Source organism: Photobacterium sp. 1_MG-2023 (assembly GCF_030547945.1).
Classification (GTDB): Bacteria; Pseudomonadota; Gammaproteobacteria; order Enterobacterales; family Vibrionaceae; genus Photobacterium.
Window position 1 is genome coordinate 1 of record NZ_JAUORR010000003.1, and the last position, 115,343, is coordinate 115,343.

General features: G+C 49.5%; 83 protein-coding genes (1 of these 83 running past the window's edge). 54 read left to right on the forward strand and 29 right to left on the reverse strand.

Going from position 1 to position 115,343, the window contains the following annotated elements:
• Positions 1-400 precede the first annotated feature (400 nt).
• The 7 genes from Q4579_RS03680 to Q4579_RS03710 all read left to right on the forward strand — a co-directional run bounded on the left by Q4579_RS03680 (position 401) and on the right by Q4579_RS03710 (position 7,834).
• Positions 401-922: a hypothetical protein gene (locus Q4579_RS03680; RefSeq protein ID WP_303562171.1), complete on the forward strand. Its 522-nt coding sequence runs from the start codon at positions 401-403 to the stop codon at positions 920-922.
• A 394-nt stretch (positions 923-1,316) separates the two neighbouring features.
• Positions 1,317-2,618 carry a hypothetical protein gene (locus tag Q4579_RS03685; RefSeq protein ID WP_303561719.1) on the forward strand — a complete coding sequence of 434 codons (1,302 nt, stop codon included), beginning with the start codon at positions 1,317-1,319 and terminating at the stop codon, positions 2,616-2,618.
• Between the two features lie 107 nt (positions 2,619-2,725).
• Positions 2,726-3,643 (forward strand): hypothetical protein, encoded by a 918-nt coding sequence (locus Q4579_RS03690; protein WP_303561720.1) that lies wholly within the window; start codon positions 2,726-2,728, stop codon positions 3,641-3,643.
• Positions 3,643-4,854, forward strand: a complete 1,212-nt coding sequence (locus tag Q4579_RS03695; RefSeq protein ID WP_303561721.1) for a c-type cytochrome — start codon at positions 3,643-3,645, stop codon at positions 4,852-4,854. The genes Q4579_RS03690 and Q4579_RS03695 overlap by 1 nt, the downstream gene beginning before the upstream one ends.
• Positions 4,802-6,205: a hypothetical protein gene (locus Q4579_RS03700; protein ID WP_303561722.1), complete on the forward strand. Its 1,404-nt coding sequence runs from the start codon at positions 4,802-4,804 to the stop codon at positions 6,203-6,205. The genes Q4579_RS03695 and Q4579_RS03700 overlap by 53 nt, the downstream gene beginning before the upstream one ends.
• Positions 6,206-6,373: 168 nt before the next feature.
• The gene (locus Q4579_RS03705; RefSeq protein ID WP_303561724.1) at positions 6,374-6,982 is read left to right on the forward strand and encodes a pyridoxamine 5'-phosphate oxidase family protein; all 609 of its coding nucleotides are present in this window, start codon (positions 6,374-6,376) and stop codon (positions 6,980-6,982) included.
• A 234-nt stretch (positions 6,983-7,216) separates the two neighbouring features.
• Positions 7,217-7,834, forward strand: coding sequence for a LysE family translocator (locus Q4579_RS03710; protein ID WP_303561725.1), 618 nt, complete (start codon positions 7,217-7,219; stop codon positions 7,832-7,834).
• Positions 7,835-7,876: 42 nt separating this feature from the next.
• Here Q4579_RS03710 and Q4579_RS03715 read toward each other — a convergent pair whose 3' ends face one another.
• Complete coding sequence (locus Q4579_RS03715) at positions 7,877-8,047, reverse strand: cold shock domain-containing protein (protein ID WP_303562173.1); 171 nt, start codon at positions 8,045-8,047, stop codon at positions 7,877-7,879.
• Positions 8,048-8,064: 17 nt separating this feature from the next.
• Here Q4579_RS03715 and Q4579_RS03720 point away from each other — a divergent pair, with 17 nt between their 5' ends.
• A complete protein-coding gene (locus Q4579_RS03720) occupies positions 8,065-8,547 on the forward strand; it encodes a tol-pal system YbgF family protein (protein ID WP_303561726.1) in 483 nt (160 codons plus the stop codon).
• Between the two features lie 90 nt (positions 8,548-8,637).
• Here the strand turns inward: Q4579_RS03720 and Q4579_RS03725 are convergent, their stop codons facing one another.
• Both Q4579_RS03725 and Q4579_RS03730 read right to left on the reverse strand, forming a co-directional pair.
• On the reverse strand, positions 8,638-8,847 hold the full coding sequence (locus tag Q4579_RS03725) for a cold-shock protein (protein ID WP_303561727.1): 210 nt from the start codon (positions 8,845-8,847) through the stop codon (positions 8,638-8,640).
• 385 nt (positions 8,848-9,232) lie between these two features.
• A complete protein-coding gene (locus Q4579_RS03730) occupies positions 9,233-9,442 on the reverse strand; it encodes a cold-shock protein (RefSeq protein WP_211648828.1) in 210 nt (69 codons plus the stop codon).
• A 471-nt stretch (positions 9,443-9,913) separates the two neighbouring features.
• On the opposite strand from Q4579_RS03730, the gene Q4579_RS03735 reads away from it, so the two are divergent.
• Positions 9,914-10,228: a DUF496 family protein gene (locus Q4579_RS03735; RefSeq protein ID WP_303561729.1), complete on the forward strand. Its 315-nt coding sequence runs from the start codon at positions 9,914-9,916 to the stop codon at positions 10,226-10,228.
• Between the two features lie 114 nt (positions 10,229-10,342).
• Here Q4579_RS03735 and Q4579_RS03740 read toward each other — a convergent pair whose 3' ends face one another.
• The 5 genes from Q4579_RS03740 to Q4579_RS03760 all read right to left on the reverse strand — a co-directional run bounded on the left by Q4579_RS03740 (position 10,343) and on the right by Q4579_RS03760 (position 18,605).
• A complete protein-coding gene (locus Q4579_RS03740) occupies positions 10,343-10,936 on the reverse strand; it encodes an FMN-dependent NADH-azoreductase (RefSeq protein ID WP_303561731.1) in 594 nt (197 codons plus the stop codon).
• 369 nt (positions 10,937-11,305) lie between these two features.
• The gene (rsmF, locus tag Q4579_RS03745) at positions 11,306-12,742 is read right to left on the reverse strand and encodes a 16S rRNA (cytosine(1407)-C(5))-methyltransferase RsmF (RefSeq protein WP_303561733.1); all 1,437 of its coding nucleotides are present in this window, start codon (positions 12,740-12,742) and stop codon (positions 11,306-11,308) included.
• Between the two features lie 137 nt (positions 12,743-12,879).
• Positions 12,880-15,543, reverse strand: coding sequence for an MlaD family protein (locus Q4579_RS03750; RefSeq protein ID WP_303561735.1), 2,664 nt, complete (start codon positions 15,541-15,543; stop codon positions 12,880-12,882).
• Positions 15,530-16,720 (reverse strand): paraquat-inducible protein A, encoded by a 1,191-nt coding sequence (locus tag Q4579_RS03755; protein WP_303561737.1) that lies wholly within the window; start codon positions 16,718-16,720, stop codon positions 15,530-15,532. The genes Q4579_RS03750 and Q4579_RS03755 overlap by 14 nt, the downstream gene beginning before the upstream one ends.
• Before the next feature lie 52 nt (positions 16,721-16,772).
• On the reverse strand, positions 16,773-18,605 hold the full coding sequence (locus Q4579_RS03760) for an ABC transporter ATP-binding protein (RefSeq protein ID WP_303561738.1): 1,833 nt from the start codon (positions 18,603-18,605) through the stop codon (positions 16,773-16,775).
• A gap of 83 nt (positions 18,606-18,688) precedes the next feature.
• Between Q4579_RS03760 and Q4579_RS03765 the strand changes: the two genes are divergently transcribed.
• From Q4579_RS03765 to Q4579_RS03780, 4 genes are all read left to right on the forward strand, one after another.
• Positions 18,689-19,147, forward strand: coding sequence for a GAF domain-containing protein (locus tag Q4579_RS03765; RefSeq protein WP_303561740.1), 459 nt, complete (start codon positions 18,689-18,691; stop codon positions 19,145-19,147).
• Positions 19,148-19,258: 111 nt separating this feature from the next.
• On the forward strand, positions 19,259-19,897 hold the full coding sequence (gene proQ, locus Q4579_RS03770; RefSeq protein WP_303561742.1) for an RNA chaperone ProQ: 639 nt from the start codon (positions 19,259-19,261) through the stop codon (positions 19,895-19,897).
• A gap of 17 nt (positions 19,898-19,914) precedes the next feature.
• A complete protein-coding gene (prc, locus tag Q4579_RS03775) occupies positions 19,915-21,918 on the forward strand; it encodes a carboxy terminal-processing peptidase (RefSeq protein ID WP_303561744.1) in 2,004 nt (667 codons plus the stop codon).
• A gap of 226 nt (positions 21,919-22,144) precedes the next feature.
• Complete coding sequence (locus tag Q4579_RS03780) at positions 22,145-22,810, forward strand: lipocalin family protein (protein ID WP_303561746.1); 666 nt, start codon at positions 22,145-22,147, stop codon at positions 22,808-22,810.
• A gap of 74 nt (positions 22,811-22,884) precedes the next feature.
• On the opposite strand, the gene pncB is transcribed toward Q4579_RS03780, so the two are convergent.
• Positions 22,885-24,081, reverse strand: a complete 1,197-nt coding sequence (gene pncB, locus Q4579_RS03785; RefSeq protein ID WP_303561747.1) for a nicotinate phosphoribosyltransferase — start codon at positions 24,079-24,081, stop codon at positions 22,885-22,887.
• A gap of 400 nt (positions 24,082-24,481) precedes the next feature.
• Between pncB and pepN the strand changes: the two genes are divergently transcribed.
• From pepN to rmf, 10 genes are all read left to right on the forward strand, one after another.
• The gene (gene pepN, locus Q4579_RS03790; RefSeq protein WP_303561749.1) at positions 24,482-27,106 is read left to right on the forward strand and encodes an aminopeptidase N; all 2,625 of its coding nucleotides are present in this window, start codon (positions 24,482-24,484) and stop codon (positions 27,104-27,106) included.
• An 88-nt stretch (positions 27,107-27,194) separates the two neighbouring features.
• Positions 27,195-27,416 carry a DUF2835 domain-containing protein gene (locus Q4579_RS03795; protein ID WP_303561750.1) on the forward strand — a complete coding sequence of 74 codons (222 nt, stop codon included), beginning with the start codon at positions 27,195-27,197 and terminating at the stop codon, positions 27,414-27,416.
• 422 nt (positions 27,417-27,838) lie between these two features.
• On the forward strand, positions 27,839-32,668 hold the full coding sequence (locus tag Q4579_RS03800; protein ID WP_303561752.1) for an NAD-glutamate dehydrogenase: 4,830 nt from the start codon (positions 27,839-27,841) through the stop codon (positions 32,666-32,668).
• A 45-nt stretch (positions 32,669-32,713) separates the two neighbouring features.
• On the forward strand, positions 32,714-33,733 hold the full coding sequence (pyrD, locus tag Q4579_RS03805; RefSeq protein WP_303561753.1) for a quinone-dependent dihydroorotate dehydrogenase: 1,020 nt from the start codon (positions 32,714-32,716) through the stop codon (positions 33,731-33,733).
• 246 nt (positions 33,734-33,979) lie between these two features.
• Positions 33,980-34,519: a cell division protein ZapC gene (locus Q4579_RS03810; RefSeq protein WP_303561755.1), complete on the forward strand. Its 540-nt coding sequence runs from the start codon at positions 33,980-33,982 to the stop codon at positions 34,517-34,519.
• Between the two features lie 1,100 nt (positions 34,520-35,619).
• Positions 35,620-37,764: a bifunctional 23S rRNA (guanine(2069)-N(7))-methyltransferase RlmK/23S rRNA (guanine(2445)-N(2))-methyltransferase RlmL gene (gene rlmKL, locus Q4579_RS03815; protein WP_303561757.1), complete on the forward strand. Its 2,145-nt coding sequence runs from the start codon at positions 35,620-35,622 to the stop codon at positions 37,762-37,764.
• A gap of 33 nt (positions 37,765-37,797) precedes the next feature.
• Positions 37,798-38,046, forward strand: a complete 249-nt coding sequence (locus Q4579_RS03820; protein ID WP_303561758.1) for a glutaredoxin family protein — start codon at positions 37,798-37,800, stop codon at positions 38,044-38,046.
• Positions 38,033-39,961 (forward strand): ABC transporter ATP-binding protein, encoded by a 1,929-nt coding sequence (locus tag Q4579_RS03825; protein ID WP_303561760.1) that lies wholly within the window; start codon positions 38,033-38,035, stop codon positions 39,959-39,961. Before Q4579_RS03820 ends, Q4579_RS03825 begins: the two co-directional genes overlap by 14 nt.
• Positions 39,961-41,988 (forward strand): DUF3466 family protein, encoded by a 2,028-nt coding sequence (locus tag Q4579_RS03830; protein WP_303561761.1) that lies wholly within the window; start codon positions 39,961-39,963, stop codon positions 41,986-41,988. The genes Q4579_RS03825 and Q4579_RS03830 overlap by 1 nt, the downstream gene beginning before the upstream one ends.
• A 167-nt stretch (positions 41,989-42,155) precedes the next feature.
• The gene (gene rmf, locus Q4579_RS03835) at positions 42,156-42,329 is read left to right on the forward strand and encodes a ribosome modulation factor (RefSeq protein WP_303561762.1); all 174 of its coding nucleotides are present in this window, start codon (positions 42,156-42,158) and stop codon (positions 42,327-42,329) included.
• Between the two features lie 130 nt (positions 42,330-42,459).
• Here the strand turns inward: rmf and fabA are convergent, their stop codons facing one another.
• Entirely contained in the window at positions 42,460-42,975 is a 516-nt protein-coding gene (gene fabA / locus Q4579_RS03840; RefSeq protein ID WP_211648733.1) for a bifunctional 3-hydroxydecanoyl-ACP dehydratase/trans-2-decenoyl-ACP isomerase, read from the reverse strand.
• 68 nt (positions 42,976-43,043) lie between these two features.
• The gene (locus Q4579_RS03845) at positions 43,044-44,756 is read right to left on the reverse strand and encodes a Lon protease family protein (protein ID WP_303561765.1); all 1,713 of its coding nucleotides are present in this window, start codon (positions 44,754-44,756) and stop codon (positions 43,044-43,046) included.
• A gap of 234 nt (positions 44,757-44,990) precedes the next feature.
• On the opposite strand from Q4579_RS03845, the gene matP reads away from it, so the two are divergent.
• Positions 44,991-45,443 carry a macrodomain Ter protein MatP gene (matP, locus tag Q4579_RS03850; RefSeq protein WP_303561767.1) on the forward strand — a complete coding sequence of 151 codons (453 nt, stop codon included), beginning with the start codon at positions 44,991-44,993 and terminating at the stop codon, positions 45,441-45,443.
• A 45-nt stretch (positions 45,444-45,488) separates the two neighbouring features.
• Entirely contained in the window at positions 45,489-45,797 is a 309-nt protein-coding gene (locus tag Q4579_RS03855) for a DUF3634 family protein (RefSeq protein ID WP_303561768.1), read from the forward strand.
• Positions 45,798-45,899: 102 nt separating this feature from the next.
• Here the strand turns inward: Q4579_RS03855 and Q4579_RS03860 are convergent, their stop codons facing one another.
• Positions 45,900-46,283 carry a response regulator gene (locus Q4579_RS03860; RefSeq protein WP_303561769.1) on the reverse strand — a complete coding sequence of 128 codons (384 nt, stop codon included), beginning with the start codon at positions 46,281-46,283 and terminating at the stop codon, positions 45,900-45,902.
• Positions 46,284-46,576: 293 nt separating this feature from the next.
• Between Q4579_RS03860 and Q4579_RS03865 the strand changes: the two genes are divergently transcribed.
• Positions 46,577-49,327, forward strand: coding sequence for a DEAD/DEAH box helicase (locus Q4579_RS03865; protein ID WP_303561770.1), 2,751 nt, complete (start codon positions 46,577-46,579; stop codon positions 49,325-49,327).
• Positions 49,328-50,164: 837 nt separating this feature from the next.
• Here the strand turns inward: Q4579_RS03865 and Q4579_RS03870 are convergent.
• Together Q4579_RS03870 and Q4579_RS03875 are read right to left on the reverse strand one after the other, a co-directional pair.
• Positions 50,165-52,240, reverse strand: a complete 2,076-nt coding sequence (locus tag Q4579_RS03870) for an ATP-binding protein (protein ID WP_303561772.1) — start codon at positions 52,238-52,240, stop codon at positions 50,165-50,167.
• Between the two features lie 5 nt (positions 52,241-52,245).
• Positions 52,246-53,418: an FIST signal transduction protein gene (locus tag Q4579_RS03875; RefSeq protein ID WP_303561774.1), complete on the reverse strand. Its 1,173-nt coding sequence runs from the start codon at positions 53,416-53,418 to the stop codon at positions 52,246-52,248.
• Between the two features lie 154 nt (positions 53,419-53,572).
• On the opposite strand from Q4579_RS03875, the gene Q4579_RS03880 reads away from it, so the two are divergent.
• Positions 53,573-54,262 carry an SDR family NAD(P)-dependent oxidoreductase gene (locus Q4579_RS03880; protein WP_303561776.1) on the forward strand — a complete coding sequence of 230 codons (690 nt, stop codon included), beginning with the start codon at positions 53,573-53,575 and terminating at the stop codon, positions 54,260-54,262.
• Positions 54,263-54,338: 76 nt separating this feature from the next.
• Here Q4579_RS03880 and Q4579_RS03885 read toward each other — a convergent pair whose 3' ends face one another.
• Positions 54,339-54,770 carry a hypothetical protein gene (locus Q4579_RS03885; RefSeq protein ID WP_303562194.1) on the reverse strand — a complete coding sequence of 144 codons (432 nt, stop codon included), beginning with the start codon at positions 54,768-54,770 and terminating at the stop codon, positions 54,339-54,341.
• Positions 54,771-55,043: 273 nt separating this feature from the next.
• Here Q4579_RS03885 and ccoN point away from each other — a divergent pair, with 273 nt between their 5' ends.
• The 12 genes from ccoN to Q4579_RS03945 all read left to right on the forward strand — a co-directional run bounded on the left by ccoN (position 55,044) and on the right by Q4579_RS03945 (position 67,197).
• Complete coding sequence (gene ccoN / locus Q4579_RS03890; RefSeq protein WP_303561778.1) at positions 55,044-56,471, forward strand: cytochrome-c oxidase, cbb3-type subunit I; 1,428 nt, start codon at positions 55,044-55,046, stop codon at positions 56,469-56,471.
• Between the two features lie 12 nt (positions 56,472-56,483).
• Positions 56,484-57,092 carry a cytochrome-c oxidase, cbb3-type subunit II gene (ccoO, locus tag Q4579_RS03895; protein WP_303561779.1) on the forward strand — a complete coding sequence of 203 codons (609 nt, stop codon included), beginning with the start codon at positions 56,484-56,486 and terminating at the stop codon, positions 57,090-57,092.
• Between the two features lie 9 nt (positions 57,093-57,101).
• On the forward strand, positions 57,102-57,278 hold the full coding sequence (locus Q4579_RS03900; protein ID WP_211648683.1) for a CcoQ/FixQ family Cbb3-type cytochrome c oxidase assembly chaperone: 177 nt from the start codon (positions 57,102-57,104) through the stop codon (positions 57,276-57,278).
• A gap of 2 nt (positions 57,279-57,280) precedes the next feature.
• Positions 57,281-58,258, forward strand: coding sequence for a cytochrome-c oxidase, cbb3-type subunit III (ccoP, locus tag Q4579_RS03905; RefSeq protein ID WP_303561781.1), 978 nt, complete (start codon positions 57,281-57,283; stop codon positions 58,256-58,258).
• A gap of 121 nt (positions 58,259-58,379) precedes the next feature.
• Positions 58,380-58,871 carry a FixH family protein gene (locus Q4579_RS03910; protein ID WP_303561784.1) on the forward strand — a complete coding sequence of 164 codons (492 nt, stop codon included), beginning with the start codon at positions 58,380-58,382 and terminating at the stop codon, positions 58,869-58,871.
• Positions 58,868-61,246 (forward strand): heavy metal translocating P-type ATPase, encoded by a 2,379-nt coding sequence (locus Q4579_RS03915; protein WP_303561785.1) that lies wholly within the window; start codon positions 58,868-58,870, stop codon positions 61,244-61,246. Before Q4579_RS03910 ends, Q4579_RS03915 begins: the two co-directional genes overlap by 4 nt.
• Positions 61,239-61,448 carry a cbb3-type cytochrome oxidase assembly protein CcoS gene (gene ccoS / locus Q4579_RS03920; protein WP_303561786.1) on the forward strand — a complete coding sequence of 70 codons (210 nt, stop codon included), beginning with the start codon at positions 61,239-61,241 and terminating at the stop codon, positions 61,446-61,448. Before Q4579_RS03915 ends, ccoS begins: the two co-directional genes overlap by 8 nt.
• A complete protein-coding gene (locus Q4579_RS03925) occupies positions 61,445-62,122 on the forward strand; it encodes a sulfite exporter TauE/SafE family protein (RefSeq protein WP_303561787.1) in 678 nt (225 codons plus the stop codon). Before ccoS ends, Q4579_RS03925 begins: the two co-directional genes overlap by 4 nt.
• Positions 62,123-62,197: 75 nt before the next feature.
• Entirely contained in the window at positions 62,198-62,947 is a 750-nt protein-coding gene (locus tag Q4579_RS03930; RefSeq protein WP_303561788.1) for an FNR family transcription factor, read from the forward strand.
• 164 nt (positions 62,948-63,111) lie between these two features.
• A complete protein-coding gene (uspE, locus tag Q4579_RS03935) occupies positions 63,112-64,050 on the forward strand; it encodes a universal stress protein UspE (protein ID WP_303561789.1) in 939 nt (312 codons plus the stop codon).
• Positions 64,051-64,302: 252 nt separating this feature from the next.
• Positions 64,303-65,232, forward strand: coding sequence for a tRNA 2-thiocytidine(32) synthetase TtcA (gene ttcA / locus Q4579_RS03940; protein ID WP_303561791.1), 930 nt, complete (start codon positions 64,303-64,305; stop codon positions 65,230-65,232).
• Positions 65,233-65,712: 480 nt separating this feature from the next.
• On the forward strand, positions 65,713-67,197 hold the full coding sequence (locus Q4579_RS03945; protein ID WP_303561793.1) for a carboxypeptidase M32: 1,485 nt from the start codon (positions 65,713-65,715) through the stop codon (positions 67,195-67,197).
• A gap of 39 nt (positions 67,198-67,236) precedes the next feature.
• Here Q4579_RS03945 and Q4579_RS03950 read toward each other — a convergent pair whose 3' ends face one another.
• The 5 genes from Q4579_RS03950 to Q4579_RS03970 all read right to left on the reverse strand — a co-directional run bounded on the left by Q4579_RS03950 (position 67,237) and on the right by Q4579_RS03970 (position 70,721).
• Positions 67,237-67,923 carry an RES family NAD+ phosphorylase gene (locus tag Q4579_RS03950; RefSeq protein WP_303561794.1) on the reverse strand — a complete coding sequence of 229 codons (687 nt, stop codon included), beginning with the start codon at positions 67,921-67,923 and terminating at the stop codon, positions 67,237-67,239.
• Between the two features lies 1 nt (position 67,924).
• A complete protein-coding gene (locus Q4579_RS03955; protein ID WP_303561795.1) occupies positions 67,925-68,329 on the reverse strand; it encodes an MbcA/ParS/Xre antitoxin family protein in 405 nt (134 codons plus the stop codon).
• Between the two features lie 135 nt (positions 68,330-68,464).
• On the reverse strand, positions 68,465-69,127 hold the full coding sequence (locus tag Q4579_RS03960; protein WP_303561797.1) for a DUF2987 domain-containing protein: 663 nt from the start codon (positions 69,125-69,127) through the stop codon (positions 68,465-68,467).
• A gap of 5 nt (positions 69,128-69,132) precedes the next feature.
• Positions 69,133-69,897 carry a glucosaminidase domain-containing protein gene (locus tag Q4579_RS03965; protein WP_303561798.1) on the reverse strand — a complete coding sequence of 255 codons (765 nt, stop codon included), beginning with the start codon at positions 69,895-69,897 and terminating at the stop codon, positions 69,133-69,135.
• Positions 69,894-70,721 (reverse strand): hypothetical protein, encoded by an 828-nt coding sequence (locus tag Q4579_RS03970; RefSeq protein ID WP_303561799.1) that lies wholly within the window; start codon positions 70,719-70,721, stop codon positions 69,894-69,896. The genes Q4579_RS03965 and Q4579_RS03970 overlap by 4 nt, the downstream gene beginning before the upstream one ends.
• Before the next feature lie 453 nt (positions 70,722-71,174).
• Between Q4579_RS03970 and potA the strand changes: the two genes are divergently transcribed.
• From potA to Q4579_RS03995, 5 genes are all read left to right on the forward strand, one after another.
• Entirely contained in the window at positions 71,175-72,293 is a 1,119-nt protein-coding gene (potA, locus tag Q4579_RS03975) for a spermidine/putrescine ABC transporter ATP-binding protein PotA (protein ID WP_303561800.1), read from the forward strand.
• On the forward strand, positions 72,277-73,134 hold the full coding sequence (gene potB, locus Q4579_RS03980) for a spermidine/putrescine ABC transporter permease PotB (protein ID WP_303561801.1): 858 nt from the start codon (positions 72,277-72,279) through the stop codon (positions 73,132-73,134). The genes potA and potB overlap by 17 nt, the downstream gene beginning before the upstream one ends.
• 2 nt (positions 73,135-73,136) lie before the next feature.
• Positions 73,137-73,907, forward strand: coding sequence for a spermidine/putrescine ABC transporter permease PotC (gene potC / locus Q4579_RS03985; RefSeq protein WP_211648573.1), 771 nt, complete (start codon positions 73,137-73,139; stop codon positions 73,905-73,907).
• Positions 73,908-74,044: 137 nt separating this feature from the next.
• Positions 74,045-75,076, forward strand: a complete 1,032-nt coding sequence (locus Q4579_RS03990) for an extracellular solute-binding protein (protein WP_303561803.1) — start codon at positions 74,045-74,047, stop codon at positions 75,074-75,076.
• A 244-nt stretch (positions 75,077-75,320) separates the two neighbouring features.
• The gene (locus tag Q4579_RS03995) at positions 75,321-76,343 is read left to right on the forward strand and encodes an extracellular solute-binding protein (RefSeq protein ID WP_303562174.1); all 1,023 of its coding nucleotides are present in this window, start codon (positions 75,321-75,323) and stop codon (positions 76,341-76,343) included.
• A 240-nt stretch (positions 76,344-76,583) separates the two neighbouring features.
• On the opposite strand, the gene cobB is transcribed toward Q4579_RS03995, so the two are convergent.
• Positions 76,584-77,303 (reverse strand): Sir2 family NAD+-dependent deacetylase, encoded by a 720-nt coding sequence (cobB, locus tag Q4579_RS04000; protein ID WP_303561804.1) that lies wholly within the window; start codon positions 77,301-77,303, stop codon positions 76,584-76,586.
• 379 nt (positions 77,304-77,682) lie between these two features.
• Between cobB and Q4579_RS04005 the strand changes: the two genes are divergently transcribed.
• Complete coding sequence (locus Q4579_RS04005) at positions 77,683-78,219, forward strand: outer membrane beta-barrel protein (protein WP_211648558.1); 537 nt, start codon at positions 77,683-77,685, stop codon at positions 78,217-78,219.
• A 41-nt stretch (positions 78,220-78,260) separates the two neighbouring features.
• Here the strand turns inward: Q4579_RS04005 and Q4579_RS04010 are convergent, their stop codons facing one another.
• On the reverse strand, positions 78,261-78,635 hold the full coding sequence (locus Q4579_RS04010) for an MmcQ/YjbR family DNA-binding protein (RefSeq protein WP_303561807.1): 375 nt from the start codon (positions 78,633-78,635) through the stop codon (positions 78,261-78,263).
• A 130-nt stretch (positions 78,636-78,765) separates the two neighbouring features.
• Between Q4579_RS04010 and Q4579_RS04015 the strand changes: the two genes are divergently transcribed.
• Positions 78,766-79,974, forward strand: a complete 1,209-nt coding sequence (locus Q4579_RS04015) for a transglycosylase SLT domain-containing protein (protein WP_303561809.1) — start codon at positions 78,766-78,768, stop codon at positions 79,972-79,974.
• Between the two features lie 3 nt (positions 79,975-79,977).
• Here Q4579_RS04015 and Q4579_RS04020 read toward each other — a convergent pair whose 3' ends face one another.
• Complete coding sequence (locus tag Q4579_RS04020) at positions 79,978-80,295, reverse strand: hypothetical protein (RefSeq protein ID WP_303561811.1); 318 nt, start codon at positions 80,293-80,295, stop codon at positions 79,978-79,980.
• A gap of 671 nt (positions 80,296-80,966) precedes the next feature.
• Here Q4579_RS04020 and Q4579_RS04025 point away from each other — a divergent pair.
• Together Q4579_RS04025 and rsgA are read left to right on the forward strand one after the other, a co-directional pair.
• Positions 80,967-81,677 carry a DUF3581 domain-containing protein gene (locus Q4579_RS04025; protein ID WP_303562175.1) on the forward strand — a complete coding sequence of 237 codons (711 nt, stop codon included), beginning with the start codon at positions 80,967-80,969 and terminating at the stop codon, positions 81,675-81,677.
• A 309-nt stretch (positions 81,678-81,986) separates the two neighbouring features.
• The gene (gene rsgA / locus Q4579_RS04030) at positions 81,987-83,045 is read left to right on the forward strand and encodes a ribosome small subunit-dependent GTPase A (protein ID WP_303561812.1); all 1,059 of its coding nucleotides are present in this window, start codon (positions 81,987-81,989) and stop codon (positions 83,043-83,045) included.
• Between the two features lie 68 nt (positions 83,046-83,113).
• Here rsgA and Q4579_RS04035 read toward each other — a convergent pair whose 3' ends face one another.
• The 3 genes from Q4579_RS04035 to Q4579_RS04045 all read right to left on the reverse strand — a co-directional run bounded on the left by Q4579_RS04035 (position 83,114) and on the right by Q4579_RS04045 (position 86,257).
• On the reverse strand, positions 83,114-84,664 hold the full coding sequence (locus tag Q4579_RS04035) for a BCCT family transporter (RefSeq protein ID WP_303561814.1): 1,551 nt from the start codon (positions 84,662-84,664) through the stop codon (positions 83,114-83,116).
• 237 nt (positions 84,665-84,901) lie between these two features.
• Positions 84,902-85,816, reverse strand: coding sequence for a Gfo/Idh/MocA family protein (locus Q4579_RS04040; protein ID WP_303561815.1), 915 nt, complete (start codon positions 85,814-85,816; stop codon positions 84,902-84,904).
• Between the two features lie 84 nt (positions 85,817-85,900).
• Complete coding sequence (locus Q4579_RS04045; RefSeq protein WP_211648535.1) at positions 85,901-86,257, reverse strand: helix-turn-helix transcriptional regulator; 357 nt, start codon at positions 86,255-86,257, stop codon at positions 85,901-85,903.
• Positions 86,258-86,566: 309 nt separating this feature from the next.
• On the opposite strand from Q4579_RS04045, the gene Q4579_RS04050 reads away from it, so the two are divergent.
• Positions 86,567-86,896, forward strand: a complete 330-nt coding sequence (locus Q4579_RS04050; protein ID WP_303561817.1) for a hypothetical protein — start codon at positions 86,567-86,569, stop codon at positions 86,894-86,896.
• A gap of 144 nt (positions 86,897-87,040) precedes the next feature.
• Entirely contained in the window at positions 87,041-87,454 is a 414-nt protein-coding gene (locus Q4579_RS04055; protein ID WP_303562177.1) for a DUF411 domain-containing protein, read from the forward strand.
• A 58-nt stretch (positions 87,455-87,512) separates the two neighbouring features.
• On the opposite strand, the gene Q4579_RS04060 is transcribed toward Q4579_RS04055, so the two are convergent.
• Complete coding sequence (locus Q4579_RS04060) at positions 87,513-88,484, reverse strand: FYVE zinc finger domain-containing protein (RefSeq protein ID WP_303561819.1); 972 nt, start codon at positions 88,482-88,484, stop codon at positions 87,513-87,515.
• A 239-nt stretch (positions 88,485-88,723) separates the two neighbouring features.
• On the opposite strand from Q4579_RS04060, the gene Q4579_RS04065 reads away from it, so the two are divergent.
• Positions 88,724-89,419: a DUF2786 domain-containing protein gene (locus Q4579_RS04065; protein ID WP_303561821.1), complete on the forward strand. Its 696-nt coding sequence runs from the start codon at positions 88,724-88,726 to the stop codon at positions 89,417-89,419.
• 67 nt (positions 89,420-89,486) lie between these two features.
• Here the strand turns inward: Q4579_RS04065 and Q4579_RS04070 are convergent, their stop codons facing one another.
• The gene (locus Q4579_RS04070) at positions 89,487-107,285 is read right to left on the reverse strand and encodes a non-ribosomal peptide synthetase (protein ID WP_303561823.1); all 17,799 of its coding nucleotides are present in this window, start codon (positions 107,283-107,285) and stop codon (positions 89,487-89,489) included.
• A gap of 672 nt (positions 107,286-107,957) precedes the next feature.
• Complete coding sequence (gene hrpA / locus Q4579_RS04075) at positions 107,958-111,881, reverse strand: ATP-dependent RNA helicase HrpA (RefSeq protein ID WP_303561825.1); 3,924 nt, start codon at positions 111,879-111,881, stop codon at positions 107,958-107,960.
• Between the two features lie 204 nt (positions 111,882-112,085).
• Here hrpA and Q4579_RS04080 point away from each other — a divergent pair, with 204 nt between their 5' ends.
• The 3 genes from Q4579_RS04080 to Q4579_RS04090 all read left to right on the forward strand — a co-directional run.
• Entirely contained in the window at positions 112,086-112,544 is a 459-nt protein-coding gene (locus Q4579_RS04080) for a TerB family tellurite resistance protein (protein WP_303561826.1), read from the forward strand.
• Positions 112,545-112,875: 331 nt separating this feature from the next.
• Positions 112,876-114,564 carry an NAD-dependent malic enzyme gene (locus Q4579_RS04085; protein ID WP_303561828.1) on the forward strand — a complete coding sequence of 563 codons (1,689 nt, stop codon included), beginning with the start codon at positions 112,876-112,878 and terminating at the stop codon, positions 114,562-114,564.
• 178 nt (positions 114,565-114,742) lie between these two features.
• On the forward strand, positions 114,743-115,343 hold the 5' portion of the coding sequence (locus tag Q4579_RS04090; protein ID WP_303561829.1) for a vancomycin high temperature exclusion protein. The gene runs 86 nt beyond the window's last position; the window shows 601 of its 687 coding nt (coding positions 1-601); the start codon lies at positions 114,743-114,745; its stop codon lies off the right edge, out of view.

The window sequence follows — 115,343 nt, forward strand, 5'->3', positions numbered from 1 at the left end:
GTTGTTGATCTTGCCGGATCAATCAACAGGTTACACCGCAACCCTTTCTTCGCATACACCAGAAATCATCATAGCTCGATCTTGATCTTTATCAGATTTAAAGTGTGACGGTGTCACTTTTTATTGTGTGTATTCAACTATACGATACTTCGACAGCGTGGGGATTACAGGATCATCCCTGGTCCAGAAAAATTGCCCCTATTGCGATAGCTCAATCAATCTTTGGCGTGATGCTTTCCGTCTCTTGAATACTTCCTTCTCTACAGCATTCAAAGAAGAATCATAAAAATACGAATGACTGTTTTGCAACCAGGATCAAACTTTGAATTAGATATATGACAGATTCACTCTATATTTTATACACAGTGGCTGGTGATGAAACTCGGAGCATAGAGTGGCTATGTCGATTATTCAAGAAATTCAGGAGGATGCGCTGAATTCAGAGTGTTCTCTTTCACTTTTGCTAATGAAAGCCTTTGACTTAGCTCAGAAGTTGGCGCTGACGGATTTCTCACGATGGCTGCAAAATGAGATAGAAGGATATGCTTGTTCAGAGTCCGAGTTACCTGAATATCGTAAACTGCGTGGACAGTTGAGTGCATTCGATGGACGTAGATGGGTGCCGGTTCAGAGGGAAGGAAGCAACAGTGGAACTGCTTATCTATATGATTCAATAGCAGAAATAGAGAGTGCGCTGAATCGGATGGGCCATGAAATATACCATCCGTGTTATGGCGAACAATCGCGCTGGTTCAGTAAATCCTCTCAGAATCAACCACAGGATGCCATTGTCATTTCTCGTTCTTTATTTATCCGCGTGTTAAACAAAGTCAGAACTTATCTGTTTAATTGGGCCATTGAGTTAGAAATGAACGGCGTACAGGAAGAAGATATTTTTTCATTACCGGCAACGGAAAAGTAAGCGGAGAATAGGATGCCACCATACGATCTGTTCTGATGATGATCAGATAACAGGTTGAATCGAGTCTCAGACGTTTCATCGTCAGCAGAAATTTTCCTGACGAATCATCATCTGGTTTAGCAATGAAGAAACACCATTCAATTTGAGTTGAAGTTAAACAGCTTTCCATCAACGCGAACGCCTCGTTTTTCAATACCGCTTACTGACATACCAATCATCCATAAAAGCATGAATTCACTCTCATAAATTTGTAGCAGGCCAAGATTTTATCAGGTTGTGTTCTCGAACGAGTCTGCATATCTGAGAGGGATTCCTTCATCTTGGAGCACATCGCTGAGCATACTCATCACTCAAGCGCTTGAATTATAAATTCTTTTATTAATTTGAGGAAAAGATGAAAAAAACTCAGACCTTTCAGCTGGCCGCTGTGGCTTCAGCATTGATCAGTGGTGCGGTGATGGCTGCCCCGATGGATCCAAATGATGACAACGCATACCGCTATTTTCCTGCCAGTGTCTCGGCTGAATTAGAGAGCAAGTACTACTTATATACAGATTCCCACAAAAAGGATCTGATCTGGTATGTCCCTAAAACGGGTTATGTCGCGTACCGGGGCAGCCGGCAAAACACGCGTCCCAATTTTAATGCAACAAGCTATTTGCCTCGGTTTGGAATCTGGGCTGCACTTCGGGCTGGTGAGTCGCAGGTTCGGATGGGAGGATCTTTCAACACCATGGGTCGTCCTGAAGATGTGAACTACCTGAAGACGGAAGCTGAAAAAGTGGGATTCAGCGTCTCGCCTGCTGTTGTAAAGCGCGGGACCGCGAGTTTAATTGTCGATGGGATTGATGCCAACGCCGATGGACGAGTGGATGTTGAATGTGAATCCAGCCCATTAGCCATGACTGATCACCTCGGGAATCAATACACGGCGAATATTCAAAACTGTTATGTCACTGCTGTGGATGGCAGACAACATCCTGCGACGGTGATTGAAAGAGCCTATGCCAAAGTGCCCAGTGGCAGAACGAGTGCCTCGGTGAACATCCCGTTTCAGTTGGTGACACTTCCAGATAATGAAATGAGCAATTTAATTGAGCAGGATCTCGCCGTCGGAAGCAGTCTGGCACCATATTTTAGTCTGGTTGTTGACTGGGAGTTAGAAACTGAAAGAGAAACCCGTGTTGCACGGGTGACCGTGGATTGGAATCAGACCTTTGAACAGGCACATGCTTTTGCGGCCTATCACAATTATGCCTGTGTCGATATAGAGCTGCAGAGCTTCTTCAAAAAGCTCGTACAGGAAGGGAAGGGTGTTTATGTCGAGTACTACAACCCCGAAACCCGACAGTACGAAACCAAGGCGCCAAATCAGGCGGCCTTCATCCGGGCGGTTGAAGGGGTTCGGGCCGATCTGCAAGCTGAGCTGTTTGACCAAATTCGGGAATACAGTCAATCACAGCTTGGGCTGGTCGATACGAGAACAAATGCGATGTGGACATTACGGGCGAACTACGAGAAGCAAGTCCTGAAACGCCACGAAACCCGAATGATTAACTGGAATCCTGGGATGTCGATGGAGACTGTTCAAACAGAAATGAGTGTCGACTGTGTTCAGGGTGGATTTGGCACGCCTGTGGCATGGAGTACGGATACGGGGTGTCATGCCATTGTTGATGATTGGACAACACCTTAACTGAATGGATGCCGGGGTTATGGGGTCTGCCGTAATCCCGGATGATTATCTGTGACATAAATACAATCTTCAGCCCACAGTGATGTGGGCTATTTCAAGGACGACCGATGTTTAGATTCATCTGTATATTTGCGAGTGCTGCATTATTGACGGCGGCGTCGGCGCATGCCAGTCAATATCAATTGTCATTGTTAGATTTTGATGCCGCGATCGACAATGGTGACATTGTGTTTGCACCCTATAAAAATTCCACCCGGGGGACGGGGTATGTTTGGTTTCGTGATTATGAATATGATTATGTCTTACCCGCGCCTGGCGCGTACCGAACGAAAACGCTGACCGTCAGTTTTGTTCCTCAGAGTATTCTCAGTGGTGCATTGAAAGCATTCACAGAAGCGTACAATCTCCGTCCGAACCGAAAAGTGCTTCTTCCTGAAAATGCGACGCTCTGTCAGCCAACGGAGGTGTTGCAACAATTACTGGTCACTTTTGAATATGTTTCTGTATCCACACGCCCGCAAGGCTATCCCAAGTTGTGCAGCTTGGTGATTCGTTACCAGACGACTGCGGAAAAAGAAGAAAAACTGTTTCAATTGATCGATACGAAGCGACTGATGCATCTGAAATTCGCGTTGTCTGACCCGGAGAGTCAATCTGTGCCTGGGGTTTATATTGAGGTGCCCAGCATTGTTCAGCATTTGGCCGAACGCAAGGTACTGGAACAGCAATGGCCGCTCTCTGCTGGGGATGCATCAACAACGGGTTCTCACCATAAGGCGGGCTGGTATGGCTTTGAGCGCGGCATTCATTTTTACGCGGCTCAGCTCGATCCGGCTTTATTTGGGTTTGCTGAAGGGCCGGTTGATTCCTCGTTATTGTTTCAGCGCTGGAGTCAGTTGGTTGACTTATTTCAGCCCGTGGAAGGACATCCAGACTTAAAGATGATTTCCAAGCAATTGGCGGCTGAGAAAATCGTGCTCTCGGCACCTGTTCCCTCAACACCTTTGCTTGAGGTCTCTTATTGATGCTTCATGTGGTTGGCCGTCATCCAACGTGTTTGAGACGTATCATTTTAGGGATTGTTCTCGGTTTCATTTCGTTCGGCTTGTCTGCGGTCGAATTGGATCAGCGCGTGTATCACAATGCGATAGCGCAGGAATGTCATGGCTGTCATTTTGAGAACCGGATGAAGCCGGTCGGGACTTTGGCGAATGGTGCATCTCAATGGACAGATCAAAAATGTGTCGCATGCCATACCGAGATCGATGAAGTGGCAAGTCATTACCGGCAAGGGATCGATGATTTCAGATATGTTGCCTTGCCCGTGAAGGACGAGCGGTTGAAGTCGATGGCGGATTATCCGCTTGCTTATTTGGATGCGCCAGTCTGGCCCGTGTTTCAATCCAAATCTGCCCGAGTGAACCGGACGACGCTGGTGAATTTTTTAAATGCGCCCCACGGAACTTGTCATGAAGGGACGTGTATCGCCCCTGGCATGATGGCTTATACCGGCATTTCTGAAAGTGATGTTCTTGCTATCAGTGAACATTTCAGTGCCATTCCGGCGGAAACACAGCGGGAACAGCAGGGCTCGATCCGCAGAGGAAAAATGTTGTTCGACCAGAAATGTGCAACATGCCACGACTCAAGTCAGCCGTCTGGCTACAACGCGACGGCGATGAGTTTGTTCTCTGCACATTGGATTGAGCAGTACGCGAACGGACCAGTTGTCGCAGGCAGAAGTATGCCTCGAATGACAGTGTCGCGTCGGGATGCACATGATCTCTATGCATATTTTCAGGATGTCCGGGCCCGCAGTCAAACCAAATTGGCTCAGGCTGTTTCACAAATCGAACTGAACTTCGAGCGATTACCTCAAAAGCATCTTTCAGCGAAAGCACTGACGTATATCTGGCACGGTTTCTGGCGGGATACCGGTTGTGTGCATTGTCATGGTATTGAAGGGCGTGCCAAAGATGCGTTCAGCATGGCCAGCCGAAGGGAGATTGAGCATTGGCTGAAGACAAAAGATGCCAGAGCCTTGTATCAACGATTAGCGATCCGGGAGAAAGAAGAGGCGTTTGGCCTGGGGGCAGCACAAGCGGGCATGCCAGCTACAGGCCGCCCGCTCCCTTCGCAACTTATTCAGCTATTGGGTATCTGGATCAAATCAGGCTGCCCAAATGAAACACATCAACAGTTATGTCAGGGTAAATGGAATGACCAAGCATCATAAAATCGTAATGTTCATCTTTCAGTGTTTCATCCTTTTCGCTTCTGTGCGAGTTGTGATGGCTGCGCCTGTTGATCCGACGATCAGGAACGTGGAATCTGAGTTTGCCTATGAGGTCCTCAGCAAGTTTTATTTATTCGGGGACACCGAGGATCCCGGTCTGATTTGGTTCGTCCCCAAGTTCGGTACGATAGCTCAGGATAACACCGGGTTTAATCAGCCAGAGTTTGATATTGGCAGTATTGTCAGTGAGCACCCGGATTACTATCCCGGTGAAGAGTTGGTTTGGTTCAGTGGCGCTTTTGATACACGAGGGCTTGAAAGTGATATCGCAGTTTTGTCACGTTTGGCGGCCCAAAAGGGGTACAGGATTCTGGCGGCGAAACCGAAGGCTGCTGAAACTTACTTTATTGTCGATGGCGTGGATGTACAGTCCCTGGATTTAGATTGTACGGCGCATATGAAGACCGCTCTGGGAGATTTCCCGATGTGTTTTGTTTTTGATCAGCAGGGAAGAAGGCACCCCGCGGAATTTGTCGCAAAATTGGACACTGTGCTTCCTGAAAATACCATGAGTGATTACGTTGGATTTCGGGGAATGACGGTGCCTTCCTGGCGGGAAACCTTAAAAAGACTGATGGGAGTTCATTTACCAAGTGACGATCCGGCGGCCGGGCAAAACTGGAATGATAAATTACAGGTTGTGACGGTATGGTCACTGGAAACACATTACAATCAGCCGCGCGGCCAAATGTATCTTCATTGGAATACGCTTGTTCAGCAGTTCTCGGCTTATGAAAATTCTCACCCTGCATTGCTGTCGCTCACCGATATCAAAAGAAAAATTCGTCTGTGGGTAAACGCTGCACTGATTGGACAGAATGCCCCATTTTTCCTACAAACCTATGGGGCCGACAACGATGTGGATTTAATTACGGAGGCTATCTTTCACGTATTCAAAAATAACAATGTGTTTGTTCCGGTTTGGGTGTTTCCGCGACATCCTGTTCAGAGACACGTCTCTTCCGCAGCAACACGCGTTGAGCAGAGAATGATTCCTATCGTAAACAGCAGTATTTCATTTTTTGTTCCTGCCGAAGTGAAAGTGAAGCCGGAACTGAGGTTTGCAGTGAATCGGTCACGAGCGAGTCGTCATGAAGAATCAATTGATCTGTATTTTGGTCCGAATGTTCTGATATCCAATCCGCAAACTCATATGTATCTTGAATGTTTACATGGTGGCTGGCATATGCAGGTACGTTGGGCACAAACACCTGCATGTCTTGACACCCATTTCCAGTACCAGCAAAACCTTCGTATCAGCCGCGAAGCCTTGCAAGCGATGATGCCTTAAAACGTTCAGCTATCAGATGTTTCCATGTTCGCCATAAAATGAATCAGTCATAGATAAATGGATATTCCCGCGATAGCATATGGTCTGTCCTTTCAGGTGGGATATCCATTTTGAACCATTTGTACTGATGAAAGACCTGATCGCAGTACATCAATGTTGTAGGTAATGATGAGCCAGATAACTTCTCTAGAGCAATTAAGTCCTTTGTATGGTGAACCGAGCAAGCGCGCAAAAAATAAAGCGATGGATCACATTGATGTTTTCAGTCGAACGATGATTGAGCACAGTCCGTACATTGTTCTTTCGACTGTGGATCAGAACGGGTTTACCGATATATCTCCCCGAGGGGGACAGCCGGGATTTGTGAAAGTGCTGGATCGTAAGACTTTGCTGATTCCCGACAGTGTGGGTAATAATCGGATCGATAGCTTTCGGAATCTTCTGGAGCGTCCGCAAATTGGTCTGATGATTTTAGTGCCAGGCGTTGACGAAGTTGTCAGAATTAAGGGCAGAGTGAGTCTGCACACTGATCCACACTATACAGAACGTTGCCAAGACGGCGCAAAACCCGCCAAGCTTGTGATGAAAGTGGCTGTTGAAGAGGCGTATTTCCACTGCGGTAAAGCAATCATGCGCGCCAGACTCTGGGATAATCACTATCGGGTGGAACGTAACATCCTGCCGTCGCTGGCTCAGATCATGAAGGCCCAGCAAAATATGCAGGAAGAGGCGATGGGTCAGGAAGAAATGATGGCTTACTATCGCGAGTCGCTGTAATCAGGGGCAGTTTTGGGGATTGAATGCACATGAGTTTCCTGATCGATCAGGAGAACAGCACAGTGCTCATGCAAAAGGCTCCGTCTGGGGCCAGGAAAATAGAACAATGGCAAGTACATCAGGGAACGTCTGGCCATGAGTTTTTGTGTTATGTCACACTTATCTGTTAGGGAATATGTGTGCTTGTACATATCTGGTATGGTGGCGTTTTTTTACATTCTCTTTGGCTGACTTATGGAAAACTACCTTATTTTTATTACTGTTGCCATTGCAACAATTGCAAGCCCAGGGCCTGGAGTGATTCTGACGTTGTCACAGGCGGTTCGGTGTGGTGGAAGAAGCGCAATACCTGGTATTGTCGGAATTGCAATCGGGATGTTGCTTCTGGCCATGATATCGTCGACGAGTTTGGTTGTTCTATTGGCGCAATCTGCGACGATTCTTGCGCTCTTGAAATATATTGGTGCGGCTTACCTGATTTACCTTGGCATTAAAATGCTGCGTTCTACCTCTACGCTTTCGATTGATGAGCAAGTTATTGCTCCCAGAAGCATCATCCGGAGATTTCTGGAAGGGGTGGCGATAACGATGCTAAATCCCAAACCGCTCTTCTTTTTCATGGCACTTTTTCCGCAATTCGTGCACGGAGAGGCAGACCATGCGATGCAGTTAATGATTCTTGCTGTGACTTTCAGTGTGATCGTCATCGTTATACATTCGCTTTACGCGATATGTGCTGGCAAGTTGAAAGCAAGGTTGTCTGAAGGAAAAGGGCAATTGTGGGTCACGCGTGCTGGTGGTGGGTGTTATTTATGTTTTGGCGCAGGTTTAGCGTTGTCAGGCCAGCGCTAGCTATTCTAAAAGAGCGCCCTTGGGCGCTCTTCGTTTGCAGTTTTATATGATGTTGAACGTCACTTTCTGACCTTCAATCAGAGATTGGAAGCCTTCTACTTGGATCGTGCGGAAGTGTACGAATAGGTCTGCACCGCCGTAATCTTGAGTGATGAAAATGAAACCTTTCTCGACGTTACACCACTGAACAGTACCAGTTGGTGTCTCTTGAATGATAGGAATCTCTAGCCTTGAATACTCAGTTTGAAGCAGCTTTGGCACTTCGTAAAGCAAAGCAATATGAAGCATCCCGAACTATCCTGACCACGATGCTGGAAGATGAGGCGCTGAAGGCGAAGGCACATCTGCAAATTGCCTGGTCTTATGATAATGAAGGTAAAGAAAGAGAAGCGGTGGCGCATTATGAAGCCGCGTTGAAAGGTCCAATTTCTGAGAATGAGCGTTTTGATGCGGTGTTTGGACTGGCCAGTACTTTGAGAAGCCTGGGAAATTATCATGAAGCGCTGAAATATTTTGAGCAAACAAAACATGATTTTCCCGATTCGATCGAGGTTCAGCCCTTTCACGCGATGTGTTTACACAATTTGGGACGTCATCAGGAAGCGATGGCAATGTTACTTGAGTTGTTATTGCAAACGACTTCCAGCACTCAAATTCAAGCTTACCAGCGTGCGATCCGCTTATATGCCGAAAACTTAGATAAACGGTGGTAGGGGAGATTTTCGGATGAAATGGTTATATATCAGCGAAACAAAAAGAGCGCCCTTGGGGCGCTCTTCATCATGTTCTGTAACGAGGAGGGCTTATGCGCGCTCTACGTTTGCAGCTTGAGGACCTTTCTGGCCTTGTTCGATGTCGAACTTCACTTTCTGACCTTCAGCCAGAGATTTGAAGCCATCACCTTGGATAGCGCGGAAGTGTACGAATACGTCTGCACCGCCGTTGTCTTGAGTGATGAAACCGAAACCTTTCTCGTCGTTAAACCACTTAACTGTACCAGTTGCTTTAGACATTGTATGTCTCCTGAAAATATAGGAATAAATAACGCCCCAGGGCGTGCTTCATGCCAACATAATGGATTACTTATGGACAAGGATGTAGCTCTTCAGGACAACGGCGCTTAGGTGAAGCGGGTGTAACGAAGTATACTTTTCACTTTGTTGCATAAATAGCGTTGCATTATAGGCAGACCCATTAGGCCACAATGCTTGTGTTACGGCAAGCAAATAGTGAGTTGGACCTAAAAATTCCTGATAATTTGTGAAGAGTTCAGCAGATGTGTTGAATTTTGAAACAGATTCAAACTTTTAGGGTTGATGTGTGTTGCGAATATTGGTCCGATCACTGGATACAAAAAAAGGGCAAATGAGCCCTTTTTGTCGCTAACGTATTGTTCACTTATATCTTTTCGACATTCGCCGCTTGCAGGCCTTTCTGACCCTGCTCAACGTCGTAAGTGACCTTCTGACCTTCAGCCAGAGTTTTGAAGCCATCACCAGTAATCGCGCGGAAGTGTACGAATACGTCGGCGCCACCGTTATCCTGAGTGATAAAACCAAATCCTTTTTCTTCGTTAAACCACTTAACGGTACCTGTTGCTTTAGACATGTTGTCTCCTGAATCTCTAACTCTTACGTTGCTTACCAATAATTTTTTGAATCAACAGAACAACATATCGCTCGCTTCAGGGAAACAGTTTTCATCAGAGAACTCTGTCGAGAAGTGTCGCACTTGCGTTGCATCATTTTTCCAAATCACTACTGGTACCTGAAAAGAGTAGGCTCTGGGATATTAAAAGCAAATTATTCAGCGGAAGATTGTGAGTCAGCTAACAAGAAACCATGCGCATATTTTGTTTTTAACTCCTTGTCGCATAAATGAAAAACTTTTGTCATGGGAACTGTAAAGATTGACTCTATACTTTGTGCGTCTTATCTCGGGAAATGAATCCACTTTTGTGTGAGATCAATGAATTGAAGGGTGCTTTGATTTAATGAAGATCTGACTTGAGTCATCTGCGGAGTTTCTGATATAACCCAATCAATTAGGGCTTTCAAAGTTCACATTAAAGGACAAATTATGAACAACATCCTGGAATTGGTTCGTCTTGCCAGACGCAAAAATAAGCTGAAACGTGAGATTCTGGATAACGACCGCAAAATCAGGGATAACCGCAAGCGTGTTGAATTGCTTGAAAATCTGATTGACTATATTCAGCCTGAAATGACGCATGATGAAATTGTCAGCATTATTGAAACCATGAAAGGCGATTATGAAGATCGTGTGGATGACCATATCATCATCAGTGCAGAACTCTCCAAAGAACGCCGGGAAGCCAGCAAGCAATTGAAAGAGCAAAAGCGCACAGAGCTTGCGAGTCGTCCTTCGAAGTAAGGGGCTCTCGTCTGCAATTTACGTTGAGCTACATAGTGAGTTCAAAGTCAGACAACCTAAAAAGGCCGCATGATGAATGCGGCTTTTTTTGTGGTTCAGAATGGTCGTTTGTTTTTAAACTGCGACGGATTCGATGTGTGCTTTTGCTGTGCTCAGACCTTTGTCTGCCAGTTCATCACCCATATTCAGCGCTTCGGCATAGACAAATTCAATTTCAGTCATACCGACGAAACCTAAAATGGTTTTCAGGTAAGGCACCATGGTGTCAGTGGCGTTGTCTTTATGCATCCCACCACGAGAAGTCACAACGATGACTTTTTTGTCTTTCAGCAGACCTACGGGACCATTCTCTGTGTATGAGAAGGTCACGCCAGCACGGGCAATCAGATCGAACCAGTTTTTCAGTTGTGTCGGAATACTGAAGTTATACATCGGTGCTCCAATAATGATGGTGTCGCTTACCTGAACTTCTTCGATCAACTGGTCAGACAGTGCAATCGCGTCTTTCTGGCGTTGTGTCAGGTTGTCACCCCCCCGAAGGCCACCTGCTAATTCACCGTCTAAAACAGGGAGTGGCGTGACGGCTAAATCACGCTCGATGATCGTCGTGATTTGATCTTCTTTGGTGTTGAGCAGATGCTCGATCAAAGCATTTGATTGAGAGTAACTACCAAGAATACTGGATTTCAGAACGAGAACTTTTGACATAATGCAGCCTCTGAGATTGAATATTTGAGCCATGTTTCTAACTTGATGCTTATCTTAGAGGCTGAGAGCATTGACTAAAAGCTCAAAAACTTGTGTAAGTCGTTCGACATTTTTGACGAAAGGCGATTTGGCGCTGTAAGCAGGCAGATTGACTTCGGTGTTCAGGGGCTGACGGGATAAAAAATAGCCCGAAACGACTCCTGTTTCGGGCTTAGGGGAATGGCTCGTGAGAGCCTTGCGCTAACTGGTTTGTAAATGGAGATCAATTACATGATTAATCTTAGTTCAGGCAGCATTTTTTGCCAGTTTTAGCCCTGAGACAGCGGAGGCTACTAAGATCTTTCCGTTAATTAATGCTGTGCTCCAAAATTAGCTGCGATTTCCAGATAAACCTGTATCTCTGACCAGCTCTCTGGGCAGCCCGTTTTTGATACGATTTCCGACCCACTTACCGATCCCGAAGGGATATCCATGATACGTGACAATCACTTCGCCTTTGCCTGAAACGATTTCTGGCCGGATATCTCGTCCCATAATCCATTCATTGGCTTCTGCATCAGATAATGCAACACACTGACTTTCATGACCTGTCGCCAGTGTCATGATTGCTTCGTGCTGCCACCGATACCCTTTTTTGTGCTGTTCAGCCAGTTTGATGCCGATACGCTGGAATCTGATCTGATCCAGTAATGGACGAAGCCGGGCAGGGAAGAGCCAGACTTCCTGATCACGAAGCCAGATCTCTCGATCGTCCGGCACGGCGAGAGACAGATCTTGGTTCAGTTGCGCCAGAATGAGCGCGCTGTCTTTGTGTGAAGCCGGCGAAAAAGGGAATTTCGCTTTTCGTTTTTTTACCGGCTCTGCTTCGACGGCAGCCAGCTTTCGGATCCGGGCAACAAAGAATCCTTCACTGTCGTAGACCTGAGGGAATACATGAAGAAATCCTTCCGGTGTGCAGGTTTTTTCAGCACCGTCGAAGAGGGTTTTCAGTGATTCAAACGTGACGGCGTCACTAAAGGTTTCTTTCAGGTGTTGGCATACATCCTGATTTTCTCTCTGATTCAGTGTACAGGTTGAATATATCATCACGCCGCCTGGTTTGAGCGCCTGGAATGCACTGACGATCAGGTTGCGCTGGATGGCCGCAATTTCCTCAATGTGTGCCAGACTCCAGTTCGCCATGGCATCTTCATCTTTACGGATGGCACCTTCACCTGAGCAGGGTGCATCCAGCAAAATACTGTCGAAAGCTTCTGGCGTCCAGTCGCCAAAGATCTGGCCATCAAAATGAGTGATTGCTGCATGAGAAACACCACAGCGCTGCAAATTAGCGTGCAGGACTTTAATTCGGCTGGCGGATAGCTCGTTGGCAACTAACGCGCCTGTATTTTGCATCGCAGCAGCGAGTTGCGTTGTTTTTGAACCTGGCGCTGCGGCCATATCCAACACACAGTCCAGCTGATCATTTTCGCTCAGTAGCGCGGTCACGGGTAACATGGAACTGGCTTCCTGAATATAGAACAGCCCGGCCAGATGTTCCGGTGTATTGCCCAGCGACTCCGTCTGCTGATCATCATAGTCAATCCAAAATCCTTCCCGGCACCAGGGAACCGGCGTCAGTTGCCAGTCTTTGTCTTTGACCCGTTCCAGAAAATCGCTGACGGAGATCTTCAGGGTGTTCACCCGAATACTCCTGCGTAAAGGGGTGCGGCAGCAGGTAAGGAAACTTTCCATGTCCAGACCGTCGGGCAGGATTTGCTGAATATGTTGAATGAAATCGTCTGGAATATAAATGGACTGATGCACTTGATCTTTCTCAGTTGGAATGCAGAGGCGGCAAGTCTATCTCAAACTGGCAGCCGGGCAAAACCTCCCGGCGTTTATCAGACGTAATCCATGAAAAAAGGCAAGCCTCATGGCTTGCCTTTGAGCAGCGCAACAAGTTACTCGGCAGGGATGGCTGTCCGCCATTTTTTCCATTCCGGATTGGCTTTTTCATGCAGTAAAAAGCGATCGCCTGTTTGAGCGGGGGCAGACAGTGGCTGGCCTTCTGGTGTGGACAACCCAATCCCGCCTCGCAACAACGTATCGACAGTTCCGGCCTGAATATTCGCGCCAGTCAGGCCAAGGCTGACATCCAGCCCCGAGGTATTCCAGAACACGGAATCACTCCGGACAAGATGCCTGTAGCCGGGATCGATTTGCGCTTCAATGAGCACACGGTCGGCCAGTTCACCTAAAGTCACTTTACTGACCTGACCGACCTGAATATCACGGAACAAAAGTGGTGTTCCCGGACGCACAGAGGCTCGCGCAATGCTTTCCAGAATGACGGTCAGGCCATTGAAGGTTTTTTCACTTTGTTCTGAGAGGGTGAACGTCTGGCGATAATTTCCGTCACCTGGAATCACTTCTATATAACTGCTCAGAATGCTGTCGAGGTTTTGAACGCCGGTGAGGTCCACTTTGGGCGTCACCAGCCAGAAATGAGAGTTTTCCCGGGCCAGTGTTTCAGCGAATTGCGGGAAGAGTCTGGCATCAATTTGAATCTGTCCGCTTTTAAAGTCTGGCGTCAGCGTCAGAATTTTACCCACGGTCACCCCTTGATACTGAATATTTGTCCCCGCAGAGATGCCTTTGGCGTGAGTCGCGGTCAGGCTGATTTGAATCCCGAATTCTTTTGCGTCTTTCAGGCTTTGGAAGAGTTTGAATTGTTTTCCGACCCGGTTGGGTACATCCGGCATACTGTCAAAGGCAATCCCGCCTTTGATCAATGTGGTGAGTGGGCTGGCTTTGATATTCACGCCGCCCAAACCGGCTTTCACTTCTACGCCGGACTGGTCCCAGAAAACGGTGTCGGACTGAATCAGGTGTCGGTATTGATTTTGAATGGCTAGTTTCAACGTGACGCCGTCACGTGTCAGTGCATAGTTGAGCACTTTCCCGACAGGCAGGTTCCTGTACAGGACCGGGCTGCCTTCACTGACCGACGGAAGTGTGTCGGCAAAAAGTGCAACAGTCGCACTGCCTTGTTGCTGATTTCCGGCCAGGTCTGCCAGCGCTCTGCTTTTGTATAACGGATAATGTTGTTTCTGGACGCCCTGACCAGCGCTGGTAAAAGCAATGCTGTTGCTGATGAGTTGCTCTGCTGGTGGTACGGAAATATGCATGCCTGCCGCACTGATGTCTGCCTGAATCCCGCCATCAATAAAAAAGCGGCTCTGGCTGCGAACGAGTGAGGCATATTCGGGCTTGATGATGAGATCGAAGCGAACTTTCGTTTCATCCAGCCGAATTTGTTTGACACTGCCGACGGGCATCCCTTTATGCGTCACGGCAGTGCCGCGGCTGATGCCATAGCTTTGATCGGCATAGAGTGTGATGTTCCGGGCCCCAGGACGTTTTTCTTCCAACTGTGCCTGAGTGAACGCCTGAAAATGGCGGGCAGGGTCACCGTCGCCGGGCATCAGGGTCAGAAAGTTCCCTTTGATCAGGTTGCCCAGATTCTTCACACCACTCAATGAAAGGTTCGCTTCCTCTAAGCGCATGGAAGTGCCAGTGGTCAGCAGATCGCTCATACTGGGTTCAATAGCAGCGTGGGCAACCACGCGTTGTTGGTTCCGAACCAGCCGAAGATCCGAAATCTGACCAATCTGAAGCCCGCGATAAACAATGGGGGCACCGCCTGCACTGATTTGATTTTCCTCGGGCAGATCGATGGTGATTGCAATTCCCCGACCTGCGGTATTCAAATCAGGATAGAGACGAAACAGGTGATTGGGCTGAATAGGCAAGCCTTCATCGGGTGAATCAAAAGCAATCGCACCTGCAATCAGCGCAGACAGGCTTTCGAATTGAACATCCACACCGTTGAATCCGAGATTGGCGCTGACGCCGCTGACATTCCAGAAACGGCTCTTGTTGGTGACTAAATTGGCATACTGCGGCTGGATCAGAACATCAATCAGTACGCGCTTCTTACTGTGGCTCAGTGAATAGTTATAGACTTCACCAACCGGAATTTTTTTATAGTAGACCTGCGCACCCACAGAAACTGAGCCCAGATCCGGTGCCTGTAATTGAATGGTCAGCCCATTGCCGACAGGCATTTCTGCGGGTTGGCCATCGAGCGCTGTGAACTGAGATTCAGGTTCACCTTCACCGGGCAGCAGCGCAATATAATTGCCGGAAACCAGCGCATCTAACCCGCTGATGCCGGTAATGGAGGCTTTGGGTTTCACCAGCCAGAATCGGGTGCCTTTTCGGAGCACCTGAACGGCTTCCGGGTAAATATCAGCGGCAACATAGATACTCTGTAAATCCTCAGAGAGTTTGACTTCACGAACAATCCCGACTTCGAGTCCCTGATAGCGGATCATGGTTCTGCCAGCTTCCAGACCGGCAGCATCGTCGAAATGAATCGTAATCCGTTGACCTGCCTCACTCACGGCCTGAAAGACCAGCCAGGCTGCCAGCCCCAGTGCCAAAATCGGCAATATCCAAAGCGGGGAGATTTGCCGGTCTCTTTTCACATCCACCGGATGGGGGAGTTGAGGACCGACTGGCGGTCCGAAAGGTGGCTGTGATGGGCTGTTATTTTTTGTCATGTTTATCCCAAATCAAACGAGGATCCAGACTTTCAGCGGCGAGCATGGTTAATACAACAACAGTTGCAAAGGCAATCGCGCCCGGGCCTGGGGTAAAATCTAAAATCTGTCCGCGGTCAATGAGTGTCACCATGATTGCGATCACAAATAGGTCCATCATTGACCATTTTCCAATCCACTGAATCATACGATACAGTTTCATTCGGTGTAAGTGGTTGATCTCTCGTTTTACATGGATGCAAAGCAAGATAAAGGCAAGACCTAAAATTTTGGCAACTGGCACGACAATACTGGCAAAAAATATCAGGGCTCCAATCCCTTCCATCCCGGAACTGATCAAGCTCGCGACCCCAGACAGGATTGTGTCTTCGATTCGTTTGCCATTGTTGAGAAATATCGAGATCGGATAAAGATTTGCCGGAATGATAAAGATAGCAGCGCTAATCAGATAAGCCCATGTTTTCTGGACAGAATGAGGTAGACGATAATGCATAGGAGCCTGGCACCGCTGACAATCGGAGCTGCTGGACTGACTCATATGGCATACGTGACAATGTAACATTAGCGCTTCACTGTTGTGGTCTGTTTCGGGCTGCCAGGCTTCCCAATAGCGTTTCACATGAATCCGGGTCAGCATAATGACCATCAGTAACTGCATCATCACAAGGCAAAATAACCCGGGGCCGACATGGATGTCGGCATAGTCTTTCACTTTGAAACAGGCGATCCCCAGGCTGACCAGAAAGACATCAAACATGGCCCAGTGCTTGAGCTTTTCAATCAGCCACAGAGATGTTTTAAAGAGACGCAGTTGTCGCCGTGCCAAACCGTATTGGGCAGACAGTACCGCAGCAAAAACCAGAAAAGGGGCCAGCGTGCTGCAAAACAAAATCAATGCAGCGACGGCAGGGAAATCGGCGGACAGGGTGAGGGCGCCTGAAGGAATTGTTGCAGGAATCATCACCCCGAACAGCCGAATGGTAATTAACGGGTATAAGTGGGCTGGTAAGAACAGGATCAGCCCTGCCAGTGCCAGGGCTAAATCACCGCGGAGTGAAGGCATGCCGCCGTGGTATAAGCGAGATTCACATCGGGGACAGAAGGCGCTCTGACCCAGACGTGTCACCATCGGGGTCAAAGGTAAATCACAGCAAGGGCAAAGTCTTACTGTTGACATGGGCGGGTCCGTCCTTTTGTTTCATCAATGATTTCAACTGACAGACACTATATTATTTTGTATTGAACCTGGCTACTGCCGCACTATCATGATTCAAGCTTGGTTCAGTCTCTCCAGTCTGCACAGAGCCATAGAGGGTCTGATACAACCCCGATGTCCTGACCAGCTCGGAGTGCGTACCTGTCTGGCTCACCTGGCCATCTTCCAGCACGTAAATGAGATCGGCCTGTTTCACGGCAGACAGCCGGTGGGCCACAATCAGGGTGGTTTTGTCACACAAGAATTCATTCAGGGCTGTATGTAATGCAGCTTCTGTCGCGGTATCCAGTGCAGACGTTGCCTCATCAAGAATCACAAAATCTGGATTGCTCAGGATCATGCGCGCAATCGCCAGACGCTGGCGCTGGCCACCGGACAGACGAATCCCTTGCCGGCCAATCTGTGTTTCTAAGCCATCATTCAAACGTTGTGTTACATCCGTCAGTTGGGCAATTTCCAGCGCTTGCCAGAGCTGGGCATCTTCGTATTCAGCGCCAAGGGTCAGGTTCTGACGTAAAGTGTCATTGAAGAGCACGGGCTGCTGTAAGACGACCGCCATTTTTTCCCGCAGTGCTTCGTAGCTGACTTCTTCAACCGGATGACCGTTTATGAAAATATCGCCACTGTCTTTTTGATAAATGCCGAGCAGGAGTTGGATTAAGGTCGACTTTCCGCCGCCGGATGCCCCAACCAGTGCGATGCGCTTGCCAGCTGGGAGCGATAGATTCAGACCGTTCAGGACTTTCTTATCATCATCGTAGGCGAAATCGAGGTTGTTGATCTCAATGGCAATTGGATCCTGTGCAGTAAACGGATTGACTTTCGGAACCGGGCGAACTTCCTCTTCAATCTGAATCAAATGGTTCAGGCGCTGCATGGCTGCAGACGCGCCATACCAGGCAAACTGAATCCCCAGCAGTTCCTGAACCGGACTTAACATGAACCAGAGGTAACCGAAAACGGCAAACATCTGACCAACGGTTAAGTCGCTGAACAGGACCATCAGCATCGCAGCGGCGCGGAACAACTCGAACCCAATCAAAAACAGCAGGAAAGAGATGCGTCCGGCAGCTTCGGATTGCCAGGCATATTTATCTGCATTGTGACGAATCCCATCGGCATGCGATTTCAGGTGATTCAGGAACTCTTTTTCCCGGTTTGCTGCACGCAACTGATAAATTCCGTCTAAGGTTTCCACCAGCCGTTGCTGAAATTTTTCGAACGCCTGATTCTCATGGCGTTTGAGGTGTTTGACCCGGTTGCCCATTTTCCGGGAGGCATAGATGACGACAGGGTTGACCAGAAGGATAAAGAGACCCAGTTCCCAGTTCAGCCATAAGAGAACGATCGCAGTTCCCAGCACCGTGAGCACACCAATCAGGAAACGACTCAGGGTATCGCCTACGAATTTATCGATGGTTTCGACGTCAGTCACCAGGTGTGAGGTGATCCCACCACTGCCACGTTCTTCATACTGGCGCATGCTGATGCGGCCCAGTTTATCGATGAGGTGGCGGCGCATCTGATAGGTGATGTCTTTAGCAACCAGCGTGAACTGTCGGCTTTGCAGGATATTCAGCGCCTGGCTGGCCGTTCTCATCAGGACAACCATCAGTAGGACCAGCAAAATATAGGCAGCGGGGGCCTGCCAGGATTCAGGGAGAAAATGATTCAGTAAAGCGATGCCCTGTCCGGGTTGCTGTAAGAGGATTTCATCGACCATCAGCGGCATCAGCAATGGGATAGGGACACTGATCAGCGTTGCAACCACAGCGATGAGATTGGCAGCAACCAGTCTCTTTTTGTGATGTTTTGCTTGCTTTATCAACCATGACCAGTTAATCATTTGATTCGTCGTATCTTTCACAGTGAGAACGATTCCTATTTTCGGAAAAAGTGCCATTTTAGCGGCTATATAAGGAGTAAGCCATGGAAAACAAACCAGCATTTTATCGTCGTCTGACCCAGCAAGCGGTTGCACTGGTTGACGGCGAGCCGGATGTCATTGCGAATATTTCTAATATTAGTGCCTTACTCAACATGGAGTTAGAGGATATCAACTGGGTTGGCTTTTATCTGTTGAAAGAAGATCAGTTGGTTCTTGGTCCGTTTCAGGGCAAACCTGCCTGCGTCAGGATTCCGGTTGGCCGGGGAGTTTGCGGGACGGCGATTTCAGAAAATAAAGTTCAACGCATCAGTGATGTGCATCAATTTGAAGGGCATATTGCATGTGATGCGGCGAGTAATTCTGAGATCGTGATTCCATTCTCAGTGAATGGTCAGTTGTACGGCGTGTTGGATATTGATAGTCCAAGTCTGTCAAGATTTGACCAGGAAGACGAAGACGGGCTAGTTTCATTCATTGAGGAACTACAAATTAAGCTCTAATTGTATGCTTTCGGTGGTTTTTCAGTATTAGGTAATTATAATAGCCCGCACTTATTGGTTTTAATTAAAAAGCACTAACAGCGAGATACTCTCGCTTTGTCAGGAAAGTCCATGGAAAACTCTGAAAAGTTAACGAACAGTAAAGAAGTGATTGCCTATATTGCTGCGCAATTTCCAAAGTGTTTTACTGTTGAAGGTGAAGCTAAACCATTAAAAATTGGTATCTTCCAAGACCTCGCTGAACGACTGAGTGACGATCCTAAAGTCAGTAAAACTCAGTTGAGAGCAGCGCTTCGTCAGTACACTTCTTCCTGGCGTTATCTTCATGGTGTTAAAGCCGGCGCTAGCCGTATTGACCTTGATGGCAATGAGTGTGGTGTGTTAGAACAGGAACATGTCGAGCACGCACAGAAAGCGCTTGAAGAAAGCAAAGCTAAGGTTCGTGCTCGTCGTAAAGAGCAGGCTGCAGCGAAAGCCGCTACAGAAGGTGACGCTAAGCCAAAGAAAGTTCGAGCAAAATCGCCTAAAGCTAGAAACGTTAAACCAAAAACGTCTAAGCTAGATAAGAAGCCGGTAGAAACCACTCGCGCTTTGTCTTCTGATGAAGTGACCGTGGGTAAGGATGTCAGTGTGAATATGGGCACTGGCAACATGCCGGCCACGATTGTGGAAATTAATAAGGACGATGTGCGTGTCCGTTTGACTAATGGCCTGACCATGGTTGTGAAAGCGGAGCACCTGCGTTCATAAAGGAGAATGCTCGACGTATGAACTGTCGATTCCGTTTCTCACTGATTGCTGCCGGTATTGTGCTGGCAGCATCAGCTCAGGCTCTGGAAGCCACACACACACAAAGTGAATTGCCTGTTTTAACACCGGAAAAACAGCATGCCACCGCCAGCAAACGAGTTGCCTCCAGATTTACTCGTTCTCACTATCGCCAGTTCGCACTGGATGATCAGTTCTCGGTCAACATTTTCAACCGATATCTGGAAATGCTGGACTACAACAAGAGCTTTCTGACCCAGTCAGACATCAAACAGTTTGAACAATGGCGTTATCAGTTAGATGATCAGCTCAAACGTGGCGAAACTACGGCGGCCTACGACATCTTCAATACCGTTTTGAAACGTCGTTTCGATCGATATCAATACGCATTAACACTACTGGATAAGCCGATGTCTTTCGGTGTTCAGGAAGATATGGTGATTGATCGTTCAGAACTGCCTTGGCCGAAAGATCGCAATGAGCTGAATGAGATCTGGCGCGAGCGCGTGAAATCCGACGAGCTAAACTTGAAACTCGCGGGTAAAGACTGGAAAGATATTCAGGAAACACTGCGTAAGCGTTACAACAATGCGCTAAAGCGTTTAACTCAGAGTCACAGCGAAGATGTATTTCAGATCTACATGAATGCATTTGCCCGCGAAGTCGATCCCCATACCAGCTATCTCTCTCCTCGAAGTGCCGAACAATTCCAGTCTGAAATGAATCTGTCTCTGGAAGGGATCGGTGCCGTGCTTCAGGTGGATGATGAATATACGGTGATTCGTTCACTGGTGGCTGGTGGTCCGGCATCAAACTCTAAGAAGCTGTCTGCAGGCGACCGCATTGTCGGTGTTGCTCAGGACGGCAAAGATATGGTCGATGTCGTTGGCTGGCGTCTCGACGATGTCGTCCAGCTGATTAAAGGACCGAAAGGCAGTAAAGTCCGGTTGGAGATTCTGCCGGAAGGATCGAATGCTAAGAGTTACAGTGTCACGATTGTTCGCGATAAAATTCGTTTGGAAGATCGGGCTGCAAAGTCTTCTGTAGAGACTCATCAGGGCCGTAAGATTGGTATCATTGAGATTCCAAGCTTCTATGTGGGCTTGTCTGAAGATACCAAGAAAGAGCTTGCGAAACTGAACCAGCAGCAGGTGGATGGCATTGTCATTGATCTGCGGAACAATGGTGGTGGAGCACTCACCGAAGCCACGGCATTAACTGGATTGTTCATTAACAGTGGTCCGGTTGTTCAGGTCCGTGATAGCTATGGCCGGGTGAAAGTCAACGGGGATTCTGATGACCGCGTTTATTTTGACAGCCCTTTGACTGTGCTGATTAACCGATACAGTGCATCTGCATCCGAAATTTTTGCAGCAGCAATGCAAGATTATGGCCGTGCAGTCATTATTGGTGAGCAGTCTTTTGGTAAGGGTACAGTGCAGCAGCACCGTTCTCTGAACCATATTTATGACTTGTTTGATAAGCCGCTGGGTCATGTTCAGTACACCATTCAGAAGTTCTACCGTATTAATGGCGGCAGTACGCAGAATCTGGGTGTTGTACCAGACATCAGTTTCCCGACTGCGATTGATCCGGCAGATACCGGTGAAAGTGTTGAAGACAACGCTTTGCCTTGGGATAGCATTAAACCCGCTGGCTATCAGAAAATGTATGACTTCTCGCCATTACTGCCATCCCTTCGCGCGCAGCATATGCAGCGGATCAAGCAGGATCGTGAGTTTGGTTTTATCTTCGATGATATTTCGAAGTATAAAGCTGAAAAAGATCTGAACAGTTTGTCGCTGAATGAACAGAAGCGACGGATGGAACAGGATCTGGAAGAGAAAGAACGGTTGGAACGCTTGAATACCCGCCAGAAAGCGCTGGGCAAAAAACCTTTCCTGGCATTGAAAGATGTGCCGAAAGATTACGAAGCACCTGATGCGTACCTGGATGAAGCGGTAGCAATTACCGCTGATCTGGTCAAAGCAGAACAAAGCTGATGCTTATCTGACGAACATGTCACAGTAAAAACGGCGCTTATGCGCCGTTTTTTTCGTTGAATGATGCTGTTAAACCGCAGCATTCCCGGATAACTTTCCTCTGTCAACCTGTCTCGGATTTGAAACATGGCGTGCAATACCTGTGACATTTGTCGGATTCTTGCGCGCAACAATGCAAGCGGAACTAGTGTGATAAGAGGGGATGATATTTTTCTGGGGTATTATCATGCTGCGAGCTGTACTTTTTTCTTTTCTGATTGGGATCTTATCCTGGGTTCAGTCTGCGACTGCAGATGAACTCACAGAGTTTGATTATCCATTGTTGCTGGGTGACTGGTACTGGTTCAGCACCACAGATGAGGGGGTTGAAAGCGAAGGGATTCATTACCGGGCAATGAACATCAAGTTCAATTCGTCGTATCGGTTCACGGTACGCTTACTCAGAACCAACGGCCGGATTGACGAATGGGGCGGGAAATATGACATCGATGAATCCACAATCACGATGAACTCTGTCGACCAGCCATCGCAACAGCACGAATATGTTTTGAGTTATAATCAGTTCCTGTTAGACGGTGCCCGGTTTACCAAACTTGCCCCTGAGAATCTGCCCGGCCACTGGCGATCCTCGATGATCAAAGGACAGGATGTAGATAAGAGCGTCTCTGAACTGAAACTATCGTTAAGGCCCGATTTTCTGTTTTCAGCGCAGGTGATAGGGAAGGACGGGACACGTAAAGAGCACAAAGGAATTTACTATCTTGAAGATGATCGCATCGTGCTGATTTATGAAGACGGGCAGCATGACAGTCACTTCAAGTTAGGGAAAGACAATACGCTGACGCTGACAAACCGGCAGTTTGGGATGGAAGCTGTGATGCAACGGCAATAAGCATGATTTTTCTTAACATGACGAAGAGAGAGGCGCAAAGCCTCTCTCTTTTTTCTGTGATTCATGAGGATGTTTTAATCATTCGCAATCTTGAAAGCTTCACGCAGTTGATCGAGATATGCTGCGTCCTGACAAATACTTTTGCCCGGTTCATCTGAAAGTTTGGCGACGGGCCGTCCCTCACATTCTGTCAGTTTCAGGACAATGTTTAGGGTGTCGACGCCAGGGATGTCACAGGTCATATTGGTGCCGATCCCAAAACTGACATTGATGCGAGTATAAAAATGCTGGTAGATATTCAGCGCTCGTTCCAGTGTCAAACTGTCGGAAAATACCAGAGTTTTCGTTTTCGGGTCTATACCCAGTGACTGGTAATGTGCAATGGCTTTTTCGCCCCAGGCAATCGGATCACCACTATCATGGCGAAGGCCGCTGAATCGCTGAGACAGCCTCAGGTCAAAGTCGCGCAGGAAGGCATCCATATTGATGCAGTCGGTGAGTGCAATGCCCAGCGAATCCGGATATTCCTGCAACCACCGGTTGAGCGCAAGTTGCTGGGAATCGGCCAGCTCTCCTGCCAGTTGCTGATGCGCCTGGAACCATTCATGTGCCTGTGTTCCGACTGGCGTCAGATGGCGGGTTCGGGCCAGATGATAATTAGACGTCCCGTCAAGTTGCGGGAAATGATCCTTCAGATGATCGACTACGGCATACTGCACAGCTTTTGAAAATCTGCGTCGGGTACCAAAATCTACCAGAGAGAACTGACTGACATCGGTATCGTCGGCTAACGTAAAGAAGTGGGTGAGCTTGCTTTTCAGATGAGCAATGGCATCTTCAGGTGTTGCGTTTGGATAAAGCTCACGACATCGAATTTCACAAATGATGGCGAGTAACGGGACTTCCCACAGGATCAGATCCAGCCATTTACCTTCTATTCGAACCGTCAGTTGCGTTTCATCTTCTCCCACCACAACCTGTGACGGATCTAGTCGGAAATCTCTGAGGAAATCCAGATAATCCTGCCGGAAAAAGGGTAGGCTGGCCAGATACTCGATTTCGTCCTGTGTAAATCGCAGTTCACCCAGGTGCTGAATTTGTTGCTGAATTTCGGCTTTATAAGGTCGAAGATCTTCATCGCTACGGCAACGGAACTCCGCTGCGGCCTCAACATCCGGATAGAGATGAAAGATGGCCTGTTGCATATGGAGCTTATACGCATCAGTATCAAGCAATGAATCAATGATCCAAGGCTGAATATTTTGGTTCATATGACTGAGTTATTCCTGTTAAACGACTAAAATCAATTGGCTTGGGCAAAGTGTCAGAATTGGAATTTTTTTTGAGTTTGCCATTGTTACGCGACGAGACAGAGGTAACAAGTAAAAAAGATAAGATTTTCAGTCTAAGTGGTATCTGCTAACATTTTGTCTTCATTCAGTGTAAAGGCAAAAGTGTTTCATTGAACGCATTACGTATAAGTATAGTTGACCAACTTTTAAGCATTGTTATCTGTCGTCCTGTCAGCAGGGGGTTGGTTGCCTTTATGGCTGTTTGACCCGTTGGCCTTACGCTGAGGGTTTTTGTAACGTTTCAGTCTCGCAAGCTGAGTTTGAATGAAAACATGGAAACCGCGAGACTGCCAATATGGATGATTAAGGAAGGATTTATATGGCTGATCAACCGACTGCCGCACAACCGACTGCTAAATTTCGTGCTGATTATCAGGCACCGGATTTCACCATTACCGATATCGATTTGACGTTTGATCTGCATGATACGGCAACTCGGGTTGTTGCGGTCAGCCAGGTCAAGCGGGTCAATGAAGGCGTAACGTCACTGACACTGGATGGCGACGAACTCACCTTGTGCCGGGTGGAAGTGAACGGTGAGCGCTGGCAAGACTATGAAGAAACCAGCCAGGGTTTGATCCTTCGCCAACTTCCTGCTGCATTTGAACTGACGATTGAAACAGAGATCAATCCTGAAGCGAACACCTCACTGGAAGGTTTATACAAGTCGGGCGGTGGTTTCTGTACTCAGTGCGAGGCAGAAGGTTTCCGGCGTATCACGTATTACCTTGACCGCCCGGATGTGCTGGCCCGTTTTACGACCAAAGTCATTGCAGAGAAAGCCAGCTTCCCGTTTTTGCTGAGCAACGGCAATAAAGTCGGCAGTGGTGAACTGGAAAATGGTCGGCACTGGGTACAGTGGCAGGATCCGTTCCCGAAACCGTGTTATCTGTTTGCGCTCGTTGGCGGTGATTTTGATGTCCTGCGCGATACGTATCAAACCGGTAGTGGCCGGGAAGTTGCGCTGGAGATTTTTGTCGACAAAGGCAACTTGGACCGCGCAGAACACGCCATGCACTCGCTGATTCACTCGATGAAGTGGGACGAAGAGCGATTTGGTCTGGAATACGATCTGGATATCTACATGATTGTCGCCGTTGATTTCTTCAACATGGGGGCAATGGAGAATAAAGGTCTGAACATCTTCAACTCGAAGTACGTTCTGGCTAATCCTGCGACAGCCACAGATACCGATTATCTGGGAATTGAATCTGTCATCGGTCATGAATACTTCCATAACTGGACCGGTAACCGGGTGACCTGCCGTGATTGGTTCCAGCTGAGTCTGAAAGAAGGTCTGACTGTATTCCGCGATCAGGAATTCTCATCCGATCTGGGCTCGCGTCCGGTCAACCGCATCCATAATGTTCGCATCATGCGTGGCCCGCAATTTGCGGAAGACCGTGGCCCAATGTCACATCCGATTCGTCCGGAGAAAGTCATTGAGATGAATAACTTCTACACCTTGACTGTGTATGAAAAGGGGAGTGAAGTCATTCGGATGATGCATACGCTGCTGGGTGAGGCTGGCTTCCAGGCAGGGATGAAGCTGTATTTTGAGCGTCATGATGGCACCGCTGCAACCTGTGATGATTTTGTTCAGGCAATGGAAGATGCTTCGGGCGTGGACCTGACACAGTTCCGCTTATGGTACAGCCAGTCCGGGACGCCCGTGGTGAGTGTGACAACGGCTTATGATGCGGATGCTCAACGTTACCACGTCACGGTGAAACAGCATACAGCGCCAACCGCAGGTCAGCAAGACAAGCAACCCCTGCATATCCCATTCGATATTGAACTTTATGACAGCAAAGGTGATGTCATAAAGTTACAACGTCACGGTGAGCCCGTCGGACAAGTGCTGAATGTGACACAGGCAGAGCAGACGTTCATCTTTGATGAAGTATACGAGCAGCCGGTCATTTCGATGCTGCGTGAATTCTCTGCACCAGTTGTTCTGGAATACGATTACAGCGATGAAGCACTGGTTTTCCTGATGACTTATGCGCGAAATGAGTTCGCTCGCTGGGATGCAGGCCAGATGTTGCTAGCGAAATATATCCGTCGCAACGTGGCAGCCGTCCAGTCGGGTGAAACGATCGTCTTCCCTGAAACTGTGGTGGATGCATTCCGCGGTGCATTACTGGATGAGAAACTGGATCCGGCATTTATTGCCGAAATGCTGACCCTGCCAAGCGAAAATGAAGTGGCAGGCTGGTATGACGTGATCGATGTAGATGCTATTCACACTGTGATGGGCGCGCTTGAAACCATTCTGGCGACAGAGCTGGAAGATGAACTGGCTGCAATTTATCATTCGCTGAAACAATCCGGTTATGTCGTGTCCCATGAGGCCATTGCCAAGCGTTCGCTGCGGAATCGTTGTTTGTCTTATCTGGCGCTGACGGCACAGGGAGAAAAGCTGGTTGCTGCTCAATACGCCCAGGCAGATAACATGACAGATACCATGGCCGCGATGTCAGCAGCCAACGAGGCGCAACTGGCGTGTCGTGAAGCACAAATGCAAGACTTCAGCGAGAAGTGGCAACATGACGGCCTGGTGATGGACAAATGGTTTATTCTTCAGGGTAAAAATCCGGCAGCGAATGCGCTGGATACCGTTTATGAAACCATGAAACATCCGGCATTCAGCCTGAAAAACCCAAATCGGACCCGGAGTCTGGTTGCAAGTTTCTGTGCCAATAACCCGTCGCGTTTCCACGCAACGGATGGCCGCGGTTACCAGTTCCTGACGGAAATTCTCACGGAGCTGAACACAACGAATCCTCAGGTGGCTTCCCGCTTGATTGAGCCTTTCCTGAAGTATCGCTTGTACGATGAAGCCCGACAGGGACTGATGCGCGCCGAATTGGAAAAACTGGCGAAGATGGAGAATCTGGCGAGAGATTTGTTCGAGAAAGTGGAAAAAGCACTTGAACAATAATGCTGATTTGCTTTAATCAAAAGCTCCCTTTCAAAAGGGAGCTTTTTTCATTCTCTCATCCCACAGGACCGAGATTCAGGCTGTTTACATGAAGAGATATAGCTTTTCAGTCGACATTTCCTATCATACTTTTCTCCAGCATTATTCTGGCGCTGCCAGTGCTGTGCTGGTTTACACCGACGAAGGATTACGACTGCAACTTCCTGCTAGCCGGCTCCGGCCATTTTTGAGTCAGGTCGGCATCCGGGGACGTTTCCGGGTGAGTGTGACACCAGAGAACCGGCTCGAAATGTTGGAGAAAATCGCTTAAATCCTTTCTTTAGTCAGATATTAACAAATGTTCTACATAATTATGCGAATGGAGAGTTTTTATCTGGCGCTGACAACATCGTTTTGCTTTCAGTTTGTTCACTTTTGACTAGTTTCGCAGCTAGAAAAAACTATTTTATTTCTAGATGGTTAGACCAGATAGAACGGCTTGAAAGCCCGTTATTGCATTGAAAATAACACCTTTCCGGGCCCAGGCATTCAAAACATCTACCTTAGTCACATATTCGATTTTTTCTTCTAATTACAGAGGAATTATCGTAACCATTTGGCAACAAAACGCCCTACAATAGCTCCCGAGTCAACAAAACCTCGCCAGAGAGAAGTTTTTTAGTGCTGAACTCGGGGCGTCGTTATCAAACCCTAAACTAGATTGATAAAAGTAATAACGATGGAGCATCTGCTATGACCGCACCTGACCCAATAGTGCCGGTACTGCTTGAAAAAGTGTATGGCTTAATCCAGGACAAGATAGAAACCCCTCAGCAGTCATTAGTCGAAGTGTTTGCTCAACGATTGTTAGGACAACTGGCAGATGACGATCTGCTTCAACGGAATGAATCTGACTTGTATGGTGCCGTTCTCAGCCTCTGGCATCATCTGGTCCAAAACAAACCCGACCAAATTTCTGTTCGTGTATATAACCCAACACTGAGTCGTTATGGCTGGCAGTCAACCCACACGGTTGTGGAAATTGTGACGCCTGACCATCCATTCTTGGTCGACTCTGTACGGATGACTTTGAATCGTCAGGGCATTGCAAGCCATCTGATGTTCAATGGCCCGTATTTCTTCAAGCGCGATGAGGAAGGGGTCATCATCGAAGCGTGTGGAGAAACAGGCGATCTGCAAACCTTATTCCACATCGAGGTGGATCGTCTCTCTGATAAAGCCGAGATGGATGCCCTGAAAAACGAACTTGAGCAGGTACTGCAAGATATTGAGCTGGTGGTCAATGACTGGCAAGCCATGCAGAGCAAAATGCTTGAGATCGCAGAAGAGCTGAAATCGGCCAAAGTCCCGGTTGAACAGAGCCATCGTGAGGAAGCGATTGAGTTTCTGGACTGGGTGACTCGCCATAACTTCACCTTTATGGGTTATCACCAGTATGATCTGGTGCCTGTGAAAGGCGACTTTGAATTACGTCCGTGTGATGAAAAAGGTCTGGGTCTGCTGAGTAAGCCGGGGAAAGCCCGCTCACTCATGTTGTCTGACTTGCCTGAATCGGCGCGTGTCGAAGCGAGAAAACCGAACTTACTAATTCTGACGAAAAGCAACGGTAAGTCGAAGATTCACCGACCGGCGTATACCGACTACATCGGGATTAAGCGTCTGGATAAAGACGGCAATGTCATTGGTGAACATCGTTTCACTGGTCTGTATGCAGCAACCGCTTATCATCAGACAGCGATGAACATTCCGCTGATCCGCAACAAAGTGGTTCGTATTCTGGAAAGCAGCGGCTACTCAGAAGGTTCACATTCCTGGAAAGCCATGAACAATATTCTGGAAACTTATCCGCGTGATGAGCTGTTCCAGGCCAGCGAAAAAGAAATGCAGGATGTGGCCAGCGGTGTAGTTCGTATGCAGGACCGCGATTTGCTGCGTTTGTTTGTCCGTCGGGATCCGTTCGGTCGCTTCTTCTCATGCATGGTTTATGTCACGCGTGAGCGCTACAACACCGAACTGCGTATCAAGACGCAAAAGATTTTTAAAGATTACTTTGGCTCTGATCAAAATGTGGATTTCACCACATTCTTCTCTGAGAGCCCACTAGCGAGAACTCATTATATCGTGCGTGTCGATAACAATAATTTTGATGTAGATGTGAAAGCCATTGAAAGAAACCTGGTTGAAGCAGCAGCTTCCTGGGAAGATCGCCTCAGCGATTCTTTGATTTCCAATTTTGGTGAAAACGAAGGAACGCCTCTGGTGAAAAATTACGGGCGTGCATTCCCTCGTTCTTATAAAGAGCAGACGCTGCCTGGTTCTGCGGTTGCTGACATTGAGTTGCTGGAAAGCCTGAGTGAAGACAAAAAACTGGGGATGTTGTTCTATCGTCCTCAGGAAGTTGCGACTGACTCTCGCTTCGTGAAGCTGAAGCTGTATCACCGTGATGAACCGATCCATCTGTCCGACGTGATGCCAATGCTTGAAAACCTTGGCCTGCGTGTGATTGGTGAATCACCGTATGAAATCGTGACTGCCAATGGCACGGTGTATTGGATTCTGGATTTCGCAATGCTGGTCAACGGCTGTCACGAGATCGATTTGTCTGATGCACGCGATCGCTTCCAGGAAGCCTTTGATGCGATCTGGCACGGCGAGCTGGAAAGTGACGGTTTCAACCGCCTTCTGTTCTGTGCCGGTCTGACCGGAAGAGAAATCACCATCGCACGAAGCTATGCACGCTACATGCGTCAGGTGGGTTTCCCGTTCAGTCAGCAATATATCGAAGATACGCTGGGTAATCATGCGGATCTGGCACGTGATCTGGTGGATCTTTTTGCTCTGCGTTTTGATCCTTCCCGTAAATTTAGCGAGAAAGCACAAGATGGCTTGATTGCGAAGATCAACGAGAAACTGGAAGCGGTTGAAAGCCTGGATGATGACCGGATCATTCGCCGTTACATGGAAATGATTCTGGCGACCCAGCGGACCAACTACTACCAGGTGGATGAAAGCGGTCAGTCAAAGCCCTGGCTGTCACTGAAACTACGTCCATCTGAGATCCCTGAGATTCCGGCACCGGTGCCTTTCTTTGAAATCTTCGTGTACGCACCAGATATCGAAGGTGTTCATCTGCGGGGCGGCAAAGTCGCACGGGGTGGTCTGCGCTGGTCTGATCGTCAGGAAGACTTCCGGACAGAGATCCTGGGTCTGGTGAAAGCGCAGCAAGTGAAAAACACCGTGATTGTACCTGTGGGCGCGAAAGGTGGTTTCGTTTGTAAGCGTCAGCCGCAAATGACAACTCGTGAAGAAATCCTTGCCGAAGGTCAGCGTTGTTATAAGCGCTTCATCCGTGCGCTGCTGGATGTCACGGACAACATCATTGAAGGTGACGTCAGTCATCCGGCCAATGTGGTTCGTCACGATGAAGATGACCCGTATCTGGTCGTTGCAGCCGATAAAGGCACAGCAACATTCTCTGATCTGGCGAACTCTGTCTCTGCTGATTACAACTTCTGGCTGGGGGATGCGTTTGCTTCCGGTGGTTCGAATGGTTATGACCATAAGAAGATGGGGATCACCGCCAAAGGTGGCTGGGAATCCGTGAAACGTCATTTCCGCGAAATCGGTGTGGACTGTCAGACGACCGAATTTACTTGTGCGGGTATTGGTGACATGGCTGGTGACGTCTTTGGTAACGGCATGTTGCTGTCCAAGCATACCCGTCTGGTTGCTGCGTTTAACCACATGCACATCTTCCTGGATCCGAATCCGGATGCAGCGAGCAGCTGGGAAGAGCGGAATCGTCTGTTCAACCTGCCACGTTCAAGCTGGGAAGATTACAACAGTGCGCTGATTTCTGAAGGCGGTGGTATTTTCTCCCGTCGCAGCAAGTCCATCAAACTGACACCTCAGATCCAGAAACTTCTGGGCACCCGCAAGCAGACTCTGACGCCAAACGAAGTGATCAAACTGATCCTGACCATGGAAGTTGATCTGCTGTGGAATGGTGGTATCGGCACTTACGTGAAGTCTGAATCAGAAACACACACCGATGTGGGCGATCGTGCAAACGATAGTCTGCGTGTGAACGGTCACGAGCTGCGTGCGAAGATCGTCGGCGAAGGCGGTAATCTGGGGATGACTCAGCTGGGCCGTGTGGAATTTGCCAAAAATGGCGGCCGCGTAAACACCGACTTTATCGATAACGTTGGTGGTGTTGACTGTTCAGATAACGAAGTGAACATCAAGATCCTGCTGAATGGCTTGGTCGCCGCAGGCGATCTGACTTACAAGCAACGCAATGAGTTGCTGGAGCAGATGGAAGATGAAGTGGGTGAGATTGTTCTGGATGATGCGTATACGCAGAGTGAGTCAATTTCTGTCACGCAGCATTTGCATGTCAACCTGCTGAAAGAGCAGATCCGCTTTATCCATCATCTGGAAAAAGAAGGCAAGTTGGACCGTGCGCTGGAGTACCTGCCAGATGATGACACGCTGGTTGAGCGTGAGAAAGAAGGTATGGGCCTGACACGTCCTGAACTGGCTGTACTGGTTGCTTATGGCAAGATGGTTCTGAAAGAAGAACTGGTCACGGATGAGATCACCAAAGATCCTTATCATAACCGTCTGCTGCCGGCTTACTTCCCGAAAGCGCTGCAAGAGAAATATCGTGATCAGATGGAAAATCACCCGCTGAAAGGTGAGCTGATTGCAACTTCTCTGGCAAACCAGATGTCGAACGAGATGGGCTGTAACTTCGTCACTCGTCTGCAGGAAGAGACGGGCTCAACTGTGGCTGAAATCTCTTCAGCGTATTCGGTTGGTCGTGAAGTCTTTGGTTTTGAAGCCTTCTTCGAGCAAATCCGTGAACTGGATAATCAGGTTCCGGCGCATATCCAATACGAAATGATGTACCGTTGCCGTCGTATGCTGCGCCGAATCACACGTTGGTTCCTGCGCAACCGCGACCGTAAGATGGGCATCGAAGCACAGATTACGTTCTATCAGCCAACCCTGAACGATCTGCGCGACAACCTGGAAAGCTACCTGGTTGCCGATGAAGTGAAGGAGCATGATGATCAGGCGCAAGGCATGATAAAAGAGGGCGTTCCGGCAGCGCTGGCACATAACATTGCCCGCCTGAGCAGCCTGTACTCAGCCATGGATATCGCGCAGATTGCGAAGGAAATGGACAAAGAAGTTGGCTTTATCGCCCGCGTTTACTTTGTACTGGGTGCGCAGTTGTCGCTGCACTGGTTCCTCCAGCAGGTTCACAACCAGCCGGTAGAAAACCACTGGCAGGCACTGGCGCGTGCATCATTCCGTGAAGATCTGGACTGGCAGCAACGCCAGCTGACTTCCGCGGTGATTGGTGCAGGTCAGGGCAGTGAGGCGCCTGAAACGCTGATTGATATGTGGGTTGAGCATCATCATCCTGCGATTCAGCGTTGGGAAAGTGTGCTTGCTGAGTTCAAAGTGGGTACTGCCCATGAATTCGCAAAATTCTCAGTTGCTATGCGGGAATTGGTGCTATTAAATTTGAATTGCAAACCAAATCAGTGAATAATGTGGCCCCGTTTATACGGGGCTTTTTTTTAAGGAGGTATAATGATTTACCGCCTCGCGCGTTCGGCCATGTTTCAGTTAGACCCTGAAAAAGCGCATGATTTGGCTATTAAGAACTTTTCTCGCTTCACCGGTACACCTCTCGATATTCTTTACCGTCAACACCTCCCTGAACGTCCTGTTGAAGTGATGGGACTCCGCTTTAAAAACCCTGTCGGCCTGGCTGCTGGTCTGGATAAAAATGGCGAATGCATCGATGCGTTTGGCGCCATGGGCTTTGGCTTTGTAGAAGTGGGTACGGTGACCCCGAAAGCTCAGCCTGGCAATGACAAGCCTCGTCTGTTCCGTGTTAAACCTGCTGAAGGCATCATCAACCGCTTTGGTTTTAACAACCAGGGTGTGGATTATCTGGTCGAAAACGTGAAGAAAGCAACGTACGACGGCATCATCGGCATTAATATCGGTAAGAATAAAGATACACCGGTAGAGAAGGGTGCCGAGGATTACCTGATCTGCATGGATAAGGTCTATGAGCATGCTGGCTATATCGTTGTGAACATCTCTTCTCCGAATACGCCTGGGCTCCGGACGCTTCAATATGGTGAAGCGCTGGACGATCTGTTGACGCAGCTGAAAGCACGTCAGAAGTCACTGGCAGCGAAACATAATCGTTATGTCCCTCTTACGCTGAAGATCGCGCCGGATCTTGAAGATCACGAACTGATCCAGATTGCGGATTCCTTGGTCCGAAATGAGATCGATGGCGTGATCGGGACGAACACAACCCTGGACCGTACACTGGTGCAAGGCATGCCGCACTGTGATGAAGCAGGGGGCCTGAGCGGCCGTCCATTGCAGCATCGCAGCACGGAAGTGATTCGGATGTTGAATCATGAATTGAAAGGCCAGATCCCGATTATCGGCGTTGGTGGCATTGATTCCGCCATTTCTGCCCGAGAGAAGCTGCTGGCGGGCGCAAGCCTGGTTCAGATATATTCAGGCTTTATTTATCACGGTCCTAAGCTGGTCAGAGACATCGTGATGCATTGCGATCTGCGTTAATTCAATCTTTTTGTGACGCCGTCACAGAATAATCTTCAGATGCCCAGACAAGCGCTCACGATTTTGTGAGCGTTTTTTCATATGTAAGCATGATAAAACAGTCGAAATTGTCAAAATTACACTTTCTAACCTCATGATCTCTTAAGTTTTTTCCCCTTTTAATTTATCAGTTGCTTAGTACAATTCCCTTTACGTACTCATTTTCTTGCTTTGATTACAGTCTGAATACTGACATTGGAGCCTACCGTGTTAAAACCAAACAATTCGTGGACGTGGTATTACGACCAGAAGAATGACTCTCTGATGCTCGATTTGGGCGAAGAGATGGTTTTCCGCGTTTCCATTCCGAGCAAGCATTTAATCAGCTGTGCATTTACCCGCGGTGAATTCACCGTGGATGATGCCAGTACGTATCAAACATTTCTTGAAAACATCCAAGCGCTGTCGCTATCTGCTCCCCGTAAGGTTGAGCTGGCATTAAACGCCGTGGCGGCAAGCCGCTTTCACAAACCGATGATGCCGAAAAGCTGGTTCTTCACCCAGCAGGAGAGGGAATACAGCCCTCAGAACGGTGAAATCATCATGCTGGACACCGAATTTGGTTCGGCTGCCTATTTAGTGATTGAGAATAGTGGCTGTGCGAGCCTGTGTATGCTGGCTGATGTCAATGCGCATCGCCTGGCTGTCGGGAAAGATCTGGACTTTTGTTGTGTCATTAAGGTGATGAACGACAGAATGCAGCCGGTGCAGCTCAATCAGGAGTTGGGATACGCTTTAGTCGGTTAAAAGCCGGCCTGGGCGTGTCCCACCTGTATCCTCCTTGAAACCAATCCACCGCCCTGAACGCACGAATTCCTCCCCCCTGAATCTACGCCAAACGTCATCATTTTAATGTTGTGAACAGTACTGATCAGTCACTGTATCTGCCCCCATTTTCTGATGCTTAAGAGACTTCAATCAATCTGTTTTCATACAGAAGCTCGAAAATGTCTTGATGCAGGGATGACTGCGAATGCGTTCTATCTCATTTGCCATTCGAAAATCGGGTAGAGCATAGCAGTGTTGCTCAGGCTACCCTGAACTGAATGTCTTCCGTTCTCCGGTCTCCTCAGAGGCATAACGCGCCTTGTTCGAGGGATTTTTCACCCGATCGTGTGATTTACCTGCACGCAGTGCCAATGTAAAAGTGGCAACCAAGTCAAAATACAGTAAATTTTTGCACTTTTTCATGCCTCTTTTTGTCACAGAATGGCAAAAAATTGCCATTTATCCAGCGTCTTTTTTTGTCTACAGGTATCAATATTTCCTCGTTTTCCTCTATTTTGTAACTCAGAAACACAGTTGAAAGTGAGTTGTGTTTTATGTTTCCTGGCGGGAAATAATCAATGATTTCCTAGCGGGAAAGAATGATGCCCTTGTCTATACAAAGCCAACGCCGAGGCGAGCGCTTACCATCTTTGAAGAGCCACTGACTGTTCCTTTGTCTGATGCTCTTGGCCATGGCTGTATCCCTGTTGATTCTAACTTATTGATAATGAATGGGTATGTGTGATTGTTTCCTCTGGGAAACAAGAGGTAACCTTAAGTGTGGGCGCTTACAGACGTGATGTTCTGCTTGGTTTTTCAGTGACTTCCATTGTTTTGTTTCTCTGTGGAAACGATGATTTTGGGGTTGCTTGACATCTGTCGATGGCAAATTGAGCGGGTGCAGTGCTTTGAAGGGCAAGGAAGCAAAGCTGTTTCAGTCCCTGAAGGATGCAGGTTGGTGGTTTTCAAATCGCTTGCGAGGATACTTTTTAAAAAAAGTGCGGCTGATTGTTGTGATACAGGCGTTTGGCGGGGATATCAGTTATAATCGCCGTCAACATTTGTATGAAAAGAACCTCATGAACCAATATCTCGCTATTACTTCCCGTGGCCTGGAAAATCTCCTTGCCGATGAACTGACACAACTGGGTGCATCACAGGTCAAAGTCGTGCATGCCGGGGTCCGTTTTTCTGCTGATCAGCATACAGCATACCGGTGTTGCCTCTGGACCCGTGTATCTTCACGGATTGTTCAGGTACTGAGTGAATTCAATGTCAGAAATGACCTGGATCTTTATCTGGGTGCGACAGCGATTCACTGGGGGCAATACTTCAGCTCCCGGACACGTATTGTTGTTGATTTTAACGGGACCAACCGCGAAATCCGCAATAGCCAGTATGGTGCGATGAAAGTCAAAGATGCCATTGTGGATCGCTTTGTGAAAAGCAATGAACAGCGTCCGACTATCGACCGTGAGCGCCCGGATCTGCGGATTCATGTTCGTTTGTCGGGTGAGAAAGCGATTATCGGACTGGATATGGCGGGCAGTGGCTTGCATCAGCGTGGCTACCGGACCGAGGCGGGTAAAGCCCCGTTGCGTGAAACACACGCTGCAGCGTTAGTGATGAAAAGCGGATGGACACCGGAGCAACCGATGCTGGATCCGATGTGTGGTTCCGGCACGCTGTTGATTGAAGCCGCGTTGATTGCGGCAGACATTGCGCCTGGCCTGAAACGAAAGCGCTGGGGTTTTGAAGCCTTAAACGACTTTGATGAGTCGGCATGGAGAGAGATTCATGCTGAAGCTTCCGTGAAAGCGCGCCGTGGTGTCGGTAAAGTCACCTGCCGTTTCTTCGGCCGGGAAGAAGACCGACGCATGCTGAGTGTGGCCAGAGACAATGCGGGCCGCGCTGGTGTCAGTGAGCTCATCGATTTTGAATACGGTGATGCCACGCAACTGGTCAAGCCGAATGGCTTTGAAGCCGGTGTGATTTTGTGTAACCCGCCGTACGGTGAGCGTTTGGGCACAACGCCTGAACTGATTTCTCTGTATACGGAGTTCGGGAATCGCCTGAAACTTGCATTTGCGGGTTCTGTGGCTTCCATTTATTCATCGTCCAACGAACTGCTGAGCTGTTTGCGGATGCGTGCTGACAAACAATTCAAGCTGCGCAATGGTGCGCTGGATTGTGTCCTGAAAACTTACCTGATTACAGCCGGTGGTGTGAAGCAGGTTGAAGGTGCGGATGAAGGGCAGCTCGAAGAGAAGCAGGTTGCTCCGGATTTTGCGAATCGTCTGAAGAAGAATCTGGCCAAACTGGACAAGTGGGCTGCAAAAGAAAAACTGGACTGTTACCGCGTCTACGACGCCGACTTGCCGGATTACAATGCTGCGATTGATAAGTACAAAGATCATATTGTGATTCAGGAATACGCAGCACCGAAATCAGTTCCGGAAGAAACTGCCCGTCGCCGGTTGATGGATATCATGCGTGCAACGATTCAGGTGACTGGCGTTGAGAGCGATAAGGTGGTTCTGAAGGTTCGGGAACGCCAGAAAGGGAAGAGTCAGTATCAGAAGTTGTCTAATGCCTCACGCTATATGACTGTGATGGAGTACGGCGTAAAACTTCAGGTCAATCTGTTTGATTATCTGGATACGGGCCTGTTCCTCGACCATAAGATTACCCGTCGCCGACTGGGTGAGATGGCGGAAGGCAAAGATTTCCTGAATCTGTTCGCTTATACCGGCTCTGCGACTGTCCACGCTGCTTGTGGCGGTGCGAAGTCGACGACAACCGTCGATATGTCGAATACCTATCTGCGCTGGGCACAGGAAAACATGGCGCTGAATGGCCAGGTGGGCCGTCAGCACGAATATATTCAGGCGGATTGTCTGCAGTGGCTGCAGGAAGTGGATGAGTCCTTTGATTTGATCTTTATTGATCCGCCAACGTTCTCGAATTCAAAGCGGATGAAACAAAGCTTTGATGTGCAGCGCGACCATATCATGCTGATGGAAAATCTGAAGCGGATGTTGCGTCCGGGCGGAGAGATTGTGTTCTCGAATAATAAGCGTCATTTTAAAATGGATCTCGAGAAACTAGCAGAGCTGGGTCTGCAGGCGAAGAACATCTCTGCTTCCACATTACCGCAGGACTTTGCACGAAATCAGCAGATTCATAACTGCTGGATTATCACCCACAAGGATGGCGATGCCTGAATCGCCTGTGTTTGAGATTTAAGGGATTTTTTCTTGTCTATCATCCTTTACAGTACAGAAGGGTGCCACCTCTGTGAGCAGGCATATGCGCTGCTTACAGAAGTCGGTGTTGCCGGGCAGGTTAACGTGATTGATATTGCGTTTGATGACGACCTGTTTTCCCGTTACGGCGTCACTATTCCTGTGGTTTCCCTGAATATCAATGGTTCTGTTTCTGAGCTTGGCTGGCCTTTTGATGCCAGCGAACTGTCGAATTGGTTAAAGACTCATGGCATTAATTAAAATCAGCAACGCCCAATTGGCGTATGGCGACCATCCCTTACTGGATGGCGCAGAATTCTTACTGCAACCGAATGAAAGAGTGTGTCTGGTTGGCCGTAATGGCGCTGGCAAATCCACACTGATGAAAGTCATCGCTGGGGAAGTCCAACTGGACGATGGCAGTATTCAGCGGATGAGCGAGTTGAAAGTTGCTCGTCTGGAACAGGATCCCCCGCGTGATGCGGCAGGCAATGTGTTCGATTATGTTGCCGAAGGTCTGGCTGAAGTGGGTGGCTTGCTTCGGGATTATCATCACTTGCTTGATGCCATTACCACCGACGCCAGCGACACGAACTTTGCGCGTCTGGCAAAGGTGCAGGAACAACTCGACCATGCGGATGCCTGGCAGTTTGATAATCGGATCACCGCGGTTCTGGAGCACCTTGAACTTCAACCGGCCACACTGCTGTCTGATCTATCGGGCGGTTGGCAGCGTAAAGCTGCGCTGGCCCGTGCGCTGGTCAGTGAGCCCGATATTCTGCTGCTGGATGAGCCGACGAACCACCTGGACGTTGCAACGATCGAGTGGCTGGAGGGTTTTCTGAAAGATTTCCGGGGCTCGATTATCTTTATCTCGCATGACCGGGCATTTATCCGTTCGATGTCGACCCGGATTGTTGACCTTGACCGCGGACAGCTCAACTCATTCCCGGGAGACTACGACAAGTATCTGGATGCGAAAGAAGAGTTGCTGCGTGTGGAGAGCGAGCAGAATGCCGAGTTTGACAAGAAGCTTGCACAGGAAGAAGCCTGGATTCGTCAGGGCATCAAAGCACGCCGTACCCGTAATGAAGGTCGGGTACGTGCACTGAAGGCGCTTCGTGTTGAGCGGAGTGAGCGCCGTGAAGTTACGGGCAAAGCCGACATGCAACTTCAGGAAGCGCGTCGCTCCGGTAAGGTTGTCTTTGAAGCTGAACACTTAAGCTATGGCTACGATGACAAGCCCATTATCAAAGATTTTAGCTTTAATGTGATGCGTGGCGATCGGATCGCACTGATTGGTCCGAATGGTTGTGGTAAAAGTACCTTACTCAAACTAATGCTGGGTGAGCTGCAGGCGACCGAAGGACACTTTCATTGTGGTACCAAGCTCGAAGTGGCTTATTTCGATCAGTATCGTGAAATTCTGGATCCGGAAAAGACAGTGCTGGACAACTTGGCAGAAGGCAAGCAGGAAGTCATGGTTAATGGCCGTAGCCGTCATGCGCTGGGATACTTACAGGACTTCCTGTTCCATCCGAAACGTGCCCGAACGCCGGTCAAAGCGCTTTCCGGTGGGGAGAAAAACCGCCTGTTGCTGGCCAAACTTTTCCTGAAACCAAATAATTTGCTGGTACTCGATGAGCCAACGAATGATTTGGATATCGAAACTCTGGAACTTTTGGAAGAAATACTTGCCAATTATCAAGGCACTTTGCTTCTGGTCAGTCACGATCGTCAGTTTGTGGATAATACAGTGACCACAAGCTGGATTTTTGAAGGTCAGGGTGTCGTGAATGAGTATGTTGGCGGTTACCATGATGCTCAGGAACAACGCGCTAATTCAGTTGCCCAACGTGCGAAAGCACAAGCTGAAGCCATTGAGGCTGAAAAGAAGAAGACCGAAAACAAAGAGCGGCAGCAAGCCAACCGGGCGAAGCCTGCGAAGAAGCTGTCTTATAAGCTCCAGAAGGAACTTGAAGATCTGCCGGCTCGTTTAGAAGATTTGGAAAATGAAATTGCTGAACTGCAGGTGACAATTAATGATCCTGCCTTTTTCCAGAGCGCATCGGATGATACGCAAGTGACCCTGTCACGCCTTGCGGAGGCGGAACAGGCACTTGAAGCCGCATTTGAGCGCTGGGAAGAGCTAGAAGCAATGCAGAAGGAATCCTAATGCGACATAAGACGTTTACGTTTTCGACACTGGCGGTTTTGATCGCCAGTGCGACTCAGGCTCAGGCGGCTGTCTACGACATCGTTGAAGTCTCTGGCGACAGCAGTGGTGTGGATACGCTGCAATATTACGATAAGAATACAAGCGAACTGACAGACAATGTTCAGTTTTACGGTCAGGGGATCAGCCCGTCTTCCGGTGAAAAATGCTTTGAAACCAGCTGTACGGCAGCAAACTACAAAGTGTTTGGCGAAAGCCGGTTTGGTAGTGATGGCATCGATATTCGCGATGAAATCCCGTATCAGCTGGATAACTTTCAGCAGATCAACGACCAGTGGTCTCTAGAGCGTTATTGTGATGCGTCCCTTGGCTTTAATACCTGTGATAGCTGGGCCAATACCCGTTTCTTTGGCACGGGGTATAACACAGATAATCCCGAAGACGGACAGGGCTTCGGGGGCTTGCGCAAAGAGCAGTTTGCCTGGCGGAACAATTATTATGCCAATACGTTGCCAATGCTCGACAACGGCTCAGACGCTTTCGATCGTGTTACAACGTTTGCGAATAGCGCCGACAATTATGATGCTGCTTCACTGGGAACGCTGGTGGATGGGGGAGATCATGTTTCTGCCAACGGCGCAGTGAGCGCTGTGGGATCTTCGACACTGGGTGATTACGTGCTTGGCGTCACCAGTTCAGCATACTTTACCCAAAACAATCGCTATGCCCGCCAGTTCAATAAGCGTGGCTTTGTGAATTTGGGCAGCAATATGGTTTCTCTGTTACCGATTGCAGGCAATGATCTGGTCAAGCACACAGGACAAACGCTGGCAACGGATGCGGTTGAATTTCCGGTTGGTAGTGCTAACTTGCTGGTGGTCGGCAGCGCGGCATTTTCACCGTCTGAGCTGAATAACAACATCAAGTTGCCAGACGATGTGCCAATCAGCCGGGGGGATCTGAATAACTGTAAAACCAAGGCTTCCAATCCCGCCCAGTTGTTTGGTACGGATCAGGCGTCCTGGGCTTGTCAGTTTATGGTGTTTGCCAACGATGCCGTGTTCTGGAATGTTGATGGTTCAACGAATCCGGAAGCGCAGCGGCTTGCCGTGCGTCCTTCGGACCGACCAGCACTCGACCCGGACGACAGCAACCGTTCTTTCCAGGCATCTGCCCGTGCGGTTGCATTGGTTGACAGCAAACCGGTGATGGTCGGTTACACCACAGATTCCGTGGATAACGATTACTATGCGGTCCGCGCTGCAGTGTACAAACTGAAAGAGGGTGTGGATACCACACAGCCACCGAAAGCAGACGATTGGACGTTTTCCTATATTCCGAACCTGAATATTGAATCGGGTAACGATCGTATCTACCGCTATACCATTGCCACAGATATTAACGGGCAGGGTAAAGTGATCGGTGTGGCTAAGTCTGCCCGCTCTGAAGAACGTTCATTCGCAGAAAGAATGTATCTGTTTGATGTGAACAAGAATACTTTCTCTTGGCTGGACAGCTCTGTCAGCAGCCTGTTCTTCCAGGGTTCGAATGGATTCGCCAGTGAGATCAATGAAAGTGGCCAGATTGTCGGTTGGGTCGATACCGAAACGGTCAATCAGGTGAACGGTCGTCAGCGCCGTCAACGCGCTTTCACTTACCTGTCCGGTAGTGACGTGGTCACGGATGCATTGCCAGCAAAATCAGCCTGGTTGCTCGATGACCTGACGAATGATGATGTTGTGGGTGGTCATGCGAACCAGTTTCGTATTGCTCAGGCCACAGGCATCAATGATGCGGGTGTGATCTCGGCAACTGCACTGAAATGCGACACCGGCTATAAAAGTTTGAGTAAGTCTGCTGAGTGTGAAGGCGATGAACGTTTAGTCGCGGTGAAGCTGGTGCCGCGTGTTGATGCGACGGTACAACCGCGTGTTGAAGAAAAAGACACGGTTTCCCGGAAAGGTGGCTCAATTGGCCTGGTGACGCTGTCACTTCTTGCATTATTTGGGTTACGCCGGAAACGGTAACTTTGTCAGATTTGTTCAAATTTTAACCAGGCTCACAACTTGTGAGCCTGTTTTTTTTTGTAGGTTGATATCTGAGTCGAAATATCCAATCCTTAGAAGTGGAGCCACAAAAGCTCCATCATTATGTAATGGTAATGATCAATACGAATAAGGATGAGGATCGAACTATGAAGAGACAAAAGCGGGATCGTATGGAACGCGCACAATCTCGAGGCTATCAAGCTGGTTTAAGTGGTCGTTCCAGTGACGCATGTCCATATCAAACTGTGGATGCCCGTATGAATTGGCTAGGTGGCTGGCGAGATGCAAGAGAAGAACTGCACTCTGGCCGAATGAAATAATAATAGTCTTTCCCCCTCATATCCAACCATACAGAGCCCCTTCGGAGTAGGGGCTTTCATTTTATCTGGCTTCCAAAAAAGGAAAAGGCCGCAAGATGCGGCCTTATTAATGTGTAGTACTGGCTGGCGCTTAGAAGGTTGAAGTGTCCTGGAACAGGCCCACTTTCAGGTCTTTGGCAACGTAGATTTCTTTACCGTCTACCAGAACGCGGCCGTCAGCAACACCCATGATCAGCTTGCGGTTAATCACACGCTTCATTTGAATTTCATAGGTCACTTTTTTAGCGGTTGGCAGGATCTGACCGGTGAACTTCACTTCACCAACACCCAGAGCGCGGCCTTTGCCTTCGCCACCGATCCAACCCAGGAAAAATCCAACCAGCTGCCACATGGCATCCAGACCCAGACAACCAGGCATGACCGGGTCGCCCGGGAAGTGGCAGTCAAAGAACCACAGATCCGGGGTAATATCCAGTTCAGCAATGATTTCGCCTTTACCAAATGCACCACCTTCGTCAGTGATTTTGGCAATACGGTCCATCATCAGCATGTTTGGTGCTGGTAATTGCGGGCGGCCAGGACCAAACAGTTTGCCCTGGCTTGATTCGAGGAGATCGTCACGGTTGTAAGAATTGCATTTCTTCATTGGATGCTTATTTCTCTTTGAAATTATTGGGGCAATTTAGCTTACACCTGTACGCCAAACAACTCGGATCAGTTGTGGCCCAACCAGTTCCTCATCTTCGCAAATAAGCCTGGTCTGCCTTCTTCATGGCCATGATGTGCATGAGCAATACGTTCTGCAATCACATCCAGTAAGGTGGTTTCTTCGCTGTCCTCGTTGTGCTTATCCCGGCGAAAGGCTTTGTTCGTTAATAAGGGTAGTGCTTCATCAACACTTTCGACAGTCCAGATATGGAAGCTGCCTTGCTGAATGGCATCCAGAACCTCATCGGAAAGGCACAGATTACTCCGGTTTGTTTTCGGTAAGATGACACCTTGCTTGCCCGTCAGGCCACGGAAGGCGCACACTTTATAAAACCCTTCAATTTTTTCGTTGATGCCACCCACCGCCTGTACACGACCAAACTGATCGACGGCACCCGTGACGGCAATTTGCTGATTGATAGGCTGCTGTGCCAGTGCAGAGACCAGAGAGCACAGCTCAGCCAGAGAGGCGCTGTCTCCGTCGACTTCACTGTAGGATTGCTCAAAAACAATGGATGCAGCGAATGGCAGGGGTTGATCCAGGTCCAGCGCGGCACTGATAAATGCCTGCATAATCATCATGCCTTTCGCATGGATATTTCCGGCCAGTTCTGCCTTGCGTTCAACATCGGAAATATCACCATCGCCAAAGTGAACCACACAGGAGATACGAGCAGGTTCGCCGTAGGCTGTCGGGTGGCCGGGCATCTCAACCACGGTGAGCCCGTTGACCTGACCGATTTCCTGCCCCTGACAATTGATGATCACTTGACCGTGATGAATGTCTTCAATCGCGCGTTCAGGCAGATATGAGCTGCGGTATTCTTTCGCCTTCAGGGCCTGTTTCAAATGTTCGGCATGAATCGGGCCGCCCTGAGATTCAATCGCAGCTTCACACAGCAGGCTCTGGTGCCAGATAGGACACAGAGGCAGACGATATTGATCTTCTTCATGTCTTGCACCTGTGCGCATCAGAAGCTTCAGGGCTTCCGGATCGGCGATATCGGGCAGGTTGGCATTGCGAATGACTGATTTCAGATAAGCCAGATATTTCGGCAGGCTGTCCTGATTCAAGCGCAAATCCTGTTCAAATTCGGCATACATGCTGAATCCGGATAAAATATCAGGTTCTGCATTTTCAAGTTCAGCCATCAGAAAGCGATCACCGATCAAAACCAGCTTGACGTTCAGTGTTTCAGTCGCCGGCAGCGGGTAGAGTTTCTTTTGCGTGATTGGTTGCCAGTCTAACTGCCCATTCATCAACACGGCTTTGAGTCGGGGCCAGAGGCTTGGGTTGGCCAGAATACTGGCCACAGATAAAACCAGATACCCATTGTGAGCTTGATGCAGCAGGCCATGCTTGACCTGAGGCTTTGTAATCTTGCCGTCTTCCAGTGGCGGGTAAACCGCGCCGAACAGATTGACTTCTGTGACGTTGTCACCTGCAATGACAACGGTTGGTTCATCAGCAGGTGTACGGTGAATGCGATCGAAATGCCTTAACAAATCAATCATATAATGACGGTAGATCTGATTATCGGGTGCCGTGATTCTCAGCACTCTGGGTTGAATGTTCACAGCAGTGAATCGGCGTACAGCATCGCACAGGCGATCTTGTAAAATGCCTGTAGGTGCGGGGGATTGATTTACATATTGCTCCAGGACTGACTGATAAGCCGAGTAATCTGGAAGCATGGTACGCCAGGACTCTTCTTGCATAACTTGGTGTGATTTCCGTTACTGTGAAAAAGACAGCAGTATAAAGGAATCGCACGTCGCATAATAGGTGATGTGCAGATTTAACATTTCAATACGATACAGACGTGATCTGACTTCAGCACGGCACTAAAAACAAATGTTTAGTGCTTGCACCGTTGTACTCAGCAAGACCTTTGGTTACACTGTCACAGTATAGTCATTGTCATCATCAACAACTCGAATAAGCAGCGGATTATGAAATATCAGCAATTGGAAAATCTGGAAGCAGGTTGGAAGTGGGGATATCTGGTCAAAAAGTACAAAGAGGGTGAAATCATCACTCGGTACATTGACACCAGTGAAGCTGAAGCAGCAGTTCAATTGTTGTTGAAACTTGAACACGAGCCAACCAAGGTGATGGATTGGATTCAAAAGCACATGTCCCCAGTGCTGGAAAACAAGATGAAGCAGGCGATCCGGGCAAAACGGAAACGCCATTTTAACGCTGAACAGGTTCATACACGGAAAAAGTCTATCGATTTGGATTATCGTGTGTGGGAGAAGCTTGCTGATAAGTCCAGAGAGCTCGACTGCACGCTCTCTGACACCATTGAATACCTGCTGAGTGAGAGCAGTAAATCCGTTGAAGCAAGCAAAAAGGTCCAGGATCTGAAACAGGACTTAAGTAAATTGCTTCAAATCGAATGATTCACTATACCTATACCAAGCGCTGTTTTTTTGAGGACGGAAATAATGGAATATGTTCTTTTAGTAGCTGTTGCGGTACTGATTCTGGTCTTTAAAGATCGCCCTGTGATGGTATTACAGTTTGAACAGGGCCAACTCAAGCAAACAAAAGGGAATATTCCCACCGGTTTTTTAAACGGTTGTAAAGACATTGCACACCGGGAGCCATTCACCGGGAAAATAAAAGTGTATAAAAACCGATTCACGACGAAGTTGGTTTTCTCAAAAAGTGTTCCCGCGAAGGTTAAACAGAAAATTCATAATGTCTTTCCGTTTTCTGTGAGCAATCGAAAAACAGGCAAGAAACAAGCCTGATAGGTGTATAAAGGTCTGCCAGAAGCAGGCCTTTTGCTTGATAGCTAGCGCACTATAACTTTTATAATGGGTGATATTTAAGACATGCAGCTTAAAGCTTACTTAAGCTTGGGTGATTTTTTCGATGCACTGATTCAGTTTCTTCATCGAAAGGGGCTTTACAATATAGCCCGACGGTTTGTGCGAAATGACCGTTTTCACGGTTTCCATTTCATTTTCACCGGTCACGATAACAACAGGCAGATCAGGACAATCGACTTTGACCTTTGATAATAAGCTCAAACCATCAAGGGGGGCATTGAGGTTTAAATCCAGGAAGATGCAATCGAGCGTATGACCAACAAGCTTAGATTTTTCCAAAATCGCTTCGGCTTGCGTGATTGAATTCGCATAGAGAAGGGTTTGCGGCTGAATACAGTTCCGAAGAAGCTGTGCCAATATTTGTGCCATGATTTTACTGTCTTCGATGATCAGCACATTCTTCATTCACAGTATCCTTTTTATTTTTCAGAGATTTATCTGTGTCTATGGTAGATAAAGTTTGAGATCCATTCTAGAAAGATTAGCTCTCACTTGAACCATCTAACGCACTATAACTTGTGTATTTGTTAAAAATAACTATATCCTCACAAAACAGTGAAAAATAACAAAATCGCTTTCATAGCGAAGTTTTTGATATTACTCACGCTGCAGAGAACATCTCACACAGCTCAGACATTCTGATGCTATGTTACCTAATCTGAATCCAACCCACACTAAATGCTTTACAAGGTGATTTTGTGTCTGCCGCTTCAATCCATTCATATCTGAATTACTTCAGGCGATGTTATCGTGAAGATAGTCAAGACCTTTCTCTTTCTAACATCGCCAAATTACGTGCAGATCGCAGGATTGTCATTGACGAAGAAGAGTTGCTTTTCTCTGGCACGTTGCCGATATTACCTGTTAGTCACCCAGATGCAGAATCTCTAGCCATGCAGGCTGAATTATCGCGGCGCGAAAAACGCTTAATTTATGGTACATTCCTGGTCAAAGGTAAAATCAGCGTCTCACATGGTTTTTCAACCGAGCGGCAAATCTGTTCTCCGCTTATTTTTATGCCGGCTGAACTGTTGAAGGATGAAAGTGAACATCTGTGTATTCAGGTAAAAACGGACGATATCAGGCTAAACAGAGACATCCTCCGACAAATCTTGAAGCCGGATATCGACCCGCAAGCGATCGATACATTCCCAATGCCGGATTATCCGGTTCGCGACATTGATATTTCACAAATTGGCCATTGGCTGAGGGTTCATACTCAAATTTCAGCCTTGGAACACTTAGCCAACTGGCCGCAATTAGAGTCAGCTAAGGCAGTGATGAAAATGCCTCGAAAAGGGAAAGTCGAACTGTCGTGCGGAAGCCTGTTATTCCTAGCGGAAAGAAGTCGGGGAGTGCGCGGCACCTTACATGAATTGAATGAGTTAATCAGTGGCTCCGACTTTTCTGCGCCTTTCCAACAGTTATTCCCAAGACCAGTGACACCGGATTTCACTCAGGTCCCAAAAGAAAAAACGATTCAAACATTCCACTGCAGTTTACCTTATCAACTCAGTCTGCCTCAGCAAGCTGCGTTAAATAATGCGGCCAATTATCCGCTCAGCCTGATCTCCGGGCCACCTGGGACAGGGAAAAGCTTTACTATTGCAGCCATCGCTATCGATCGAATGATGCAGGGTGAGTCTGTGCTGATTGTCACGAAAACAGAGCAGGCCATCGATGTAATTGCCGAAAAACTGCGAGACAGCTTTGGCCTGAACAATGGCTATGTTCATGCAACCAGTCTTTCTTTCAATAAAACAATGCGCCAGTATTTGGAGCAACTCCTTCACGCCGGTGTAAATGTGACGGCGTCACAAAATAGTTCTCCACAAGAACAACAGCAGAAACTCGAAAGAACGGCAAAACAACTTCGTCATGCTGAACGTACATTTTCCAAAGCACTATGGATTTCTCGTTTCGCCAGTGGTGAAAACTCCGGCTCCTGGTTCAAGAAGCTCCAAGCACGTGTTCACAGCTTATGGAATGATCATGGCAAGCTTTGGGAAAAACAAAAACATTTGCATGAAACAACGCAGTTGTATCATCAGGTTGCAATGGCTGAAATCAACCGAGTTCGGGCGATTCAAATCGAACGCGTCCTTCAGAAGGACAGGGCACAACTGCATCAGTTTTGGAATGCCCTGAAAGCCAGACATTCCAAAACTCAGGAAGAACGATTTACAAACACGGACTTTTCAGTCATCAATCAGGCTTTTCCGATTTGGCTGGTGACCACTGAAGAGCTGAGTCAGTCGTTACCACGACAAGAATCCATGTTTGATCTCGTCATTTTTGATGAAGCATCACAAAGTGATATTGCCAGTGCTTTACCTGCAATCTATCGCGCGAAACGCGCTGTTGTGGCTGGAGATGTGAAGCAGCTCAGACATATTTCCTTTCTTTCCAGAGCACAACAATCTCTCTTTTGGGGGATGGAAAGCTTGCCTGCAAATGAACTCGAAAAGTATGCGTATCGAGATCGTTCATTGCTTGATTTAGTTTCTGCATGCATTACCGATCAAACGGCTGTCACTTTTCTGGATGAACACTTTCGAAGCCAGCCTGATCTGATTCATTTCAGTAACCAGTATTTCTATCAAAATCGCTTAAAAGTCATGAAAGCCAGGCCAGCAGCTTCGCATCAAGCGGCATTGAGCTTTCAATACATATCCGAAGGCCAGAGAAGCCGGACAGGAAAAAATGAACAGGAAAAAGCTGCCGTTTTATCCCTGATTGAATCGCACACTCTCGCCAGTACAGCGGAAGTATTGCCGCTGAGTATTGGCGTAATCTCGCCTTATCGCGAACAGGCGATGTATCTTGAGTCTGCCATTGAATCATTTTTCCCACATGACGTTATCCGGAAGCACGCCATCAGAGTTTCAACACCCTTTGGTTTTCAGGGCGAGGAGCGGGATCTGATGATTCTATCCATGGCAATTGACGCACAAAGCAACCGGGCAGCAGCTTATTTAAATCGTGAAGATATGTTTAATGTCATGATCACTCGGGCCAGGCAGGCCCAAATCGTTGTGCATTCTGTTCTGGCAACCGATCTCAGCCCTCAGAATCTGTTCCGGCGATATCTACAAGAAAAGCATCAATCGACAGCGGCGATACCCACACCAGCAACCGTCATTCTGTGTGACTTTGCTCAGCAGATGAAAGCATCACTTGAGCACGCAGGCATTCAGTATTGGGTTCACTCAGCAGTTGCCGGCGAAAACATTGATATCATTTGCCAACACCAGGGCAACACATTAGGCCTGGACTTGATCGGTTATGAAGGCGAGTTTGAATCATATTTTGATATTCACACGCATCGTACATTTCAGCGCGCAGGCTTATCTGTTCTCCCGGTTCCATACACGCTGTGGAAGAAGGAGCCAGAACGCGTCATCACTGAGATTTTAGAAAGACTCAACATCAGTGACGCCATCACTTAATGGAAACTTGAAGCCATAAAAAGCAGTTCCTCGAGTGAAGCGATCATGGTAACACCTACGAGAGGAAATCGTGGGAGTCTAACTGCAAATTAAGTGATCCTGTAACTTTTAAAATATCCAATGCTTTATGCAGAGATATCACGAAATAACTCAGACATAGTCAGCAGAGCTGACATTTAACATGGAGCGGTTCAGGAAAATCATCGAACACGGATGTTTTGAGCCTTAAAGAGTTTTCCATGAACCAATATCGGGCCGAGATCTTCGATATCAATGGAGCACAGTTTAATGTGTGGAATTTCATTGACTCATCATTAAAGAAGCCAATTCAAACTGGCGACGTGACCAATCGATAAACTTGGCGCGGGCTCAGTTTAAGTAAGCGGGCAGCCTCAACACCGGTGAGCCGTTTGTCACAGATGTCTTGGATGAGCTTGATTCTCAGTCATTCACTGTCAGTCATGGTTAATAGCATCCACGGGCGCCAAACACGGTTAAAGAAAGCGTGTTTTGAAGCTAGAACAACATGACATTTCAATCTGGCTCAAACATGACATTTCTAACTAGATCTTACAATTTAGTGCGCATTATGTACATTATGTTAAATAAAGTATCCGATAGCTCCAATATCAGCCGTCTTTGGGGCCCTACAACTACTCTTTTTAAACATGGCGTCGATGCAAAACGAGTCATTTAACCATAACGTTTATTTACCATAAAATAGGTAATTAACACTTCATTGAAGTTCTGCTGCAAATGGTCAGTTTGCCTGGTCCTTCAATGATCGTGTAATTACCTGGACCAAACGAACGTTTTCGCGTCCGTTTGGTCCGTTGTTCAGATCAACTCAGCGTACATACTAAGCATCTTATCCAGCTCAGGCACACGGATTGGCTTGGCAAGAAATCCATCCATCCCAACTTTACTGTATTCAACCTGATCAGAATGCATGGCATTCGCCGTTAACGCGATGATTGGCAACTTCACATGGTTCTCTCTGATCTTTCGGGTCGCTTCCATGCCGTCCATCACCGGCATTGAAATATCCATCAAGATTAAATCGAAGCATTCCGGCGATGCGGATACCATGTCCAAAGCAATCTGTCCGTTATCCGCAACCTCAACATGATGGCCACGTTTTTCAAGCATCAGTTTGGCGACCATCTGATTGGTTTGGCTATCTTCCGCAAGTAATATTTTCAGCGGTCGTCGAAGTGCTTTGGATGGCTGATAAACACTTTTTTCTTCCCGGACTTCCGTTTCTTTGATGGGCAAATGGATTGTAAAACAGCTGCCTTGACCTAAGGTACTTTGAAGCGAGATTCTCCCTTCCATTTTTTCCAGCAGATGTCGGCTGATCGCTAACCCCAACCCCGTGCCACCATACTTGCGCGTGATGCTACCGTCAGCCTGAACAAACGGATTAAAGAGATTTTTCTGCGCTTCAGCAGAGATGCCAATACCTGTATCAATTACTTTTACGGTCAGATCTTCACCTTCCTTGGAAACTGTGACACGCACCGAGCCCTGGTCAGTAAACTTAATCGCGTTCCCAATCAGGTTAAACATGACCTGCGTCACCCGATTTTTGTCACCTAACATTTGCTTCGGAACAAAATCATCTATCGAGACACTGAGAGAAATATTCTTCTTAATGGCCTGATCTTCAAGCTGCTCAACAACAAGATTCACGCAATCGACAACAGACATTGGTTCGAGATACAAATCAAACTTCCCTGATTCTATTCTGGATAGGTCAAGAATGTCGTTAATAATTGTTAACAGGAGCTGTGCCGATTGCTCCATTTGATTGATCCATTTCAGCTGTTCGAAATTCAAGCCTGAATCAGCCAATGTATCCATCAGACCTAACACTGCATTCAGGGGTGTCCGGATTTCATGGCTCATCATGGCTAAAAATTGTGATTTCGCTGCGTTCGCAGACTCTGCCTGTTGTCTGGCTTGCTGAAGTTCAACTAAGCGTTGTTTCTTGCTGGTGATATCTTTAGCCGTACCACGGTATCCCCGGAGTTCACCGTGTTTACTGAAATACGGGCTGGCGCTGAAACTGATCCATGCCCCGCCCTCGTTACCCGGTAATTGCCATTCCAGATCTTCAAAATCTTCGTTCTTCAGCAGTTTATTCCGGAGCTTCGTCTGAAAATCTTTTTCACCATCAAACAAGTCGAGCAAACTTTTTTTATCGATCACATGGTTAGAGAGATCAGGCGCAGAGATGTAGGTAAAACGGAACTCCGTGTCGATTTCCCAGAACCAGTCGCCCACAGTATTCGCGAAATCTTTAAAGCGCTGCTGACTATGCAAGAGTTCCTGAGTCCGGACAGTAACCAGCGTCTGTAATCGCTCTCGGTAATCGATATCAATGATGGCACGCTCCAAAAGCGGTCTGAAGCGAGACAACACACGTTTACATGAGGCACCAAACTGACCAGGTTTGGAGTGGATGAATAAAAGCAATGCATCCCCAGAACTAACTTTAACCCCCGTCATCAATACTGAGCGACAAAGCTGGATGCGATCATCCGGTAATTTCCGGAACTCTGCCACTCGTGCCGGATCAAACAATGCAATACTTTCGCCATTCATTGCACGAATAAAGGTCTGGCTGACTTCCCACTGACATCCTTCAAAATGAACACAAGTCGTGACCAGCTCTTCCAACTGAGAAGTCTCATCTTCACGGGTCAATACCAGTGCGTGTTCAAAGCCAATATACTTACGTAATACCGCAAGAAGGCTGTTAAAAACCTGGCGTTTGTTATTGGCGCCTGCCATCGCAGACATACCAGCCAAGATCGCTGAATACTCATCTCTGAGCTGTTTTTCCCGTTCCTGACTCCGGAGCAGTGCAAGCAGGGTTTCCTGTAATGTTTCTGTTTCTCTCCCTGTCATGCGTATTATTCCCGATAAAATAAAACTTTCGAAATCATCAAATTGCCATGTTCATTTTCACCACCGATGAATTGCCCCTGCTCACCAAAGGTAAAGGGACAAATATAAGGCGCTTCCCGCATTGCCTGACGCATTTTATCAGCAACCTGGGCCATTCTGGGTTTCACCTGAAGCATACATCCCGCACAATAAATGCTGATGCCACCAATGGTTTCGATCTCATCATGCCCCTCACTCAACAGGCCATCCACATTACGGCCGGCACGATTGATCAGATTATCTTCCGTCCCGGTCATTAAATAGAACCGCTCTCCTTCCTTTATAGAGGCAAATAATGTGATCCCACCACGTTCAGTCACAGAATTGGGATGTGCCAGCTTAAAATACGGTAAACCATGCAAGTTCCCTGCAACTCTCCCCAACGGATGGAGTGCTGATAACGACATAATTGACTCACCGAAACACAAAGGTTGAGCAATCCATTCTTCATACACTTCTTTTGCAGGCCGATGATCTAACTCGAGAATTTCTCTGCCTTCAATTTTGGTCGCGACGGCTGACAACTCTGTCTTCGCATATCCGGAATGAAATGAAAAACTCACCTCACAAGACGGATAAAACACACTGACCGCTACGCCTTCAGTGGCCGTATGATCATGTGTGAATAACTGCCATTGTCCAGACACGTGCGTATCTGCCGCGCTGCCGCCAATGATGGGTACAGGGGTCCCAAACTCTTGAGAAATCGCTTCAATGGCTTCTTCCTCGGCACCAGGGCTGGCATGCAGCAATATCATGGACGGCAGCTCTCCAGAACGCCCCGTATTTTGAATGGCTTTCAATACAGCCTGCCTGGCCATTTGTCCCGCCTGTTGATGGGTCGAGACCAACGCAGAACCATAGGCGCCGTTAAAATCAAAAACAGCCCAAAGTCCAATGACTTGATCCGGGAAATAACCCTGGTCGGTTAAAATGCCCTGGCAGGAAGAACATCCTAAAATTTGCGTATCCGGGAAGTGATCGGTCAGGAGCTGACGGATGCGAGCAGCGTCATCGTGCCCTGAGAAATAGACAAGCAAAAGGCTTGGGCGCACCAACCTGGCTTTCAGTTTTTCAACTGCCTCGCCAATCGCGGACTCTGTAACATCCAAAGTGGAGTAACTGGTAACAATTTCCATGCTTCTTTCGCGGTTGCTAATGTATCTTCCACATAATAGACAGTTTCAATTTGAGGATCAGCAGGCGATTGAATTTTTATCAAAAAAACTCTTAAGTCTGCGTGCAATCTACCGTTATTAGTAGTTACCGACACTTAGAGAAGCAGATACGGACATGACAAAACAACCAGTGATTATCGTTACAGAAGGAACATCAGCCTTAGGTGCACGTATCTGCAAAGAAATTGCAGCAACCCAATCCATCGTGATAGCACTGAGTACGGACGAAAATGCAGGCTACGATTTAGTCGCATCGGATCCACGAGTTCGATTTCGTCAGGCTAACAGTCAGAAAGAATCCGATGTTCGCGCTGTCCTGGAAGAAGTCGAAGCACAATTCGGCAGGCTTGATGCACTGGTTTATAACCCACCCAGCACGCCTCCCGGCCATCTCGCTTCATTTCATGAATTGGATTTGTTCGACTGGAATCAAGCACTTCATCAACAATTAACTGCGGCAGTTTTCTCTGCACAATTGAGCTATCCTTTACTGAAATCTTCTCAGGGTGCAATCGTGAACGTGATTCCGACACCGAATGAAGATGACCGACACAGCGAAGTGCTGTCTGTGTGCAGCCAGGGACTGATCGGTTTATCCGAATCACTGGCGAATAGCCTGGCACCTTCTGTCCGGGTTCATGCGGTATGCCACTATCTGAATCGATCAACTGATGAAAAAAATGATGTAAATCAATATAGTGATGTTGCTGCTATGGTACGTTTTCTGGTGAGTAAAGAAACAGCACATATCAACGGACAAGTCTTTAAAGTGACTGACCGCGCTTTAGAGAAAAAACACACTTAACTAACAAATGGTTTTATACACCTTATTTTTAGTAAAAAAACATCTTAACTCAATGTTTATAAACAAATTTGTAAAATCAAAAACTCAAAATATAGATCATCTTTTCGGTTTCTACTTTCACTGAATAACCGGAAGTATTCTTTGCATTGGCAGGGAGTGAAAAATCTCCTATTTTGAATGAGTTGGATGTATCCAGTACAATCTTTGTAACAGATTCACGATTTCTGGCTGAAATCAGGCTGGCTTCCATATTCCCCAGAGACATTGGCAACACCAAACGGTATTGATTTCCCCCTTTATCAGCCAAAGAAAATAAGCGCATTTCATTCTGCCTGTTTACGGATAGATCAACACAATCTCCTGTATCACTCTGGCAATTTACAGCAATTTCATCTGTAACCTCAGATTGATCATATGTAATTGTTCTCCATGTAAATGCTGTGATCAACACTGCAAGTAAGAACAGAATTTGAATAAGCCTTGCTTTCGTTAATTTTTGTGCGGCCATGATTGTATACATTTCCCATGTTACAGAGTTCAAATTTTTCGCAGAAAAACAGTGCGCCTTAACAAGTGCGATACCATCACACTGTCATTCATTTTCTATCTAAAGTATTATGCGTGCTGAAAATGCCACTTTTACAACAAAATAGCAATTTCTGTGTCGAATTGGTTATAAAAACAACACTGGATATTGCTAAGCTTTGGGTGGCATTGCGAAATATAGTTGTTCGCATAGAAACAAGAGTGTAGTTGAAAATTTTTAGTGGAAGCATGCAACATGAGCCAAGTAAAGCAGCTTGATCAAAACTACAACTATACGGTCGTCCGTCAATTCACTATAGCCACCATACTGTGGGGAATTGTTGGAATGAGCGTTGGTGTATTTATTGCCGCTCAGTTGGTATGGCCGGCACTTAACTTTGACACCCCTTGGTTGACATACAGCCGTTTGCGTCCGCTGCATACTAATGCAGTGATTTTCGCATTTGGTACCAGTGCACTGTTCGCGACATCCTACTATGTCGTTCAGCGCACCTGTCAAACCACGTTATTTGGTGGCAAGTTAGCGTCGTTTACCTTCTGGGGATGGCAAGCCGTGATCCTGTCAGCAGTGGTCACACTGCCGTTAGGATTAACAACCAGTAAAGAATATGCAGAGCTGGAGTGGCCAATCGATGTCTTGATCGCCATCGTTTGGGTTGCTTATGCTGTCGTATTCTTCGGTACGATGATTAAACGAAAAACCTCCCACATCTATGTGGCAAACTGGTTCTTCGGTGCCTTCATCCTGACCGTTGCAGTTCTGCACATCGTAAACAGCATGGCGATTCCTGTCTCGATGACAAAGTCATACTCTGTTTACTCCGGTGCAGTCGATGCGATGGTTCAATGGTGGTATGGACATAACGCTGTAGGATTCCTTCTTACTGCCGGCTTCTTGGGAATGATGTACTACTTTGTTCCGAAACAAGCGGGTCGTCCTGTTTATTCCTACCGTCTGTCCATCGTACACTTCTGGGCACTGATTTCTCTGTATATCTGGGCAGGTCCGCACCACCTTCACTATACTGCCCTGCCAGACTGGACTCAGTCGCTGGGTATGGTGATGTCGCTGGTTCTGTTTGCACCCTCTTGGGGTGGCATGATCAACGGTATCATGACCCTTTCCGGTGCCTGGCACAAACTGCGTTATGACCCGATTCTGCGCTTCCTGGTTGTCTCTCTGTCGTTCTACGGCATGTCAACCTTCGAAGGCCCGATGATGGCGATTAAAACAGTCAACGCCCTGTCGCATTATACAGACTGGACCATCGGTCACGTACACTCAGGTGCGTTGGGTTGGGTTGCCATGGTTTCAATCGGTTCGGTATATCACCTGATTCCAAAACTCTTTGGTCAGGAACGTATGTACTCGATCAAACTGATTAACGTTCACTTCTGGCTGGCAACGATCGGAACTGTATTGTACATCGTTGCAATGTGGATTTCTGGTGTAATGCAGGGTCTGATGTGGCGTGCAGTCAATACCGACGGAACGCTGACGTACAGCTTTGTTGAAGCGCTTCAGGCTTCTTATCCGTTCTACTTCGTGCGCTTCTGTGGTGGTCTGATCTTCGTGACAGGTATGCTTCTGATGGCTTACAACGCCTACAGAACAATCGCTGCACCACGAGACAGCCTGAAAGCCATTGAGCAACCAGCATAAGGAGTAAAACAGATGAGCTTTCGTCACGAACTTGTTGAAAAAAATGCTGGTTTGCTGGCCATTCTGATCATCATTGCGATCAGCTTGGGTGCTCTGGTAGAAATTACCCCCCTGATTTATCAGGACCAGACCACTGAGCCAGTTGAAAACCTACGCCCATATACCGCTCTGGAAATGGAAGGCCGTGATATCTACATCCGTGAAGGTTGTACCGTATGTCACAGCCAGATGGTCCGCCCTTTCCGTTCTGAAACGGAACGTTACGGCCACTACTCTGTTGCTGGTGAGAGTGTCTGGGAACACCCATTCCTGTGGGGCTCAAAACGTACGGGGCCTGATCTGGCTCGTGTTGGTGGTCGTTATTCTGATGACTGGCATCGCGTTCACCTGATCAACCCACGTGATGTTGTGCCTGAATCAAATATGCCTGGTTTCCCTTGGCTGGAAACCAACAGACTTGACGGGGAATTCACTTCTCAGAAACTGGCGCTGTTCCGCGATCGTTTTGGTGTTCCATACACAGATGAACAAATCGCAACAGCTGGTGATGACGTGAGAGGCAAGACTGAAATGGACGCACTTATTGCTTACCTTCAGTCTTTAGGTCACGCGATGAAGTAAGGAGGCACCATGGATATTGGAACCATTCATAGCATTTGGACAGTCATCCTGTTCGGCAGCTTTATTGGTATTGTCCTTTGGGCCTATAGCAAACGCCGTAAATCTCAGTTCGAAGAAGCTGCAAACCTTGTGTTTGCAGATGAGGATAAAGATACGGCCACGCGTGAAGAAGACAGGAGCAAATAAGAATGTCAACGTTTTGGAGTATATGGGTTTCAGTCATCACGCTTGGCACCCTGGCAGGAATTGCCATTATTCTGGCTTGGTGTAGCCGGGATAAAATGGGCGTTGAAGAAGGTGAAGACATGGGACACGAATACGATGGTATTCGTGAAATCAATAACCCGCTGCCCAAATGGTGGTCCTACATGTTCTGGGGCACCATCATTTTTTCACTGGGTTATCTTGCACTCTATCCGGGCTTAGGAAACTTCAAAGGTTTGCTGGGATGGCAAAGTTCGGACCAGACGGTCCGTACCGTTGCTGAATCAAAAGCATCGATTGCTCAGTCTCAGAAAGACCAAGAGCTGGATCAGTATGCCAAAGAACTGGGTGACGCAGAGAAATCCTACGGTGAGCTGTTTCAATCACTTGCCTACGATGAATCTGGAAACAACCTTCGCCCGATTGAAGCGATTGCAGCCGATCAGGATGCTCGTCGTGTCGGTCAGCGTTTATTCTTGCAGAACTGTGCTCAGTGCCATGGCTCTGATGCACGGGGTCAGCAAGGATTCCCGAATCTGACAGACAACGATTGGCTCTACGGTGGCGAACCGGAAACCATCAAAACGACCATTATGCATGGCCGTCAGGGCGCAATGCCGGCATGGATTGACACGCTGGGCGAACAGGGTGTACAAGAAGTAGCCAGCTATACCCTGAGCCTGTCTGGCCGTAAAGTGAATGCCAAAGAAGCTGCAGCAGGTAAACAACGTTTCGTGGTTTGTGCGGCTTGTCATGGTACAGATGGTAAAGGTAACCCTGCGTTTGGTGCACCGGATCTGACGGATAATATCTGGCTCTTTGGTGGTTCACGCAGCGCTGTCGTTGATACAATCACTCATGGACGCCAAGGTGTGATGCCAGCTTGGGATAACATCCTGGGAGAAGAGAAAGTTCAACTTATCTCTGCTTATGTCTGGGGTCTGAGCAATAGCGAACAGTAATTTCGATTTCTGTTACGAATCAGTCAATTGTTGACGTTTGCTGACAATTTCACTGAAGCCTTGTCACAGAGCCCCTGTTAAGATCAGGGGCTCTTTTTATTCATACTTAAAGGAATTCAGAATGCAAAAGCCATGGTATAAGCAGTTTTGGCCTTGGTTCATCATTGCGATTCCAGCCACTTCCATTACATACAGTATGGCCGCACTGTATCTCTTCTCTCAGAACAAAGTGGATTTGGTTGCAGAGGATTACTATAAGAAAGGAAAAGGCATCAATCAGGACTTTTCCCGCCTCCGTGTTGCAGATGCACTGCATCTTCAGGCGAACATTTCAGTCGCTGAATCCAATATCGTGTTAGCTTTTAATAAAGGTGACTTGAAAGCCTATCCAACCCTGCGTGTTACTTTCACGCATCGTACGCTACCCGATCAAGATTTTACCCTGATGGTCAGTCCTGACATGAAAGGCCATTACCGCTTCAGCACAGCTGAGCCCATTGATGGCCCTTGGTTTGTTGAAGTCGAGCCATTCAAAGGCGACTGGAAATTACATGGTCGACTGAACCTCCCTTCCAGTGATCCGATTCAGCTGTTTGGACAAAATCAGGGATGAATACACCTTGCTATCACTGTGGTGACCCAGTTCCGCAAGACACCACCTGGACCGTTGAAATCCTGGGGCAAGCACGTCAGATGTGCTGCCCTGGGTGCGAAGCTGTTGCTCAAACCATTGTAGACAGCGGGCTGACCTCTTATTATGAGTACCGGACAGCAACCGCAGACAAAGCGGATCTCGTGCCGCAGCAGTTGCAATCATTGTCACTCTACGATAACGAAGATATCCAGCAGGATTTCGTCCGTGAAAATGAAAACACCAACGAGGTGACACTGTCACTGGAAGGTGTTTCTTGTGCCGCCTGTGCCTGGCTGATCGAAAAGCACCTCAAACGAGAAGCAGGCGTAGTCAATATTCGCGTGAATACAACAACCCACCGCGCTTTACTCAGTTGGGATCCCGCACAAACCAAACTGAGCCAACTGCTGTCTGCCATTCATCGTCTGGGTTACAAAGCCGCACCTTTTGAAGCAGATAACCAGGAACAGCACTATCACGACACCATGAAAAGTTATCTGTATCGTTTAGGCATTGCCGGCCTGGCAACGATGCAAGTGATGATGCTGGCGGTTGCACTCTACTTTGAAGTTTTTGGCGATCTGGATGAAACCTTCAGAAACTATTTCCGCTGGGTTAGTCTGCTGTTTGCCACACCAGTGCTGCTCTACTCTGCACTGCCTTTCTATCTCAACGCCTGGCGGAATTTGAGAGCCAGAACATTAGGGATGGATGTCCCGGTTTCAATTGCATTGATCTTCGCTTATTGTGCCAGCCTGTATGCAACGGTCACCGAGCAAGGAGAAGTATTTTTCGAATCCATCTCCATGTTCACCTTCTTTCTGCTCATCGGTCGCTATCTTGAAATGCGCGCCCGTCGTAAAGCAGCAGCAGCCAGTGCGAACCTGCTGAAGCTGATCCCAGCGATGGCGACCCTTGCAGACGGCAGCCAGATTGCCGCCAAGAGTTTAAAAGTTGGTGACGTTGTCACTGTCCTACCGGGTGAAAGCCTACCTGCGGATGGTGTGATTACTTCAGGCAGCAGTGTCATTGATGAATCCATGCTGACCGGTGAACCTTTACCTGTCGGCCGGGAGCAAGGCCATGATGTCTTTGCCGGAACCATCAACGGAGACGGAAACCTCAGCATAGAAGTCACTCAGGATCGCCAGCATTCTCTGATTTCAAATATAATCCGCCTTCAGGATGAAGCGCAGGCATCCAAACCAAAAATTGCAGAAATTGCTGATATCGTCGCCCGTTATTTTGTGGCCACGATTTTGCTCATCTCTGCCTGCACCTGGCTCTACTGGCACCAACATCAGCCTGAAGACGCGCTTTGGATCACGCTGGCTGTTCTGGTCGCCACCTGCCCTTGCGCACTGTCTCTGGCCACACCAACAGCCCTGACCTGTGCAACCTCAAGGCTTGGTCGTTTTGGCATTCTGCTTCGTCGCGGGCATGTGCTTGAAACACTGTGTAATGTCAATCAGCTCGTCATCGACAAAACAGGAACACTGACAGAAGGCAACGTGCGAATTGTGACCACAGCGTGTTTCTCTGATATGCCGGAAGAGGCCGTTCTGTCCATTGCTGCTGAACTCGAGCGCTATGCAAACCACCCGATTGCCCGTGCATTCTCGGCTTACAGAAACGCTAACTTTGCTTTTGACACAGTTAAAAACGAAGTCGGTTTTGGCCTGAAAGGTATGCGGGCTGCTCAGGAATGGCGAATCGGTAAACAGGAGTTTGCTTTTACTGAACAGAGTCAGATTCCTTCTGCTCAGGATTTTCAAGTCTGGCTGACTTGTGAAGGTCAAGCAATTGCAGCATTCCGCCTGGATGATCCAATCCGGAGCGACAGTAAATCTCTCGTGAGTGCATTTCAGGCCGAAGGCATTCAGGTGACCATGCTGACAGGCGATCATTCAGAGAATGCAACCCGTGTTGCTGAAACACTGGCAGTCGACAAACTCATCAGTGGCGCGACGCCACAGGGAAAACTGCAATATCTTCAGTCACTGGACAAACGCCAGGTCGCTCTGATGATCGGCGATGGCGTCAACGACGCGCCAGTTCTGGCCGGTGCTCACCTGTCTCTGGCTATGGGAAGCGGAACAGATGTTGCCAAGTCCTCTGCAGATATGGTTTTACTGGGGGATCACCTTGACCGGGTGCTGGAAGCACGCCGGCTGGCAATCAGAACCCGGAAAATCATCCGTGAGAATCTGGCCTGGGCCTTGGGGTATAACCTTGTTATCCTCCCATTAGCTGTCGCAGGACTGGTTGCCCCCTACATTGCTGTACTCGGGATGTCAGCCAGCTCCATCATTGTCGTATCTAACTCGCTGAGGTTGTTAAAAGAAGATGGCTAGCCTATATTTGCTGATTCCTATTGCCATTATTTTCGTTTGCATCGCCGTGGCCGTATTCATCTGGGCAGTCAAATCTGAACAGTTTGAAGACCTCGAAAGGCAAGGATTTGACATCCTGTTCGATGAAAACGAAGAAAAAAACAAAACATCCGCCGCTTCTGAGAAGCCGAGTCACCCTGAAGGTAAGGACCAAGCGTCTTGAGCACGGATTTCTTCGCAGCATTTATGATTGGGCTGCTCGGTGCTGGCCACTGCCTTGGCATGTGTGGGGGTATTGCCGCTGCAATCACACTGGGGATGCCCGGTCAGCAACAACAACATCGATTCCCGTTTCTGCTGTGTTATAACCTGGGCAGGTTGGTTTCCTACGCCGCTGCGGGCGCACTCATTGGTGGCGCTGTTGCGGGTATGGCTTCGCTCAGTGGTCTCAGCACTGCTCTGCTTTACCTTCGCCTGCTCGCGGCACTCATGATGATTTTGCTTGCCCTGTATCTGGGACAATGGTGGCAAGGGGTGACAAAAATTGAAGCTGTTGGGCAAATTCTCTGGAGACGCATTGCCCCACTGGCACAGTCAATGCTGCCACTCAAATCCCCAATTTCAGCATTTCCATTCGGACTGCTGTGGGGCTGGCTCCCCTGCGGTTTAGTGTATTCAACCCTGAGTTGGGCTGCAGTTGCAGGAAATACCGTTTCAGGCGCAGGCGTCATGCTTGCCTTTGGCCTGGGCACACTTCCGGCCATGCTCTTGGTGGGCTCAATGGCAGAACGCCTCAAGCTTTGGCTTTCTAATCAGATATTTAAGAAAACAAGCGCAGTTTTGCTGCTGGTATACGGTATTCACACGGGCTATATCGCAATCACACAATTTTCCTAATGTTTTATACTCGTCATCATGAATAAGAATATGGTAAAGTGAGATCAGTATCCGAGCTTGGTTAGGCCATAGTTTATGAATTCAGTCAAAATCCCCACAAAACGTATCCAGTCAGGCGGGTGTGCAATCCATTGTCAGGATTGCAGCATCAGCCAACTATGCATTCCCTTTACACTCAATGAATCAGAGTTAGATCAACTCGACAGTATCATTGAGCGTAAAAAACCGATCCAAAAAGGACAGGAGCTTTTCAAAGCCGGGGATGAACTGAAGTCGCTGTATGCGATTCGTTCTGGCACGGTCAAAACCTATACCATTACCGAGCAAGGTGACGAACAAATCACAGCATTCCATCTGGCGGGTGATCTGGTTGGTTTTGATGCAATCAACAACAACAAGCACCAGAGTTTTGCACAATCACTTGAAACATCCATGGTGTGTGAAATCCCTTTTGAAACGCTGGATGATCTGGCGGGCGAAATGCCCAAACTCAGACAGCAAATTATGCGATTGATGAGTCATGAGATCAAAAGCGATCAAAATATGATTCTGCTACTGTCGAAGAAAAATGCAGAAGAACGTCTGGCTGCGTTCCTATACGATCTCTCCTGCCGATTCTCAGAACGTGGCTTCTCGGCACGGGAGTTCCGGTTAACCATGACGCGCGGCGATATTGGTAACTATCTCGGCCTGACCGTGGAAACCATCAGCCGTCTGCTGGGTCGCTTCCAGAAAGCTGAAATCATCGGCGTGAAAGGCAAATACATCACGATCCATCAACGTGAGCAACTGGCAGAACTTGCTGGCGCTAACACCTGTAAATAAATGAACCAACAATTGGTGGGCTTGATGCCCATCAATTTTTCCTGAATTTCCTTTCTAAAGTCCTCAACTTATTCGCAGCAATCCATTACAGTGAATATACTAATCTGAATACAAAGCTTTTTTCTGGTCAGACGATTGCTATTCCGTCGAGAAAGGGGGCAGTTATGAATGTGTATAAGAATATTCTGGTCGTCGCAGATCCACTTCAGGATCATCAGCCTGCTCTGTCACGCGCAGTCCATCTCTCAGAAAAGTCCGATCAAGCCCGAATCACGGTATTTCTTGCCATCTATGACTTTTCTTATGAAATGACCTCAATGCTGTCTTCTGATGAACGTCAGGCCATGCGCCGGGGCGTTGTTCAGCAACGGGAAGAATGGCTGAGAGACATTACGCGTCCTCATACTGAGAATGGCATTGAGATTGATATCGTCGTGGTTTGGCATAACCGACCCTATGAAGCCATCATTGCTGAAGTTTACAGTCAGCATCATGATCTGCTCATTAAAGCAACCCATGAACACGACAAAATCGGTTCTGTGATTTTCACACCTACGGACTGGCACTTATTGCGGAAGTGTCCCTGCCCTGTCCTGCTTGTCAAAGAACATAGCTGGCCAGAAAACGGTAAAGTACTCGCCTGTGTGAACCTGGCTGCAGAAAACGATACCCATGAGGCCCTGAACGACAAAATTGTGCAAGAAGCGCAGTCTTTATCAGCACTTCTCAATTCAGAGGTCAATCTGGTTAACGCCTATCCGGCAACGCCGGTCAACATTACCATTGAATTGCCTGAATTTGACCCAGCGACTTACACAGATGCTGTCCGCGGACACCATCTGACCAGTATGAAAGCCCTGCGGCAAAAACATGGGATTGATGAGGAGAATACACATGTGGTCGAAGGACTGCCTGAAGATGTCATCCCCAAAGTCGCCGAAGAATTGGATGCTGAACTAGTGATCCTGGGCACAACGGGCAGAACCGGAATCTCTGCTGTTTTCATCGGGAATACAGCCGAGCACACCATCGACAGCCTGAACTGCGATCTGCTGGCTCTGAAGCCTGAAGGATACATCAGCCCCCTGGACCCGAATCATTAACCGCACTCCGCCGCCTTTTTCACGAGGCGGCTTTCAAAATTCACTTCCATGCACGCCATGTTGCCTATTCTGCATAAAACAAACTGGAATCCGTCACAAGAATCCGTATCATACGCGCCATACTTTTCCATACCGGAGACAGACAAATGATTCCCAGCGATCCATTGTCTGCATTTTCCGGAATAAAATGTGAAATGAAGATTTTTCGTCGCATGCCCTCGGTTTGCTATGCGACAGCAACAGAGACATAAAATGAATCAAAATCAAGAGCTTACAAAGGCACAGAAATACAACTTTGACAAGTTGCAAAAGAAACTGCGCCGCAACACGGGTCAGGCGATTGCAGACTTCAACATGATTGAAGATGGTGATCGCATTATGGTTTGTCTGTCCGGCGGTAAAGACAGTTACACCATGCTTGAGATGCTCAGTAGCCTGCAGCGTAGTGCCCCTGTCAGCTTTGAATTGATTGCGGTAAATCTAGATCAGAAACAGCCGGGTTTTCCAGAGCATATCCTGCCTGAATACCTGACATCTATTGGTGTCGAGTACAAAATCGTCAATGAAGACACCTACTCGATTGTGAAAGAAAAAGTGCCGGAAGGGAAAACAACCTGTTCACTGTGCTCCCGTCTGCGTCGCGGCATTTTATACCGGACAGCCAAAGAACTTGGTGCAACCAAGATTGCTCTGGGTCACCACAGAGATGACATGCTAGAAACACTGTTTCTGAACATGTTCTATGGCGGAAAAATGAAAGGGATGCCACCTAAACTGGTTTCCGATAATGGCGAGCACGTGGTGATTCGTCCGCTGGCATACTGCCGTGAAAAAGAGATTGAACGCTATTCCGAGATGAAAGCTTTCCCAATCATTCCTTGTAACCTGTGCGGCTCTCAGCCAAACCTGCAGCGTCAGGTCATCAAAGAAATGTTGCGTGACTGGGACAAACGCTATCCGGGGCGCATCGAAACCATGTTTACTGCGATGCAAAACGTGGTGCCTTCGCATCTGGCTGATTTCAATCTGTTTGATTTTAAATCCATTGATAAAGATTCAGGCGCAATCAATGGAGGCGATATCGCTTTTGATAAAGAAGAGTTACCTGCTGCCCCGGCCATTCAGGATGAAGTTGCTGAGTTTGATCCAGGTGAAAAACTGGATATCCTTCAGGTCAATTAACCAACTTTGACGAAAAAGCCGCAGTTTCTGCGGCTTTTTTATTCTTAGCCCACATCTCAGTCTTAAATCCCAAACGCTCGCCCCTGACTTGTTCTCCATGAAACGATGATAGCTGTAAAGCCGTCATCTGAAGACAAACATGCTACTTCTGAGTGATTTATTTTAATAAAACGCTAAACTTACAATGAAAAACGGGCTGCTATGTGGCAACATTCGCCGTATGATACACAATGTATCTCGGTACTGCTGTATTCTGGTCCTTATCATCACATGAGCCACAATTGCTCACCACTACCAAACGCACTTATCGCTGAATGAACGACCAGTATTTTTCAGCATGGCACCTTTAGGTTTCTGAGCAGTTTGTCTGGAAGCCAGTGTTCTATCGCATGAAGTCTGCTGATGATAAGAGACACAAGACAACATTCGATCTAATCTGCAGTGGTCCTGCACACCACGAGTCACAATAAAGGATTAAAAATGACTTATTACCAAAAACTGGAAAAACACGCCCAAAAGCTATCCCGAATTTCCCATTTATCAGCCATCTGCAGTTGGGATCAGGCAGCCAAAATGCCTGAAGGCGGTAACACGGCACGCTCTGAAGCCATGGCAGAACTGGCTTTGATTCATCATGAGCTGGCTACAGCGCCTCAATTAGCTGAGTGGTACGAGAAAGCAGCTGCTGAATCATTGTCTGCTGAGCAAAAAGTCAGCCTTCATGAAATGAAACGCCGGTGGCAAATGGAAAACCTATTGCCCTCTGAACTGGTCGAGCAAAAATCACTCGCGGGTTCGGCATGTGAGCATGCATGGCGCACACAGCGCAAAGAGAATAACTGGCATGAGTTCAGCCAGAACCTGGAAAAAGTGGTGCAATTAGCCCGTAAGGAAGCGCAAATCCGTGCCGAAGCCACAGGACTGAGCCGCTATGACGCGATGTTGGATCTGTATGAGCCGGGAATGACCTGTGAAAAAATCGACCAGATTTTTGGCGATGTCAAAACCTGGCTGCCACAGCTGATTCAGGATGTACGTCAGAAACAAATGAGTGATGAAGTCATCACGCCAAAAGGTCCATTCCCTGTCGCACAGCAGAAAACGCTCAGCCTGGACATTATGGGGAAACTCGGTTTCGATTTTAAACACGGCCGCCTGGACGTCAGTACCCACCCTTTCTGCGGCGGTGTTCCAACAGACGTTCGGATCACCACGCGTTATGACGAAACAGACTTTACCAGCGCGCTCATGGGTGTCATTCATGAAACCGGTCATGCCCGTTACGAACAGGGATTACCTGTTCAATGGGCTGGTTTACCTGTGGGTGAAGCACGCTCTATGGGCGTTCATGAATCCCAGAGCCTGTTCTTTGAAATGCAGCTGTCACGCAGTCAGCCGTTTATTGAAGTGCTTGCGCCACTTGCCCGTGAAGTCTTCGACCGGAATAACGACAAAGCACTCAACACCGAAAACATGGCCTTGTACTGCACTCGTGTAGAACCCGGTTACATCCGTGTTGATGCAGATGAAGTCACCTACCCGGCACATATTATCCTGCGTTATGAAATCGAACGTGATTTGATTGAAGGTAAAATCGAAGTCGCAGATATCCCGGATTTATGGGACAAGAAAATGACAGAGTATCTGGGCCTTTCCACAAAAGGGAATTTCACGGATGGCTGCATGCAGGATATCCACTGGACAGATGGCAGCTTTGGCTACTTCCCGTCATACACACTGGGTGCCATGTATGCCGCTCAGTTTATGGCTGCAATGAGCCGTGAAATGAATGTCGAAAACCTGATCCGTGAACGAAACCTGCAACCTATCTTCAATTGGCTGGACAAACACGTCTGGAAAAAAGCCAGCTTCCTGTCCACGGATGATCTGCTGAAAGAAGCCACGGGGGAAAGTCTGAACCCAACCTTCTTCAAAACGCATCTTGAAAACCGTTACCTGAAGTAAACCATACAGATAAGGGGCCGTTTGGCCCCTTTTTGCTCACTAAACCATGCTCATTTCGAGGACAGTATTGATCGCACTGCCATTCCATTTGTAGACATAATGGGCCGACTGACACACTTTATGAACCAGATTCGGTTTATACAAGGCAAAACAATGGTGGCCGCGGTGACGAACAGATTCATACCATACGCCGTCGCAACGGCTTTCTTTCAAAGTCACCGCCAATGCCTGTGAAGCGCCATAATGCGTCGGATGATACAGCGCAGAGTCTAGATGTGTCTGTGCCGTTAAATCGGTCAGATCTGCTGTAAACCAGGCCTGAATGCTGCGCATTTGGATATCTTGTGAAGGCTCCCTGGTGTATCCGAGAATTCTTTCCATGTGATAAACCGTTTCCTTCAGCGCAGTGTTGACATCACTTGCAGCATAATAAGCCCCGAAATCTGCCGTATTAAAACGACCGCCATCCAGATTCACATGCGTGAATGCAGCCATCACAAAGCTACAATGCGGAATGCCGACCAGTCTTTCCTCGGCCGGCACCCGGGAAAAATCGCCGGTTTCTTCTGCCAGACGCGGATTGGTCAGCGCCTCGACGGCAAAAATTGCTTCCAGCTGCTCCGGTTCAGCCACATCTTCATAAAGATTAATCGGCGGATATTTTGAAGGGATCAACCGGAAACAGGACTGATCCTCAAACTGCTTCGATGGATACGAATTCTGCATGTCAGGAGCGACCTCCCCGCCATGCATTCAGTCGGGTTGCCACTTCATATAAATCTGCGACCCGACCTTGCGCCATCACCTCCATGGCACTGCGACCGGCAAAAAATGGATGACTGTTAGGCTTCTGCACCCAGCGATAAACGCTTTCTTCATGAGTGAAGAGAATTCTCAGGCACTTATGAACGTTCAGCAGATAGCTCATGCGTTCCAGCAAATCTTTTGAGACCTTGGCCGATTCAGGATGTGAGCGGTATTTATTCAGCGTTGAACGACTGGAAAGTCCCAGCAATGCCATTTGCTGGTTTTGGTTACAATCCCATTTATCGAGAATATTGAAAACAACAGGTAACACCTGATTCCCGGCACTCTCATGGGGCGTATTCGCGGCGACAGAATGCGAACTCATCACCTTCTCCCTCTGTTCATTTATGAACAAATTATAACACAATGTTCACTAATGAACATTGTGAGTTCAAACAAACAGGCTTAGGTCAGATTGGAAATGAGGGCTGAGGACACAGCAACAGCCCGGAAGAAGTATTTATTGTGAAGATTTTGCCAGCCACGGGGTGACTTTTTCTGGGGAGGAAGGCAAAGAAAGCACTGTTTTTTCAGGGATTTCACTGAGAACGACAATCGCTTTACCTTGCTGAATCTCAATGCTTTGTTGTGCTGAGACTTGAATACTGCCCTGTTGTTCTTGCGGGAAATGCATCACGACTCCCGCCACTTCCGGCATAAACCAAGATGAGAACATACCACCCAGGTCATTCAACAATGTGTCCATTTGTGGCAGTAATGCGGCAAGCTCAGCTTTGCTGACCGAAGCCCCGAATGGTTTACTGGCAATCACTTGCATGGAAACATCACAGGTAATGCCATCGTCAATCACAAAGGTGACATCCGGGTTTGCCTGCCGCAGGTGATTGTCCAATGGAATCACTAATGCGTTGTCTGACGGGATCACTAACTCTTCATAGTGCTCTTCTTTTTGCATCCAGCCCTTATGAACAGCGCAAGTCTGGCCGGTTTTCTGATCAATCAGATACAGCGCGATTTTCACATCCGGGTGTGATTCTTCGATATTATGTTTCAGTTTGCTGAACAGGTTGCTGTAACGCATTTCAATATTCTGAGCCAACGCCTGCGACGATGCGCCCAAAGCGAGAGTGGCGAGGACAGCCGATAGAAAAGTCTGTTTCATCATGTTCAACCCTGTTGCCAATACTGTTTGTTATGTCGGATCATGCCTTGAATTTCACTCACATAATCCTGCCCACGCTCAGAATAACGGTGCAGCCCTTCTGCCAGCTTGAGGCCGGTCAAGCGATTGCCGGAAGCCCGTTGCTGGGCACGGATTTCTCTTAACTCTGCATAAGCCCGGTTACGATTCATGTTCATAAAATAGGCATGCACGGATTGCCCGGCATCGGAAAAGACAGCCACTTCGTGTCTGGCACCTTCGTTTCTTGCATTGGGTACCATGCCGCAGCCTGGTGTGTAACACCACTGGCCAAAGAAATTATTTCCTTCGACGGCAAAACGGGAAGTGCCCCAGCCAGATTCATTGGCAGCCTGACTCAATACCAGTGCTTCAGGCAAGGTATCGACTCGAATCAGCATTTTATTCAGCCACTGTTCTGTGAGTTGGTTTTCTGTCAGCTCAAGATTATATGAATCCCCCAATTGGCGGGCTTCATCCAACTCGCTCTGATTGATCGACTGGCCAGCATGTGTCTGAGCCTGAATTGCCAGTAAGAAGGTTCGTTCTTCACTGATTCTGGTATTTTCGGCCACAACAGCAGGGCGGAGGAAGTCAAAAAAAGCTTGTTTCTTGGCGCTGACGTCTTCCATGACGTTGAAATCCGGTCGGGTATCCTGTTTTGTTTCCTCAGCCACCTTTTCCGGCTCGGCACAGCCAAAAAGCACCAGTGCCCCGCTTGCAATCACACTTCGTCTTATATTTTTTATCACGCGTTGAACACCTTTGTATCTTCTTCTTTATTATGATTTTCTTTGTCGTTATCCAGATCGTCGTTGTCATCTTCTCCATTTTTACGAACCGTTGTGACCTGTAACGTAATCCCGAATAAATTCCGGTAGATAATGGCTTTCACGTTAAAGAAAAACGGAATCGTCCAGATCAGACCCAGCCCGAAGGTTGCGAAAGACAGGAAAAACAGTATCAGCACAACAATAAAGATGGCAGACATTGGCAGAATCTTACGGAAAGTGGCCACAGTCGAGTACTGAATGGCTTTCAAAGGGCTGACGCGCTTTTCACACACCAAGGTGATGGTCATACTGAAAGCCATCGCCAGAAACAAGCCCAAAATCGGGAACAGAACGTTACCCACCCCCTGCAGGGAAGACGTCAGCAGTACAGTGACCGCAGAAACCACCGCAAACGGAAAGCCTTTTACCAGATGACGGGGTTTCGTTGGTAATCCAACGGCATGATTCAGCGCCATTAAACTGACACCGGCAAATAAAGGCGCGCTCAGCACTTCCGCCCAGAAATTCGCCATCACCCCTGCCTGAACAACTTCTGGCGTCAGGCCTTCACCAGAAATGAATGCATTAAAAAAGATATTGGGATCACCAAGCTGTACTTTCAACGCCAGTAACAACAGGGCCATTTGTGCCAGAAACCAACCTGCAACCGCAGGAAAAAATGTCAGAAAATGTTTTGCAGTCACTTTCCAGGCTTCCTGCAATACCGAGACAGCTTGCAGCTCTGATTGACCAGAAACTGCTTTTTCGATGGAGCCGCCAACCTGAAGACTTTTGTTATTCATGCAGATAGTTCATTCAATGTAATTCGAAACAATGCCTCGGATTGTACGCTACCCCTCCCGCTAAACAAATCGTGCGTTGGTTAAAAAATGCTTCAATGCCACAAAATCAGTCTGTTTCTTGGAGCAGCTCGAAGCTGGTGGATCCCACTGCATTATCTGTGACGGATGAAAATGGCAGGTTGCGAGACGAAGAAAGTTCAACTTTCGTTCAGACTTCATGAATTTTCGGTCGTCAATTTGCAATCTAAAATCCGCATCATTACCCTAGAAAAACATGAAAATTTGCTATGAAATCATCAGAAATCTCTGGCAAAACACGCGTACAAAAAAGTCGCATTTCTGACTGAAAAAACGCTTTGAAATATAAGAACAGGAGTCTATTATCCGCCTCCTGAAATTGACCAAAAAATGCAATCAAAATGTTGCATTGAACGATGTGGAGACAAGGTAGAGTTGAACACAAACATCACATCCAAAGAACCGGTTATTCAGCTCAAAGGGCTGAGCAAGAGCTTTGACGGGAAACAAATCATTCAAGGGTTAGATCTGAACGTCAATGACGGTGAGTTCTTAACCATTCTGGGTCCGTCTGGCTGTGGTAAAACTACGGTTCTTCGTCTGATTGCTGGTTTTGAAGATGCTGACCAGGGACAGATCATTATTGCTGGCCATGATGTCACCCAGGTTCAGGCAGAACAACGCCATGTGAACACTGTGTTCCAGAGTTATGCCCTGTTTCCGCACATGACGGTATTTGACAATGTCGCTTTTGGTCTGCGTATGCAAAAAGTGCCGGAGAGCGACATCAAACCTCGCGTGATGGAAGCGCTGCAAATGGTTCAGTTGGATCAGTTTGCACCGCGTAAACCGCATCAGCTTTCTGGTGGCCAGCAACAACGTGTGGCAATCGCCCGTGCTGTAGTCAACAAACCGAAAGTTTTACTGCTGGATGAATCCTTGTCCGCGTTGGATTACAAACTTCGTAAACAAATGCAGCTGGAGCTGAAGCAACTTCAGCGCCGCCTGGGGATCACGTTTATTTTCGTGACCCACGATCAGGAAGAAGCTCTGTCGATGTCCGACCGTATCATTGTCATGCGGGACGGAAAAATCGAGCAGGATGGTACGCCGCGGGAGATTTATGAAGAACCAAGCAACCTGTTCGTTGCCCGCTTTATCGGTGAGATCAACGTGTTTGATGCAGAGGTCATTGAGCGCTTGGATGAAAAGCGCATCAAGGCCATCGTGGAAGGTCGTGAAGCCGTGGTCCACTGCGATCTGGACGTGATGCAAGGCGAAGCACTGAAAGTGCTGCTCCGCCCTGAAGATATTCGCCTGGAAGAAATCAACGAGAACGAAGAAAGCTGGGGGCTGATGGGTCACGTTCGTGAGCGGACCTATAAAGGCATGACGCTGGACTCCGTCGTTGAAATTGAAACGGGTAAATCTGTCATGGTGAGTGAATTCTTTAACGAAGATGATCCGGACGTTGACCATTCGCTGAATCAGAAAGTTGCGATTACCTGGGTTGAAAGTTGGGAAGTGGTGCTGGCTGATGACGAAGAAGCTTAATCTGCAAAATATCATCATCTCGGTCATTGTCGGATGGCTACTGCTATTTGTGTTTATCCCGAACCTGATGATTATCGGAACCAGTTTTCTGACCCGTGACGATGCAAATCTGATCGATTTGACGTTCACGCTCGAAAACTATGTCCGTCTGTTTGATCCCCTGTACGCACAGGTCATGCTGCACTCGTTCTATATGGCGGGTATGGCGACCCTGCTCTGCCTGCTGGTGGGTTATCCGTTTGCATACAGTATTGCCAAAATGCCGGAAAAATGGCGCCCGTTTATGCTGTTTCTGGTCATCGTTCCGTTCTGGACAAACTCATTGATCCGAACGTATGGCCTGAAACTCATGCTGGGGACGCAAGGCGTATTCAACAGCAGCCTGATGGCGCTGGGTATCATTGATAAGCCGCTGCGTATTATGTACACCGAATATGCCGTGATGATTGGTCTGGTTTACATTCTGCTGCCGTTTATGGTGCTGCCATTGTATTCAGCGATTGAGAAGCTGGATAACACCTACATTGAGGCCGCCCGGGATTTAGGGGCAAATAAGTTTCAGACTTTTGTTCGTGTCATCGCCCCATTAACAATGCCGGGCGTGATCGCAGGCTGTCTGCTGGTATTCCTGCCGGCCATGGGGATGTTCTACATCTCAGATCTGCTGGGTGGCGCCAAAAACCTGCTAATCGGTAATGTGATTAAGAGTCAGGTGCTCAATGCGCGAGACTGGCCGTTTGGTGCAGCAACGAGTATTGCGCTGACACTCTCCATGGCCGTCTTACTCTATGCCTATTATCGCGCTGGTAAGCTACTGAATCGAAAAGTGGAGCTGGAATAATCGTGGGACGTATTTTTAAATTCAGCCTGATGTCTGTGGTTTATGCATTTCTGTATATCCCAATCATTATTCTGATCGTCAACTCCTTCAACGCCAGTAAATTTGGGATGAAATGGGGAGGCTTTACGACCAAGTGGTATGAGCAACTGGTCAACAATGACAGTCTGATGCAGGCCGCATGGCACTCGCTCAATATCGCCGTGTTTTCGGCAACGGCAGCGGCCATCATCGGCAGCCTCACCGCGGTCGCACTGTTCCGTTACCAGTTTAAAGGTAAAGGCTTCGTGAATGGCATGCTGTTTGTAGTCATGATGTCTCCTGATATCGTGATGGCGATCTCCCTGCTGGCCCTCTTCATTTTAATGGGCGCTAAGCTGGGCTTCCTGACCTTGCTGCTGTCTCATATCACCTTCTGTCTGCCTTTCGTCGTGGTCACCGTATACAGCCGCCTGAAAGGATTTGATGTGAAGATGCTGGAAGCCGCCCGGGATTTGGGCGCCAGTGAATGGGTGATTCTGAAGCAGATTATCCTGCCTCTGGCAAAACCTGCTGTATTTGCAGGCTGGCTGCTGAGTTTCACGCTGTCGCTGGATGACGTGATTGTCAGCTCATTTGTCACTGGCCCAACTTATGAAATCTTGCCATTGAAGATTTATTCCATGGTCAAAGTGGGAATTTCACCTGAAGTGAATGCCCTGGCGACGGTAATGTTGTTGATTTCATTGACTTTGGTTGTGCTGTCACAAGTCATCACCCGCGACAAGATAAAATAAGTTGCGTTAAAAATTTTCTGCCTGATAATCAGGCAAGAAATGCGGCCAGGCTTTGTTGAGTCTGGCCGCTTACGCAGGAGAAGCAGACTCCTGTTTTATTCAACCATCCCAACAGGGATTTTGGAGTGATCACATCAATGAAAAAATGGTCCGCGTTTCTGGCCAGCGCCGCATGCGCTGCTACTTTGGTATCTGGTAGTGCGAATGCAGCTAATGAAGAATTAGTCTTTATGAACTGGGGTCCGTACATTTCTACCGAATTACGGGAACAGTTCACTAAAGAAACGGGCATTAAAGTCATCTATTCGACTTATGAGTCGAACGAAACCATGTATGCCAAACTGAAAGCACATCCGGAAGGTTACGATTTGGTTGTTCCTTCAACCTACTTCGTGGCCAAAATGCGTGATGAAGGCATGCTGCAGAAGATCGACAAGTCGAAGCTGAAAAACTTCAACAATCTTGATGAGACCTATCTGAACAAGCCGTTTGACCCGAACAATGAATACTCCATTCCTCATGTACTGGGGATTACGGGCCTGGCGGTGAACACCGAAATGTATGACCCTGCTGACTTCGACAGCTGGGAAGATCTGTGGGATCCAAAATATCGCGGTCATCTGATGCTGATGGATGATACCCGTGAAGTTCACCACATCGCACTGAAGATCCTGGGTTACTCAGGTAACACCACAGATCCGAAACAAATTAACGAAGCCTATGAAAAGCTGAAAGAGCTGATGCCTAACGTTCTGGTGTTCAACTCGGATAACCCTGCCGCACCTTACATGGCGGGTGAAGTTGGTCTGGGCATGCTGTGGAACGGTTCTGCCGCACAAGCACAGCGTGAAGGCTTGCCCATTGAGCTGGTCTGGCCAAAAGAAGGTGGCATTTACTGGGTTGATAACCTAGCCATCACCAATAACGCGAAGAATGTTGACGCAGCCCACAAGATGATCGACTTCCTGCTGCGTCCAGATGTTGCAGCGAAGATATCTGAAGAAACCGGTTATCTGACCGGTGTGGCTGCATCAAACGCGAAATACAAAGACAACCCGACCCTCTTCCCACCGAAGGAAGAACTGGCTCGCGGTGAGTTCCAAAATGCTGTTGGCGAAGCCAATGTGCAATACGAAGAGAATTTCCTGAAGCTGAAAGCTGGTCAATAAGTCTTTTCTTTAGGCAACCAAACCATTTTGGTTGCCTTTTTTCTTCCCCCCTCTGCTATACTCTCCCACTGATTCTTGAATGAATTCCATGCGTTAGAAAGCACTTGAAATGTCTTTCTGACATCAAATTGTCACCATGATTGGCGTGATTGTCCGCAAGCGAGGTGGGCATAGCTATACCGACCGGGCAGCCCGATTTGGCTCCCGAAGTTAGGAGTAAAACATGAACAAATGGTCTTCAGTTATGACTGGCGGTGTATTCGCCCTGTCACTGGTTTCCAATGCAGCGCTGGCAGCAGATGAAGAGCTGTATTTCTACAATTGGTCTGAATATATTCCTGCCGACGTGCTGGAAGACTTCACCAAAGAAACCGGCATTAAAGTCATTTATTCGACTTATGAATCAAATGAGTCGATGTATGCAAAATTGAAGACCTACGGCACAGGTTATGATCTGGTTGTTCCTTCCACATATTACGTTTCCAAAATGCGTGATGAAGGCATGCTGCAGAAGATCGACAAATCTAAGCTGAGCCATTTCAAAGAATTAGACCCTAACTTTCTGAACAAGCCTTTTGATCCGAGTAACGACTACTCGATTCCGTACATCTGGGGTGCGACGGGGATCGGGGTCAATACCGATATGATCAACAAGGATGAGATCAAAGGCTGGAGCAATTTCTGGGACAGCAAGTGGCAAGGCCAACTGATGATGATGGACGATGCCCGCGAGTTCTTCCATATGGCACTGCGTAAACTGGGCTACTCGGCGAATACCAAGAACCCGGATGAAATCAAAGCCGCTTATGAAGAACTGAAAAAGCTGATGCCAAACGTCCTGCTGTTTAACTCAGACTTCCCGGCAAACCCTTATATGGCTGGCGAAACCTCGCTGGGGATGCTGTGGAACGGTTCGGCATATATGGCTCGCCAGGAAGGCGCCCCTATTGAGATTGTCTGGCCGAAAGAAGGCGCTATTTTCTGGATGGACAGTCTGGCCATCCCAGCCGGCGCGAAGCACAAAGAAGCCGCTCATAAGATGATCGACTTCCTGCTGAAGCCTGAAAATGCCGCGAAGATCGCGCTGGAAATCGGCTACCCGACCCCAGTGGCAACCGCGAAAGATAAGCTGCCTAAAGAATTTGTCAACAACCCAAGCATTTATCCGCCACAGGCGGTGTTGGATGCCGGCGAATGGCAGGACAGCGTTGGCGATGCTGTCACATTGTATGAAGAGTATTTCCAAAAGCTGAAAGCCGGACAGTAACAGTCGCCTGAAGAGTTTTTGAATCTCATGACAAAGGCGCCATTTCTGGCGCCTTTGTCGATCGTCATACCAATCAAAGTCAGTCAATGATCAGAAATAGCGTAGGAAAAATATTTGAGAACAAGGCGGATTTTTTAGATAAGTAGTTATTCTACAGTCAAAAAATATAACGCAGTGGTCGAACATTTTAACAAGCTAGGATGACCAGTGATTGACTACGATTGGTATAAGGTATAACCATCAATTTTGCGCTGAAAGCAGTTCCTCAACAACTTGAGGCACAATCACTGAAGCTGGGCCATATCGTTTTTCTTCAAATTCACTTTCGACAATACTGGGTTCCAGGTTTAACTCAACCGTATGTGCCCCATTCATCGCCGCTTCATGCACGAAGCCAGCAGCCGGATACACTGAGCCGGATGTCCCGATTGCAATAAATAAATCCGCTTCGACTAAAGCCGAATAGATTTTATCCATACTCTGTGGCATTTCACCAAACCACACAACATTCGGACGAAGCGGTGCTGGAATCTGGCAGCAATGACAACTGTCATCCAGCGAGATATCACCACACCACGCTATCGTCTGTCCGCTATGGCTACATTGCGCTTTCAACAGTTCCCCGTGCATATGGATGACCTGATGACTGCCCGCCATTTCGTGCAGATTATCGATATTCTGTGTCACGATAGTGACCTTGCCATCCAATTCTTGCTCTAAACGGGCCAGTGCCTCGTGTGCAGCATTCGGTTTCACCGCCCCACTTTCGAGCTGTTTACGCCGCTGATTGTAAAACGATTGAACGAGAGCGGGATCGCGATGATAGCCTTCAGGGGTCGCAACATCTTCGATTCGGTGGTTTTCCCACAGCCCATCCTGATCGCGAAAAGTTTTGATGCCAGACTCAGCAGAAATCCCTGCTCCAGTGAGTATGACGATATTTCGATAGGGAAAATGCATCTTTCCTTGCCTTTGTTCACATTTCTTCTTGTTATACCACTGACCTGATCTGAATTTAACTCCTTTCCTGTCAGACTATGGTCTTAGAGTGCGGTTTTGTTAGGGCTAATAAACACGTTGAATGTATTGATATATAGATAAAGATAAAAAGTTATAGTGCATTAGATGTAGATCAAATTTCTTATATCTAAGACAAATCATGCTGGCGCATCTCTTCAGAATAACCGAACACCAACTTGAAGAAATTCAATATGTAAGCACTCAATACAAAGCGTAAAATACCTTATAGGGATAATGTGAAAATTTACTGGCATTTGAGAAATATTTTGCAGGCTCGTCTATGCTTCTTTTGTATCACAAAAACAATGGAGTGATAGAAATGAAGAAACAAGCATTGGCATTACTGGTTTCAACACTGTTGGCTAGTCCGGCTGCTCTTGCAGTGACTCTGGAGGAAGGTACACAAGAGTTTGGTTTACAAGGGAGCTTAGATCTTGACTATATTGACGATTACCTGTTCCTGTTAAACACATCATACGGCTATTTCCTGAAAGAAAACTGGGAGCTCGGTGGTGTGCTTGATGTCAACATGAGTGACAGTACCAAAACCTTCCAGTTAGGTATGTTCACCGAATATAACTTTACCAACGACAGTAACTGGGTGCCCTACTTAGGCGCTGCAGCACAGTTAGCGAACCTTTCGGCAAATGATGATGAGGATGTCGACTTTGATATTGAAGACGTCACAGCGCTGAACATTAAGATTGCTGGGGGTGTGAAATACTTTATCAACCAGCATGTCGCTATCAGTGCAGAGGTCAACTATAACATCGCGACCGATGACATCAGTGTGACCAAAGATGGTGTGGAAGACAGCTTTACCCGTTTTGTATTCGGTACGCGTTTCTACTTCTGACCCAACTCCCCCTATCTTCAACGCCACTTCTGTGGCGTTGATTATTCCGTGAAACCCAGCGACTTTTGTTTGGCCTTCGTCAGCTTCCGAACCACCAAGGTATAAGATGTGGTGGCTAAATCTTCCAACATGCCTTGCTCAACCTGCCCGTTTAGACGAACCGTGACCCAATGACGCTTATTCATATGATATCCGGGCGTAATATCTTGAAACTCATCAATCAGAAAAGCGACATCACCCGGTGAGGCTTTCACTGTCATTACCGGTATTCCATCTTTCACAGCCGTCCAGGCGAACATCTTTCCAGCCACTTTAAACACTTTCGGCTCAGGTCCGAACGGGAATTCCAGCTGTACACCCATCATTGCCTGAAGGTGTTCTTCAATCAAATTCAATCGTTGATTCTGTGGGGACATGACGCTTCTCCTCTACCAATTGTGCAACCGTATCAAAATGCAGACAGTTTGCACAAAGTTGTCTTGCTATATCTTAAATGCACAACAAAAAAGTCCGAACTTGGTCTCATTCACCCCGGCAGGTTTAACCATGAAGTATGCCATACCGTTGTTTCTGTTCTCATTTCAGATATTGACCGGTTGCTCTTCTCTGTCTGTTTCAGAAACAAAAGAATCCAATGCTAAAACAGCCCTTACCCTGACACCAAACACGATTCGCCTGTGCACAATTGGCCACCATGAACTGGCTGGCCGCTATCTGGCGACAGGCTTACCCGGCAATTATCAGCGCCCAACGTTGCCTGAATTGTCCTTAATGAAAGAAGCCAGTCTCTGGGAGCGACTCTCCCGAGAGTCCATGATGGCCATCCCTGATGAGCCCCGGATACGCTACTATCGCCACTGGTATCACAGTCGCCCTTTACACATCAGCACCGTATCAGAACGCGCCAAGCCCTTTCTCTTTTATATTTATGAACATGTGCAGTCCCGGGGGCTTCCGGCAGAGCTCGCTTTATTACCTTTTATCGAAAGCGCTTTTGATCCGGATGCCTATTCGCATCAAGGGGCAGCCGGATTATGGCAGATCACCAAAGCAACCGGAAAAGCCTTTGGTTTAACCATTGTGCCGGGCTACGACGGCAGGCTGGACATTGCCGCATCGACACAGGCAGCGCTGGATTTACTTGAGTATCTTTATGCGAGGTTTGATGGAAACTGGCTGCATGCCATTGCCGCCTATAACACTGGCGAGAGCCGGGTACGGAAAGCCATCAAACGCAACAAATCTCAGGGAAAGCCAACCGATTTCTGGTCGTTAGACCTCCCTAAAGAAACTGAGCACTATGTGCCAAAACTGCTTGCGTTAAGCCTACTGCTGAAAAATTATCAACCCTGGCAGTCGACGCTGACCTTCATCCCGGATCATGCCGTACTGGCCCCTGTGATGATTGATCAGCAAATTCCGCTCAAACAAATTGCAGATGATGCTGGTCTGTCCCGCGAGTTTCTCAACCGGCTCAATCCAGCTTATCGTGCCGGCCTGACCTTGAAAAACACCGACAATATTTTACTGTTGCCGCAAAAACAATTAGCGCATTTTTATCAGCAAAATAAATTGCACTATACGAAACATCAATTTCGGATTCACTTCATCCGACCGGGTGATACTTTATTAAAAATCGCCAACGGGAATGATATTTCTATCAACACTATTCAACAGGTGAACCAGATCGCGAACAGTAAAATTCAGGTGGGTCAGCACTTATTCGTTCCGGTTCCGGAATCGGTTCAGCCCTAACGCTTACTCAGACACAGGCTCTTGCACAGCGGAAGCGCTTGGAATGAACTGAAGCTCGGTGTGATTGACCAGCTTCATCATGTGATTCACCTGATTCAGGAACTTCAGATCAGCCTGATTGTGGGATATCGCCAAGCCAATAATAATCCCAGCCAGTAAGCACACCGGGGCGATTAAGCTGCGAATGGCCATCAAACTGGCTAAAGCGATCACCATCAGAATGGTTGCCAGATATAAATGACCGGAAAACTGCGTAAAAAAAGCCACGTAAGTCGCAGCCACCTGAACCAGACCACCTAATACTAATAAGAAGATTGTCATTTTTTTCACCACAGAACACTTTTTTGATGTTGTTTTCTGTGAGTATAGACGCCTGTTTCATACAAGTGCGTTTAAACTGGATGCTTCTTTTATCCCAGGGAATATTAATTTTATTTTTCAGAAACAATCCCCTTCCTGCCCTGAACTATACTGAAGAAAAAGACCACAGTGCTGAAGATTCAACGGGCATCTTGGTGGTCAGAATAAATAAATGATAAAAACAAATGGAGGGTATCGATGCATCATCATGATGAAATGATCGTTCCGAGTCTCATCGGACTGATTGGCAGAACAGCCATTGCCGGGGGTTGCATTCTGGCTGTGGGGTTGTTGCTGATGATTTTGTGATCGACAGAATTCAGCACAATATGAGCCGAATGCATACTGAACAATGATAATAAGGTGCTCAGACTCGCGGGTCTGAGCACCTTTTCGAATGCAGTTTCCCTACCGCTTATAGTCTCTGGCCTCTTCTACACGTCCAGATCGGTTTCGGGGTTACCCCAAATGGCTCGGGATAATACCCCAGTATGGTATCTGTTACATCACTTTTATTGAAAGTCCTGAACAATGTCTTATTTCTGATACAGCATCCATCTGGCTGGACCATTGAATCCACTTTTATCGGTTAAACTACCCGGATTACGATGATCTAAGGTAGTTACAACTTGATGTTTCTAGATGCTTACTTCGCTGAACACAGCGGTCGTTATTCTTTTTCCCGTGAGCAAGCCAGCTATTTTGCTAAAAAAATCGCCGGTGACTTTAACCCGATTCACGATGCAGACAACAAGCGATTCTGTGTTCCGGGTGATCTGCTATTTTCAGTGATGCTGGCCAAAACAGGTCTGAGCCAGAAAATGCACGTTGAATTTGCTGGCATGATTACTGACGGCGTTGAGCTGACCATCAACACCAAATCAGCCAATGATTTGTCTTTGGTTGATGAAAAAGGAAAAGAATATCTGCATGTCACGCGCGACGGTGAAATTTCACACAACACCAAGCTGATTGAGACTGTCACGAAAAACTACGTGAAGTTTTCAGGAATGAATTTCCCGCACATTATGGTGCCACTGATGGAATCTGAGCAGGTGATGATCAACCCTGCCCGCCCGCTGGTGATTTATGAAAGCATGGCACTCGAATTCAGCCGTCTGGATCTGGAATCCCCACAAGTTGAATTGACAGATTCCATTATTGAATCTGATGGCAAACGTGGCAGCGTGACGCTGGCATTCAGCTTTACAGAAAATGGCGAAGTCGTCGGCGAAGGCCGCAAAAAAATGCTGATGAGCGGTTTGCGCCCATACTGTCAAACGCAGATTGATGATTTGGTTGAGCGCTTTAACGCTCGTAAAGATGCCTTTCTGACCGCCTAATTTCGCTCAGTTACTGCTGTGTCCGGAACCAAACACAAATTTTCCGTGCTGGTTCTGGACACTCTAAAGATTGCCTGCTAAATTTCAGGCACTTAAAACACCTAATTTTGGAGGACACAAGATGATTGTATTCATGACCCGCCGGGCACAGACACAGGTGTTGAGTCAGTAAGCGATACGCGAAACATCAACCGCTTCGCTTCTGCCCCTTCCCCAATTCTTGCCCGGTTCATTCTGACCGGGGCCACATTGCCCCTGAAAATTTTCTATTTCAGTCAATGACGCAATTGCGTCAGGGGTAAACACATCATGACAACACTGATTTCTCAACCAGTCATTTCACTACATCAACTGGGTTGGAAACCATTTCTACAACAACAACTGTCTCTCGATGAGTGGGAACACTGTCAGCCTGCACGCGTCAGCGCTGTCCATCGCAGCCGAATCGAAGTCATTGCTGAGCATGGCTCCTTGTCACTTCAGGTTGTACCGGCGATGCCCTCGCTCGCTGTCGGAGACTGGGTGCTCATTTCACCCCAACAACAGTTTATCCGTTTACTGGATCGATTTTCCTGTTTCTGGCGCAAAGCTGCCGGCAGTAAAGTTGAAGAACAACTCATTGCCAGTAATCTGGATACGGTCTTCATCGTTTGCTCTTTGAATCAGGACTTTAATCTCAGCCGGATTGAACGTTACTTAGCGCTGGCCAATCAGGCTGGTGTGGAACCGGTTATCGTGTTATCGAAAGCCGACTGCGTTGAGAATCCAGCCGAGCTTCAGGCACATGTTCAGCAAATCGATGGCATGCTGATGGTCGAAGCCATCAATGGGCTTGATCCGGAAAGTGTCGCCAGATTATCGCCCTGGTGCGGCCAGGGAAAAACGGTCGCATTTCTTGGCTCATCCGGTGCAGGAAAATCAACGCTGGTCAATACGCTTCTGGCAAGCGAAGCACAGCAAACTGGTGGTATCCGGGAAGATGACAGTAAAGGTCGGCATACGACCACCTCGCGCTCACTTCATCTGATGCCTGAAGGTGCACTGCTGGTTGATACGCCGGGAATGCGGGAGTTACAACTCGCCGATTGCGAGGATGGCATCACTGCAACCTTCTCGGATATCAAAGCGCTGGCAACACAATGCCGGTTCGGCGATTGTTCGCATCAGCAAGAACCGGGATGCGCTGTACAGCAAGCCATTGAATCTGGTGATCTGGAAGAGCGACGGCTCAGAAACTACCACAAACTCAATCGGGAAATCGCATTCAACTCAGCAAGCATTGCTGAAAAACGTGCAAAGTCGAAACAGATTGGTCGCTATCATCACGCCATTCAGAAAAACAATCGGAAGCAAAAAAACCGAGCTTAAACAAACGCCCTCCATATGGAGGGCGTTCTTTTTTCTCAACCTGTTGCCTCACTGAGCGAGTGTGTTGATCACGACTCTGAGGCCAGTGACGCGTTACTTTCCGAAGTCACAGTCGCGCGATACATGCGTACAGCCGCCTGAGGCCCGGTTAGTAAAGTAAAGAGCATCAGGAAAGAAACTGGCACAGCCGTAATCACAATAAATGACTGCAATGCATTCAGGCCACCATCTCCGGCCATCAGCAGGACTGCAGCAACACCACCCATGGCGACAGCCCAGAACACACGATGGCTGGTCACAGGTTCATTTTTACCCGATGTCACCATCGCAATCGCATAAGCCATTGAATCTCCTGTTGTGACAACAAAAGTCGTGGTCAGCACCAGAAATGCTGGGATCAACCAGTCGCTCGCTGGCAACTGAGCCAGTGTTGCCAGCAATACCGCCGGTAAACCACCTTCATTCAGCGGCCCGGAAATCACACCTGGCTGCGTCAGTTCGAAAAATATCCCGGAACCGCCCAACACAGAAAACCAGAAGTGCGTCACCAATGGTGCACCAATGGCCACCGTCATCACCAGCTCACGAATGCTGCGACCCACAGAAATACGGGCAATAAAAATCGCCATCATGGGTGCAAAACCAATGAACCATCCCCAGAAGAACCAGGTCCACCAGGCATTCCAGCCGGGAGATTCATTGGTCAGGCTCATTTCAGGCAAGTGCTGAATATAAACGAGCATTGCCTGCGAGAAATGTTCAACAATAAAGCCAGTTGGACCTAACAGCAGCATCACCACCAGCAAACACACCGCCACAATCACGTTAAAGCGACTGAGCCACTGCAAGCCTTTATCCATCCCGGTTGCCGCCGACAGCGAGTAAATGGTCACGACACCTGCCAGCAACATCACTTGTGTCAGCACTGAATTATCCAGCCCCGCCACAACATGCAGGCTATAACCCAGTTGTGAAGCCAGGAAACCAATCGGACCGATGGTCCCTGCGGCAACCGCAATGATGGAACATGCATCAATGACCGAACCCAGCCAATGGTTTTCCAGCCGATCCCCCAGCAATGGATAGAGCAAAGCTCTCGGACGAAGCTGTATACCTTTCTGATGATGCGCATACATCAGCACGATAGTTGCCAGCGTCCCCAGCACTGCCCAGGCTAAAAAGCCCCAGTGCAGAAAACTCTGACTCAGCGCTGGCGCAACAGCTTCAGCAGAAGCCGCCTGCAAGCCATTAAAAGTTGGTGGCGTTGTCACAAAATGATAGATAGGCTCTGCAGCAGACCAAAACACACCGCCACCAGCCAGCAGCGTACACATAATCATGGCGGTCCATCGGAACTGACCAATCTCTGGTTGCTTGGCCTGACCCAGTTTGACTTTACCCAAAGGAGACAGCGCCATCACAACGGCCAGAATGAAATTCAGCAGCATCAACCACTGCCAGAAATGACCGAAAGCCGCTGTGGACTGGCCAAATAAGGTTTGAATGACAGAAGATACCCAAGACAGATCGACTATCGCCGCGATCAGAAAGAGGCTCAGGAAGCCAATCGTTAGAACTGAAACCAATCGATCAGCTCCGAATTGTTTGGTGGAGTACATAAATTTCTCACTAGTTGTGTGAGGGAACGCACACTACCAGCTTCATTTTCGTAAATCCAACGGAATCGGACATTTTTCGCACAAAAACAATGTAAGCAAACATAAGTGAGCAGAAATTAGTCACTCATACAAAGCTTGCAAAACACGCCTTGCAATCATTGAATAAGTTTGAGTTCGAAATAAAATGGTCAACCTGAGCGCCAGATTGACCTGAAGAAAGTATCGCGAAGTGCGTCTTTATTGATCCAGTTGCTGACAAATTGCTTCGGCAAGGAAATGGGTATTCAGATTCCGCTGCATCAGGGCCGTCGCCATTTTCCCGGCTTTCACCACCTCGAGCCAATGCGCAATCATCGCGGTAAAGCCTTTACTGTCGAGCATCGGAGTCCAGTCTGGCAGTGTCAGTGTTGTCTCAACGCCCCTTTCCCAGTGCGTCCCCGTCGCCAGAGAATCGAAATGATAAGTCTGATTTTCGAAATTCAGCGTTATCTGCTCTGCGGTCACGCCATTCATCCGGTTCATGGAGGCCTGAAACAGCGTCTCGTGCTGCTGCCATTCAACATCAAGACGCGCAATTTGCCCCTGATAATGCTGCGTACGTACGTGAAGCATATCGGCACTGACAGTCCCGGTCAGATTGATACTATCGAGCGGATGAATCAAGTCATCAAACACAAAGGTTCGCAGTTCCCCCGGTTGATTCAGCCGGTGTTTCTGCCAGCGAATCGCCTGAAGGGAATTCGTGACTTTATCGGGCGTCAGATAAGGGCTGACCAAAGGCAGATAGCGACGATTGAACCCCATAAACAGCGGCAATTGTTTCTGCTCGGCAAGATCACATAAACGTTCGCAATCGGCGTAATGATCACTCAGTGGTTTATCCACAAAGACCGCGATGCCATGATTCAGAAAAAAACTGGCAATCTCTGCATGAGAAGAAGTCGCACTATGAATCATCACGCCATCCACCCCGAAGTCCACCAGCGCACGATAGTCCGTCACGAAAGACTGAATCCGGTGAACCGAGGCAAGCCGCTGCAATGTCTCTGCATTTCTTGTACACAGCACCAGTTCAACGCCGGGCCACTGCGTGATCACTGGCAGGTAGGCTTTCTGAGCAATATCCCCTAACCCAATCATCCCGATTTTCATCATCTCTCCTTGTATTTCTTGCACAAAAAAAGCCCTTATCCGTGACAAGAGCTTCCTGCGAAAGACATCATCTTTCAATACCAATCAATGCGTCGTCACATTATGTTCGTATTCAACGACAATCTGGTTCCCACTATAACGCACATTTTTAATATTACCATCAACGATATAGGTATTCGTTAAGGTCACGGTATTCGGTAACGCCCCCCCAATTTGCTCCCGCAGAGACGGAATGGTCAGAATCGGGTCGACCCCCATGTACTGACAGAACTGACTGACAAAACGATGCTCCAGCGGCAAATTCCCCCGCAGGATATCGGAAAAGAACAGCTGACTGACCCCCAGCTTCTTGGCCATCTCAATCTGAGTGACCCGCATCTTCGCCTTGTAGCTCATCCATGTTTCGTACAGTACTTTTCTGTCTTCTTCTGTATATTGCATACCTGTTCCTAGCGCAAATAATCTCAATTCAGCGCAATTAAAGCCTAAAGGCAGACAGGAAATGTCAGAAAAACGTTAGGCTTCTTTCAAATGAGAACCCCGCAAAGCCGCATCAAACCTGGGTTTATGCAAGCTGGTGAGATTTCAGAACGTTAGAAATCTGACGTTTTCTTGATCTTGATTATGCAACGCAAACAAGTGCGGGTTATACTCCTGAAGTTCTCCACGCACAGGAAAAAATACACAATTCGCATGTTATCAAAGGTGTACAGTCGACCGATTCGTTCCAACGCTTTCAGGATTTGCTTGATGATCCTGTCGTTGCTGTTTCTGCCTTTTGCCAACGCATCCGCTGTGTCGTTCCAGAGTTCATATCCGAACTGCCACACCATGATCGAACAGATGCCTTGTTGCGCTGACCTTCAGATGCCATCGAACAAGATGCCCACCGGCTGTCCGTCTGATATGCAAGTTCATTGCAGCCAGCTTTGTCAGCCCTCCTGCCAGCATCCCTGTTCTATCCTGACACCAACGATTGCGCTGTCTGCCACCGTTTCCGAATTCACTTTGCATCCGTATCAGCTGCGACACTGGGACGAACCCGTCACGTCATTTCTGAAGCCTCCGATTCTTCTGTGAGTTATCCGACCGTTCTGTTTTGCAACAGAACCCCTCACTCAATCCCGTGTAAAAACGGTGAATCAGAATCACTCGAAGGAAAATACAATGACAATCAACCATAAAAACATCAAAGCCCTAACCGCCTCCCTGTTTCTGTTCACGATGCCTGTAATGGCGGAAGAAGCCATTCAGGGTGAAAACTACCAAACGCCGACCTGCGGCTGTTGCAAAGCGTGGGTCAAGCACATGAACGAGAATGGCTTTGCGCTGAAGATGAACTTTGAAAACAACCTGCATCCGATCAAACAGGACAGCGGTATCCGGCCGGAATATGCATCCTGTCATACGGCCATTATTCAGGGATATACCTTTGAGGGCCATGTCCCGGCAGAAGAGGTCAAACGTTTCCTGGCAGAAAAACCAGCCCATCTCAAAGGCTTAGCCGTTGCGGGCATGCCTATGGGCTCACCGGGCATGGAATATAACAATCAGACCACGCCCTATGACGTCCTGGCGTTTGATGAAAACGGGAAAACGGTTGTCTGGTCCAGTCATCATCAACCACAAACCAACTAACCTCTGAACACACAAAAGGCCAGTCACAGACTGGCCTTTTTCACATCACACGTCATATCTAACGTTCTCGTTTGCCCGTCAGTTTCTGAAACCATTGCCGGTTTGGATCATCCTGTTCAGCCCAGTGCGGGTCTTCCGCCCGTTTTTCCAGGTATACCTGTAAGCCCGTAAAATAATGAAATGCCGTCAGTTCCGAATCCTGACCAAAATGCGCCAGAAACTGTTCTTCCTGTTCCGCCAATTGCGCCAGCGTACTAATCCCATGTCGTAACGCCCATTGCACCGCATACGGCGAAATCTCCGTGCGGTACAGAATTTGGGGCGCGATCAATTTCAGGGCAACCTCAATCCCCGCATCAGCAGCACTGGGTTTGTCCAGCGCAGCTTCTTCTGCCAGTCTTTCCTTCAGGCTTACCAGACTGGCCGCCTGCTGAGCTTCCGAAAAACCATGCGTGGTTTTACAGAAACGAATCGCAAATCCCAATTGTGCACGGCCCACGAGTTCAACCGACTGTTCCAGATAGGCCTGAGGGATGGCATAGCTTTTCGCCAGTTGTTCCACAGCATTGGAAAGACTCGGATACACGATCCCGTCATGGGTGACCTGAAATGCACTGCTGACCTGTCCGACAGGCTGACCATCAATGGCAAGCGGCCAGCCCGGATAATTCACCCGCTCTCTGGCAATTTCAAACATCCGCCAGGCACTGTGTTTAAACCCTTCGAAGGCTTTCCCTTCCAGTTCTGAATCTTCCAGCTCTTCTTTGGTCCATTGCACCCCGATCTGCAGATGCTTCTGATATTTACTGTGTAGCTTTTCTTTGACGCGATCACGCAGGATATCCAGACCACTGGCTTTGGTCTTGGCACAAATGCCATAACATTCTTCACAGCACGGGACCCGGACAGGCGTTTCGCCGTCGTAGTTCGGTACCGGCCGGAACGTATGGCATTCGAAATAAGGTTCCCCGCAAAACCAGCAGGTATGGCGATATTCAAACGGAACATCAATGGACGGAAGGGTCGTCATGACGCAGGCTCTCTTCGGATTCACTCGGGGGCATTATGCGTGCCATCCCCAGCCAGTACAAGGTAAGTCACTCAATTGTCATGATATCCCTGTTCAGACTTCTGCCGGTTCACATCCCCTCTTTCAGAAAACACCCCGCGCCTGAGACTCAGAACAAAAAATCACCAACGCAGAACTTTGCCAAGTTCCCCGCGAACACGCTAAAATACGTGACCGTTTTTTTACTCTAGGTGTTGTGGATGTCTGAACAGAAACGAAAGGCACTGAAAAAAATAGCGAAGTGCCTTGAGTTAGGTAACTCAGCGAATGTCAATGAAGCTGCACAGGCCATCAAAATGGCGCATCGTCTGATGCTCAAATATGGTCTGGAAAAAGATGACATTGAATTTATTCAGATGGGGAAAACAAAGTCAGCAACCCTGCTGCCTTCAGACATCGGTCCGCAGATTCTGAAAATTATCCGCGGCATCAACCGGCGTTTTGGCGTTGAATGCGTCTTAACGAACTACAAAGGCCTGAAGCAGGCTGAATTTATCGGGGTCGCCGAGCGTGCGATTTTCGCGGCTTTTGCCTTTGATGTGGTCTATCGCGAAATGAATCAGCAAACCGGCCAGTTCAGAAACAGTTTTGCCGGGACCGGCGCGAGCCAGACCGAAGTGGCCCGCCGGGTGTCTTCCTTTCTTGCGGGCTGGATTGAAGGCGCACTGGAAAAGCTGCCTGAACTCAATACCGATGATGATCATGATCAGCGCATGTCGAATTTCATCGACCGTGAATTCGAGAACCTGGATCGGGAAACCTTTAAAAAACAGCTGCAGGAAGCGATGAAAGCCATGACGGATGACTACGAGAAAGGCATGAAAAAAGGCCGCTCGATTTCGGTCAACCGGCCTGTGGGCGGCACTCAGAAACATGCCACGAAACTCTTGAGCTGACCCGAAACGGATGCAAAGAAAAACCGGTGCGTCTCTCGCACCGGTTTTTTATCTCTGATTCGTCAGATTAAACGTCAGCCTCCTTCCCGACGGCATCCGGCGAGAGGAGCTGATTGATACAATCCCCCAGCTGCGCCCGGTTCTGCGCATCCGACACCATGGTGCCATGATCCCCATCCACCCGGTGTACCTTCAGTAACGACGCAGGCAGCAGAGATTCCCAGCCCAGTGCAGAATCATCGTCACGGCAGAACCCGGCCGGTTTGATGCTGTTCCAGTACTGAATCAGATCCTCACTGCGAATCGGCGGCATCATCTCTTTCGCCTTGAACAGATGCAGACTGAATTGCTGCGGCACAATCTGTGTCTTGCCCACCAGCGTTGCATAGTGGTATCGCTGCTGCCAGAGGGACAGTTCCTGAAGCGGATCGGCCATCAGTGTCCGGATTCCCATCTCGTTCAGCGTCAGTAAGATGTCTTTCAGCGACATCGCCCGGAAACGCGCCATCAATTCCTCTGGCAGATCCGCATGCTCGACTTCCAGCCAGCTCAGGAACAACTGTGTCTCACGTTGCATGGCCTGCTGCGGACGCATGGTATCGAACAACCCAAGGAAGGCAATCGGCTCTCCGCTGTTCTCCAGTAAAGCCGCCACCTGATAAGCCAGAACGCCGCCGGAAGAATAACCAAACAGATGATATGGCCCATGCGGCTGAACCTGACGGATCATCTCTGCGCAGCGTTGCGCCATCTGTGCCATGGTGTCCGGCAAAGCTTCCGACATATCCGGCCAGGGCACGGCATAGACCGGGTGATCCGGATTCAGGGCTTTTGCCATCTCATAGACATAGCTGTAATCCCCAAAGCCCGTTGGCAGGAAGAATAACGGTGACTGCTGACCTGAACGGCGCGCTGGCAGTGCCACACGCGGACGCTGCCCGGTGTGCGCCTGATCCAGATGCGCAGCCAAATCGGCCAGAACCGGATAATCGAAAATTGCCTGTACCGGTATCTCCAGTCCCAGTTGCTGCGCCAGACTGACTTGCCGCACGGCCAGTAAAGAATGACCGCCCAGTTCAAAGAAATGATCCTGACGACCAATTTGTGCAACCCCCAGCAGTTCAGACCACAGTTGTGCCAGCAGCATTTCCGTTTCCCCTGCGGGCGCCACATAAGTCAGACCGGCAAAATCCTGGCTCTCCGGTTCCGGCAGTGCACGACGGTCGACCTTACCATTGGGGGTCAGCGGCAGTTGATCCAGCCAGACAAAAGACGACGGCAGCATATAAGACGGCAAATGTTCGCTCAGATACTGACGGATCTCTGCGGCAGCAGGCCGGATTGGCTGTGAAGTCGTCAGCCAGGCCACCAGCCCTTGTGTCTCACCCAGCTTGCGGACATCGACAATGGCATCACGCAGCGCAGGATGATTCAGAAGCTGCGCTTCAATCTCACCCATTTCAATCCGGAATCCCCGGATTTTCACCTGACGGTCATTCCGCCCCTGATATTCAAGATTCCCATCATGCAGATAACGCACGAGATCGCCGGTCCGGTACATCTTCCCGCCGATATTGAACGGATCCGGCAGGAAGCGTTCGGCCGTCAGTTCCGGCAGGTTCAGATACCCCAGTGCCACACCAACACCACCAATATAGAGCTCCCCGACCGCACCGCGAGGAACAACCCGGCCTTGTGTATCCAGCACATAGGTACGGGTATTACCGATTGGTTTACCGATTGGCAACCGTGAGCGGCCATGCACACGATCGATCTGCGCCGTGGTGGCGTAAGTCGTCGTTTCCGTAGGCCCGTAAGCATGAATCAGTCTGACACGCCCACCCAGAGCCAGCAGTGCCTCGAATGCGGCCGGATCTTCTTTTTCACCGCCACAAATCAGATACCTGAGTTGTGACAGCGTCTCCCCAATCACATGGACATACTGATTAAACAGCGCGGTTGTCAGAAACAGCGTTGTGACCTGATGGGTTGCCAGCGTTTGTGCGAACTGAGCCGCATCCATCATGGTGTCCGGTGCAATCACCACCAGCCGGCCCCCGTGCAGCAACGCCGCCCAGACTTCCATCGTTGAAGCATCAAAGGCCGGATTCGCGGCAAAGGCCACGGTATCTGTCGGGTCGAATGCCGCATACCGGTTATTGATCACCAGACGCGTAACTCCCTGATGCGGTGTCATAACGCCTTTCGGCTGACCGGTCGAACCCGAGGTATACATGATATAAGCCGCCTGGGTGCTGGAAACCGAGACGCCGGGATTCTCCTGACAAGGCGACAGTGCATCCGGACGGATCCAGACCAGCCCTTCTGTTGCCACCTTTTGTGCAATCATCACACGCGCCCCACTGTCGGCGATGATCCAGGCCTGACGGACCTCTGGCAGCGTCGGATCAACCGGGACATACACAGCCCCGGCTTTCAGAACCGCCAGTTGGGCAACAACCAGCGCCAGACTGCGTCCCAGCTTGAGAATGACGTGATCACCGGGCTCAACCCCCTGCGCGATTAAAGTATGCGCCAGTTGATTCGCCTGCTGATTCAGCGCCGCATAACTGACCTGTGTCGCGCCGTCGGTCACCGCAATGGCAGCCGGACAGCGTTCAGCTTGCTGTTCAAACAGCGTCTGGATACTGGCTGCCGCCGGATAGTCCATTGCCGTCTGATTCCAGCGCTCCAGCTGCAGGCGATATTCAGCTTCAGGCAGAATCTCCAGCGTGCTCACCGGCATGGCCGGGGTTTCGCTCAGGGCGTGCGCCAGTGACGTCAGCGCCTGCAGCATATAACCGCAGATCCGGTCGGCTTCCACCGCCTGAGCAATTTGTGCGGTCAGACCCAGCGAGTCGCCGCCGTCTTCCACCGACATCACAAACGGATAGTTGGTCCGCTCTTCGGCACTCAGTAAGGTAACGCCTTCAGGCAGTACCAGTTCACTGCCCTGGTTATGCCGGTAATTCAGCAGGGCACTGAATAAAGGTGCGCCTGCCCCCATGCCGCTGCACCGTTGGGCCAGTGCCAGCGGGGCATGTTCATGCTGAAGCAAACCACTCAGGCGTTGATGCGCCAATTGCACCGCTTTCACCACATCCGTGCCGTTCAGATCCAGACGCAACGGCAAAGTATTGATAAAGAGCCCCATCGCCTGCTCTGCACCGTCTCCGGCCTGCATCCTGCCTAACAGGACAGTGCCGAACACCACGGTATCTTTCCCGGTGACCCGTGACAGCACCTGTGCCCAGGCCAGATGGCACAGACTGGCCAAACTGACGCCCCGTTGCCGCGCCTGCTCCCGCAGCGCCAGATTCAGCGCTGCCGGAACACGCAAATGAGACGTCACCGTATCCTGCCCATCCCCGCGAATGTCACTCAGACCAAAAGGCAACACCGGCTCGTCGATATCCGACAGCATCTCCCGGAAGAAGACTTCGTGTTCCGCCTGACTGATCCCCAGCCGCGCCTGTGCAATCACCTCACGATAATGCGGTGCAGGATTCAATGTCTCAGCCTGACCATTCAGAATCGAGGCGATTTCACTTTCAATCAGCGCCGAGGTGGAATGGTCGCCAATCAGGTGGTGCCACTGTTGCAGCATCAGCCAGCGTCCGGTTTCATCCTGTGTGATCACCAGATTCAGTAACGGTGCCTGAGTCAGATCCAAACGCGAATGACGGGAATCAAACCGTGACAGCAGTTGGTCGGCAATGTTCCCTTGCGCCGGATCCAGTGCCAGCTCCGTCACGGGCAGACGAGCCTGACGCCAGACAACCTGCGCCGGTTCCGAAAGTCCCTGACTGACAAAGGCGGTCCGCAGGATATCATGGCGATCCACCACCTGTTGCAGCGCCGACAGCCAGGCATTCAGGCGATCCCGGGTCTCAAACTGCAGCATGGCTGACAGCAGATATGTATCGCCGGTTTCACTGAGCAGATGGTGGAACAGAATCCCTTCCTGTAAGGGCGACAGGCCGTAAATATCCTGCACATTGGCGCTCCCCCCGGGAACCGTGGCAATGAGATGATCAATCTCCGGCTGAGTCAGATTGGCCAGCGGCAAGAGTGCCGGGGTGATCTGAGTGGTTTCCGGGGTGATCCGGTTTTCAGGCACTTCGATCACCGTTTGTGTATCCAGCGCGGCAGCCAGTGCAGCCAGCGTCGGTGCTGAAAACAGCGTATTCACACCGGCTGATAAACCATAGCGGCGCAGCGCAGCCATGAGTTTCACCACCAGCAGCGAATGTCCGCCCAGCTCAAAGAAATTATCATGCCGGCTGATGTGCGACGTTTCGATCGCCAGCACTTGCGACCAGATACCCGCCAGCAGTATCTCCATCGCCCCGCTCGGGGCTGCGAAAACACGGCCCGATTCATCTGCCGGTGACGGCAAGGCGCGACGCTCCAGTTTGCCATTCGGAGACAACGGCAATGCAGTCATCGGCACAAAGGCTACCGGAATCATATAATCCGGAAGACGTTCGGCCAGATACACCCGCAATGATGACGACAATTCGGCTTCATCTACGTGCTCTTCATCAGCGGCAGGCACCACCCAGGCCACCAGACGTTTGTCACCCGCCCGGCTGGGGAGCGCATCAACCGCGACATCTTTCAGCATCGGATGCGTTCCGAGCTGCGTTTCCACCTCACCCAGCTCAATCCGGAAACCGCGAATTTTCACCTGATGATCATTCCGGCCTAAAAACTCCAGTTGGCCATCCGGCAAATAGCGAACCAGATCCCCGGTCCGGTACATCCGACCGCCCGGACGGAAAGGATCCGTCAGGAATCGTTCCGCGGTCAGCTCCGGCTGATTGAGGTAACCCCGGGCCACCTGCACGCCCCCGATATAGAGTTCACCGGCACTTCCGCGGGGAACCGGCTGCCCGGTTTCATCCAGCAAGTAAATACAGGTGTTACTGATTGGGCGGCCAATGGTCGGCATGGGAGCCGTCAGATTCAGGATTGCTGATGTCGCAACTACCGTCGTTTCCGTCGGACCGTAGTTGTTCACCACGGTCAGCCCCGGCGGCACAGTGAGTGGCCAGCGACGAAGACTGTCTCCCCCGATCAGCAGCTGACGCAGCGTCGGCGGCACCCGCTCAGCAGACAATGCCACTTCAGCCAGCGGCGTGACCATAAAGGACACCTGCGCACCGCTGTGATGCCACCAGTTCAGCAAGGCATCACTGTCCCCAGCGACCTGCGGCGGGGGTAACAGTAAAGTCGCCCCTTGCGACAAGGCAGGCCAGATTTCCCACACGCAGGCATCAAAGCCAAGGCCGGCCATACAGGTTGTTTTTTCTCTGGCTTGCAGGCCGGTCGTTTCCAGGTGCCAGCCGATTAAGTTCAGCAACTGGGCATGTTCCACCATCACGCCTTTCGGGTGCCCCGTTGAGCCCGAGGTATACACCACATAAGCCAGATGATCCGAACGGACATCTACATCCGGTAACTCAGCCGTCAGCGGCGTCGACAGGGGTTCATCCAGTGCCAGAACCGGCAGCTGAATTTCTCCCAGCGCTTTCCGGCCACAGGAATCCGCCACCAGCAGCACCGGATCACTGTCGTGCAGAATGTATTGCAGTCGATCACCAGGATAAACCGGATCCAGCGGGACGTATGCCCCCCCGGCTTTCAGCACCGCCAGCAGGGCGACCAGCATGTCCGGCCGCCGTGCGGCACACACGGCCACCCGGGTTTCTGCCCTGACGCCTTTCGCCACCAGCGCCTGTGCCAACCGGTTTGCCCGGTTGTCCAGTTGACCGTAGCTCAGCACTTCATCACCGCAGATCACGGCCACCGTCTGGGGTGACCGGGCGACCTGCGCTTCGATCAGCTGATGCACCGATCGGCTGGCCGGATAATGACGTTCCGTCTGATTCCATTGCACCAGCAACTGCTCCCGCTCCGACGCAGGCAACATATTGAGCTGAGAAACGGGCTGAGCCGGATCCGACACCATCGCTTCAAGGATCTCGTTCAGATACCCGGTGAATCGCGTCACGGTCTGCGGATCATACAAGGCCGTGGCATAGTTCAGTGAACCCGTCAGATGATCCCCGGTTTCGGTCATACCCAGCGTCAGATCAAACTTGGCAATGTCATCATCCAGCCCGGCATCCGTCACATCCAGGCCGGGAATAGTCAGGGCGTGAACCGAACCATCCTGCCACGACAACATCACCTGGAAGACGGGGGTCCGGTCGAGCTGCCGGGGCGGATTGAGCACCTCAACCACTTGCTCGAATGGCAGATCACTGTTTTCGCGGGCACTCAGCACAGACTGACGCACCCGGCTCAGGAACATGGCAACGGAGGGGTTGTCACGCAGATCCAGATGCAGGGCCAGTGTACTGACAAAGAATCCAACCATGGGCTCCACTTCCAGCCGCCCCCGGTTAGCTTCCGGCATTCCGATCACCACTTCATCCTGACCCGCCAGTCTGGACAGCACGATGCCCCAGGCAGACAACACCGTCATAAACAGCGATATGCCCTGTTGCTGACTGAGTGCCCGAAGCGCCTGAGTCAGCTTCGGCTCAATCACAAACGGTACGGACGCCCCGGCAAAAGACTGCACCTGAGGCCGGGGTTTGTCGGTAGGTAAAGTGAGCTGCGTCGGCGCCTGTCCCAGTGTCTCGCGCCAATATTGCGCTTGTGCATCCAGCTTATCCTGCGTCAGATGCGTCCGTTGCCAGTGTGCGTAATCTACATACTGAAGGCTCAGCGGTGGCAGCGGATTTTGCAGTTGCTGACTGAATGCCCCATACAGCGTTCCCAATTCCTGCAGCAGAATTTTGGTGGACCAGCCATCGGACACAATATGGTGACAGACAAGCAGAAAGCGCGCGTTTTCTTCATCAAGCTGCCACAAATGCGCCCGGATCAGCGGCCCCGTTGTCAGATCGAACGGTGCTTTCATCACATCCCGGATCTGAGCCATCAACGCTGCTTTCGAAAGCGGCTCGCCACGAAGATCGTGCCACGCAACAGGCATGCTGCCTTCCGGCAACAGCACCACAGAAGGCTGATCGTCCTGCGCCACAAATATACTGCGCAAACTTTCATGACGGGCATAGAGCGCATCCAGACTCCGGCAAAACGCTTCCCGATCCAAATGCCCTTTCAGATCCAGCACCAGCGGGATGTGATAGGTGTCGCTGCTGCTGTCCATCTGATTCAGAAACCATAAACGCTGCTGCGCATAAGACAGCGGATACTGACCCTCGCGGGCCATCACCGGGATCGGTAAAGTCTGGCTGTCCTGAACATCACTCAGCGTTGTGGCCAGTTCATGCAGCACAGGTGACGCGAACAGTGCTGAAAGTGGCATCACCCAGCCCGCCTGTTCCAAGCGGTTTGCCAGTTGGACCGCCAGTAAGGAGTGGCCGCCTAAATCAAAGAAGTTGTCCAGACGACTGACTGGTTCAGCACCGAGCAGGGATTGCCATAACGTCGCCAGCAGTTGCTCTTTCTCACCACGGGGCGCCTCAAATACCTGACGCACAGCCACCCCGCTGTCCGGGGCCGGTAAAGCACGTTTATCCAGCTTCCCGTTAGTCGTCAGCGGCAGATGATCCATCCAGACATACGCTGCAGGCACCATGTAATCCGGTAACAATCCGCTCAGGAACTGGCGCAATGTTGCCGCAAAGGTCTCACGCTCTGTCTGCGACTGAGGCACTACCCAGGCCACCAGACGTTTTTCCCCGTCATCCCCCTGCCATGCATCCACGGCGACATGACGCACCTGATCGTGCGACAGGATCCGGGCTTCAACCTCGCCGCACTCAATCCGGAAACCGCGGATTTTCACCTGCTGATCATTCCGGCCCAGATATTCCAGCTCACCGTTCGGCAGATAACGCGCTAAATCTCCGGAGCGGTACACACGACCACCGGCATGGAAAGGATCCGCCATAAAACGCTCGGCATTCAGTGCCGGGCGATTCAGATATCCCCGGGCAACCCCTTCGCCGCCCACATAGAGCTCACCCACGGCGCCATGCGGCACCGGTTGTCCGTGTATGTCCAGCAAATACAGACGTAAATCAGAAATCCGGCGACCAATCGGACTGCCTCCCGCATGCACATCAGCAACAGACATGGCCCGGTAAGTCACGTGCACCGTGGTTTCGGTAATGCCATACATGTTTACCAGTAAAGGCGCATTGTCAGTATGGCGGGCATACCACGGAATCAAATCGGCCGGATTCAGCATCTCGCCGCCAAAGACGATGTATCTCAGTTGATGGGGGGTCTCATCCTGCGCCTGAATCAGCGCTTTAAAGGCACTCGGGGTCTGGTTGAGTACCGTGACGCCCGACTGACAAATCAGCTGGTAAAACGCGGTCGCCGAACGGGCAACCGACTGCGGCACCACAACCAGACGACCGCCATGACGCAACGCGCCCCAGAGCTCCCAGACCGAGAAGTCGAAAGCAAAGGAATGGAACAGGCACCAGACATCGTCGGCGCGGAAACCAAACTCAGCCTCGGTGGCAGTAAACAGGCGATCCACCTGACGGTGTTCGACCATCACGCCTTTGGGCTGGCCGGTCGAGCCGGAGGTATAAATCACATAAGCCAGATGCTCAGGCGTCAGTCCCGGAACGTGCGGGTTTTGTTCTGGGGCAGTGCTTTCCTCGGGTGAATGCTGATCCAGCACCAGCTGTCGGACATCTTGCTGACCCAGAGCATCTTGTCCGGCCTGATCCACCAGCAGCAGAACCGGATTCGCATCTGCCAGAATATATTCCAGACGTTCACCGGAATAAGCCGGATCCAGCGGCACATAGGCGCCCCCCGCTTTCAGAATCGCCAGAATGGCAACCACGGTGTTCAGGCTGCGCTCGGTACACAGCGCCACGAAGCGATCCGGACCCACCCCTTGTTCCATCAGCCGATGTGCCAGCCGGTTCGCGTGACGGTTCAGCGCCTGATAAGTCAGTTGCTCGTCGCCATATTCGATGGCGATGGCTTCCGGTGTCAGCGCAGCCTGAGCTTCAAATCTGTGGTGCATACATGCCAGATCAGCAGCGGGTTGTCCGGTCTGGTTCCAGTCCGTCAGGATTTGCTGGCGGTCGTCCTCTGTCAGCAGATCAATCCGGGAAACCGGCAGCGCCGATGCCTGAACCATTCCCTGTAATACCTGCTCAAAATAGCGGACATAGCGGGCCGCTGTGCTGCGATCAAACAGGGCTGTGGCGAAGTACAGCAAGCCTTCCACCTGATCACCATGATCCGTGAGATCCAAGGTCATGTCGTATTTGGCCGCGCTGTAATCTGCAATCAGTGCTTCGGCGGTCAGTCCGGGCAAGCGGGTTTGATGCACACTGCCATCCTGCCAGCTCATCATGACCTGAAACAATGGCGTATAACCCCGGTGACGCGGTGGGTTAACCTGCTCCACCACCTGCTCGAACGGCAAATCCCCATGGGCCTGTGCTGCGAGCAAGGTGTGTTTCACCTGATCCAGGAATGCAGATACGGACGGATCCTCTGTGAGATCCAAACGCAATGCGAGTGTGCTGACAAAGAAACCAATCAGCGATTCGGTCTCCAACTGTCGCCGGTTGGCGTCCGGCGTGCCAATCACCAGATCCTGCTGACCGGACATCCGGGACAGCACGATCCCCCATGCCGCCAGCATCGTCATATAGAGCGTGGTGCCCTGCTGCTGACTCAGTTGTCGGAGAGAGTGCGCCAGTGCCGGTCCGATCTTCACCGGCACAGCCCCGCCGTCGAATGACTGAACTGCCGGACGGGGCCGGTCAGTTGGCAGGGTCAGTAACGCAGGCGCATCGCCCAGTTGCTGCTGCCAGTAACGAGCCTGCTCGGTGAGCCGGTCGGACGTCAACCAGGCTCTCTGCCAGTATGCAAAATCTACATACTGAATCGCCAGCGGAGGAAGCGGGTCGGGCTGGTGGTTCACCAAGGCCGCGTATGTTGCCGCCAGCTCCTGCAGGAGAATGCCGTTGGACCAGCCATCAGAAATAATATGGTGGCAGGTAAAGCAGAAGATTTGCTCATCGTCTGCCAGACGAACCAAGGCTGCCCGTGCCAGCGGTCCTTTGTCCAGATCAAAAGGTTTTGCGGCCTCATCCGCAATCAGCTGACGGGCCAGCACCTCAGCCTCCGTTTCGTTTTCCGCGGCTTCCGGACGCAGATCATGATGCGACAGTGGCAGCTGTCCTGCCTCAACCACCTGTGCATATGGCTGACCCTGCTCAGACAGAATCCGGGTCCGGAACACTTCATGACGTTCAGCAATCGTGTTCAGGCTCTGCTGCCAGAAGTGAATATCCAGGCGACCCCGCAGACGAATGGCGATCGGCATATGATAAATCTCGCTCATCCCATCGAGGCGGGTCAGGAACCACAGGCGCTGCTGCGCAAAAGAAAGCGGCAGACGTGATTCACGTGCCACGGGCTGGATTGCCGGTAATTGCGCTGGGTGTGCCCGCTCTATCTGACGGGCTAACTGATGCAAGACCGGATTGGCAAAGAGCTGCGGCAACGGCAATGGATAGCCCAGCTGCTGCATCCGGTTGGCCAGCCGGACCGCCAGTAACGAGTGACCGCCCAGTGCAAAGAAATGATCATGGCGGCTGACCTGTTCAACCCCAAGCAAGGTTTCCCAGAGTTCCGCCAGACATTGTTCCGTTTCCGTCGCTGGTGCCTCATAGACGGCTCGCTGGTGTTCAGCCGCCTCTGGATCAGGCAGAGCGCGACGGTCTAATTTACCGTTGGGTGAGAGCGGCACCGCATGAATCGGAATGAAGGCACTTGGGACCATATAGTCGGGTAAGCGACCGGTCAGATAATCCTGCAATTGCGCCGATTCAGGCACGCCGTCTTCTGTCGGCAGCACCCAAGCCAGTAGACGTTTCTCTCCGTGTGCATCCTCTCTGGCATCGACGACCGCTTCACGGATCTGAGGGTGTGCAGCCAGAACTGCTTCAATTTCACCGCACTCAATCCGGAAGCCGCGAATTTTCACCTGCTGATCATTTCGCCCCAGATATTCGATATTGCCATCAGGCAGATAACGTGCCAGATCGCCGGTACGATACATCCGGCCACCGTGCCCGGCGTCAAATGGATCGCTCAGGAAACGCTCTGCGGTCAGTTCCGGGCGGTTGAAATAACCCCGTGCAACCTGGATCCCACCGATATAGAGTTCACCCACCGCTCCCAGCGGCACCGGCTGACCATATTCATCCAGCAGATAAATGCGGGTATTCGCGACTGGTTTGCCAATCGGCACGCTCACCAGCGCCGGGGATCGGCTGCAATGCCAGGCCGTGACATCAATGGCGGCTTCTGTCGGCCCATACAGGTTGTGTAATTCCGCTTCCGGTAGCTGACGATAGAATTCAGTCACCAGACTGGCGGGCAAGGCTTCACCACTACACAATACCCGCACCACAGAATCACACCCTTCACTGGCACCTTCATACGCCAGAAAGCTTTGCAGCATTGAGGGCACAAAGTGCAACGTCGTGACACCGTAACGAGAGATGATCTGACTGAGATAATCCGGATCTTTATGGCCTTCCGGTTTCGCCATGATCAGCTGAGCGCCATACATCAGGGGCCAGAAAAACTCCCAGACAGAGACATCAAACCCGAACGGGGTTTTCTGCAACACTTTGTCCTGTGGTGTCAGACCATAGGTTTCCTGCATCCAGATCAGACGATTCACAATCGCCTGATGTTCATTCATTGCCCCTTTCGGTTTGCCTGTCGAGCCCGAGGTATAAATCATGTAAGCCAGATGCTGCGGGGTGGCTTGCGGGATCGGATTGTCCGCACTCAGATCGGCTGGCAGTCGCTGCTCCAGCGGCAGCACAGGGACCGAGTGCTCACCCAGTGCCTGACGACCCGCCGGATCAGCCAGCAACATCACCGGATCAGCATCTTGCAGGATATATTGCAGCCTTTCTCCCGGATAAGCCGGATCGAGGGGAACATAAGCGCCACCAGCCTTGAGAATACCAAAGAGTGCCACCACCATATCAAGGCTGCGCTCTGCACAGACAGCAACCCGGTTGTCCGGCCCGACCCCCCGGGCCATGAGCGCATGAGCAAGCTGGTTGGCCCGCGCATTCAGCTCAGCATAGGTCAAATGCGCGTCCCCACAAATCAGTGCTGTCACATCCGGTGTCCGGACGACTTGCGCCTCGAACAATTCATGCAGACACGCCGACTGATTATAATCACGCGTCGTGCTGTTCAACGCATTGATCAACAGGTCATATTCGTCATCCGGCAGAATCGGCAATTCACAGACCGGTAAATCCGGCGTCTTCGCCAGCGCATTGACGAGTCCGCTTAAAGCTTGCTGCATATAGGCACACACACGAGCCGCATCAACCGGTTCAATCACTTGTGCCGTCAGAGACATCGAGTCCATACCATCATCCACATTCAGAGCAAACGGATAATTGGTCCGCTCTTTCGCTGAGATCAGGCTGACGCCCTGCGGCAAAGTCAGTTCTGCACCTTCATTATGCCGGTAGTTCAACAGTGCACTGAACAAAGGTGTGCCTGCCGCAAGCCCACTGCAAGACTGCGCCAGTGCCAGAGACGCATGCTCATGCGCCAGCAGGCCGCTCAGGCTTTGATGCGCCTGACGCACCGCGCTTTCAATACTCCGATCATCCATGTCCAGACGCAGTGGCAATGTATTGATAAACAAACCCATCGCGCTGTCGGCACCCTCGCCCGCCAGCATCCGGCCCAGCAAAACAGTGCCGAACACGACCGAATTTTGGGCACTGGTCCGTGCCAGCACCTGCGCCCAGGCCAGATGACACAAACTGGCCAGGCTGACCCCAAGACGCTTCGCCTGCGAGCGCAACGCCTGATCGAGTGAATCCGGAACGGTCAGGTGGGCTTCATTCGTTTGTAAACCTTCACCGTAGACATTCGTCAAACCAAATGGCAGCACCGGTTCATGAATCTCAGACAGCATGTCCCGGAAGAATGCCTGATGCTCGCTTTCACTGACGCCCAGCCGTGCCTGAGCGACAGCATTGCGGAATGGCTGCACCGGTTTCAGCAATGCAGCCTGCCCGGACATCAGCTGCGTTATTTCCTCCACCATGAACGCCAGTGTGGCGTGATCGCCAATCAGGTGATGCCATTGCTGAAGCAGACACCAGCTGCCATCCGCTTCCTGCGCAGAAACCAGATGAAACAACGGTGCCTGCGTCAGATCCATCCGGGTATGACTCGGATCATAACGGGTGGACAATTGCTGGCTGACAGAGCCCTCTGCCGGATCGAGCTGGATCACCCGGTGATCCAGCGTTGCCGTCCGCCAGACCACCTGCACCGGAGACGCCGCCCCCGACCCGACAAAAGCCGTTCTCAGAATATCGTGACGATTCACAACCTGCTGCATGGCGGCCAGCCAGTCATCCAGCCTTTCCCGGCTGTCGAAACGCAAAGTCGCCGACAACAGATACGGATCGCCTTCTTCAGCCATCAAATGGTGGAAATAGATCCCTTCCTGTAGCGGTGACAGCGCATAGATATCCTGCACCTGAGCAATGCCACCGGGCACAGATCGGATCACAGCATCAATCTCCTCCTGTGCCAAATCGGCCAGCGGCAACATTGCTGGTGTAATTTGCTGACTGTCCGGTTGAATCCCATTCTCAGGAACCCGGATTCCGGTTTGCATCCCCAGTGTTTGCGCCAGTTCTGCTAACGTGGGCGAGGCAAAAATGGCCGGCAGATCCGCGGAGAGCCCGGCGTCGCGAAGCTGAGCCTTCAGCTTCACCACCAGCAACGAATGCCCGCCCAGTTCAAAGAAGTTATCCTGCCTGCCAACCTGCGCGACACCGAGTAAGGATTGCCAAATCTCCGCCAGTTGTTTCTCCGCCTCCGATTGCGGCGCTTCATAAGCTGCCCGGCCCTGCGCGTGCAGATCCGGTTCAGGTAAGGCACGGCGATCTAACTTGCCATTGGGGGACAACGGCAAAGCATCCAGCGTGACGAATGCCTCCGGAATCATGTAGTCCGGCAGGCGTTCGGCAAGATATGCCGTCAGATCAACAGGGTTGATTGCTGCATCCTGAGCCGCCTGATACACCACCCAGGCGACCAGGCGCTTTTCATCGCCCTGATCCGCAATCGCATCCACCGCTGCATCCGAGATAGCCGGATGCGTTGTCAGTTGGGCTTCGATTTCTCCCAGCTCAATCCGGAAGCCCCGGATTTTCACTTGCTGATCGTTCCGGCCCAGATATTCCAGACTGCCATCCGGTAAATAACGAACCAGATCCCCGGTCCGGTACATCCGGCCACCGGCAAGGAACGGATCCTCAAGAAAACGTGCTGCGGTGAGCTCCGGCTGATTCAGGTAGCCCCGTGCGACCTGCGCGCCGCCGACATACAGCTCTCCCACCGCCCCGAATGGCACTGGCTGACCACCATCATCCAGCAGATACAACCGCGTGTTGGCAATTGGGCGACCAATCGATGGCACCGTGGCACCGGTATCCGGGTTGCCGGAAGTTGCCACCACCGTAGTTTCTGTCGGGCCGTAATTGTTCAGCAAAGTCAGCCCTTCCGGCAATGTCAGCGGCCATCGACGAATACTGTCGCCGCCAATCAGCAAGATGCGTAACTGCGAAGGCAAGCGCTGGCTGGACAGTGCAATTTCGGCCAGTGGCGTAATCATGAAGGAGACCTGAGCACCGCTGTTCTGCCACCAGTTCAGCAAGTCATCGCTGTCACCAAGCAGATCGGGCGTCGGCATCAGCAAAGTGGCTCCCATGGACAACGTCGGCCAGATTTCCCAGACACAGGCATCAAAACCCAGCCCTGCCATTGAAGTTGTACAATCACCCGCCGTCAGACCCGTGGCATCAGCGTGCCAGCCAATCAGGTTTTGTAATTGCTGATGTTCAATCATCACGCCTTTAGGCTGGCCGGTTGAGCCGGAGGTATACACCACATACACCAGTTGATCCGGCTGAATCTGGACCGCGAGATTATCCGCAGCAATGGTGGCAGGTAACGGCTCATCCAGCAGGAGCATCGGAAGATGGGTCTCCCCCAAGGCTTGCCGACCGGTTTCATCCACCAGTAACAGCACGGGATCGCTGTCGCGCAGAATATAACTGAGCCGTTCGCCGGGATAAGCCGGATCAAGCGGGACATAAGCCCCGCCAGCCTTCAGGACGGCCAGCAAAGCAACAATCATTTCCGGGCTGCGCGCAGCACAGACCGCGACGCGGCACTCAGCCCCGACGCCATACAAAATCAGTTCACGGGCAAGCTGATTCGCCCGGGCGTTTAACTGGCCATAAGTCAGGGTTTGATGACCACAACGGACCGCAACGGCATCCGGCGATTGAGCGGCTTGCGTTTCAACCCCGGCATGCACGCTGTCGCTGTTTGGAAAAGAAATGGCCGTTACATTCAGCGTTTCCGTCAGAAACTGTGTTTCCTGCGCATTGATGAATGCCAGACTGTGGCAGGGCTGTTGCGGATGCAATTGCGCCTGTGTCAGAAATTGCAGCAAATGCTGGCTGGCAGCGTCGATCATGGCCGAACTTAATGCGGCTTCATCATACACCCAGCGAAATTGCCCCTGATGTTTACACACCTGCAGCAAAACGGAGGTTTGCGGCGCATGCGCGAGGGCTGCCTGCGGATCCGCAATCAGTTCAACGGCCAGCGGCCAGCGGAACGATGGGGTCAGCAATGCGTGTAATTCAGGATGAAAAGGTAAATGCGCCTGAACGCGCTCACATTCAACATGCAGTAAGGCTTGGGTTTCCCCGAAGTTTTTTGTCAGATCGAGCGAGACCTGCACCGGTAAAATGGCATGAGAAAGCAGAGGATTCTTACTGCGCTGCAACCAGCCAATCTGAAAATCAGTCTGCGCCCCCATTCTCGCCAGATAGACAGCAACAGCCGACAGCAATGTGTCGAGCCGGGTATCGCCCGTTGCCACCCAATCCGAAGTTTGCCATGCAGCCGGACCTTGCTTGTGATGCCGGGCGGGAAACGCGGAGGGCATGGGCTGACTCAGACGAGACGACCAGAAAGAGGCAAAATCAGCCCCCTGTAAAAAACGTTCGGCAAGCTGCGCGGATTGACTGTCATTCAGCACCGGTAATCGATGCCCCGTCTGAATGCTGTATTGTTGCGCCAGCCGAACACCGCAGGTGATAGAGCCAGACGCATTGAACCAGTGACCGATTCGCACCGTCCCTGCCGACGTGGCTATCTCCCAGTGATCTGAAGTAACGTTCAATACAGTGCCCGGCAATGCATCTGACCTATCCTTCTCAATTTCAATCTGCCCGACACCGATCAAACCATCCGGCAGGGCCAGTTTGAGCGGACATCCCTGAGACGGATGGCTGAGTGCATGATCAAGCCGGAGCATCGCCTGCGCAGGCTGATCCCAGCGCAGCACGCCGCCAGCAGGCGGTGCCTGACGATAGACATAAAAGTTATCGGCCAGAAGTGCTTTGTCTTTCTGACTCACTTCCTGTACCAGCGCTTCCAGACTCATCTCCGGATGCAGGCAAATGGCTCTCAGAATCTGCTGAAACCTTTGCTGTAAATGTTCCAGTTGCGCCAGCGTATGGATATGGGGTGCATCGACAAACATCACATCCATCACTTGAGCCTGTCTGTCTTCAAAAAACAGAATCTGCATGTCACTGACGGCAATATTGCCACCGTAATGCCAGCGGGTTTTACAGTTCAGAAAACTGTCGCCATTATCAAAGGTCACGATATTAATCGTTGGTCCGAACCAGGCTGCATCAGCGGTTGCTCGGTCACGGCGAATGTTTTCACCCCGATAAAGCTGACGCCGGACGACTTTGCCCATTTCTGTTGTGACCTGTTTGGTCAGACTGGCCAGATCAGCCTGCGGGTCCAGCTGAAAAATCAGCGGGACAACGTTTGCGGTCATCCCGAGACTGTTCCGTTCCATTGTCCCGGTGACCGGCAAACTGAAATTCAGTGAAGGCTGCTGAGTCAGGCTGTAAAAACATGCCGCAACGGCAGTTGCGAGCACGTGCGCCCGGTGTACGCCGACCTGTACCGCACATTGATCGATTCGATCAAGATCTTCCTGAATCAAGGTGTGTGTACTGATATTCATATCAGAATAATTAACCCGCTTTTCTTTTCGGGTCAGCGTGTGTGGTGTATGGGCTGTATATTGCTGCCAGAACTGGCTGTCTTTGGCGGGTCTTGAAGACGATTGGTACTTGAGGTCATTTTCATATAATTGGGTAAAACTGCAGTTGTCGAACCTTGGCGCCGATTCCCCACGCGCCAGTGCGTTGTAGCAAAGCACGATACGGCGCGAAAATTCCTCGCCACTCCGGCCATCAATCAGCATGTGGTGAACACGGCGATAAAAAATATAGCTTTCAGGGGCCAATGCGATAACCGCGAAACGATACAGCGGTTGATCCAATACCGAAACCACGGTGTCCGCATCCTGACGCATCCATGCCAAAGCCTGTTGAAACGCATCGGGTTCTGATGAAAAATCAATGAATTCCAGGGTATCTGCAGAAGGGCTGGCATGATATTGATGTAATTCTCCGCCTTCCTCGATAAATCTGGCCTGCATGGCCGGTGTATCGAAGATCATCGCATCCACCGCTTGGGCAAGTAGTGATCGATCAAGTGCTCCGTGAATCTCGCCATAGCCCCAAAAGTTATACGCTTGCTCAACAGCCATACGTTCACTTAACCAAAGCTCATGCTGGGCCGTTGTGATTGCGTGTATTTCTTTTTCTTCGGAAAGGTTGGACAGATGAGACTGAATTTCATTTCCATTGAAGTGAGCCTTTTTATTCATAACATTCCCTATCATATTGTTAATACGCAATAGAACTCACCGTCCGGTCTGCATACAAACAACACGCCAACTGACAGAACTAGTGAAAATTAAATGTCCGGGATTAATCAATAACCGGGTATTTAGAAACGGGATATAAATATTATTGTCTGATATTACTGATTCCCGTCTCGGCGAAATGAAGTTTAGAAAAGAGAGTTTCAGTTGTCTAAAGCGCATCAAGTGAGAAGAAGCATTTTTGCGTGTGATAAGAAAGCTAGATGAAAATCGATGTAACTGAGCTCGAAATCAATATAAAAACAAGCAAAATCAATTAGAAAAAGTGAAAAACATAATTTTCCGCGTAGCAGTAAATCTAAACATTTGTGACATTTTTGTGTAACAGGCGTTTAATTTTTACGACTAGGATCACAGTGAGAACACAGACATCCAACTTGAACCCGTCGTGAAAAAAAACTTTATTTTTCATGGCAATATACACAAAACCTGTGAAACTTCACTATTAACGGCTTGCCCAATGAAACCATAAAAGTTCAAAGGAAATAATCAAGGTTAATTTTCCAAAAAAATTATTCAAGACAGAAAAAATAGCCATAATAAAAAGGCGGGTTCAAAACCCGCCTTATGTTTATTCAAGATGAATGCAAAATGAAAGTTGCATGAATAAAAATATTAGCACTCAGAGATTGCATTTTTTATTCGCTTATCAGAAACCGGATAAGGCGTGCCTAATTGCTGCGCAAAAAAGCTAACCCGTAATTCTTCAATCATCCAGCGAATCTCCTTCACTTTCTCCGGAACAGGTTGGCCTTTTGGAATTTTGTTCAGCAATTCCTGATAGTCTTTCGTGACTGACTCCACCTTCAATATATGCATCCGATCTTTGTTCGGATCAATCGGCAGCTTTTCCATTCGACGCTCAATCGCTTTCATGTAACGCAGAATGTCCGGCAACCGTCGCCAGCCACACTCGGTCGCAAATCCCTTGAATATCAGACCTTCAATTTGCGCTTTGATATCCGACAAGGCAAACGCCATCGACAAATCAACCTTACCTTTCAGTTTTTTGTTGATTGAAAAAGCCGTGGTCAGAATGGCTTCGACTTGCTTGGCGATCTCAACCACCGTATCTCCCAGCTCTGCTCTGATGTGCTCTTTCAAGGCTTCAAAAGCTTCGGCATCCCATGCCAGACCGCCTTTTTGCTCAATCAGCTTATCGACACCGCAGGCAATGCAGTCATCAATCAAGTCCATCACCCGGCCGTAAGGATTAAAATACAGTCCGAGTTTTGACTTATTCGGCAGATTGGCGTGCAGGTATTTGATCGGCGAAGGGACATTCAAAAGCACCAGCCGGCGTTGCCCCTGCTTCATCACAGACTGCTGCTCTTCTTCGGTTTCAAACAATTTGATTCCGACTGCGTCTTTCTGATCCACAATGGCCGGATACGCCTTCACTTCAAAGCCGCCCCGCTTCTGCTGATACCGCTCCGGCAGCGCGCCGAAGCTCCAGGTCGTCAGTCCGCTCTGCTCAATATCGTCGTCAGCAACCTTGGACAAAGTTTCCTGCACTTTTTCTTTCAGGCTGTCTTTCAGCGCATATAAATCTTTGCTTTCACGAAGCTTGCGATTGCGATGATCCACCGCTCGGAACGTGATTTTCAGGTGTTCCGGGACCTGAGCCAGTTGCCAGTCTTCCCGCAGCACAGTCACACCCGTGATCCGTTTCAGCTCTTTTTCCAGCGCATCCAGCAAAGGAACCGACATCGCCTGTACACGTGCTAATACAGCATCGGCATAATTCGGTGCTGGCACAAAGTTACGCCGTAACGTTTTAGGCAATGACTTGATCAATGCGACCACCAGTTCATGACGCAGGCCTGGGATTTGCCAATCAAACCCATCCGGCTCCACCTGATTCAGGACAGGCAACGGCAGGTGAACTGTCACGCCGTCGTTATCTTCTCCCGGTTCAAACTGATAACTCAACTTGAGTTTCAGGCTGCCCTGATGCCAGAAATTCGGATAATCCAGCTCAGTGATATGACTGGCATCGCCCCGGAACAGCATCTCCCGTTCAAAATTCAGCAGCTCTTTATCTTTGCGGGAGGCTTCTTTCCACCAGGTATCAAAATGACGACCGGAGACTACGGTATGATCAACCCGCTGATCATAAAACTCATACAGGGCGTCGTCATCGATCAGAATATCCCGGCGGCGGGATTTATGTTCCAGTTCCTCGACTTCACGCAGTAACTGTCGGTTCTGGTGGAAGAACTTGTGCTTGGTTTCCCAGTCACCTTCCACCAGCGCAGAACGAATGAAAATCTCCCGGCAAATCACGGGATCGATTTTGCCGTAATTCACCTTACGTTTCGGGATAATCGGAATCCCGTACAGCGTGACTTTCTCAAATGCCTGAACAGCTGCCTGCTTCTTCTCCCAGTGCGGTTCACTGTAACTGCGTTTGATCAGATGCTGCGCCAATGGCTCAACCCATTCTGGCTGAATTTTGGCTGCAATCCGGCCCCAGAGCTTGGATGTCTCGACCAGCTCCGCCACCATGACCCATTTCGGCTGCTTTTTGAAAATGCCAGAGCCCGGGAAAATATGGAAACGGGCATTCCGCGCGCCCTGATAGTCATTCTTTTCCTGATCTTTCTGACCGATATGCGACAGCATACCCGCCAGCAGTGCGGTATGCACCGACTGATAGCTGGCCGGTTCATCGTTATGCCGCAGTTTCAGTTCGCGGACCACCTGATGAACCTGGAAGTAAATATCCTGCCACTCACGCACCCGGAGATAGTTCAGATAATCGCTCTTACACTGTTTGCGGAACTGGTTGCCCGACAGTGCTTTCTGCTGTTCTTTGATGTAATCCCACAGATTCACAAAGGTGAGAAAGTCGGACTCTTTATCATAGAAACGGCGGTGCTTTTCATCAGATGCCTGCTGCTTCTCCATCGGACGCTCACGTGGGTCCTGAATCGACAACGCCGACGCAATAATCATGACTTCCTGCAAAGCACCCTGTCTCGGCGCTTCAAGCACCATCCGGGCTAAACGCGGATCAATCGGCAGCTTCGCCAGCTGGCGTCCGATCTCGGTCAGGCGTTTCCGCGGGTCTTTGGCTTTGTCGTTAATGGCACCCAACTCTTCCAGCAGGCGCACACCATCCTGAATATTGCGGTTATCCGGCGGCTCAACAAACGGGAAGGCCTGAATATCGCCCAGACCGATGGCCGTCATCTGCAGGATGACGGAGGCCAGATTGGTGCGCAGAATTTCCGGATCGGTAAATTCAGGGCGCGACAAAAAATCTTCTTCCGAGTACAAACGGATACAGATCCCGGCTTCAACCCGGCCACAACGGCCTTTCCGCTGATTTGCACTGGCCTGGGAAACAGGCTCAATCGGCAGGCGCTGAACCTTGGTCCGATAGCTGTACCGGCTGATCCGCGCCGTGCCCGGGTCGATCACATATTTAATCCCCGGCACAGTCAGTGAGGTTTCCGCCACGTTGGTCGCCAGCACGATGCGACGGCCACTGTGCGACTGGAACACACGGTTCTGCTCACTGGCAGATAAGCGTGCGTACAGCGGGACAATTTCCGTGTGTTTCAGATTGCGTTTGTTCAGTGCATCGGCGGTATCGCGAATTTCACGTTCACCGTTCATGAAGATCAGGATGTCGCCCATCCCTTCATCGCACAGTTCGTCCACTGCATCAAAAATGGCCTGAAGCTGGTCGCGGTCTGAATCGTCGCTGTCATCCACCATCGGACGATAACGCACTTCAACCGGATAAGTCCGGCCGGACACTTCAATAATCGGCGCATTGTTAAAATGCTTGGAGAAACGCTCCGGGTCGATGGTTGCCGACGTAATGATCACTTTCAGATCCGGGCGTTTCGGCAGCAGATTCTTCAGATATCCCAGAATGAAATCGATATTCAGACTGCGCTCATGCGCCTCATCAATAATGATGGTGTCATACTGATTCAGAAACTTATCATTCTGAATTTCCGCCAGCAGAATACCGTCGGTCATCAGCTTGACCTGGGTTTTGTCAGACACCTGATCGTTGAACCGGACTTTATAACCGACGGTTGCGCCCAGCTCACAGTTCAGCTCTTCTGCAATCCGGTTCGCGACCGAACGGGCAGCCAGCCGTCGTGGCTGTGTATGACCAATGGTTCCCGTCGTGCCTAAGCCCAGTTCCAGACAAATTTTAGGGAGCTGGGTTGTTTTACCCGAACCCGTTTCACCGGCGACAATCACCACCTGGTGATTGCGGATCGCTTCGGCAATATCATCTTTCTTCTGGCTGACCGGCAGCTGTTCCGGATAATGGATCGCCGGGCAGCTCTGGCGGCGCGTTTCAACGGCCTGCATCGACCGGGCAATCTCCATTGCAATCTCATCAAATACGGCATGACGAGCCTGCTCGTTCTGAATCTTCGCCGCACCCTGCACCCGTTTGTGCAGTCGGAAACGATCGCGGATTAAGCAATCCTGAATCGCGGCTTTTAATGTTTTTTCACTGTTACGAACGTCGGTTCGCTCAGTTTGAGGCGTTGTAGACTGAGTCAAGTGAATTCCTGCTTGTATCAGTAGGTTGCTCTGGCCATGAGGTAGAAAACGAGCCGGAGCAAGATCATCATAAAACTGGCGCAATTCTAACACAGACTTTCCGGTTCAACAGAACCCGCTCAAGGGCAAAGTTCAACAATCGCTTGCATTTTTGGTTTTGCCCCTGCAATGATAAAGTCATGAGTGATTCAAAAGGAAACGGCTATGTTCCAGCAATTACGTATTCTCTTTCGCCAGATCATGAATGATGGCAGTGAGGACGGCGCTGTCGATACCCCCGCGCTGCACCTGGCTATCGCCTCGCTGCTGTGTGAAGTTGCCAATGCCGATCACAATCGCGACCCCAGCGAAGAAACCGCAAAAGTACACTTGCTGATGAAATTGCTGGAAGTCAATGACGTTCAGGCCCGGACCTTGCTGCACGATGCTCAGACCCGCAGCGAGCAATCGGTCTCCGTTTATGAATTCACCAATAAATTGCGGGCGCTCTCACCAGAAGAACGCTACCAGCTCATTGAAGCCATGTGGCAGGTTGCATTTTCAGATGGCGTACTCGACCCGCTGGAAGAAGCGGTCATTCGTCAGGTTGCCGAATTGATTTATGTGGATCATGCAACCTTCATTAAAGCGAAGTTATCCGCACAGGCCGGTGCTTCCGAGTAATCCCTCCGCTGCATCAGTCATTCGCACCGCACAAGACGAAAAACGGGTGATTTCAGCGTATCTTCCTGCCAATCACCCCATTCTTAGCGACAATCACCAGAAATCCCTGAAAAGAAGTTCAATCCACCAATTATCAATAACAATCAAAATTTATTCTCTATTGTTATTCGATTCTTAGAATATTCCTCGATATGTTCAACAAAAGTTGAGAATGTTGATCTTTTTAACAATATTTTTGAATTTTCTCTTTGAATATAAAGGTTGATAAGACTACGATGTCCCACTCATAACAAGAAATGCCACAATTTCAGCCAAAAACAGAGTCTATTGCATGAAAGACGATAAAAGACCCCTATATATCCCCTACGCCGGACCGGCCCTGCTTGAAACTCCACTCCTGAACAAAGGAAGCGCGTTCTCTGTCGAAGAGAGAATGTTCTTTAACCTGGAAGGCCTTTTACCCGAAGCGATTGAAACCATTGAAGAACAGACGGAGCGTGCTTACCAGCAATACCTGAAGTTTGATAACGATATGGACAAACATATCTATCTGCGGAACATTCAGGATACCAATGAGACCCTGTTTTATCGTCTGGTTGAAAACCATATCACGGAAATGATGCCAGTCATCTATACGCCGACTGTTGGCGCAGCCTGTGAGAACTTCTCCAATATTTACCGTCGTGGTCGTGGTCTGTTTATCTCTTATCCGAACCGTGACCGCATTGAAGATATGCTGAACAATGCGTCCCGTCAAAACGTCAAAGTGATTGTGGTGACGGACGGTGAGCGAATTCTGGGTCTGGGCGACCAGGGCATTGGCGGTATGGGTATTCCTATCGGCAAGCTTTCGCTGTACACCGCCTGTGGAGGGATCAGCCCGGCCTATACGCTTCCGGTTGTTCTGGATGTGGGGACCAATAACCCGCAGCGTCTGTCTGACCCGATGTACATGGGCTGGCGTCATACCCGGATCACGGGTCAAGAATATGAAGATTTCGTGGATGAGTTCATTCAGGCCGTGAAACACCGCTGGCCGGATGCCCTGATCCAGTTCGAAGACTTTGCACAGAAAAACGCCATGCCATTGCTGGAGCGTTACAAAGACAAAGTCTGCTGCTTCAATGATGACATTCAGGGCACTGCCGCAGTGACAGTGGGTTCGCTGCTGGCTGCTTGTAAAGCGGCAGGCAGCAAACTGTCTGAACAGCGCGTTACTTTCCTGGGCGCAGGTTCCGCCGGTTGCGGGATTGCAGAAGCAATCATTGCACAGATGGTCTCTGAAGGCATTTCAGAGAAACAGGCACGCTGCCAGGTCTTCATGGTGGATCGCTGGGGTCTGCTGCTGGATGACATGCCAAATCTGGTGAACTTCCAGAAGAAACTGGTTCAGACCCGTCAGAGCATCAGCGAATGGGAAACCGACGACAACAATATCTCTCTGTTGGATGTGATGCGCAATGCCAAGCCAACCATTCTGATTGGTGTTTCTGGCGTACCGGGCCTGTTCAGTGAAGAAGTGATCCGCGAAATGCATACGCACTGTGAGCGTCCGATCATTTTCCCGCTGTCCAACCCAACCAGCCGTGTTGAAGCCATGCCGGCAGACCTGATTCGCTGGACGGATGGTCAGGCACTGGTTGCAACGGGTTCACCGTTCGAGCCTGTGGTCTACAACGGCAAGACTTACCCGATTGCCCAGTGTAACAACAGCTACATCTTCCCGGGCATTGGTTTAGGCGTACTGGCTGTGGGTGCCCGCCGGGTGACTGATGAAATGCTGATGGAAAGCAGCCGCGCACTGGCAGAATGTTCTCCACTGGCCATTCATGGCCGTGGTGCCCTGCTGCCACCGCTGGAAGACATCCAGAATGTTTCCCGCCATATCGCCTTTGCCGTGGCGAAGAAAGCGGTGGAGCAACGCAAAGCAACGAAAAATACCGATGAGCGCATCCGGGAAAAAATTGATGCGAACTTCTGGGAATCCGGTTACCGCCGATACAAACGAACCTCGTTCTGATCCGCTGGTCTCACACCCAAACAAACCCGCCACCAGTGGCGGGTTTTTAATTTCCGCAACCTGCGCAAAATCCAGCCAAAAATGATCACAAGTATGACCTGATTTTTACACAACATTATCAACGAATTAGGTTACACTTATCCGAGTCAACGAGGTCATTTATGTATTTTGGAACCCTATGAAGCTGCGCTCTTTTCTGCGTTATGCAGCCATTTTTCTCATTCTTTTATGTGGTGTTTCCCTGATTCTGGATCGTTGGGTGGCTGCATCCACGTCTGATCGTATTTACACCCAGATCGAACAGGTGCCAGCCCGCACCGTGGGCTTAGTGCTGGGCACCAGCAAATATATTGCCCACAATCTGAATCCTTACTACAACTTCCGCATGGATGCCGCCGTTGAACTGTATCGCGAGAAAAAAATTCAGATTCTGCTCCTGAGCGGTGACAACGCACACCGTTCCTACAATGAGCCCTGGACCATGAAGCGGGATCTGCTGAAAGCCAATATTCCGGATGAAGTGATTGTTCTGGACTACGCCGGATTCCGAACTCTGGACTCCGTGATGCGCGCCCGGGATGTCTTCGAAGCCAGTAGCCTCACCATCATTACCCAACGCTTTCACTGCGAGCGGGCGCTCTTTATTGCAGAACATAAACAGATTGATGCCATTTGTCTGGCCGTGCCTGCGCCGCATGGGGTTGCCGGGTTTAAAATCAGATTACGGGAAGTGCTGGCGCGCGTAAAAGCCTGGCTCGATCTGTATGTGCTGGACGAAC

Excerpts from the sequence above, each read along its gene's own strand:
- uspE (WP_303561789.1), top strand. The coding sequence starts at position 63,112 with ATGAATGTGTATAAGAATATTCTGGTCGTCGCAGATCCACTTCAGGAT.
- Q4579_RS03950 (WP_303561794.1), bottom strand. The coding sequence starts at position 67,923 with ATGCAGAATTCGTATCCATCGAAGCAGTTTGAGGATCAGTCCTGTTTC.
- Q4579_RS03685 (WP_303561719.1), top strand. The coding sequence starts at position 1,317 with ATGAAAAAAACTCAGACCTTTCAGCTGGCCGCTGTGGCTTCAGCATTG.
- Q4579_RS03915 (WP_303561785.1), top strand. The coding sequence starts at position 58,868 with ATGAATACACCTTGCTATCACTGTGGTGACCCAGTTCCGCAAGACACC.
- Q4579_RS04045 (WP_211648535.1), bottom strand. The coding sequence starts at position 86,257 with ATGCAATATACAGAAGAAGACAGAAAAGTACTGTACGAAACATGGATG.
- Q4579_RS04035 (WP_303561814.1), bottom strand. The coding sequence starts at position 84,664 with ATGTACTCCACCAAACAATTCGGAGCTGATCGATTGGTTTCAGTTCTA.
- Q4579_RS03955 (WP_303561795.1), bottom strand. The coding sequence starts at position 68,329 with ATGAGTTCGCATTCTGTCGCCGCGAATACGCCCCATGAGAGTGCCGGG.
- Q4579_RS03700 (WP_303561722.1), top strand. The coding sequence starts at position 4,802 with ATGAAACACATCAACAGTTATGTCAGGGTAAATGGAATGACCAAGCAT.
- Q4579_RS03750 (WP_303561735.1), bottom strand. The coding sequence starts at position 15,543 with ATGACAAAAAATAACAGCCCATCACAGCCACCTTTCGGACCGCCAGTC.
- ccoN (WP_303561778.1), top strand. The coding sequence starts at position 55,044 with ATGAGCCAAGTAAAGCAGCTTGATCAAAACTACAACTATACGGTCGTC.
- pyrD (WP_303561753.1), top strand. The coding sequence starts at position 32,714 with ATGATTTACCGCCTCGCGCGTTCGGCCATGTTTCAGTTAGACCCTGAA.
- Q4579_RS04055 (WP_303562177.1), top strand. The coding sequence starts at position 87,041 with ATGCCTGTAATGGCGGAAGAAGCCATTCAGGGTGAAAACTACCAAACG.
- ccoS (WP_303561786.1), top strand. The coding sequence starts at position 61,239 with ATGGCTAGCCTATATTTGCTGATTCCTATTGCCATTATTTTCGTTTGC.
- Q4579_RS03710 (WP_303561725.1), top strand. The coding sequence starts at position 7,217 with ATGGAAAACTACCTTATTTTTATTACTGTTGCCATTGCAACAATTGCA.
- Q4579_RS03725 (WP_303561727.1), bottom strand. The coding sequence starts at position 8,847 with ATGTCTAAAGCAACTGGTACAGTTAAGTGGTTTAACGACGAGAAAGGT.
- Q4579_RS04015 (WP_303561809.1), top strand. The coding sequence starts at position 78,766 with ATGAAGTATGCCATACCGTTGTTTCTGTTCTCATTTCAGATATTGACC.
- ttcA (WP_303561791.1), top strand. The coding sequence starts at position 64,303 with ATGAATCAAAATCAAGAGCTTACAAAGGCACAGAAATACAACTTTGAC.
- rlmKL (WP_303561757.1), top strand. The coding sequence starts at position 35,620 with ATGAACCAATATCTCGCTATTACTTCCCGTGGCCTGGAAAATCTCCTT.
- Q4579_RS03990 (WP_303561803.1), top strand. The coding sequence starts at position 74,045 with ATGAAAAAATGGTCCGCGTTTCTGGCCAGCGCCGCATGCGCTGCTACT.
- Q4579_RS03690 (WP_303561720.1), top strand. The coding sequence starts at position 2,726 with ATGTTTAGATTCATCTGTATATTTGCGAGTGCTGCATTATTGACGGCG.
- Q4579_RS03875 (WP_303561774.1), bottom strand. The coding sequence starts at position 53,418 with ATGGAAATTGTTACCAGTTACTCCACTTTGGATGTTACAGAGTCCGCG.
- Q4579_RS03930 (WP_303561788.1), top strand. The coding sequence starts at position 62,198 with ATGAATTCAGTCAAAATCCCCACAAAACGTATCCAGTCAGGCGGGTGT.
- cobB (WP_303561804.1), bottom strand. The coding sequence starts at position 77,303 with ATGCATTTTCCCTATCGAAATATCGTCATACTCACTGGAGCAGGGATT.
- Q4579_RS03765 (WP_303561740.1), top strand. The coding sequence starts at position 18,689 with ATGGAAAACAAACCAGCATTTTATCGTCGTCTGACCCAGCAAGCGGTT.
- Q4579_RS03825 (WP_303561760.1), top strand. The coding sequence starts at position 38,033 with ATGGCATTAATTAAAATCAGCAACGCCCAATTGGCGTATGGCGACCAT.
- Q4579_RS03870 (WP_303561772.1), bottom strand. The coding sequence starts at position 52,240 with ATGACAGGGAGAGAAACAGAAACATTACAGGAAACCCTGCTTGCACTG.
- Q4579_RS03705 (WP_303561724.1), top strand. The coding sequence starts at position 6,374 with ATGAGCCAGATAACTTCTCTAGAGCAATTAAGTCCTTTGTATGGTGAA.
- Q4579_RS03910 (WP_303561784.1), top strand. The coding sequence starts at position 58,380 with ATGCAAAAGCCATGGTATAAGCAGTTTTGGCCTTGGTTCATCATTGCG.
- Q4579_RS03900 (WP_211648683.1), top strand. The coding sequence starts at position 57,102 with ATGGATATTGGAACCATTCATAGCATTTGGACAGTCATCCTGTTCGGC.
- pepN (WP_303561749.1), top strand. The coding sequence starts at position 24,482 with ATGGCTGATCAACCGACTGCCGCACAACCGACTGCTAAATTTCGTGCT.
- Q4579_RS03755 (WP_303561737.1), bottom strand. The coding sequence starts at position 16,720 with ATGTCAACAGTAAGACTTTGCCCTTGCTGTGATTTACCTTTGACCCCG.
- Q4579_RS03730 (WP_211648828.1), bottom strand. The coding sequence starts at position 9,442 with ATGTCTAAAGCAACAGGTACCGTTAAGTGGTTTAACGAAGAAAAAGGA.
- Q4579_RS03995 (WP_303562174.1), top strand. The coding sequence starts at position 75,321 with ATGACTGGCGGTGTATTCGCCCTGTCACTGGTTTCCAATGCAGCGCTG.
- Q4579_RS03760 (WP_303561738.1), bottom strand. The coding sequence starts at position 18,605 with ATGATTAACTGGTCATGGTTGATAAAGCAAGCAAAACATCACAAAAAG.
- Q4579_RS04005 (WP_211648558.1), top strand. The coding sequence starts at position 77,683 with ATGAAGAAACAAGCATTGGCATTACTGGTTTCAACACTGTTGGCTAGT.
- Q4579_RS03680 (WP_303562171.1), top strand. The coding sequence starts at position 401 with ATGTCGATTATTCAAGAAATTCAGGAGGATGCGCTGAATTCAGAGTGT.
- Q4579_RS04040 (WP_303561815.1), bottom strand. The coding sequence starts at position 85,816 with ATGAAAATCGGGATGATTGGGTTAGGGGATATTGCTCAGAAAGCCTAC.
- Q4579_RS04025 (WP_303562175.1), top strand. The coding sequence starts at position 80,967 with ATGTTTCTAGATGCTTACTTCGCTGAACACAGCGGTCGTTATTCTTTT.
- Q4579_RS03945 (WP_303561793.1), top strand. The coding sequence starts at position 65,713 with ATGACTTATTACCAAAAACTGGAAAAACACGCCCAAAAGCTATCCCGA.
- Q4579_RS04085 (WP_303561828.1), top strand. The coding sequence starts at position 112,876 with ATGAAAGACGATAAAAGACCCCTATATATCCCCTACGCCGGACCGGCC.
- Q4579_RS04010 (WP_303561807.1), bottom strand. The coding sequence starts at position 78,635 with ATGTCCCCACAGAATCAACGATTGAATTTGATTGAAGAACACCTTCAG.
- Q4579_RS04065 (WP_303561821.1), top strand. The coding sequence starts at position 88,724 with ATGTCTGAACAGAAACGAAAGGCACTGAAAAAAATAGCGAAGTGCCTT.
- Q4579_RS03855 (WP_303561768.1), top strand. The coding sequence starts at position 45,489 with ATGGAATATGTTCTTTTAGTAGCTGTTGCGGTACTGATTCTGGTCTTT.
- Q4579_RS03830 (WP_303561761.1), top strand. The coding sequence starts at position 39,961 with ATGCGACATAAGACGTTTACGTTTTCGACACTGGCGGTTTTGATCGCC.
- prc (WP_303561744.1), top strand. The coding sequence starts at position 19,915 with ATGAACTGTCGATTCCGTTTCTCACTGATTGCTGCCGGTATTGTGCTG.
- Q4579_RS04070 (WP_303561823.1), bottom strand. The coding sequence starts at position 107,285 with ATGAATAAAAAGGCTCACTTCAATGGAAATGAAATTCAGTCTCATCTG.
- Q4579_RS03735 (WP_303561729.1), top strand. The coding sequence starts at position 9,914 with ATGAACAACATCCTGGAATTGGTTCGTCTTGCCAGACGCAAAAATAAG.
- Q4579_RS03800 (WP_303561752.1), top strand. The coding sequence starts at position 27,839 with ATGACCGCACCTGACCCAATAGTGCCGGTACTGCTTGAAAAAGTGTAT.
- Q4579_RS03845 (WP_303561765.1), bottom strand. The coding sequence starts at position 44,756 with ATGCAAGAAGAGTCCTGGCGTACCATGCTTCCAGATTACTCGGCTTAT.
- Q4579_RS03880 (WP_303561776.1), top strand. The coding sequence starts at position 53,573 with ATGACAAAACAACCAGTGATTATCGTTACAGAAGGAACATCAGCCTTA.
- Q4579_RS03780 (WP_303561746.1), top strand. The coding sequence starts at position 22,145 with ATGCTGCGAGCTGTACTTTTTTCTTTTCTGATTGGGATCTTATCCTGG.
- ccoO (WP_303561779.1), top strand. The coding sequence starts at position 56,484 with ATGAGCTTTCGTCACGAACTTGTTGAAAAAAATGCTGGTTTGCTGGCC.
- fabA (WP_211648733.1), bottom strand. The coding sequence starts at position 42,975 with ATGAAGAAATGCAATTCTTACAACCGTGACGATCTCCTCGAATCAAGC.
- Q4579_RS03970 (WP_303561799.1), bottom strand. The coding sequence starts at position 70,721 with ATGAATAACAAAAGTCTTCAGGTTGGCGGCTCCATCGAAAAAGCAGTT.
- Q4579_RS04020 (WP_303561811.1), bottom strand. The coding sequence starts at position 80,295 with ATGACAATCTTCTTATTAGTATTAGGTGGTCTGGTTCAGGTGGCTGCG.
- Q4579_RS03960 (WP_303561797.1), bottom strand. The coding sequence starts at position 69,127 with ATGAAACAGACTTTTCTATCGGCTGTCCTCGCCACTCTCGCTTTGGGC.
- Q4579_RS03740 (WP_303561731.1), bottom strand. The coding sequence starts at position 10,936 with ATGTCAAAAGTTCTCGTTCTGAAATCCAGTATTCTTGGTAGTTACTCT.
- rmf (WP_303561762.1), top strand. The coding sequence starts at position 42,156 with ATGAAGAGACAAAAGCGGGATCGTATGGAACGCGCACAATCTCGAGGC.
- ccoP (WP_303561781.1), top strand. The coding sequence starts at position 57,281 with ATGTCAACGTTTTGGAGTATATGGGTTTCAGTCATCACGCTTGGCACC.
- Q4579_RS03795 (WP_303561750.1), top strand. The coding sequence starts at position 27,195 with ATGAAGAGATATAGCTTTTCAGTCGACATTTCCTATCATACTTTTCTC.
- rsgA (WP_303561812.1), top strand. The coding sequence starts at position 81,987 with ATGACAACACTGATTTCTCAACCAGTCATTTCACTACATCAACTGGGT.
- Q4579_RS04080 (WP_303561826.1), top strand. The coding sequence starts at position 112,086 with ATGTTCCAGCAATTACGTATTCTCTTTCGCCAGATCATGAATGATGGC.
- potB (WP_303561801.1), top strand. The coding sequence starts at position 72,277 with ATGACGAAGAAGCTTAATCTGCAAAATATCATCATCTCGGTCATTGTC.
- pncB (WP_303561747.1), bottom strand. The coding sequence starts at position 24,081 with ATGAACCAAAATATTCAGCCTTGGATCATTGATTCATTGCTTGATACT.
- proQ (WP_303561742.1), top strand. The coding sequence starts at position 19,259 with ATGGAAAACTCTGAAAAGTTAACGAACAGTAAAGAAGTGATTGCCTAT.
- Q4579_RS04050 (WP_303561817.1), top strand. The coding sequence starts at position 86,567 with ATGATCCTGTCGTTGCTGTTTCTGCCTTTTGCCAACGCATCCGCTGTG.
- Q4579_RS03860 (WP_303561769.1), bottom strand. The coding sequence starts at position 46,283 with ATGAAGAATGTGCTGATCATCGAAGACAGTAAAATCATGGCACAAATA.
- matP (WP_303561767.1), top strand. The coding sequence starts at position 44,991 with ATGAAATATCAGCAATTGGAAAATCTGGAAGCAGGTTGGAAGTGGGGA.
- Q4579_RS03885 (WP_303562194.1), bottom strand. The coding sequence starts at position 54,770 with ATGGCCGCACAAAAATTAACGAAAGCAAGGCTTATTCAAATTCTGTTC.
- Q4579_RS04060 (WP_303561819.1), bottom strand. The coding sequence starts at position 88,484 with ATGACGACCCTTCCGTCCATTGATGTTCCGTTTGAATATCGCCATACC.
- Q4579_RS03695 (WP_303561721.1), top strand. The coding sequence starts at position 3,643 with ATGCTTCATGTGGTTGGCCGTCATCCAACGTGTTTGAGACGTATCATT.